A 112,689-nucleotide genomic window follows, 5' to 3' on the forward strand; every position below is an offset into this window, starting at 1 on the left:
CCGGACGGATTCAAGCCTAAGAAGGAGGCTTGGGGCTATCCCCTGAGCATAGGCTTATGTCCGTGTCCGAGATCATCACCGACGGCGGTCGGCGTCGTCACTGGGGTTCCACCGAGAAGCTGAGGATCGTTGAGGAAACGCTCGATGGTCGCGAGAGCATATCGGTGGTGGCGCGCCGCAATGGCGTGGCCCCGAACCTGCTGTACCGCTGGCGGCGGCTGATGCTGGAAGGCGGAAGCGTCGCGATCGTCGGCGACGATGACGTAACCAGCAACCGTCAGGTCCGTGAGATGGAAGCCCGCATCCGCGAACTGGAGCGCCAGCTCGGCCGCAAGACGCTGGAGGTCGAGATACTGAAGGAGGCGCTGGAGCGCTCGCGCCCAAAAAAAGCGAGCTTGCTCATGCACTCGCCGCTGCCGGAGACTATCCGGTGAGCCTGGTCGCCAGCACGCTCGGCGTCGGACGCTCGACGGTGTACGACCGCCTGACCGGCAGCACCAAGACGCGCGGGCCATACACGAAGGCCGACGACGCGGACCTGTTGCCCCGCATTCGCCAGATCGCCGCGCAGCGGCCAACATACGGCTACCGCCGCATCGCGGCGGTCCTCAATCGACAGCAGCGCGCCGAAGGACTGGTGCCGGTCAACCACAAACGCGTCTACCGCATCATGGCAGCCAACCGCCTGCTGCTGGCGCGGCGCTATACCGAGCGAACCGATTACGGTCATGACGGCGTCGTGGTGGCGATCCGCTCGAACCTGCGCTGGTGCTCGGACGGGTTCGAGTTCACCTGCTGGAACGGCGAGGTCGTGCGCGGCGCCTTTATCATCGACGCCCACGACCGCGAGATCATCGCCTGGCACGCCGTCACCAATGCCGGCATCAGCGGTTCGGACGTGCGCGACATCATGCTGGAAGCCGTGGAGGCCCGCTTCGGCGGTATGCGCACGGTCGCGCCGGTTGAGATGCTGTCCGATAACGGCTCGGCCTATACCGCCCGCGAAACGCGGACCTTTGCCCGGCAACTCGGGCTCAAACCCTGCTTCACCCCTGTCCGCAGCCCGCAATCCAACGGCATCTCCGAAGCCTTCGTGCATACCCTCAAACGCGATTACGTCCGCGTCTCGTCGCTACCCGATGCACTCACCGCGTTGACATCGCTTGCCGGATGGATCGAAGACTACAACGACAACCACCCTCATTCAGGGCTCAAAATGCGTTCCCCGCGCGAGCATCGCGCAATGGTTTCTGCAACCGCTTGAATCCGTCCGGCCAAACGGGGGCCAGATCATGCTGACTATACCGCTCCGCAAGCTCAGTTTGATAAGCTGGGAGCAAGAGAGGCTAGCGGCAGGGCCATCAAGTTCGTGCGCTGACGGGCGCGATGGCCGTCGTCACTCGTGCCGCGTCTGACTGGCCCGCTAGCAAGGGGTAAGCAACGGCACTCTGGCTGCGGCGGCTTTATGCCGCCGCTTGCCTTGCCTGTCTGATCATGCCTTCAAGGTCTGAGCTGGCTATCAAGCGACGCCTGCCAACCGTGAATGATGGAAGTGTACCGCTACGCATCAAAGCATACAAAGTAGTCTTGCCTAACCCAGTGACGGCGGCGGCCTCCACTACGCTATACGTCAGTCTGCTAAGCTGTTCATGGCGATCGGTAGCGCCACTCCGTTCTTCATGATGATTGGTCATTATCGTTCTCCTGTGACCGAGCAGATACGCGCGGTTTTGAGGAACTGCATCACGGTTTCGACTAAGTTACCGGGTAAGTTTGTGAATAAGGTAGGATTGAGGAAATGAGGTGCTGCAAGTGTCCTGTTTTTTAATATGCCCCGCAACTCGCCGCATTCTACAGGGATAGCCCGCGAAGTGCTTTCAGTGCGGCATCGCTCACAAGATGTCCGTAATGGCGCTCGATCATTTCTGCGCTTGTGCCGGAAATCTGAGCTATTGTAAGGAGCGGCAAGCCAGCAGCGACCAAGTCTGTGATCGTGCTGTGTCGCAAGGTGTATGCCGTTGCCTCGGATGGTAGGGCCGCCGCTTCCACTGCCTTTGCGATCGGCTGCTTCCAGTTGTCCTTGTTCCATCGGCTGCCGTTCGCCCTTGTGAACAATGGAGCCGATGGCAACTTCCCGTCGATTTGCGACGCCAGCAGTGTAGCGGCTTCGCGCGGGACCTTGATCCTCCGGGCCTTTCCCGCCTTGTCCTTCCCGATCGTCAATTCGGATGTACGTTTGTCAAAAGCCCCTGCATCAAGGGTCGCCATTGCGCCCGGACGCATCGGCAGTAAGCAAAGCGCCTTCACGAAAGGCATGGCCTCCGCGTCAAGGTGATCGAGCAACCTGCGCCGCTGCGTCCGATCAAGGTACAGGGTCCGCCGCCCGTCTGCGTTGCTGTGCGCTTTCAATGCTTCCTGCCAAGCCCCTGCGCTGCCCGGTATGCCCGGACGAAGGACTGAGTTTAGTGCTGCCCGTACAACAGCCATGTCGCGATTGATCGTCGACAGCGCGCGGTCACGGGTGCGCTGCTCCCCTTCCTTGCTTCGGCTGACCAAAGATGGTTGTCCCGCTAGCCGCTTCCGCCACTCTTCCAAGTCCTTGCGACGCAGCTTATCGAGGCGGCGCTTGGCGATAGGATCGTCGTACACGTAGCGACGGAACCGCGCTGCCGCCTCCGGGCGGGTGGTGGCATACGCGCGGCAGGCGTCGCCTACCGTCTCGATCTTCTCTTCGGTGTGTCCACCAGCCTCTGTCAGTTCCGCAAAGCGTTCCGCCTCCTGCTTTGCCGCTGCAAACTTGGCGTTGCCGGGTACACCGGGGAAAGCGCCAAGTCGCTTCTTCTGATAGCGGCTGGTGTCAGGGTCATAGGCTCGGGCAAACCACGTGCCGTCCCCACCCTTCGCTGACGGTGCATAGCCGACAAAGCAACCGGGACGCAGGCGTTGCCAGTACGGTTCTGCATTGGCGGCGGCGCGAAGCGCCTCCCGATCCCTGACCCGGCTCAAGTCGCGTCCTGCCATCCCCTTGCCTCCATTCACCTGTCCGGTAACGTCCAGTAGATATCCGGTAAAACCTAGGCGAACTTCTACGAATCAGAACGACCGATTTACAAGGGGAAATGAACGTCAGCGAACCATCATGAATGACCATTCCCTGCACTCCGAAGGCAGAGGCCACAGGTTCGAATCCTGTCGGGTGCGCCAGCTTTTCCAGCCTTTATGAAGATGCGCACTGGTCTGCTTCTTTGCAGAACCCTGTACGAACATGCGGGTTCGGGAGCGGAGCGTGCGCATGATCGCCATGCATCGCACCCCGGTTTCTTGAGGGCAACGCCGCGCGAGGTGCAGGAGAGCTGGCGGCGAAGCCGTGTCCTTCGTTGGCCCCGATCTCGTTTCCGTTGCCGAAACCGCTTCATGGCGGCGGACGGGCCATGGAAAGCCGCCGCGGCACGCGATATGGCACCTCGGTCAGCGGTCCCATCGGCATGTCCCGGCAAGTCCGCCTTTGATGAAGCGAGGCTGCCCGAGCGATGATCATTTCCGCCCCCACCGATTACCGGGAAGCCGCGCGCCGCCGACTGCCACCCTTCCTGTTCCACTATATCGATGGCGGCGCGAATGCCGAGCATACGCTGCGCCACAATGTCGAGGATCTGGCCGGGATCGAGCTTCGCCAGCGGGTGCTGCGCAACGTCGCCGACCTCAGCCTGGAGACCGAATTATTCGGTGCCAGACTCGCCATGCCGGTGGTGCTGGCCCCGGTGGGTTTGACCGGCATGTATGCCAGACGAGGCGAGGTGCAGGCCGCACGCGCGGCGGCGGCGGCGCGTGTGCCGTTCACCCTGTCGACCGTCTCGGTCTGCGCGATCCAGGAGGTGCAGGCGGCCTCCTCCGCGCCGATCTGGTTCCAGCTTTATGTGCTGAAGGATCGCGGCTTCATGCGCGACGCGCTGGAACGGGCGCAGGCGGCGGGGGTGACGACCCTGGTCTTTACCGTCGACATGCCGGTGCCGGGATCGCGCTATCGCGACGCGCATTCGGGCATGTCGGGCCCCAATGCGGCGTTCCGGCGGATGGTGCAGGCGGTGACCCATCCGCGCTGGGCCTGGGATGTGGGGCTTCGCGGGCGGCCGCATGATCTGGGCAATATCTCCGCCTATCGCGGCGCGCCCACCGCGCTGGAGGATTATATCGGCTGGCTGGGCGCGAACTTCGATCCCTCGATCGCGTGGCGCGACCTGGAATGGATACGCGATGTCTGGAAGGGCGCGATCGTCATCAAGGGCATTCTCGACCCCGAGGATGCGCGCGACGCGGTGCGGTTCGGCGCGGACGGGATCGTCGTGTCCAACCATGGCGGGCGGCAGTTGGACGGGGTGTCATCGACCGCGCGCGCGCTGCCCCGGATCGCGGATGCGGTGGCGGGCGAGTTGAAGCTGCTGGCGGATTCGGGCGTACGGTCCGGGCTGGACGTGGTGCGGATGCTGGCGCTGGGCGCGGATGCGGTGATGCTGGGCCGCGCGTTCATCTATGCGCTGGCGGCGGACGGGGAGGCGGGCGTCGCCAACCTGCTGCGCCTGTTCGCCGCCGAGATGCGGGTGGCGATGACGCTGACGGGCGTGCGGTCGGTGGCCGAGATCGACCGGACGGCCCTGGCCTGAATTCTTAATTCCTCCCCTGCAAGGGGAGGTGGCAGTCCGCAGGACTGACGGAGGGGTGTACCATCGGCGGGGACACCCCTCCACCACCGCTTCGCGGCAGTCCCCCTCTCCTTACAGGGGAGGAATGACGGATCAGCTTAACGCTGCATCTGTTGCAGCATCTGGATATGCTGCTGCACGATCGGCACCGCCGCCTGAGCGCTGGCCTTCAGCGCGGGGCGGTCGCCATTGGCGGCGAAGCTCTGATGCAGGTCGAGTGCGGCCTGATGCGCGGGCAATTGCTGCCCGATATAGAGCCGGTCGAAGCCATCGGCCGACGCCCGGCGCAATTCGCCGATCGAGGCTTCGGCGCCGCCCGGCTTGGGCGGGGTGGGGGCCAGGCCGTCCTGCTTCGCGGCGCGCACCGTCGCGGCGGTCGTCCGGGTGTGATGGTCGATCATCATCTGTGCGAATCGGCGGACATCGGCATTGCGCGACTTTTGCAGCGCCAGCTTGCTGGAGGTGATCTCGTACAGATCGCTCATGCCCGCCGCCTTCACATAGGCGGCGGCTTGCGCCTTGGCGGCGGCAGGGGGCGGGGGTGGCGGGGTCTGGGCCGCGATCGGCGTGGCGACAAAGCCGAGGGCCAGGGCGAAGGATAGGAATTTGGGCATGTTGCTCTCCCGTGACGAATGCTGGAGGCAACCGGTCGTTCGGCTCACTGTTCCTGATAAATATTTGATTTATAATGCAGATCAGCGTGTTGGCGGGTATCGCTCCGCCAACAAAGGCACGCTTGTGCGATATTATCGCATGACACCGCCGCACCGCGTCTGTTAGCCCTATGCCCATGCCCGTTTCGGCCGCCGCATCCGCCCGCGAGATCCTCGTTCGTCTGCACGACGTCATGGCGTCGCGCACCCCCGCCCAAGCCAAGCTGAACCAGGTGGTCCAGATCATCGGTGAGGCGATCGGCAGCGAGGTCTGTTCGATCTATCTCCTGCGCGAAGGGGTGCTGGAGCTGTTCGCGACGCGCGGTCTGGCCGAGGAGGCGGTGCACGTCACCAAGCTGGCGCTGGGCGAGGGGCTGGTCGGCACCATCGCCGAGGATGTCGAGGTGCTGAACCTCGACGAAGCGGCCAGCCATCCCGACTTCGCGTACAAGCCCGAGACGGGCGAGGATCGTTTCCACAGCTTCGCGGGCGTGCCGATCATCCGGCGCGAGCGCGCGGTGGGCGTGCTGGCGGTCCAGCATAGCGAACCGCGCAAATATGCCGATGTCGAGATCGAGGCGCTGCAGACCGTCGCGATGGTCCTGTCCGAGCTGATCGCCAATGCCGGGCTGATCGATGCGGCGGGGGCGGCGGGCACGCGGCCGCAGATGACCGCGACGATCCGCCTGTCGGGGCAGAAGCTGGTCGAGGGCATGGGCAGCGGCTTTGCCGTCTATCACCAGCCGCGCATCGTCGTCGAACACACGGTCGCCGAGGACATCGATGCCGAGCGTCGCCGCGTCTATGCCGCGTTCGACAAGATGCGCGAACAGATCGACCGCATGGCGCGCGAGGCGGAGTTCGGCGTCGCGGGCGAGCATGTCGAGGTCATCGAGACCTATAAGATGTTCGCCTATGACGAGGGCTGGGCGCGACGCATCAACGAGGCGATCGACAGCGGCCTTACCGCAGAAGCCGCGATCGAGCGGGTGCAGCAGCGCACGCGCCAGCGGATGCGCCAGATCGACGACCCGCTGCTCGCCGACCGGATGCACGACCTGGAGGACCTGTCCAACCGGTTGCTGCGCATCGTGTCGGGCCAGATGGGCACGGCGGCGCAACTGGGCCTGCGGCAGGACACGATCCTGATCGCGCGCAACCTGGGCCCGGCCGAATTGCTGGAATATGACCGGCGGCGGCTGAAGGGCGTGATCCTGGAGGAAGGGTCGCTGACCGCGCATGTCATCATCGTGGCGCGCGCCATGGGCGTGCCGGTGCTCGGCCGGGTCAGCGACGTGCGCCGCCAGATCGCGGACGGCGACCAGTTGCTGCTCGACGTATCGGAGGGCAGCGTGCTCGTCCGCCCGACCGCGGCGATGGAGGAGGCGTTCGACGCCAAGCTGGAGCTGCGGCAGAAGCGGCGCGCGGCATTTGCCGCTTTGCGCGACGTGCCGCCGGTGACCAAGGACGGGCACCGCGTCACCCTGATGGTCAATGCCGGGCTTCGCGACGATGCCGCCGCGCTCGACACCACAGGGGCGGACGGGATCGGCCTGTTCCGCACGGAATTCCAGTTCCTCGTCTCCGCCACCCTGCCGCAGCGCGAGCGGCAGCAGCGGCTGTACCGTGACGTGATGGAGGCGGCGGGCGACCGGCCGGTGATCTTCCGCACCATCGATATCGGCGGCGACAAGGCCTTGCCCTATCTCAACACCGATGGCGGCGACGAAGAGAATCCGGCAATGGGCTGGCGTGCGCTGCGCCTGGCGTTGGAGCGTGACGGGTTGATGAAGGCACAGGCCCGCGCGCTGATCGAGGCGGGGGCGGGCCGCACCCTGAACATCATGTTCCCGATGGTGTCGGAGGCCTGGGAGTTCGACGAGGCCAAGGCGCTGTTCGAGGCGCAGCGCGCCTGGCTGGGCTCGCGCGGGCGTCGCCTGCCGCTGGAGGTGCGCTACGGCGCGATGCTGGAGGTGCCCGCGCTCGCCGAACAGCTCGATCTGATCCTGCCCAATGTCGATTTCCTGTCGATCGGCACCAACGACCTGACCCAGTTCCTGTTCGCCGCCGACCGTGCGAATCCGAAGCTCGCCGAACGCTATGACTGGCTGAGCCCTTCGATCCTGCGCTTCATGCGCCGGGTGGTCGAGCCTGCCCGCGCGGCGGGCGTGCCGATCGGCGTGTGCGGCGAGATGGGCGGGCGGCCGCTGGAGGCGATGGCGCTGATCGGCATCGGCATCGACCGGCTGTCGATCACCCCGGCGGCGGTCGGCCCGGTCAAGGCGATGATCCGTTCGCTTGACCGCGACGCGATCACCACCGAGATGACGCGGCTGCTGGCGCATCCGGTGCGCGACATGCGCGGGGCGCTTGGTGCCTGGGCTGCGACGAATGGTGTGGAATTGGCCTGATCCAGGCCGGGGGTTCGCGTTGACTTGATCCCAACCGTCTGAAAGAACGACCGCGATCATGGGGTGGGCCATGGTCGCTTCGGAGTTGAGAATGGACGAGGTCAATCCCGGCCACGATGCCGCACCGGCGGCACCTGCCCGCGCCGGTGACGTCCTGCGCATGGCGCGTGAGGCGCAGGGGCTTTCGCTGGGCGATATCGGTGCGCGCACGCGCATCCCCAGCCGCCATCTCGCGGCGATCGAGGCATCCGATTATCAGAGCCTGCCATCGGCCACCTATGCGGTCGGCTTTGCCAAGGCCTATGCCCGCGCCGTCGGCGCCGACGAGGTCGCGATCGCCCAGGCGGTGCGCGCCGATGTCGACCGGCTGGGCCGCCGCGTGACCGAATATGTGCCGCAGGACATCGCCGATCCCGCCCGCGTGCCCTCGCGCGGGCTGGCGATCCTGGGGGTCGGCCTGGCGCTGGCGCTGCTGGTTCTGGCCGGGCTGTGGTACGGCACCGACCTGTTCCGCCGCGACCATAGCGCGCAGGACGTGCCCGCCGCCACCCCGCTGGCCAACAGCGCCGCGCCCGCACCGGCCCCGGCCCCCAGCCCGACGCCGGTCGCGGCGGGCAAGGTCGTGCTGACCGCCAAGGGCGATGTGTGGCTGCGTGTCTATGACGCTGACAATGTCACGCTGAAGATGGGCACGCTGAAGCCGGGCGAAAGCTATGAGGTGCCCGCCAATGCGAAGGGGCCGCTGCTCAATGTCGGTCGTCCCGACAAGCTGACCGTGACGCTGGACGGCAAGGCGATCCCGCCGCTGGGCGACGGATCGCGCGCGATCAAGGATGTGCGGCTCGACCCGCAGGCGATCGCCGCGCGGCTGTCGGGTGCTCCGGCACCGGCCGCTGCCACGCCGACGCCGACCGCGCGCACCGCACTGCGCGAGCGGCCGGAACGCCGCGCGACGCCGAGCGCAAGCAGCGAGACGGGCGGCGGCACGACCGCGACGCCCGCACCCGCGCCGTCGCCGACGCCTGCCACGACAGCGCCGACGAATCCGTAAGAGATTGCGTTTTAAGGCTGGAGACAGCCGGGGCAGGGCATAAAGGTCCTGTCCCTTTCATAACCAGCCCACCGGGGGGTGAAACCGATGCGTAACCTGTTGCTGGCCGGCGTCGCGGCCGTGATGATCCTGCCGACCGCTGCCGCCGCCCAATCCAATGTCGAGGGCCGGGTCGGCAAGCTGGAAAGCGAAATGCGCGCCGTCCAGCGCAAGGTCTTCCCGAACGGTGCGGGCGGCTATGTCCAGCCCGAGATCACCGCGCCCCAGACCCAGGCTCAGCCGCTGGGCGTTCCCGCCTCCAGCGCGTTGTCCGACCTGACCTCGCGCGTCACCTCGCTGGAAGAGCAGATGGCGAGCCTGACCGGCCAGATCGAACAGAATGGCTATCGTACCCGGCAGCTTCAGGACCAGTTCGACGCCTATAAGCGCACCACCGAGGCGCGGCTGAAGGCGCTGGAGGCCGGTCCCGCGCCGATCGCTCCGGCCGGGCAGAGCGCACCGCTTGACACGCCCGCGCCCGCCGCGACCGGATCGGCTCGCCCGACCAAGACCCCGGCGGCACCCTCGGTCGTGACCGGCGATACCGCGACGGCGACCCCGGCGGCGGCCGTCGACAAGCCCTCGACCGGCGATCCCGCCGAGGACGCCTATCTCTATGGCTATCGCCTGTGGCAGGCCAAGCGCTATCCGGAAGCGGAAGCGGCGCTGAAGAAGGTGGTCGCCGACTATCCCAAGAGCCGTCGCGCCAGCTTTGCGCAGAACCTGCTGGGTCGGACCTATCTCGACTCGGGCAAGCCCAGCCTCGCCTCAATGGCCTTCTACGAGAATTACAAGAAATTCCCGGACGGTGAGCGCGCGCCCGACAGCCTGCTCTATCTCGGCCAGGCGCTGACCAAGCTCAACAAGCCCGCCGACGCCTGCAAGGTCTATGACGAGTTGAGCGATGTGTACGGCGCCAAGCTGTCCGGTGCGATGAAGAGCCAGATCGCCAGCGGCCGCAGCGCGGCGAAATGCCAGTGAGGAACTGAGGGCGAAGTATAACTGCCCTATCATACCCTCACCCTTCCGGCGCTTCGCGCCTCCCTCCCTCTCCCAATGGGAGAGGGAAGGGGCCCGCCCGCGATAGCGGGTGGGAAGGGTGAGGGCGGTGCGTATGCTATCAGCCGACGCAAAACCCCTTGCACTGGTAAGGCGGAAGGGCCAGAGCGCGCGCATCCCTGACCAGTTTTGAGAGCATCATGGCCACCGATGCCACGGCCGTCGATCAGATTGCGCGCTTCGCCGCCGATCTGACGCTTCTTCACGATCCCCATGCCGATGCGGCGTCCCTGTTGCTGGCGGTGTCCGGCGGGCCCGACAGCATGGCGATGCTGACATTGGCAGCGGCGGCCTTTCCGGGGCGGATTGCGGTGGCGACGGTCGACCATGGCCTGCGTCCCGAAGCGGCGGACGAAGTGCGGATGGTGGCGGAGCATTGCGCCAAGCTGGGCGTGCCACATCAGGGCTTGCGCCCCGACACGCCGATCGCGGGGGCAAGCATCCAGTCCCAGGCGCGCGAGGCGCGCTATGCCCTGCTCGCCGCACATGCCCGCGCGATCGGTGCGGCGGCGATCCTGACCGCGCATCATGCCGATGACCAGGCCGAAACCTTCCTGATGCGCGCGGCGCGCGGGGCGGGGCTGTCGGGCCTGTCGGGGGTGCGGGCGCGGACGGTGATCGCGGATGCGGTCATACTGCGCCCGCTGCTCGACTGGCGCCGGGCCGAGCTGCGTCAGATCGTCCGCCGGGCCGAGGCACCGTTCGTCGACGATCCCGCCAATCACGATCCGCGCCACGACCGCACGCGCTTCCGCCAGTTGCTCGACGGGCATGAATGGCTGGGCGTGGCGCAGCTGGCGCGTGCGGCGGCGCAGCTGGCCGAGGCCGATACCGATTTGCGCGCCACCGTCGACTGGCTCTGGCAGGAGCGGGCGCAGATCGATGGCGACAATGTCCGTATCCAGGCCGCCGACCTGCCGCGTGAACTGGGACGGCGGTTGGCCCGCCGCGCGATCGGCACGGTGCGCACCGCCGCCGGGATCGAAGCCCCCGCCTGGAGCGAGGGGAGCAATATCGAAAAGCTGCTCGAATCGCTGGCGCAGGGCAGCCGCGCGACCCAGGCCGGGGTGATCGCCAGCGTCCGCTCCGGCGTCTGGCGCTTCCGTCCCGCCCCGCCGAGGCGCAGTTCCTAAATTCCTCCCTGCGCTCAGCGCGGGGAGGGGGACCGCCGCGAAGCGGTGGTGGAGGGGCATGGCGGTCTGCCCCTCCACCATCCTGCGGATGGTCCCCCCCCCCAAGCACAGCTTGGGGAGGATTGCCTCGGCGACGATCACAATGATCGGTCTTGTTCCATTGCCATTAACCTCGTCATGCCTATCTTGGAGGCTGAAAGGTATCCGGCACCGATGAACGATAACGACAAGCAGCAGAGCCCCGATCCCAATGGGGGCGGCAACCCCTGGATGAAGAGCCTGTTGATCTGGGTGGGCATCCTGATGGCGCTCGCCCTGTTCGTCAGCCTGTCGGGCGCGGGTTCCTCGGCGCAGAGCGGCAATCCGATCGAATATTCCACCTTCCTGGACAAGGTGGACGAGGGCACGGTGAAGACCGCGACCATCTCGCGCGACTCGATCACGGGTACGCTGTCGTCGGGCGAGAAATTCCGCACCACCCCGGTTCCCGATTCGCAGCTGATCCCGCGTCTGCGTGAAAAGGGCGTGACCTTCACGGCGAAGACCGAGGAAGGGCCGTCCATCTGGATGCTCATGCTCTATAATTCGCTGCCGTTCATTCTCTTCATCGGCATCGCCTTCTTTGTCCTGCGCCAGATGCAGAAGGGCGGCGGCGCCAGCGGCGCGATGGGCTTCGGCAAGAGCCGGGCCCGCATGCTGACCCAGAAGGAAGGCAAGGTGACCTTCGACGATGTGGCCGGCATCGACGAGGCACGCGAAGAACTGCAGGAAATCGTCGAGTTCCTGAAGGACCCGTCGAAGTTCGCCCGACTGGGCGGCAAGATCCCGAAGGGCGCGCTGCTGGTCGGCTCGCCCGGTACGGGTAAGACGCTGCTAGCTCGTGCGATCGCGGGTGAGGCGGGCGTGCCGTTCTTCACCATTTCGGGCTCGGACTTTGTCGAGATGTTCGTCGGCGTCGGCGCGAGCCGCGTGCGCGACATGTTCGAACAGGCCAAGAAGTCGGCCCCGTGCATCGTCTTTATCGACGAAATCGACGCGGTCGGCCGCCATCGCGGTGCTGGCCTGGGCAACGGCAATGACGAGCGCGAGCAGACGCTGAACCAGCTGCTGGTCGAGATGGATGGTTTCGAGGCCAATGAAGGCATCATCATCATCGCCGCGACCAACCGTCCCGACGTGCTCGACCCGGCGCTGCTACGTCCCGGCCGTTTCGACCGTCAGGTCGTGGTGCCGCGCCCCGATATCGATGGCCGCGTGAAGATCCTCGAAGTCCATATGAAGAAGGTGCCGCTGGCCCCCGACGTCGATGCTCGCGTTATCGCGCGCGGCACGCCGGGCTTCTCGGGTGCGGATCTCGCCAATCTGGTCAACGAGGCCGCGCTGATGGCGGCGCGCAAGGGCAAGCGCCTGGTCGCCAATGCCGAGTTCGAGGAAGCCAAGGACAAGGTCATGATGGGTGCGGAACGCCGCTCCATGGTCATGACCGAGGACGAGAAGCGGATGACCGCCTATCATGAAGCGGGCCATGCCATCGTCGCGCTGCACGAACCGGCATCGGACCCGATCCACAAGGCGACGATCATCCCGCGCGGCCGTGCGCTGGGCATGGTGATGCGCCTGCCGGAGCGCGACTCGTACAGCTATCACCGCGACAAGATGTACGCGAACCTGGCGGTCGCCATGGGTGGCCGCATCGCCGAGGAAATCATCTTCGGCTATGACAAGGTGTCGAGCGGCGCCAGCGGCGACATCCAGTACGCCACGGGTCTGGCCCGCGACATGGTCACGAAATGGGGCATGTCGGACAAGGTCGGTCCGGTCGAATATGCGCAGCCGGAGGGCGAGAGCTTCCTGGGCTATTCGTCGAGCCAGCCGGTGCGCATGTCCAACCAGACCGCGCAGCTGATCGATGACGAGATCAAGGCGATCGTCGAGGGTGGTCTGCACCGCGCCAAGCATGTGCTGACCGAGCATGTCGACCAGCTTCACCTGCTCGCGGGTGCCTTGCTCGAATATGAGACGCTGTCGGGTGACGAGATCAAGAAGCTGATCGCGGGCGACGATATCGGTCGCGACGATCCCAAGCTGAAGACGGTGACGATCGCCAAGGCGGGGACCTCGATCCCGAAGACCCGGCGTGGTGCGGGACCGTTCGGATCGCCGAGCCCGCTGGGGGCCTGATCTTTTCGGCAAGACGATGAAAGGCCGTCCCTGAGAAGGGGCGGCCTTTTTCGTTGGAGAGCGTGGTGCCCGGACACGGGATTGCTTTGTCAGGGCAGGGTGACATGCGATGGACCCACCCCTCCCCTTCAGGGGCAGGGCTATAGCATATGGAATTTTGTGTCGCTGAGACTGCCAAACGGTCGCTCGAATCAACTTGTCGGTCACTAACGCGGGATGACATCAGTTTGACCCAATCCGTCATTGCGAGCGTAGCGAAGCAATCCAGTGTCCGGGCAAGACGCTCTGGATTGCTTCGCTACGCTCGCAATGACGACGCCATGTCGTGTCTAGCAGTTCTGGCGGGCCACGTCGAAATAGCGGACCGGGCTGATGGTAGAGCTATGGCGTTGGCCTTCATGTCTGCCGAAGCAATGTCGGTATCTGAGCATAGGCTGGAACCCCTCCCAGACCCCATCCGATCAGTCTTTTGCCGACGTAACGGCAGGGCATAAGCGACGCTCAACCGCATTGAGGGGGACTCTGCCCGGATTATCGCACCGATATTTGGCCTGTTGTGGCGGGATCATGTCGAGCGGTTCGGCCGACGCATCGTGACGGGTGATCACCACGCGCAGCTTGGCCAGATAATCGTCCCAGCCCTTGCCGACGCCGGGTTGACCGACCAGCGGTAGCGCCGCCTGCCGCATCGTCTCTGCGGCCGCGAAATCACCCATCTGGCGCAGCTGGTTGGCGGCCCGCGCGGTCAGCCAGAGTCGGTCCGAGACGCTAGTATCTGCGGGCAGGCGGCGGACACGCTCGACGAACTCCTGAGCATAGCGCTTGCGCCGTGCCGCGTTCGCCGGGTTATCGGGGCCATCATTGGGTCCCGGCGTCGTGGCCCATAAGGCCGTCTGCAACCACCCCAGCGCATCGCCCTCCGGCCGCGCCAACCGCGTCGCGAGCCAGTAGGCGCGGTAATGCGGTGGCTCGCCGTCGGCGACCAGCTTCGCATAGTCCGGCGTCGCGATCAGCGTGGCCAGGGCCGCCTTGTCTGCGTCGGAAAAGGAATCGAAGACCACCAGGTGATTGCCGGGGCATTCGGGCACAGGGAAGGGGAAGTGCATATAGCTGTACGGCCGCCCGTCGGGCCGCTCGCCATAGGTGGAATACATCGTCGCCCGCCATGCCGAGAAGCGCTCACCGCCGACCGGGCAGGTCATCGGCTGGTCGCCGCCATGCAGTGGCGGCGGCGGCGGGGGCGGTTCCGCGGCCGGAGCCATGCCGGTCTGCGCCTGCAACAAGGCCCAGGCGATGATCGTCATCATGTCGCTATTCCCCCGTCGGTTTGATCCAACCTATCCTATGGAGCCACAGCCGACTATGCTCTTGGCCAGGGTCGTGACCAGAATGCCGGTGTCATGCCGGACGCGCGGCCCATGTGGAGGATGCCCGCATGACCGATATCCCCCCGGACGCTTCGTTGCGCGACCAGGCCGTCCGAATCTATGACGCGTTCACCCATGAGCATCACGATCGGCGCACCCTGCTGCGCCAGATGACGGTGCTGGCCGGATCGGCGGCGGCGGCCGAAGCGCTGATCCTGGGCATTGCGGCCAGTCCGGCGGCCGCCGCGATCACCGATCCGCATGACGGGCGGCTGCGGATCGATCGGCGCGAGGGGATGGAGGCAGGCGCGCGCTCTGCCGCCTATCTCGCCCGCCCCAAGGGAAGCCGACAGCAGCTCGGCACGGTATTGGTGATCCATGAGAATAGGGGGCTGACCCCGCATATCGAGGATGTCGCGCGGCGCATCGCGCTGGCCGGGTTTCATGCGGTCGCCCCCGATCTGCTCGCGCCGCAGGGCGGCACGCCCGCCGATGAGGATCGGGCGCGGACGCTGATCGGAACGCTCGACTATGATCTGGCACTGGCCCAGGCGCGCGGGATGATGACCCACGCCGCCGCCGACAAGAGCGCTACGGGCCGGGTCGGCGCGGTCGGCTTTTGTTGGGGCGGGGCCTTCGTCAACCGGCTGGCGGTGGCGGCGGGGCCTGCACTCGCGGCGGGCGTCGCCTATTATGGCCCCGCGCCGAACCCGGCCGAGGCGGCCAAGGTCCACAGCCCGTTGATGCTCCACTATGCGGGCAAGGATGCGCGAGTGAACGCGATCGGCGAGCCCTGGGTCGCGGCGCTCCGGGCGGCGGGGCGGCCGGTCGAGGCCTTCACCTATCCGGGCGTCGACCATGCCTTCAACAATGATGCCTCGGCCCAGCGCTATGACAAAGCCGCCGCAACCCAAGCCTGGGCGCGGAGCATCGCCTTTCTGCACCGGCATCTCGACCGGGCATGATTCGCATTTTCATCCCTGCTCACGGAGTATGCCATGACGTCCGACCTGACGCTGTACACCAATCCCCGATCGCGCGGGCGGATCGCCCGCTGGATGCTGGAGGAGACCGGCGCGGCCTATGATACGGTCGTGCTGGATTATGAGACGACGATGATCGCCCCCGAATATCGCGCGATCAACCCGATGGCGAAGGTCCCGGCCATCGTCCATCGCGGGCAGGTGGTGACCGAGACGGCGGCGATCTGCGCCTATCTGGCCGAGGCGTTTCCCGATGCCGAACTGGCGCCGCTGGCCGAGGAGCGGGCACGCTATTATCGCTGGATGTTCTTCGCGGCCGGGCCACTGGAGGCCGCGATCACCAACCGCGCCATGGGCGTGAACCCCACCCCGGAGCAGCAGCGTATGGCGGGCTATGGCGATTTCGAACGCGCCGTCGCGGTGGTCGGCGACGCGGTGGCCGAGCATCCTTACATCGCGGGCGCGCGCTTCACCGCGGCCGATGTCTATTTGGGGTCGCAGCTGATGTGGTTCACCCAGTTCGGGCTGATCCCCAAGACCGATGGGATCATGGCCTATATCGACCGGTTGAGCGACCGCCCCGCCCATCGCCGCGCCACCGCGCTGGACGATGGCAAGACGGCGGACGACGCCTGACGGCGACCGATCGGGTCAGGCGGCCGGGCGCGCGCGCTCGGCATTCTCCCAGGCGGCGCGCAGCAGGTCCAGCCCGGCGGCGATGTGATTGCCCGCCAGCGGCTGGTTCAGTGCGTCCGCGCCCTCCATTGCGGCCTGCGCAAAGGCGATGACCTGTTCGAAGGTGACACTCGGCTCACTCATCACAGTCTTCCATTCAAATCCCTGGGGCATGGCGCCGATCGACTCGGTGATCCTTAAGGCCTTGATATTAAATGGCGATAACTTTTCTCGCGATACATAATTTGTCGCAAAACGAGCGAGACTGCCCCCCGGTGGGACACCAGTGGGAGACTGGGGGAGGGCGATACGGGATCAGCGCATCAGCACCAGTTCCTCGGCCATGGTCGGGTGCAGCGCGACGGTGGCGTCGAACTGCGCCTTGGTCAGCCCGGCCTTGACGGCGATCGCGGCCGCCTGAAGGATTTCGGGTACGTCGGGGCCGATCATGTGCAGCCCGACCACCCGGCCGGTATCCCCGTCGCACACCATCTTGTAGAGCGACCGCTCCTCGCGACCCGCCAGGACATTCTTCATCGGGCGGAAGTCGGAGGTATAGACCTGCACCGACCCCAAGGTCTGGCGCGCCTGCGCCTCGGTCATGCCCACGCCCGCCATTGGGGGATGGCTGAAGACGGCCGCCGGGATGCAGTCGTAATCGACGCGGGTGGGCTTGTTGCCGAACACGGTGTCGGCAAAGGCCTGGCCCTCGCGGATGGCGACGGGGGTCAGCTGGACCCGGTTGGTCACGTCGCCGACCGCATAGATGCTGGGGCAGGTCGAACGGTTGTCCTCGTCCACCTTGACCGCGCCATGATCGTCCAGCTCGACGCCCGCCGTCTCCAGGCCCAGCCCGTGCGTGTTGGGCAGGCGGCCGGTTGCGAACATGACCAGATCGACGATGATCGGTTCGTGATTGGACATCGACACCTTCAGGCAGCCATCGTCCATCTTCTCGATGCCCTCGAAGGTCGCGTCGAAGCGGAACTCGATCCCCTTCATCATCGAAATCTGGAGCAGCCGGTCGCGGATCGTCAGGTCGTATCCGCGCAATATGTCCTTGCTGCGGTTGATCAGCGTGACGTGCGCGCCGAATTGGTGGAAGACGCCCGCAAACTCGTTGGCGATATAGCCCGCGCCCGCGATCAGTACGCGCTTGGGAATGTTGTCGAGATGGAACGCCTCGTTGGAGGTGATGCCATGCTCATGGCCGGGGCAGGAGGGGACGGCCGGATGCGCGCCGACCGCGATCAGGATGCGTTCGGCGGTCTTCTCGGTCCCATCGGCCAGGCGGACGCTGTGCGGGCCGGTGACGGTGGCGCGCTGGTCGATGATCTCGACATTGTGGCTCTCCAGCGTCTTCTTATAGGCGCCGTTCAGCCGGTCGACTTCCGACAGGACATTATCGCGCAGCGTCTGCCACGAAAACTCGCAGTCGCTGGGCACCTGCCAGCCGAAGCGGCGCGCGTCCTTCAGATCCTCGGCGAAATGCGCGCCGTAGACGAGCAGCTTCTTCGGCACGCAGCCGCGGATGACGCAGGTGCCGCCGACCCGGTACTCCTCGGCCACCGCCACGCGCGCGCCATGTGCCGCCGCGACCCGCGAGGCGCGCGTGCCGCCCGATCCCGCGCCGATGACGAACAGGTCATAGTCATACTCAGCCATGGGATCGGTTTCTCCGGGGAAATGAGGCGGTGTGCCCGCCTAAAAGCATAACGGGGGACGCCGAGCCAAGTTCAGCGTCCCCCTGACAGTGATCGGAAATTCAAATTCCTCCCCAAGCTGCGCTTGGGGGAGGGGGACCGCGCCCGCAGGGCGTGGTGGAGGGGCATGGCCGCCAGCGGTGACACCCCTCCGTCAGGGCTACGCCCTGCCACCTACCCTTACAGGGGAGGATTTTTTACGCCCCAAACGCCCGCTGGATCAGGTCTTCGGTCGAAGGATCGAACGATTGCCCGCCCTGATCCGCCGCCTTGGCCATTTCCTTGCCCAGCTCGACACCGAACTGGTCGAAGCTGTTGATGCCCAGGATCACGCCGTTCACGAAGACCCGGTGCTCGTAAAAGGCGATCAGCGCGCCCAACGTGCGCGGGTCGAGCGTGTCGAGCAGGATGGTCGAGGACGGACGATCGCCCGAATAGCTGCGCGCGGGGTCATCGGTCTTCTTGCCCTTCATCAGTGCGGCCCCCTGCGCAAAGGCGTTGAGCAGCAGCTGGCGGTGATGGTCGTCGCTCAGCACGTCGCCCGGCTCGATCACCGCGATGAACTCGACGGGGACGAGATGCGTGCCCTGGTGGAGCAGCTGGAACACCGCATGCTGGGCATCGGTGCCGACCCCGCCCCAGGTGATCGCGGCGGTGGGCCGCCCGACCGGCTGGCCGTCGACGGTCACGCCCTTGCCGTTCGACTCCATCTCCAACTGCTGGAGATAGGAGGGGAGCAGGCGCAGGCGCTCGTCATAGGCGAAGGGCGCGCGCGTCTCGGCATGGCGGACCTGGGTGTAATAGAGGTCGGCAAAGGCAGCGAGCGCGGGCGCATTCTGCGACAGGTCGGTCAGGCGGAAATGGCGGTCCATCTCGGCCGCGCCCTCCAGCAGTTCCTCGAACGCGTCCCAGCCCAAGCCCAGTGCGGCGGGAAAGCCGATGGTCGACCAGAGCGAATAACGCCCGCCGACCGACTCGGCGAAGGGCAGGATGCGGGTCTCGTCCACGCCCCATTCGACCGCCTTGTCCGGGTTGGCGGTCAGCGCGATGACGCGGCCATAAGGGTCCTCGACGCCGTGCTCGGTCATCCACTGCAGCGCCGAGGTGGCGTTCAGCATCGTCTCGGTGGTGGTGAAGGTCTTGGACGCGACGACCAGCAGGGTGGCGGCGGGGTCGAAGCGCTTGAACACCTCCTCCAGCGCGACGCCGTCGACGTTCGACACGATCGCCACGTCATAGCGGTCGGTGTCGCGCCCCAGCGCATCGACCAGCAGGTGCGGGCCCAGCGCCGAGCCGCCGATGCCGATGTGCAGGACATGGCGGATCGGCCCCAAAGCCTCGGCCTCGATCGCGTCGATCAGCGCGCGCATCCGGGCGTGCGACTGGCGGGCGGTGGCGACGCTCTCGGCCTTGCCTTCGCCGCGTTCGGCGGTGTGCTCGACCGCGCGGCCCTCGGTGACGTTGACGACCTCGCCGCCGAACAGCGCATCGCGCTTGGCAGCCAGGCCGCTCGCCTTGGCGAGTTCGGCAAAGGCGGCAACGGCCTCCGGCGTCAGATGGGTCTTCGACCAGTCGAAATGGATACCCGCCACGTCCAGGCTGAGCGACGCCAGCCGGTTGGGATCATTCGCGAAAAGATCGAGAAGCGGGGTCTGCGGGAGCGATTCGATCGTCGACCAGTCAGCAGCCATGATGCCTGTTCCTTCCTTGCGCGTGCCCGGTGGGGGCTTCATCCACGGCGTTAGCCAAAGCGGGCGGGCAAAGCCAAGCCTTAGATTGGTATGGTGTGGAAAGGAGGGAGGATAGACAGCTGTGATAGGTGAAGTCTGTCCGTTGCCCAGACATTCACGACGGTAGGAGTCATAGCGTGCGATGCTCGATCCCCACATAGCAAGCGATCGACGAAGGTGCCTTGATTCCTTTCAAGGCCGTTTTGAGTTCGGTGGGTGAATGAGGCCCTTCATTCACGGCGATGGAAAACCCATAGGATTTCAGAAAGGCGGAAGAAAAAACGAAAAAATCTGCCTCCTCTCCGCAAATCGCCTTGCGTCGTTCTTCAGGCAGATGGTTGAACGCATCGACCCATTGGAAAAAGTGGGTGTCGATTCCTGCCGCCTTCAAGAATCGGTTTTGCCGGTAGATCGTTCGGTTCAAATCGACCAAGGCGTTGCGTGTCGCCTCGACGGGGTTTGCAACGCCAGCCTTTTTGAAATCGGCCAGGATGTCTTCGCGGGGGATATAGGTCGCACCGCCATGAAAGCCCAGAATGGCGTCGTGAAAGACGACGCGTCGCGCGGCACCCCCGAAGATATAATTAGCGCAACTGGAAATACAGTAATCATAGGCGATCACGGTCGCCCGGCGCGCCAGGACCGCATCCGCCATATTCAGACCGATCTTCACATCGCCACCCCGTGATCGAATGACAACGATGGGACGATGCGATTTGGGAACCGCTTTCAATAAGGCGATGAATTGCAATCCGCCCTTTTGATCGATCGCCCCGTCATAGCAAAGCCCTTCGGACGGAATAGGCCGGACGCGACCTGATTGGTTTGAGCCGACATGGGGACCTATCCATGGCGCGCATAGGGAAATCGCGCGACTCTCGGCCGGTGAGAGAGGAGTCGCCAAGGACAGAGCCAGAAGCCAAGACATACTTCCGTCCTCCTGGCAGCTTTACCGATGCTTCACCGCCACCGGATCGCGGACGACGCCGACATCGGCGAAGCGTTTCGGCTCGGCGGGGTGGGGGGCGGGTTCGGCCAGTTCGCGCTGCCAATACCCGACGTCGATCCAGCGGCCATGTTTGTGGCCGACCTCGCGAAAGACGCCCGCGCGGCGGAAGCCGACCGCTTCGTGCAGCTTGATCGAGCCGTCATTGGGCAGCGCGATCACGCCCATCGCCTGGGTGAAGCCTTGCGCGGTCAGCGTGTCGACCAGCGCCTCATAGAGCAGCCGCCCGACGCCCGCCCGCTGCGATACGTCGGCAACATAGATGGTCGTCTCCACCACCCAGCGATACGCCTCGCGTTCCCGGAAGCGCGCGGCATAGGCATAGCCGATCACGCCTTCCTCCTGGCCCTCTTCATCGGCCAGTGTCGCGACGATCCAGGGATAGAGGCCGTCCGCCCCCTCCATCCGCGCGCGCATCGTGTCGGCGTCGGGCGCCTGGGTCTCGAACGACACGACACCGGCCAGCACATGCGGCGCATAGATGGCGGCGATGGCGGCGGCGTCATCGGGGCGGGCGGCGCGAATGGCTATCATGGGGCTGCGTCTCCTGAATCGGGGGCCTGCCTACCGCATCATGGGATAAGGCGGAACCGTCATTGCGGGGGCAGGGCGCGCCCGCGCTTTCACGTCGCTTACAGCCCCAGTCGCGCGATCAGCAGGTCGAGCAGCCGCTGATCGTCGGCCGTCGCCAACGGCCCCAGCGCGCCGCATTCCAGGCAGCGTGCCTGGACCGACCCGCCCCGCGCCAGCCGTGCGACATCGCCCAGCGCGCGCGCCGCGACCGCACGACGCTCGGCCGCCGCGATGGCAAAGACGTCGCCGCCTTGCTGGCTGTCATCGTCGCTGTCGAATCCTTCGACCAGTGTCGCCGCAAAGCCGGGCTTCTTCTCCAGATATTCGGCATGGATCTTGGCCGGGTCCAGCTTGGCGCGGCGGGCGGCCTCGGCGATGGCGTCGGACAGATTGCCGAAGCGATCGACCAGCCCGATCTGCCGCGCGGTGCCGCCGTCCCACACGCGCCCTTGCGCGATGGTGTCGACCTTTTCGACCGTCATGTGGCGCGACTGGGCGACGCGGGTCAGGAACTGGCGATAGCCATTCTCAATCCCCGCCTGGAGGATGGTGTCGAGCATCGGGGTAAAGCCGCCCAGTATGTCGGGCTGACCGGTCAGCGGCGTGGTCTTCACCCCGTCGGTGGTCACGCCGATCTTGGCGAGCGTATTCTCGAACGAGGGGATCAGGCCGAAGATGCCGATCGAACCGGTGATCGTACCGGGCTCGGCAAAGATCAGGTCGGCGGGGGTGGACACCCAGTAACCGCCCGAGGCGGCCAGTCCGCCCATCGAGACGATCACGGGCAGCTTCTGCCGCTTGGCCTCCAGGATCGCCTGGCGGATCTGTTCGGATGCCAGCACCGACCCGCCCGGCGAATCGACGCGCACCACCAGCGCCTTCAAATTCTTCTTGGCGAGGCCGTCGAGCAGCGCCTTGGACACCGTCTCGCCCGCTGCCGTGCCGGGCCCCGCTTCGCCGTCGACGATATTGCCCGCGATGGTCAGCACGCCGATCGCATCGCCCTTGGTCGGCAGCGGGTTGGCGCGCACCCAGGAGGCGTAGGAGATGGTGCGGAAAGAGCCTGCGGGCTTGTTCGCCTCGGTGCCTGCGATCTCCGCGACGCGCTTGCCGAAGGCGAGCTTGTCACCCAGCTTGTCGACCAGCCCGGCCTTCAGGTTCGCGTCGGCGATGCTGCCGTTCGCGGCCAGCACGGCGCGGTCGGGCTGGGTCAGGAAGCTGTCGATCTGCGCCTTGGGTCGTGCCTTGGCCACCGCCTCGCGCCACTGGGCGAAGAGCGAACCGTAGAGCGCCTGCGCGGCGGCGCGTGCATCGGGGCTCTGGTCGGTGCGGATATAGGGTTCGACGAAGGATTTGAACTTGCCGACGCGGTAGACATGGGTCGTCACGCCCAGCTTGTCGATCAGCCCCTTGTAATAGAGCTGGTTACCGCCCGGTCCGGCGAACAGCGTGCCGCCCAGCGGATTAAGCCAGATTTCGCTGGCGTTGGCGGCCAGGCGATAGGCGCCGTCGGTATAGGCGGTGGCATAGGCCAGCACCGGCTTGCCGCCCTTGCGGAAGCGCGCGATCGCGTCGCCGACTTCCTGAAGCATCGCCGGATAAGCGCCGCCGAACGCATCGAGGTCGAGGACCAGCACCTTGACCCGGCTGTCGTCCTTGGCCGAGTCGATCGCGCGGACCACGTCGCGGAGGCGATATTCATGCGGCACGCTGCGCCCCGACAACAGCGCGAGCGGCGCGACCGTCTCGGGCTGCTCGACGATCGGGCCGTCCAGCTTGAGCAGCAATGCGCCGTCGGTGATCGCCTTGGTCCCCGGCCGGGCATTGAGCGCGGCGAAGATCAGGCCGAAGAACAGCAGCATCGCGGCCAGCACCAGGAAATCCTTGATGCCGACCAGCAGCCGCCAGGCGCCGCGTACCAGCCGCCAGCCGCTGCGCCGTCCGGGCTTGCGCCCCGGTCGGCTGAAATCCTGGTCGAGCGGGGAGGCGGGCGGAAGCGCGTCGGCGCGGGCGTCGGTCATCCCCTATCGCTAGCCCAGCGGCGAATGCTCGGCAATGGTCCGTGTTATCGCGCCAATACGCGTGCCAAGGCACCCGGATTTTGTTCCCACGAGCAGCACGCTCCGTCGAAATTTTTTCGGGGTAGGCGTTGACGGCCTGAATGCCCGTTCACATATCCGGGGCGTTGGCACTCGCATGGCTCGAGTGCCAGAAAAGTGTAACACGCCAGATTAAAGGGACATGGCAATGAACTTTCGTCCGTTGCACGACCGCGTTCTCGTCCGTCGCGTCGAGGCCGAGGAAAAGACGGCTGGCGGGATCATCATCCCGGATACCGCCAAGGAAAAGCCCCAGGAGGGCGAAGTCGTCGCCGCCGGTTCGGGCGCGAAGGCCGAAGACGGCAAGGTCACGCCGCTGGACGTGAAGGCGGGCGACCGCATTCTGTTCGGCAAGTGGTCGGGCACCGAGGTCAAGGTGAACGGTGAAGACCTGCTCATCATGAAGGAATCGGATATTCTCGGCATCATCGGCTGAGACTGATCCTTCTCCCGTTTTTCTGACAATTCCAGATCGAAAGGGTAGCCACCATGGCAGCCAAGGAAGTCAAGTTTTCGCGCGACGCGCGTGAGCGCATTCTGAAGGGCGTCGACATCCTCGCCGATGCCGTCAAGGTCACGCTGGGGCCGAAGGGCCGCAACGTCGTGATCGACAAGTCGTTCGGTGCCCCGCGCATCACCAAGGACGGCGTTTCGGTCGCCAAGGAAATCGAACTGAAGGACAAGTTCGAGAATATGGGCGCCCAGATGGTGCGCGAAGTGGCGTCGAAGACCAACGACATCGCCGGTGACGGCACCACCACCGCGACCGTCCTGGCCCAGGCGATCGTCCGCGAGGGCATGAAGTCGGTCGCGGCCGGCATGAACCCGATGGACCTGAAGCGCGGCATCGACATCGCCGTCACCAAGGTCGTCGAGGACATCAAGGCCCGCTCGAAGCCCGTCTCGGGTTCGTCGGAAGTGGCGCAGGTCGGCATCATCTCGGCCAATGGCGACCGTGAAGTCGGCGAGAAGATCGCCGAAGCCATGGAAAAGGTCGGCAAGGAAGGCGTCATCACCGTTGAGGAAGCGAAGGGTCTCGATTTCGAGCTCGACGTCGTCGAGGGTATGCAGTTCGACCGCGGCTATCTGTCGCCCTACTTCATCACCAACCCGGAAAAGATGACGGTCGAACTGAACGATCCGTACATCCTGATCCACGAGAAGAAGCTGTCGAACCTGCAGGCGATGCTCCCGATCCTGGAAGCCGTCGTCCAGTCGGGCCGTCCGCTGCTCATCATCGCTGAGGACATCGAGGGCGAGGCTCTGGCCACGCTCGTCGTCAACAAGCTGCGCGGCGGCCTGAAGGTCGCAGCGGTCAAGGCACCGGGCTTCGGCGATCGTCGCAAGGCGATGCTGGAAGACATCGCCATCCTGACCGCGGGCGAGCTGATCTCGGAAGACCTGGGCATCAAGCTCGAGACCGTCACCGTCGGCATGCTGGGCACCGCCAAGCGCGTCACGATCGACAAGGACAACACCACCATCGTCGATGGCGCGGGTGATGCCGAAGCGATCAAGGGCCGCACCGAGGCGATCCGTGCGCAGATCGAGAACACCACCAGCGATTACGACCGCGAGAAGCTCCAGGAGCGTCTGGCCAAGCTCGCTGGCGGCGTCGCCGTGATCAAGGTCGGCGGTGCGACCGAAGTCGAGGTCAAGGAGCGCAAGGACCGCGTCGACGACGCACTGCACGCGACCCGCGCGGCCGTCGAAGAGGGCATCGTCCCCGGCGGTGGTACGGCGCTGCTGTACGCGACCAAGGCGCTGGACGGCGTCAAGGGCGTCAACGACGACCAGACCCGTGGTATCGACATCGTTCGCAAGTCGCTGACCGCGCTGGTTCGCCAGATCGCTCAGAACGCCGGTCATGACGGTGCGGTCGTGTCGGGCAAGCTGCTCGACCAAAACGACACCTCGTTCGGCTTCAACGCGTCGACCGACACGTACGAGAACCTGGTCCAGGCTGGCGTCATCGACCCGACCAAGGTCGTGCGCACCGCGCTCCAGAACGCGGCGTCGGTCGCAGGCCTGCTCATCACCACGGAAGCCACCGTGGCCGAGCTGCCCGAAGACAAGCCCGCCATGCCCGCCGGTGGTGGCATGGGCGGCATGGGCGGCATGGACTTCTAAGTCGGACCTGGGGACCGGCGGGGCGACCCGCCGGGAACCGGACTGGCCTGTCCTTGCGGCACAGCCAAGAAAGAAGGGCCTGGGGAGCGATCCTCGGGCCCTTTTTCGTTCTGCCTCACCGCCCTCCGTTCAGCCTATGCTACGGGAATTGCGGGGCCTGGTTGGTTGGGGGGCTTTGACCTGGCTCGGTGTGAGCGAATTGGGCGCAGAGGCGTATCAATTCGCCGTCATTGCGAGCGTAGCGAAGCAATCCAGTGTCCGGGCAGGACGCTCTGGATTGCTTCGCTGTGCTCGCAATGACGCTGGGACATGATAGCGTTTCGGACTCCCTCGGGCAGCGCAGGCATGAAAAAAGGCGGCCGGACCTTCGTCCGACCGCCTTGTCCCGGTCCGAAACCGAAGCGCTTACGCGCCCGCGTTCTTCAGCGCGGCCTGGACGTCCGTCCAGCTGATCGCGCCCTTGAGCGGCTTGCCGTTCAGGATGAAGGTCGGCGTGCCCGTCACCGTGCCGTCGGCACCGCGATCCTGGGTTTGCTTGGTCAGGCGGTCGATTTCCTTCATGTCGCTCAGGCACTGGCGCGCCTTGGCTTCGGGGATGCCGCGCTGCTTGATGAAGTTGATGAGGTCCATCTGGTCGGCCAGCGCCTTGATGACGTCGACCGGCTTGGCGGTCTGAAGCGCCTTTTGCTGCTCGGGGCTCATCTTCATCAGCTTGTCGTTGAAGCCCTGCTGCGACTGGTACATCTGCTCCAGGATCGGGAAGAAGGTCGCCTCGCCCGCGCAGACGCCGAGCAGCGCCGGGGGAAGGTCGGGCGCACCGTGGATCAGGAATTCGCGGAATTCCCAGCTGACCTTGCCCGACTTCACGTAAGTATTGACCAGCGGCTCATAGCCCTCGCGTGCGAAGGCACCGCAGGCGGGGCACAGGCGCGAGCCATATTCGACCAGCTTGATCGGGGCATTGGGGTTGCCCATCACAAAGCCCTCGGCCGTCCGGTGAACCACCTGGGTCCAGTCCTGGCCCGCAGGCGCAGGCACGGCGGGCAGCGGTGAGGCGGCCGGGGCGGTGCTGTTCGCGTCGCCATTGCCGCCACCGCAGGCGGCGAGCGCGAGCGGAAGGGCGAGGAGGAGAAGGCGAGACTTCATCGACATATGCTCCGAGGAAAAAGAAGGGATTAGCGGGCGCCGCTAGCGCGCAACAGGGGCAGCAGCTTTTCCCAGGTGAAGACGCCCATCGCCTGCTTGCCGTTGATGAAGAAGCCGGGCGTGCCCTCGATCGTATCGGGCGCCGCCGTGGTCATCGCGATGATCCGGTCGGTCGCGACGCGGTCGGAAAGGCAGGCGGTGATCTGCGCCTCGGTCAGCCCGGCGCTCTTGCCGATTGTGGTCAGCCCCGACCCATCGGCCTCGGCGCGCATCTGGGCGGCGGGGGGATAGGCGCCGATCCGCTGGGCATTGGCCTGATCGAACTCCATGCCACGCTTCAGCCAGTCGCGCTGCTGCGCGAAGATCGTGTCGTTCAGGCGTGCGAACGTGGCCGCCCCGCCGCACCGCGCGATCAGCGCGGCGGCCAGATCGAGCCGGTCGCGGATATAATGGCGAATCTCGATGCTGGTCGAACCCGACCGCACCATCTGATCCTTCAGCACCGGGGCCGACTGGGTGGTGAAGTCGGCGCAGTGCGGGCAGGTATAGCTGACATATTCGACCAGCTTCACCCGCGCCGCCGGATTGCCGATGACATAGGCCCCGGCGGGCGTCTGGGTGATATGGGTCGCCCAGTTCACGCCCTTGCGCTGGGCTTGCGCGGCATCGGCCGAGCTGGCGGACAGGGCGAGGCCCAGCACAGGGCCGAGCGCGGCCAGCGACAGGAAAAGACGCATCACGACACCTTGGGAAGGCCGCGCGTCGCAGCGACGCCTGCGGCAAGCGATTCGAGCACGGCGCGAAGCTCCGGATCGGCGATCTGGCGCAGACCGTCGCCCATCTCCGGCGGCACCGGCTGCGGCTTGGGCGGCGCGGCGCGCTTGGGGGCGGCCATCGGCAGTTCGCCCTGGCGGATCTGCAACCGCGCGACCGCCGGATAGCCGAAGAAGCGATTCACCCGCTCGATGATCTCGGGCGCGATATGCTGCATCATCGGCGCGTGCGCGCCGCGCACGACCAGGGTCAGCACGCCATTCTGCTTCTCGCCCTGCGGAAAGCGGATCGATTCGGGCGCGCTGGCGGTCGACAGGCGGGGGCCGACGATATCGGGCCAGCGGCTGACGATGGCGCTCTGCACGAAACCGAAACGGCGAAAGGCCGCGCCGCCGATGGCGGGCAGCAGTTCGGACACCGCGCGGGGGCGGTTGGAACGGGGGGGCGGCTCCTGGGGGGCGCGGACGCGCTTGCTCATATCCGTCCCCATGCCATAGCGGGCGGGTGGACGCCAAGCTTTCATCATCGCCCGATAATCCTGCCGCCCGGCTGCTCGCCTGGTACGACCGTCATGCCCGCGACCTGCCTTGGCGGGCGAAGCCGGGGGAGACGCCCGATCCGTATCGGGTCTGGCTGTCCGAGGTGATGCTGCAACAGACGACGGTGGCGGCGGTGACTCCGCGCTTCACCGCCTGGACGGAGCGTTGGCCCGACGTGGCCAGCCTGGCGGCGGCGTCGGACGCGGACATCATGGCCGCCTGGGCGGGGCTTGGTTATTATGCGCGGGCCCGCAATCTGGTGAAGGCGGCGCGCGCGGTGGTCGCCGAGCATGATGGCCGCTTTCCGTTGACCGAGGCGGCGTTGCGCGACCTGCCGGGGCTGGGGGCCTATACGGCGGCGGCGGTGGCGGCGATCGCGTTCGGCGAGCGGGCGGTGGTGGTGGACGCCAATGTCGAGCGGGTCGTCGCGCGGCTGTTCGCGATCCGGACCCCGCTGCCCGCCGCGCGGCCCGCCATCCGCGAGGCGACCGACCGCATCACGCCTGATGCGCGTGCGGGCGACTTTGCCCAGGCGATGATGGACCTGGGCTCGTCCATCTGCACCGTGAAGAAGCCGCAATGCCTGCTCTGCCCGATCGCGGTGGACTGTCGCGCGCGGGCCGAGGGGATCGCCGACACGCTGCCCGCCAAGGCCCCCAAGAAGAAACGGCCCTATCGCCACGGCACCGTCTTCTGGATCGAACGGGCGGGGAAGGTCTGGCTGGTCCGCCGCCCGGACAAGGGGTTGCTGGGCGGGATGCGCGCGCTGCCCACCGGGCCTTGGACGGATGACCGGCCGGGGCTGGCCGATGCGCCGGGCAAGGGACCATGGACGATGCTCAACGAGACGGTCGTGCATGGCTTTACGCATTTCGAACTGGAATTGGCGCTCGCAAGGGCAGAGGGCGAGCCGGATGATTCGGCGGCGGGCGAATGGTGGCCCATTGCCGATCTGGGAACCGCGGGCCTGCCCACACTGTTCGCGCGGGCAGCCGATCGTTTGAAAAGGGCCTGATGCCGATGATGCGCCGAGTGATGATGACGGGCGGGGTGATGCTGACCTTGTTGGGAGCCGCCGCCCCGGCCCAGGTCGCGCGACCCAGCGTGCAGGCCAGCGCCGTGCGGCTGCCCGCGACCCAGGCGCTGTTCGATACCTATGTCCGCACCGGCAAGATGCCGGGCATCGTCGCGGCGATCGGTATGCAGGGCCAGCCGACCGTCTTCGTCTCGGCCGGGCGTACCGGCATCGAGCCCAACGCCCCCGCCGTCGGGCCGGATAGTTTGTGGCGCGTCTATTCGATGACCAAGCCGATCACCGCCATGGCCGCGATGATCCTGATCGAGGAGGGCAAGCTGAAACTCGATCAGCCGCTGTCCGATATCTACCCGGCCTATAAGCGGATGCGAGTGCTGACCGACCCGCAGGCCTCGCTCGACAGCCGCCCGGCGACCCGGCCGATCACCATCCGCAACCTGATGACCCATACGGCGGGCCTGGGCTACAGCATCACGACCAAGGGGCCGTTGCTGAAGGAATATGAGCGGCTGGGCATCGTGCCCTTTGCCGCCAATGCGCAGGTCGAGGCGTCGGTCCGGCCGACCCGTCCCGCCACGCTCCAGCAATTCGCCGAACGCGTCGCCACCCTGCCGCTGATCGCCGAGCCAGGGACCAAGTGGAGCTATTCGATCGGCCTCGACGTGTTGGCGGCGGTGGTCGAGAAGGTGTCCGGCATGCCGTTCGAACGGTTCGTCCAGACCCGGCTCTTCACCCCGCTGAAGATGAATAACAGCTATTGGCAGGTGCCCGCCAGCGCCGCGAACCGGCTGGTCAGCAACTATACCTTCCTGGGGGACCAGATGGTGCCGATCGATCCGGCGGCGACCTCGGTCTTCCGCCAGGCGCCCAGCTTTCCTTATGGTGGCGCGGGGCTGGTCATGTCGGCGCGCGATTATGACCGCTTCCTCCAGATGCTCCAGAATGGCGGCGAAGTGGACGGCGTTCGGGTGATGAAGCCCGAAACGGTGCGGCTCGCCATGTCGAACCTGCTGCCCGCCGGGGTTACCTATGGTTCCGTATCGGGCGCGACCGGGGGCAGCGGCGGCGAGGTGCCGACCGGCTTTGGCGCAGGGGGATCGGTGACGCTGGCCGATACGCCGGGCGGGCCGGGCAAGGGCACCTATGGCTGGGGCGGGGCGGCGGGCACGATCGCCTATGTCGACCCGACCCGGCATATGCGCGGGGTCGTGATGGTCAATTACTTCCCGGCCGATCGCTATCCGCTGCGTCGCGATCTGGCGGCGGCGCTGTATCAGGACCTGGGGCGGATGGCGAAGTGACGGGGATCGGCTTTACCGGCGGGCGGCTCGACCGCGCCGACCCGCTGCGCCACGATCCGGCGGGTTTTGCGGCGGCACTGGCCGATCCGGCGGCGCGGCTGCTGGTGCTGAACGACTATCAGCCGGAGATGGCGGATGGACGGCTGGGCTGGACCGCGATTCCGCCGGGCGCGGTGCCGGAGGAGCATGTCCTGCTCGGGTTCGAGGACGGGGTGCCGCATTTCGCGCGGCTGACCGGCGAAGCGGCGGTGGGCCGCTCGTCCGAGATGATCGCCGGGCTCCACGCGCTGGAAGCGGGTGAGGCGGCGACCTATGCGGCGGCGCGCTCGGTGATCGACTGGCATGCGCGCCATGGCTTTTGCGCGAAATGTGGTGCGGCGACGCAGCCGTTCCGGGCGGGCTGGGGGCGGCGTTGCCCCGCATGCGGCACCGAGCATTTCCCGCGCGTCGATCCGGTCGTCATCATGATCGCCGAGCATGACGGCCGTGCGCTGCTGGGCCGCCAGCCCGCCTTTCCGCCGGGGCGCTATTCGGCGCTGGCGGGGTTTCTGGAGCCCGGCGAATCGGTCGAGGAAGCGGTCGCGCGCGAATTGTTCGAGGAAGCGGGCGTCCGGGTGTGCGACGTGCGCTATATCGCAAGCCAGCCCTGGCCGTTCCCCTCGTCGCTGATGATCGCGTGCGTCGCGACCGCGCTCGACGATCGGCTGACCATCGACACGACCGAGTTGGAGGACGCGATCTGGGTGTCCCGCGACGAGGTTCGCGCGGCGTTGGCGGGGGATGCCTCGCGTTTCGGGGTGCCGCCAGCCTATGCGATCGCGCATACGCTGTTGAAGGAATGGGCAGCCTGATGTTCCTCCCCAAGTTTTGCTTGGGGAGGGGGCCGCCGGGCGTAGCCCGGTGGTGGAGGGGCCTCCTTGCTGGCGTTGACACCCCTCCGTCAGGCCTCCGGCCTGCCACCTCCCCTTGCAGGGGAGGAATAAGCTACCCCCGCTGCCGCGCCTGCGCGTAGGTCCCCAGCATCCGCACCCATTTGCTGTGGAACCCCAGTTCCTCGATCGCGCGGTCGAAGGCCGGTTCGCCGGGGCGGCCCACCACGTCGCAATAAAATTCCGTCGCCGCAAAACTGCCGCCGCGCTGATAGCTTTCCAGCTTGGTCATGTTGACGCCGTTGGTCGCGAACCCGCCCATCGCCTTGTAAAGCGCGGCGGGGATATTCTTCACCTCGAAGATCAGGCTGGTCATCCACGGGCCGTCGCCGACCGGCGGCTGGCTGCCGCGCGCCAGCACGACGAAGCGGGTCATGTTGCGCTCGCCGTCCGAAATATCCTCGGCCAGCAGGTTCAGGCCATAGAGTTGGGCGGCGCGCGGCGGGGCGAGTGCGGCGATGCGGGGATCGCCCATCTCCGCCACCCGCGCCGCGGCACCCGCCGTATCGGCATAGGCGATCGGGCGGATGCCATGGGCGCGAAGCCAGTGGCGGCATTGGCCCAATGCCTGCGGGTGGCTCATCGCCTCGACAAGTTCGTCGCGCCCGCCGGTCGCCATCAGGGCGTGGCGGATCGACAGGAAATGCTCGCCGACGATCACCAGCCCGGATTCGGGCAGCAGGAAATGGATGTCGGCGACGCGCCCATGCAGCGAATTTTCGATCGGGATGATCGCGCGGTCGACATGGCCGTTCTTCACCGCATCCAACGCGTCGGCGAAATCGAAACAAGGGAGCGGCAGGCCGTCCGGAAACACCTCGGTCGCCGCCACATGGCTGTTGGCACCGGGGGCGCCCTGAAAGGCGACGGCGCGATGCGGCTCGGCCAGCGCGGCGTTCGTCATCGCCTCGACGATGGGGCGGGCGGGGGCGGCGTAATTTTCCATGGCGACGCGGCGTAAAGCGGTGGGGCCATGCGATCAAGGGAAGCAGAACTTGCCGTCCGCGAAAGCCGCACCTAAGGTCCGGGTTCAGGAGAGATATTGGCGGGGCAGCGAAAAGCGATGGACCTAAAGACCAATACGATCGCGGGATGGGTGCTGGGTGCGGCAGGCACGGCATTGGGCCTTTCGATCGTCGGCGGCATGATCTTCCACGAAGAACGCCCCAAAAAAATGGGTTATGCGATCGAGGGCGTGGAGGCCGAGGGTTCCGGCGGCGGTGCCGCCGACGTGCCGATCGCCTCGTTGCTGCCGATCGCCGATGCGGCCAAGGGGGCCGAGGTCTTCAAGAAATGCGCCGCGTGCCACACCATCAACCAGGGCGGCGCGAACGGCATCGGGCCCAATCTCTATGCCACCATGGGCGAGGCGATCGCGCAAGGTAAGGCGGGCTTCGCCTTCTCCGACGCGCTGAAGGCGGTCGGCGGCAAATGGGATTGGGACAAGATGAATGCGTGGCTGACCAGCCCCCGCAAATTCGCGCCCGGCACCAAGATGACCTTTGCCGGGCTCTCCAATCCGCAGGACCGCGCCAACGTGATCCTGTATCTGAACCAGCAAGGATCGAATCTGCCGCTGCCCGCCGCCCCTGCCGCCAAGGCGGAACCGGCGGCCGGCGACGCGCCCGCCAACGGCGCGGATGCGGCGGTCAAGAAGGTCGAGGATGATCCGCGCGGTGACACCGGATCGATCGCCAATACCGGCACGCCCGCCAAGGGCGCGCCCTCGGTCGATCCCCAGGCCGCTATCGAGGGGGCCAAGGCGCCGCGCTGATCCCGGCATGTTCGACCGCCTGACCCTGGACGTGCCGATCCTGCAGGCGCCGATGGCGGGGGTGTCGACGCCCGCCATGGCGGCGGCGGTCAGCGACGCGGGCGGGCTGGGCGCGATCGCGCTCGGGGCGAGCGATCCGGCCGCTGCGGCGCGGATGATCGCCGAGACGCGTGAGCGGACCGATCGGCCGTTCAACGTCAATCTCTTCGTCCATGCGCCGCCCATATCCGATCCGGTGCGGGAGGCGGCATGGTGCGACGCGCTTCGCCCTGCCTTTGCCGAATATGACGCCGCACCGCCGTCAGCGCTGCGCACCATCTATCAGAGCTTTGCGCAGGACGATGCGATGCTGGCGCTGCTGGTCGCGGCGAAACCGGCGGAGGTCAGCTTTCACTTCGGCCTGCCCGATGCCCCCCGCATCGCCGCGCTGAAGCAGTCCGGATGCCTGTTGCTGGCGAGTGTCACCTCGCTGGCCGAGGCGCGGGCGGCCGAGCGCGCCGGGATCGATGCGCTGGTGGCGCAGGGCTATGAGGCGGGCGGGCACCGCGGGGTGTTCGATCCGCAGGCGCGCGACGATCGGCTGGGCACGCTGGCGCTGACCCGGTTGCTGGCGACGCAGATCGGCCTGCCCGTGATCGCGGCGGGTGGGATCATGGACGGTGCGGGCGTGTCGGCGGCGCGGGCGCTGGGTGCGGTGGCGGCGCAGCTCGGGACCGCCTTCATCGCCTGTCCCGAGAGTGCGGCGGATCAGGCCTATCGCGCCGCGCTGATGGGCGAGGGGGCCGCGCATACCGTGATGACCCGCGTCATTTCCGGCCGCCCCGCACGCTGCCTGCCCAACCGCTTCACCGCTTTGGGCGAGCGGCTGTCAGCCGCTGTCCCCGATTATCCGATCGCCTATGATGCGGGAAAGGCGCTCAACGCCGCCGCCAAGGCGCGGGGTGAGGCGGGGTATGGCGCGCAATGGGCGGGGCAGGGCGCGCCGCTCGCCCGCGCCATGCCCGCCGCCGCCCTGGTCCGCCGGATCGCGGACGAGATGCGGGGCTGATCGGCCTTCCACCAGGGGGTGCGTCCGTCGCGCGGCTGGGCTATCCCCCCGGTCATGACTGGCAAACCTCCCATCGGTCGCGATACGCGGCTGTGCATGTCGCTGTCGGCGCGGCCCGGCAATTTCGGGTCGCGTTTCCACAACCGGCTCTATGAGCTGACCGGGCTCGACTATGTCTACAAATCGTTCAGCACGACCGATCTGCCCGGCGCGGTCGGGGGTATCCGGGCGCTCAACATCCGTGGCTGCGCGATTTCGATGCCGTTCAAGGAAGCGGTGATCCCGCTGCTCGACGGTCTGGCGGGGTCGGCGGCGGCGATCGACAGCGTCAACACCATCGTCAATGATGATGGGCGGCTGACCGGCTACAACACGGACTATGCGGCGGTCGTCGAACTGATCGCCGATATCGACCCGGCCACGCCCTTCGTCCTGCGCGGCTCGGGCGGGATGGCCAAGGCGGTGGCGGCGGCGCTTCGCGATTCGGGCTTTGCGACCGGCACCATCGTTGCGCGCAATGAGACCGTCGGTCGGCCGCTCGCCGCGCTTTACGGTTTTGCGTGGGCGAGCGAACTGGGCAAGGGCGCGCCGCTGCTCATCAACGTCACGCCGATCGGCATGACCGGCGGCGACGAGGACCAGCTCGCCTTTCCCCAGACGATGATCGCGCAGGCCGAGATCGCGTTCGACGTGGTGCAATATCCGCCGGAGACACGCTTCCTGTCGGTCGCGCGGGATTTGGGCAAGCGGGTGATTACCGGCACCCAGGTCGCGACGATTCAGGCGCTGGAGCAGTTCATCCTGTATACCGGCGTGCGCCCGACGCCCGACCAGGTGCGCGAGGCGGCCGATTACGCCTATAGCCTCGGCTGAGAGCTCTCGCTGCGCTGCCCCTCCACCATCCTTCGGATGGTCCCCCTCCCCATCGCGGATGGGGAGGATTTAGCGCGGGATGACATCAGTTTGACCCAATCCGTCATTGCGAGCGTAGCGAAGCAATCCAGTGTCCGGGCAAGACGCTCTGGATTGCTTCGCTACGCTCGCAATGACGATTCCAGCTCATGTCATCCTTCTCTAGAGCCCGGCCATCGCCATCAGCGCCGCCCATTCGGCGTCACCGACCGGCGATACCGACAGCCGCGATTGGCGGAGCATCGGCAGCTCGGCGAGCGTCGCTTCCGCTTTCATCGCCGCCAGCGTCACCGGGCGGGGTAGCGGGCGGTCGGCCGCAACCTCGACCGAAACCCAGCGGCCAGCATCGCCATCGGGCCGGGCGGCACGGGTGATGGTCACGATGCCGACCGCCGCCTTGTCCTTGCCGCTATGATAGAACAGCGCCGAATCGCCCGGTGTCATGCCGCGCAGATGCTTGGCGGCGGCGGCATTGCGCACGCCGTCCCACTCGGTTCGCCCGTCACGGACCAGATCGTCCCAGCCATAGCTGTCGGCTTCCGACTTCAGCAGCCAATAGGCCATCTCCGCGCCTCCCTCATGAACCTCGACTAAACACCACATTCCATGTCCATTCAGCCCGATAGTGGCAGGGAAGGCAACACGGACGCCGCGTGCGCGTTTTTGCCATCAGCGGACCGGGCGTGTCAGGATCGGAGGTTCGGTATGAACGGAGTTTTGAAGAAAATGGGGTTGGGCGTCGCTCTGGCGGCGACCGCGCTGACCGCGGCGGCCCCCGCCGAGGCCCAGCGTTGGGGCCGTGGCTGGGGCGGCTATTATCACCGTGATCGCGGCGGCGATGCGGTGGCGAGCGCGCTGCTCGGCGGCATCGTCGGGCTGGGTGTCGGTGCGGCCATCGCGAGCAGCAACCGTCCCCGCTATATCGATCGCAATTATTATTATGATCGCGGCTATGATCCCTATTACGCGCCGCCGCCCCCGCCGGTGGTCTATGAGTATCAGGATTATCGGCCGCGCTGCTGGAACGACTGGCGCTGGGACCCCTATTGGGGCCGCAATGTCCAGGTGCGGGTCTGTAACTGATCGCAAGGGCGGCGTCGGATCATTCCGGCGCCGCTTTTTCTTGGCAGCATGCCCGACTCGGCGTTAAGGCGCGGGGTATGACCGATACCGTTCCCGATCGCCTGTCCACCAACCCGGACAGCCCCTATTTCGACCAGGACCTCCTCTCGCGTGGGGTCGGCATCCGCTTCAAGGGCAATGAGCGCCGCGATGTCGAGGAATATTGCATTTCCGAAGGCTGGATTCGCGTCGCGCTGGGCAAGAAGGTCGACCGTCACGGCCGCCCGCTGACCCTGAAGCTGACCGGCGAGGTCGAGGCGTGGATCGAGAATCCGGCCGATGGCGCCGCCGCCGAAGGTTCGGAAGAAGCGTAAGCCTAATTACCGAGCGTACCCCGGCGAAGGCCGGGGTCCAGTGGCGGTGGATTGTCGAGGGTGGGGTGGTTTTTCCTCCCATGCCCCGGCTAGCGCGCCACCGGCTTAGCGGGAATTGGACCCCGGCCTTCGCCGGGGAACAGGCCTGGGTTGTTGGCTCGGCCCCAACTCCCGTTCAGCCTGAGCGAAGTCGAAGCCCACGGGAATCCCTCCCTGCACTTCGACGTCGCTCAGTGCGAACGGGGGAGCGGCTTACGCGGCCTCCATCGCCTCGCCCGCTTCCATCCAGCGCGCTTCCGCCTCGGCCAGCTTGTCGACCACTTCGGCGCGGCGCTTGTTCAGCTCGCCCATCGACAGCCTGGCATGACGCGGTTCGGCCGATGCCGGGTCGTTCATCGCCTTGTCCAGTGCATCGCGTTCGCGGGTCAGCTTGGCCATCTCGTCCTCGATACCACGCAGCGCCTTCTTCATCGCGTTGAAGCGTTCGCGCTGCTCGGCCGAGGCCTTTTTGTTCGCCGCCCGATCCGCCTTGGACGCGGCGTCACCCTGGCCCGCATCGCCCTTCAGGACGAAGGCGATATAATCGTCGAGCGACCCGTCGAACTCCTTCGCCGTGCCATTGTCGACCAGCACCAGACGGTCCGCCGTCATCTCCAGCATGTGGCGATCGTGGCTGACCAGCACGACCGTGCCCTTGTACATGTTGAGCGCCTGGACCAGCGCCTCGCGCGCGTCGACGTCCAGGTGGTTGGTCGGCTCGTCGAGGATCAGCATGTGCGGCGCATCGCGGGTGATGAGCGCCAGCGCCAGGCGCGCGCGCTCGCCGCCCGACAGCTTGCCGACCTTGGTCGTCGCCTTGTCCCCCGAAAAGCCGAACCGCCCGAGCTGCGCCCGCACCGCCGCAGGGGTCGCACCGCGCATGATGCGGGTCATATGCTCCAGCGCGGTGTCGTCGGTGTCGAGTTCTTCCACCTGATACTGGGTGAAATAGCCGACGCGCATCTTGCCGCTCGCATTCATGTCGCCTTCCATCGGCGTCAGCTGCGCGGCGAGCAGGCGGGCGAGCGTCGTCTTGCCGTTGCCGTTGCGGCCGAGCAGCGCGATCCGGTCGTCCGGGTCGATGCGCAGGTTCAGCCGCTTCAGGATCGGCGTGTCCGCGTATCCGACACTGGCCAGGTCCAGCGTGATCAGCGGCGGGCGCAACTGATCGGGGTCGGGAAAGTCGAAGGACAGCGACGGGTCGTTCGCCATCTCGGCGATAGGCTGCATCTTGGACAGCATCTTCGCGCGGCTCTGCGCCTGTTTGGCGGTCGAGGCGCGGGCCGAGTTGCGGGCGATATAGTCCTGCAACTTGGCGCGTTGTGCCTCCTGATTCGCCTTGGCGGCGGCAAGCTGCGCCATGCGCTCGGCGCGCTGGCGCTCGAACGAATCATATCCGCCCGGATAGAGCGTCACCTTGCCGTTCTGCAGGTGCAGGATATGGTCGACGACATTGTTCAGGAAGTCGCGCTCGTGGCTGACCAGCAGGATCGTCGCGCGATAGGATTTCAGGAAATCCTCCAGCCACATCACCGCTTCGAGGTCGAGGTGGTTCGACGGTTCGTCGAGCAGCAGCACGTCGGGCGCGGAGAAGAGCAGCGCGGCGAGTGCCACGCGCATCTTCCAGCCGCCCGAATAGCTGGACAGCGGCCGCGCCTGCATCGCCTCGTCAAAGCCCAGGCCCTGCAGGATGCTGGAGGCGCGGGCGGGCGCGGTATAGGCGTCGATCGCGATCAGCCGTTCGTAAATGTCACCCAGCTTCTCCGGATCGCCCTCGGTCTCGCTGCGCTCCATCAGTTCGGCGCGTTCGATGTCGGCGGCCAGCACCGTCTCGAACGGGGTGGCGGTGCCGTCGGGAGCTTCCTGCGCGATATAGCCCAGGCGTGCGCCTTTCGGCATTTCGCAGGCGCCGTCATCGGCCTCCAGCTGGCCCGCGATCACGCGGACGAGCGTCGACTTGCCCGCGCCGTTGCGACCGATCAGGCCGACCCGGCTGCCGGGGGGGAGCGCGGCGGATGCACCGTCGAGGATCGTGCGGCCGCCCAGGCGCACGGTGATGCTGTTCAGATTGAGCATGGCGCGCGCCTAGCAAATTCCGGCGCGAAAGGGGAGAGGGACGTGATGGTCCTTGTCCGGCGTCAAACCTCGGCCGTCATTGCGAGCTTAGCGAAGCAGTCCAGAGCGTCTTGCCCGTGACCCTGGATTGCTTCGCTCTGCTCGCAATGACGGTGCAGGGCGCATAAACGAAAAGGGCCGGGATGATCCCGACCCTTTCCAAGCGTCATGTTCGTCGTTCAGCGCGCCGCCAGGCTGGTCGCGCCGGCGGGCGGCCAGTTCTGGGCACCGCACTTCTTGGCGACCCATTCGGCCCGCTTGTTCCAGCACAGCGCATCCAGGCGCGGCATGGTCGCGACGATATGCTGTTCGCGGCCGATATAGCGCGGGAAACGCTGTTCGCCGTAAGGCACCAGGCTGTTGCGCAACTCGCGCATCCGGTCGACCGCCAGCTCGCCCAGATGGCCGCGCGGGGTGAAGACCGCCTGATGCAGGATCGACGCCGCCGTGGTGCAGAAACCGAGCTGCCCCGACACCGACGAGAAGCTGGCATAGGTGCGCGTACCATATTGGTCGAGCGCACTCTGTCCTTCCTTCACCGACTTCTTGGTCCGCTTAAAATAGGTGCCGAGCGTGTCGAACGCACCTTTCAGCTCGCCCTCATGATCCTTCAGCACGGCGTTATAATTGGCGACGGTCGAGAGCATCGGTTCGAACTGGCATTGCAACGCCGCGACGTTGAGCGCCGCCCGCATGTTCCACAGCAGTCCCGCGCGCAACTCCGCCGGAGTCGCGCCGGGCAGCGGCTGGCCGATGCCGGGTTCGTCGCCCTGAACGGGCTTTCCCTGGAAATTATAGGGTTGCAGGAAGAACTGCGCCGATGCGGGTGCCGCAGCACCCATCCCCCAAAACGCCGCGCCAGCGACCAGCGCGGTACGCACCACCTTCATTGTGTTCCGATCCTTCCCCCGTAGGGCCTTCGAGCGTCCCGAAACATAACGCTTTTTGCGTCTTTACCCAAATGGAAATCGAACATTCGCGACGATTGGCCAGGCAGGTCGGTCGTTACGCAAGGGTAGCGAAAATCGCGGTTTTCCGCGCGTTATGGCGGCATGAAAAAGGGGCCGCCCGGTCGCCCGGACGGCCCCTTTCGTCGGGGATGACCCCAACGATGATTACATCGCGTTGGTCGCGTTGGTGGTCATCGTGTCGTTGGCCATCATCATGTCGTTCGACATGGTGTCGTTGGCCATCATGCCACCGTTCATGGTGCCGTCGACGGCGGTCATGTTGTCGGTGGCGGTGTCCATGCCTTCCGAAGCGTTCATTTCGGTGGTCATGTTCGCGTCGGTGGTGTTCTCGGTCTTCGAGCCGCAAGCCGAAACCGCGAGCGCCGCGCCGGCGATGATCGAGCCCGTCAGGACCTTGGAGATGATTGCACGCATTGGAAGCTCCCTTGATAATAAGGATTTGGAACGGCTTGCTGGCCCTATTACCCAAATCGGGGTGGACATTAATCGGATACCGCCTGGTCCTCAAGCCTCGTTTTGTCGGACCGGTGCGAGGGTCTTGAGGAAAGCCGGAAAGCTGAACGCAAGCGCCTCGTCAAAGGTTTCCAACGACTTGACGCCGTTTAACGCAAAAAGGCTGGTCACCGGGAACTCCGGCAGGCCGCACGGCACGATTCCGCCGAAATGCGAAAGATCGGGCGCGACGTTGATCGCAAAGCCGTGCAGCGTGACCCAGCGGCGCACCCGCACCCCGATCGCACCGACCTTTGCCTCGGGCCCGCCGTCCCGCGTCCAGATGCCCACGCGCCCCTCGGCCCGAAAGGCATTCACCCCCAGCCGCCCAAGTGCCGCGATCAGCCAGTCCTCCAGCGTATGGACGAAATGCCGCACGTCGCGTCCGCGCTTGTTGAGGTCCAGGATCAGATAGCCGGTCCGCTGGCCGGGGCCATGATAGGTATATTTGCCGCCGCGCCCCGTCTGGAACACCGGAAAGCGCGGATCGACCAGCTCGACCGGATCGGCGCTGGTCCCCGCCGTATAGACGGGGGGATGTTCGAGCAGCCAGACGAGTTCGCGCGCCTCGCCCGCCGCGACGGCGGCTGCGCGCGCCTCCATTTCGGCGAGCGACTGGTCATAGGGGGTCAGGCCCGGACTGATCCGCCATTCGATATCGGGCATGTCGGGAATATGGGTCACGATCCCGGTTCCTTGCGCCCGCGCCGACGCCGATGCAAGCGCCGGGGCCCGATGCCAGCGCGCCCACCCCGGCCATGATGGCTTTGCGTGCGGCAATGCGGTAGGCAGGCGGCGACAGGCGGGCGGGGTGGCCCGATCAAGGGAGGTAGCATGACCGTCAGGATCGGAACCGTGTGGGACAGCACGCAGCAGGTGCTGGCGGGCAGGGCCGGGATGATGGTGCCCTTTGCCGCGATCGGCTTCGTCCTGCCCAGCATCCTCCAGATCCTGCTCCTGCCGAATTCCACGCCCGGCGCGGCACCCGGCCTGGCGTCGCTTGCCCTGACCCTTTTCGGCGTGGTGCTGGGCATTTGGGGGCAGTTGGCGATCATGGCGCTGGCCACCCACCCGGCGACCACCAGCGCGGAAGCGTCGCGCGCCGGGTTCCGGCACCTCGGGGCGGTGCTGGGCGTCGCCATCGTGATCGGCGTCGCCTTCGCGCTGGTCATGCTGGTCCTGATCGTGGTGCTGGGCCTGTCGGGTTTCAATCTTGCCGCCGTGGTCGCGGCCAAGGGCGATCCCAGCAAATTCCCGCCGATGGGCGGCGGCACGGCGCTGTTCGTGACGCTCTATATCCTGGTGGTCGCGGGCCTGTCGCTGTGGCTCGCGGCGCGATTGGTGCTGGTCTATGCCGTGGTGCTGAACGAGCGGCGCGGGCTGGGGGCGATCCGCCGTTCGGTCGCGCTGACGCAGGGGCTGACCTGGCGGTTGATCGGCGTCTTCCTGCTGTTCGGAATCGTCATGCTGGTCGCCATGCTGGCGGTGCAGGGCGTCACCGGCGCGGCCTTGCGCCTCGTCCTGGGGGCGGACCAGGCGCCTACGGTGGTCGGGCTGGCCGCTCTGCTGGGCTCGGTGGTCAGCGCCGGTTTCATGACGCTGGCCTATGTCTTCGTCGCGCGGCTCTATGTGGCGGCGGTCGGGGATGAGGCGCACCGGATGGAGGACGGTTCGCCGTCGCTGTGATGGGATTGGATGTCGTCGCCACCCTGCGGGACGCCTGGGGCCTGTTCCGCCGGGACCGTTCGCTGCTGCTTCGGCTGGCCGCGCCGTTCCTGTTCTGGCCCGCCTTTGCGCTCGGCCTGCTCGTCCCCGCGCCGCCGCTACCCGAAACGGACGGCGGCGAGGCGACGGCGCGGGCCATGGCCTGGGTCGATTCGGTCGGGGCCTGGGCGGGGCAATATGGTGGCTGGTATTTCGCGACCTATGCGATCGGGCTGATCGGCACGGCGGCGATCCTGGCGCTGCAGTTGAGCGGCGGGTCGGTGACGGTGGGCGAGGCGCTGGCCCGCGCGTTGAAGATGATGCCGCGCTTCCTGCTGGCGATGATCCTGGTCGCGCTGCCGGTGGGGGCGGGGATGCTGCTCTACATCCTGCCGGGGCTGTATGTCGCCGGACGGCTGTTGCTGGTCGGCCCGGTGCTGTTCGCCGAGCAGCGGATGGCGGCGATGGCGGCGCTGACCCGGTCGGTCGTGCTGACGCGCGGCGCGGGGCTGTCGATGGCGGCGCTGGCGTCCTTCATCTATCTGGGCGGGATGCTCGCCGCGCAGCCCTTCCTCGCGCTGATCGCGGTGGTGGAGGGCGATGGCGGGGGCAATCCGGTCGCGCTTGCGCTGCTTCAGGGGGGGGCGGCGGCGGTGGCGATGGCGGCGGGGCTGGCCCAGGCGCTGATCGCGGTGGCGGCCTATCGCCGGCTGGTCAATCGCGCGGCGTAAGCCGGGGAATCTGCGGCGCGGCATCCTCGGGCAGCAGCCCCAGCGCACGGGGATCGCGAAACGTCTCGATCGCCCGCGACACGGGCGTAAAGCCCTGCCTGCGATAGAAATTCAGCGCGGATGGATGATCGAGCGTGCAGGTATGCACCCAGACCCGCTCGACCTTGGCGGTCCAGGCGCGCATCAGCGCCTGCGCCATCAGCCAGCGGCCATGGCCGTGCCCCGCCAGTTCGGGGATCAGCCCGAAATAGCCGATCTCGCATTCCCCCGGCTGGCGATGGTCGAGTTCGAGCAGGCCCACCTCGATCCCTGCCCGGTCGACCACCGCGAAGACCGAGACGGCGGGATCGTGGATGATCGCGGTCAGCGTCGCATCGTCCATCACCAGCCGCGAAAACCACAGCCAGGGCGCGCCGACCCGCGTGAAGAGCGTGCGGTATTTGGCCGGATCGGGCTTGGCCCAGGCGACGAGCCCCAAGGGCGATTGCGGCATCGGCCGGGGCCTTGGCCGCTCGCGCATCTCCAGCGTGGTGACGATGGTCGCGACCTCGGTGGACGCGACGGGGATCAGCGCCATCGTGGTTATTCCCAGGTCGCCAGCGGCGGCAGGCTCATCAGGATCGCATCGATATTGCCGCCGGTCTTCAGCCCGAACAGCGTGCCGCGATCATAGACCAGGTTGAATTCGGCATAGCGGCCGCGCCATGCCAGCATCGCCGCACGATCCGCCTCGGTGAAGGGCAGGCCCATGCGCCGCCGGACGATGCGCGGGAAGACGTCCAGGAACGCCTCGCCGACATCGCGGGTAAAGGCGAAGTTGCCCGCGAAATCGCCCTCCAGATGGTCGTAGAAGATGCCGCCCACGCCGCGATGCACCTGGCGATGGGGGATGTAGAAATAGTCGTCGGCCCAGGCCTTGAACCGGGGATAATGGTCGGGGTCGTGCACGTCGCACGCGGCCTTCAGCCGGGCGTGGAAATCGGCGGTGTCCTCCGCGATCGGCAGCGGCGGGTTCAGGTCCGCGCCGCCGCCGAACCAGCGCTTGGTGGTGGTCAGGAAGCGGGTGTTCATATGGACGGCGGGCACATGCGGGTTCGCCATATGCGCGACCAGGCTGATGCCCGTGGCCACGAAGCGCGGATCGTCGCCCGCGCCGTGGATGGTCTTGGCAAAGGGCCCTTCGAAGGTGCCGCCGACGGTCGAGACGTTGACGCCGACCTTTTCGAACACGCGCCCCTTCATCACCCCGCGCACGCCGCCGCCGCCGGGCTCGCCGCTGGGGTCGGTTCGGTCCCAGGCGGTATATTCAAACGCCGCCTCGGACCCCGCTTCCCGCTCGATCGCCTCGAACGCGGCGCAGATCCGGTCGCGCAAGGATTCGAACCAGAGGCGGGCGGCGTCCTGCTCGGCGTCGAGCGCGATATCGGGGGTGCGGCTGGTCATCGGTGCGCGTTCTGGGCGGGGGCGGGGCGGGGGGTCAAGCCGTGATTGCGTCCCAGCCAGTCTGACGGCGTGCTTCCGCCATCAGAATGCCACCGGTTATCGCGACGTTGAGCGAGCGGACGCCCTCGCGCATCGGCACGCGGACCCGGATATCGGCGGCGTCATGTACCGCCTCCGGCACACCCGCGCCTTCGGACCCCAGCAGGATCACATCGTCGGGCCGGAACACCATTTCGGGCAGAGGGAGCGCGCCCAGCGTCGTCGCCAGCACGATCCGCCCGCGGGTCACGGCGCGGAATGCATCCCAATCGGCGTGGCGCACCACCTCGGCCATGGCGGCATAGTCCATGGCCGAGCGGGCCAGCGCGCGGTCCGAATAGGGAAAACCCATCGGCTCGATCAGGTCGACCGCCATGCCGAAGCAGGTCGCGGTGCGGATCAGCGTGCCGACATTGCCCGCGATATCGGGCTCGAACAGGGCAAGGCGCATCAGTGGCCCGGAAAGGCGACCAGCGCGTCGACCGTGATGCCGTCGCCACGCAACCCCGCCGCGCCGCCCAGATCGGGCAGGTCGACCAGGAACTGGGCCTGTTCGACCACACCACCCGCCTTGCGGATCAGCCGGACGGCGGCGCGCGCGGTGCCGCCGGTCGCGATCAGATCGTCGACCAGCAGGACACGGGCACCGGGGACCAGCGCATCCTCATGGATGGCGATCCGGTCCTGGCCATATTCCAGCGCATAATCCTCGGCGATGGTCGCACCGGGCAGCTTGCCGTCCTTGCGGATCAACAGCACACCCGCGTTCAGCGGCACCGCCAGCGCGGCGGCGAACAGGAAGCCGCGCGCCTCGATCCCCGCGACCAGGTCCACGGGCCCGCGCGTGGCGGCGACCATGCGCTCGATCGTGCGGGCAAAGCCGCTGGGGTCGAGCAGCAGGGTGGTGATGTCGCGAAACTGGATGCCGGGCTTGGGAAAGTCCGGGATGGTGCGGATCAGGGCTTTCAGATCGTCATTGGCGCTCATGGGGGTGTAATGGGCCCGCCGGGGGCAGGGGTAAAGGGGGCGGGGTCATGCCCCATGTTCGTTCAGGCCGAGCGGGGCGCAAGACCATGACACTCCGCCGTCATTGCGAGCGCAGCGAAGCAATCCAGAGCCAGATCAGGACGCCCTGGATTGCTTCGCTACGCTCGCAAAGACGGGTAGGTGGCAACACTGGCCAATAAAAAGGGCGGCTCCCAACCGGAAACCGCCCCAAGGGTCACATACGGGCTTGCCCGATCTCAGTGTTTCACGTCGCGCCAGACATTCTGATACGCGCCCCAGGCCAGGAAGCAGAAGATCAGGATGAAGATCACCGCCCCGATGCCGGCCGCGTGGCGCGATTCCAGCTTGGGCTCGGCGCTCCAGGTCAGGAAGGCGGCGACATCCTTCGCCATCTGGTCGCGCGTCGCGAGCGTGCCGTCGGTATATTGCACCTGACCGTCCTGGGTCAGCGGCGGTGGCATCGCGATGTTGAGGTTCGCGAAATAGGGATTGTAGTGCAGCCCGGTCGGCGTCTTCATATCCGGGAACTTGCGCAGCAGTTCGGCCGGTTGCGGGCGATAGGCGTCGGGGCCGATCAGCGAATAGACATAATTGGTGCCGTCATGCCGCGCCTTGGTCATCAGCGACAGGTCGGGCGGCAGCGCGTTGTTGTTGGCCGCGCGCGCCGCGACCTCATTGGCGAAGGGCGAGGGGAAGTGATCGGCGGGCACGTTCTTGCGCGTCGTCGCCTCGCCCGTCTCCGGGTTGATGCTGGGCTGTTCGATGACCCACTGGTTGGCGATCGCCTTCACCTCGGCCTCGTTATAGCCCAGATCCTTCAGGTCGCGGAACGCCACCAGCCGCAGCGAGTGGCAGGCCGCGCAGACCTCCTTATAGACCTGGAAACCGCGCTGGAGCTGGCGGCGGTCGAAGCGGCCGAAAATGCCGTCCGATGCCAGATGCGCCGCCTTGGGGTGGAGGTGGAATTCCTCCTCCGCCGTCGGCGCGGGCGGGTCGGAAACGAGCCCCGACACGCTGCCCCACAGCGCGATGGCGAGGACCAGGGTGAAGGCCGCCCCGACCAGGAATGCGATGCCACGAACCATGTTCAGCTATCCTCTTTTCGGTTCGGGTCAGGCCAGGGCCGACTTGGTGGGCGCTGTGCCGCCATGCTTGGCCAGCACGGCTTCGGTGATCGAGTTGGGCAGCGGCGCGGGGCGCTCCGTCCGGGCGATCCAGGGCAGGATCACCAGGAAGTGGAGGAAATAATAGGCCGCCGTGATCTGGCTGAGGATGATGAAGAAGGGCGTCGCGGGCGAGCCGCCGCACCAGCCGAGCAGCAGCACGTCGACCACCAGCACCCAGAACGCCACCCGCGCCTTGGGCCGGAAATTGTTCGACCGCACGGGCGAGCTGTCCAGCCAGGGGAGGAAGAACAGCAGCAGGATCGACCCGAACATCGCCAGCACGCCCCACAGCTTGGCGGGCAGGATGAAGTCGGCGGTAAAGGCACGCAGGATCGCGTAAAAGGGCCAGAAATACCATTCGGGCACGATATGCGCGGGCGTCGAGAGCGGGTTGGCCGGAATGTAATTGTCCGGATGCCCCAGGTAATTGGGGAAGAAGAACAGCAGCCCCGCAAAGACCAGCAGGAAGACGCCCAGGCCCACCGCGTCCTTGGCGGTGTAATAGGGGTGGAAGGGCACGGTGTCCTGCTCGCCCTTCACGTCCACCCCGGTCGGGTTGTTCGAACCCGGAATATGCAGCGCCCAGATGTGCAGGATGATGACGCCCGCGATCACGAAGGGCAGCAGGTAATGGAGCGAGAAGAAGCGGTTCAGCGCGGCATTGTCCGGCGCGAAACCGCCGAGCAGCCAGATGCGGATGGTGTCGCCGACCACCGGGATCGCCGAGAAGAAGCCGGTGATGACCTGCGCGCCCCAGAAGCTCATCTGCCCCCAGGGCAGCACATAGCCCATGAAGGCGGTCGCCATCATCAGGAGGAAGATCACGACGCCCAAGAGCCACACCATCTCGCGCGGCGCCTTGTACGATCCGTAATAGAGGCCGCGGAAGATATGGGTGTAGACGACGATGAAGAACATCGACGCGCCGTTGGCATGGGCATAGCGCAGGAACCAGCCCGCATTCACGTCGCGCATGATGCTTTCGACCGAGTCGAAGGCGACGCCCGCATTGGCGGCATAATGCATCGCCAGCACGACGCCGGTGATGATCTGGATGGCAAGGGCGGCCCCCGCCAGCACACCGAAATTCCAGAAATAATTCAGGTTGCGCGGCACCGGATATCCGGCCCCCACCGCATTATAGACGAGGCGCGGCAGCGGCAGCTTCTCGTCCAGCCAGCGCATGACCGGCTGTTTCGGCTGATAATGTTTGGCCCAGGGAAAGCTCATCTCTTGGGTCTCCCTTAAGCGGCCACGCCGACCGTGACGGTCGTGTCGCTGTCGAATTTATAATCGGGCACGAACAGGTTCTTCGGCGCCGGACCCTTTCGGATGCGCGCGGCGGTGTCATAGGCCGAGCCGTGGCAGGGGCAGAAATAGCCGCCATAGGGGCCCTTGTTCTCGCCCTCGCCCGCGCCCAGCGGCACGCAGCCCAGATGGGTGCAGACGCCAAGCGTAATGAGCCAGTTCGTCTTGCCCGGCTTGGTCCGTTCCGCCAGCGTCTGCGGATCGCGCAGTTCGGACAGCGGCACGGCATTGGCCTCGGCGATTTCCTTGGGCGTCAGGTTGCGCACGAACAGCGGCTGCTTGCGGAAACTGGCCTTGATCGCCTGGCCCGGTGCGATCTTCGACAGGTCGATCTCGGTGGTGGACTGGGCCAGCACGTCGGCCGAGGGGTTCATCTGATTGATGAGGGGGAACACGATCGCCAGCGCACCCACGCCCGCAAAGGATGCGGCGGCGACGTTGATGAAGTCGCGGCGGCGCGGATCGTGGACCTCTTCCTCGAATGGCTTGGGTGACTCGCCGGGGGGTACGGTGTTCTCCGTCATCGCCATTCGTCCTGTCCCTCCACCTTCGTTCGCGTTCGCCACGCTGTGACGGTCGTGCCGGATTATCCCCGGTCATGCGCCGCCTTGGTCTTGCCCGCCCTTGATGAACGGTGCGTCAGGTTAGCCTTGCTTCACCGGCTTTGCCAATCCCCTTTGGCCAATCACTTGGGGCCCTCCGTTCAGCACCCCCCGTTCAGCACCTATGCAGGCGAAGGCGCGTAGGAACCAGCTTTCGCGCTGCGGGGTTGACCACGGATCGACGCGGATGACGGACCCCTGCCGCACCCGCTTGGGCTAGGCCAGGGGCATGGAGAGCAGGATGACCCTGGGAAAGACGGGTTGGGCCGCGGCGATCGCCGCCGGATTGCTGGCACTGGGCGGATGCACCGATGGCTATGGCTATAGCGGCGTCTCGGTCGGTACGGGCTATGGCGGCTATGCGCCCGGTTATTATGGCGGTTACGGCGGCTATGGCTACGCACCGTCCTATTTCGGCTGGTACGATAATTTCTATTATCCGGGCACCGGCGTCTATGTCTACGACCGGTATCGCCGCCCCTATCCCTGGAATGACGGGCAACGCGCCTATTGGGAAGGGCGCCGCGATGCGTGGCGTGGCGGCGCAATGCGCGACCAGTGGCGGGGATGGGGGCGCGGTGGCTGGCGCGGGCCGATGCCGGGCGCTGGCCCCAGCGGTCCTGGCGGCCCCGGCCCCGTGCCGGGCGGCTGGCGCGGTCGCCGCGACGGGCCTCCCCCTGGCTGGCATGGCAATGGCAGCGTCCGCCCGACCCCACCCGGCCCGCGCCCCGGTGGCTGGCGCGGTGGTCGCCCCGGCGGTCCGGGCGGACGCGAGCCGGGCGGGCGCGGGCCGCGCTGATCCGCCGGTCAGTCGGTGGAGCGTGCGCGGATCATGACGGTCGGGCGCATGCTCATCACCGCGACATCGTCCTGATTGAAGACCGTCCAGCGGCTGGTTACGAAACCCATTTCGGGGCGGCTGGCCGAGCGCCGCGTCTCCAGCACCTCCGCCTCGCAGCGTAGCGTGTCGCCGGGATAGACGGGCTTCATCCAGCGGAGTTCGTCGACGCCGGGCGACCCCAGGCTCTGAAAGCCGGTGTCGCGAAAATGCGCGACGATCATCGCCATCGCCATCGACGCGGTGTGCCAGCCGCTGGCCGACAGCCGCCCGAAATGGGTGGCCGCCGCCGCGTCGTCGGACAGGTGAAAGGGCTGGGGATCATAGCGCTCGGCAAAGGCGATGACTTCCTCGCGTTCCACCCGATACGCGCCGAACCGCGTGACGTCGCCGACCGTGATATCCTCCAGCCAGATCATCCTCGTCTCTCCTGAATATTCTACCGCTTGAGAACGCGGCGGAACGGTGCATCGTTGCCATCCAGCCCCTGGCCCGGGGGCAGGCCGATCAGATCGCGCAGCAGCGGCGCGATATCGGTATTGTCGAACGGCGCCAGCGTGACGCCCGGCCGGAACGCCGGGCCATTGGCGATGAACAGCGCCGCCATGGTCGGATCGGCATTGTCATAGCCATGGGTGCCGCCCGTATAGGCTTTCTCCGGCGGCTTCGCCATGATCGTCCACCCGGCATCGGCCAGACAGAAATAGGGCGGGATGCGCGGATTGTGACCATAGCGGAACCGCGCGGGCATCGCGTTCGACCGCCAGCAATCCATATGATCGTGATGGCCCAGCAGGTGGGATTCCAGATCCGCCTCATGCCCCGGTACGGCACGGAAGGTCGCATAGGGGCCGTCCTCCACCAGCACATAGTCGGCCGGGTTCACGAACCGGTCGAGCGCGACCACCCGGTCGCTCGAAATCCCGGCCATGCCGTGATCGGCGACGATGACCAGATTGGCGGGCTGATGCAGCTCGGCCAGGCCCTCGACCAGCCGCCCGATCGCCTGATCGACCCGCGCGACCGCCGCATTGACCTGCGGCGAGTCGGGGCCATCCTCGTGACCGGCGGTGTCGACCTCGTCGAAATAGAGCGTCAGGAAGCGGGGGCGGTTGGTCGCCGGGCGACGCAGCCAGTCGAGGATCGCATCGACCCGCTGCCGGTCGGACACGCTCTGATTGAACTGCTGCCAGTCACGGGGCCGGATGCCGCCGGTGACGCTGTGATGCGCGTCGTTCTGAACCGTGCCGCCCCAGGCAACGTTGGAGCCGGGCCAGAACATGGTGGCGGTGGGAATGCCTGCCTTTTCGGCGGTGACCCAGATCGGCTCGGCAGCGTTCCACCAATAGGGCTGGTCGGACGACATGGTGAAGCGTTCGCCGGGACGCGTGGGGTCGGTGAAGCTGTTGGCGACGATGCCGTGATGGTCGGGAACCAGGCCCGTCACCAGCGTCCAGTGATTGGGAAAGGTCTTGGACGGAAAGGACGGCCGCATCGCCGCATGCACGCCGTCGGCGGCCAGCCGCGACAAATTGGGGGCGATGCCGCGCTGCAGATAATCGGCCCGAAAGCCGTCGATCGACACCAGGATGGTAACGGGCGCCCGTGCCTCGCTGACGGTGGAGGCGACGGGGGCGCTGGTCACCGGCGATAGCGCGGGCGGCGTATGGGGATAGGCGCAGCCCCCGATCAGGGCGAGCGCAAGAGCAACAAAGGGGAGTCGGATCACGGGAGGCTGTCCTTTCGGAGCCGCCGATAGCGCCGCGATGTGACAGTGGCGAGAGGGGAGCGGCCGCCTTGCGGCCCCTCAATCCACCGGAAAGAACTGACGGATATCCGGAGCCGCGTTGCGCAGCAGCAGACGGAGGCGTTCGGCGGCGTCTGCCGGTTGGTCGCCCGGCAGTCCGGCCATCGCCCATTCGCCGAAGGCCGGGCCATCGGTCATCCGGTCGTCGAGGATGCGGATATCGGCATGGCGGGGATCGCCCATGATGCGCGACAGGGTTTCGCGCACGCTGTCCGCCGGGCCTTCGAGCAGCTGGCGATACTGGCCATCGCCGACCCACAAGAGGCCGGAGATACCGTCCATGCCGTTATTGCGGCGCGAGCTGGCCAATATGGCCTGATGATCGGCACGGATATCGCCGCCGGTCGCGCGGCTGCTATAGATGACGCGACGAAACGCACTAACATGGATCATGTCGGGCGCCTAGCGTGTCACCCCGCATCTGCAAAGCGCCAATGGCGCCGGTCGAAGGATTTTCAACCGGCGCACCATGCGTTAGACGTTGAAGCGGAACAGCATCACGTCGCCGTCCTGGACGACATATTCCTTGCCCTCCGCGCGCAGTTTGCCCGCATCGCGCGCGCCTGCTTCACCCTTGAAGGCGATATAGTCGGGGAAGGCGATGGTTTCGGCACGGATGAAGCCGCGTTCGAAATCGCTATGGATTTCGCCTGCCGCGTTCGGCGCCTTGGCGCCGCGATGGACGGTCCAGGCGCGTGCTTCCTTCGGGCCGACGGTGAAGAAGGTCAGCAGGTCGAGCAGCGCGTAACCGGCGCGGATCACGCGGGCCAGGCCGGTTTCCGCCAGGCCCAGTTCGGACAGGAACTCGCCGCGATCTTCGGCGGGCATGGTCGCGATCTCGGCTTCGATGGCGGCGGAGACGACGACGGCCTGCGCACCCTCGGCGGCGGCCTTTTCGAAGACGCGCTGCGAATGGGCGTTGCCGTTCGCCGCGTTCGATTCCTCGACATTGCAGACATAGAGGACCGGCTTGGCGGTCAGCAGCTGCGCCTGGGCAAAGACGCGGGCTTCCTCTTCGTCCTTGGGCACGGTCAGTCGCGCGGGCTTGCCCTCGCGCAGCAGCTCCAGCGTCTGGCCCAGCACCGAGGCAGCGATCTTGGCTTCCTTGTCGCCCTGCTGGCCCTTTTTGATGAAGGCCGGGACACGCTTTTCCAGGCTTTCCAGGTCGGAGAGCATCAATTCGGTCTCGACCGTCTCGGCATCGGCGATCGGATCGACCTTGCCCTCGACGTGAGTCACGTCGCCGTCCTCGAAACAGCGCAGGACATGGACGATCGCGTCGACCTCGCGGATGTTGCCGAGGAACTGGTTGCCCAGGCCTTCGCCCTTGGACGCGCCGCGCACCAGCCCGGCGATGTCGACAAAGGCGAGCTGAGTCTCGATGATCTTGGCCGATCCGGCGACTTCGGCAAGCTGGTACAGGCGCGGATCGGGGACCGCGACGTTGCCGACATTCGGCTCGATCGTGCAGAACGGATAATTGGCGGCCTGCGCCGCCGCCGTTTCGGTCAGCGCGTTGAAAAGGGTGGACTTGCCGACATTCGGCAGGCCGACGATGCCGCAGCGGAAACCCATGCGTCGCTATTCCTGTGGAAAAGGGGAAAGCGCCCCTCTAGCGGCGAACGGGGTTCGGCTCAACTCACGCGTTGAGCGCCAGGGCCGCAGCATAGCCGAGCAGCATGACGCCCATCGCGCCCGAAAAGCCCATCAGCACCAGACCCATATAGCGCAGCATCGGCGGATTGGCGCGCTGCGCCTTCTTGTTCCGACCAAGGCCCGACAGCACGAAGCTCGCCAACATGCCAAAGGTGAAGACAGCGAATTCGAGCATCGGGATAGGGTCCGGAATAAGGGTGCGATCGATTTCGCCCTTACCCAAAATAGGTTAACGGCTCGATATTGCGGCGACGAATTGCCTTATAGCTGCGACGAGTTGAGGGAACCTTTCATCTCGTCGCGGGTGCAGTGCGCATCGTCGCGACCGTTCCGGTCGGCGGTCAGCGATAATTGAAGCTGACGCTGATCCGTTCGCCCTTGGCCCCGTTGGGCACCACCTCATGCCGCAGCCAGCTTTCCCACAGCAGCACCGTACCCGGCTCGGGCGTGGCGGTGGCGAAGGTCGCCAGGTCGTCCGGCGCATCCGGGCGGCGGGGCGGGGCGGCCATCAGCATGGGCAGGCGCGGGTCCTCCAGTTTCAGCGCGCCCGAGCCCTTGGGCATGGCGACATAGAGCGTGCCCGACACCACCGAATGGGGGTGGATATGCGCGGAGTGGTGGCCGCCGGGCTTCAGGACATTGACCCACAGGCTGTCGAGCTTCAGCTTGCGCCCGCCCAGATCGAAGGCGCATTCCTCCGCAAAGCGCGCGACATGGCGGTCGAGTTTCTTCTTCAGATCGGCAAAGACCGGATCGCGGATCGGCAGGTCGTTGAGCGAGGCATAGCTGGTATAACCGCGATAGCCATGCTCCTTGCTCCAGCGCCGCCCGGCGCGGTCGTCCTCGGCCAGCGCCCAGCAGCTTTGTTCGATGTCGGCCAGCAGATCGGCATCGTCGAGCTGGCCTTCATAGAGAAGCGAAGCGAAAAGCCGCCGCACGCTCATGCCGCATCCCCCATCCGCAGCGCGATATCGTTGACGAAGCGCACATCGTCGCCCTCCGCCAGCCAATGCGCCTCTGCCGCCACCGCGCCGAGCAGGTCAGACAGCGGCTCGATCTCGGCCTTGGCGTAGTTGCCCAGCACATGGCCGGTCACGCGGTCCTTGTGTCCCGGATGCCCGATGCCCAGCCGCACCCGGCGAAAGTCCGGCCCCAGATGCTGGTCGATCGAGCGCAGGCCGTTATGCCCCGCCGTGCCGCCGCCGGTCTTCACCTTGACGCGGAAGGGGGCGATGTCGAGTTCGTCGTGGAACACGGTCAGCGCCTCGACGCCCAGCTTGTAGAAGCGCAGCGCCTCGCCGACGCTGCGGCCGCTTTCGTTCATGAAGGTGGCGGGTTTCAGCAGCAGGATCTTCTTGCCGCCGATCCGGCCTTCCTGGGTCCAGCCCTGGAACTGCTTTTTCACGGGGCCGAAATCATGCACCTCGGCAATGGCGTCCATCGCCATGAAGCCGACATTGTGGCGGTGCATCGCATATTGCGCGCCCGGATTGCCCAGCCCGGTCCAGACCTGCATGTGATGTTCCTCGTTCGCGTCGTCGGGCCGGCCCCTAGCATCTGGGGACGAGGGTTTCCAATGTGTGGTGGCGTGGGGTTCGAGGGGCATCGCTATGCACCTTGGCGTAATGCCGTCCACCGCAATGGAATGTCTGCTTTTGGTGGAAAGCGGACCTTACGGGATGCCCGGCGAGCGGTCCGCGTCGGTGCCCCGGCGCACACGAAACAAAGAGAAGCCAGACCGTTTCACCGCTTTCTCCGCCTTGGCGACGCATCGGCGGGGCGTGTCACTGTCCGTCAAAATCTCGATACCAGCGGATGGGTTGTAGTTTTTCTGCAGAGTCTCGGTAAGCTGGTGGGCATCCTCTCCAGCATCAGTCATGAAAAACGTGCATCGTCCACGATCCGTGCTGATCCAAACGACATAACTGCGAGAGAAGTCCATTGTCTGGGTTACGGAACCCGTCGCAACTTGAGCGGCAGAGGCGAGCAAAGCAAATACGGGGGACATGAGGGGCAATCTGCCATGCCGCCCGGATGTCGGCAATTAGGCGAAAACGGCCGATGCGATGCCGCGCAGTTCGTCGAACCCCTCAAATCAACCCCTGCGCGCGCAGGCTGACATGGCCCGACGTGCCGATGATGAGATGGTCGTGCACCGTGATGCCCAGCCTTTTGCCCGCCTCGGCGATGGCGCGGGTCACGTCGATATCGGCGCGGCTGGGCGAGGGGTCGCCGCTGGGATGGTTGTGGACCAGGATCAAGGCGGCCGAACCGAAATCGATCGCGCGCCGGATCACCTCGCGGACATAGACGGGGGCCTGGTCGATCGAGCCTTGTCCCATCAATTCGTCGCGGATCAGCATGTTGCGGGTATTCAGATGCAGCACTCGCACCCGCTCCACGCCGTGATGCGCCATGTCGGCATGAAGATAGTCGAGCAGCGCCTGCCAGTTGGACAGCACCGGCCGCTTCGTCGCCTCCGCCTGAACCAGCCGCAGCGCACAGGCCTGGGCGATCTTGATCGTTGCTGCCGCCGTCTCGCCCACCCCGTCGACCCGCTGGAGCGCGATCGGATCGGCGGTCAGGACGCCGCCGATATCGTGGAACTCGCGCAGCAGTGCCTTGGCGATCGGCTTGGTGTCGCGGCGCGGGATGGCGGTCATCAGCAGATATTCGATCAGTTCATGATCGAGTAATCCGCCGCCCCCCAACAATCGGTCGCGCAGCCGCGCGCGGTGTCCGGCATGGTCGTTGACCTGATTCTCGCTGTCGTCGTGCATGTCCCGTCCCCCGTCTTGCGCCAACATAAGCGGCGCGATGGGAACTGTCGCCGGGCTTCGCGCGATTGCGTGGCGCGGGAACCGGCGTCTATGACGCAGGTCAAGGTCAAGGGAGTGGCATCGGGGTGGAGGGCGCGAGCGAGGACAGCGAAACGCCCATGGGCTCGCCCGTGAGCGAGCCCGCGACCGAAGCGGTCAGCCCCGTCCGCCGGTTCCGGCGGTTGCAGCGTATCCTGATCGCCATCGCCCTCATTATCCTGACCGCGCTGATCGGCCTGTGGGTCGAACGGAAGCAACTGGCCGGAAACGTCCTGGACCGCGAACTGGCGCGGCGCGGCGTGCCCGCCCGCTACAAGATTTCCGACCTGGGGCTGGGACGGCAGCGGCTGACCAATGTGGTGATGGGCGATCCGCGCCATCCCGATCTGGTCGCCGACTGGATGGAGACGCGGACCCGCATGACCCTGTCGGGCCCGGTCGTGACCGGCGTGCGGGCCGGGCGTGTCCGCCTGCACGGCCGGTTGATCGATGGGCGGATCAGCCTGGGGACGCTCGACAAGCTGATGGGATCGTCGGGTGCCTCGGGCAAGCCGTTCCAGCTGCCGGCGCTCGACGTCGTGGTGGAGGATGGCGGCATCCGGCTCGACACGCCGCATGGCCCGGTCGGGCTGAGCGTGTCGGGGCAGGGGGTGCTGAACGACGGCTTTGTCGGGCATATGGCGGCGGTCGCGCCCCGGCTGGTGATGGGCGATTGCGTGGCGACCGGGCTGGCCGCGCCGTTGCACGTGCGGGTGGTGCGCGAGCAGCCGACGCTGACCGGGCCGTTGCGGCTCGGCAATCTGCGCTGCGGCGAGGTGGCGGTGGCCGATCTGGCGGCGCGGGTCGACGTGACCTTCGGTGCCGCGCTTCAGCACTGGCAGGGCCGCGCCTCGGTCGGCAGCGGCGCGATCCGCCACCCGGTGGCGGTGGCCGCCGCGATCGACGGCCAGCTCGATTTCATCGGAACGCCCAAGGGCACGCAGGGCCGCATGGAGCTGGTCGCGCGCAAGGCCAAGGCCCGGTTCGGCGGAGCCGAGCGGGTGATGGTCGCGGGGCGCTATCTGGTCGGTCCGGCCACGCGTTTCGACGGGCAGGCGCAACTGGGCGGCGCGCAGGTGGCCCCTGCGTTGCTGGATTCGGTCGTGAAGGCGGGCGACAAGGCGGCGGGCACGCCGGTCGGGCCGGTGCTGCATGCCATGGTGGAGGCGGTCCGGCGCAACGGGCGCCGCTTCGCGGCCGATATGGGGCTGGCAATCGACAGCGACCGGGGGCCGCATGGCCCCGGCTTTGTGGTGCGGGTGCCGCATATGACGATCGCGGCCGCCAGCGGCGGGCGGCTCGCCTTTGCCGGGGGCAGCGGTCTGGCCGTCGATGCGCGCGGCGTGCGGATCGATACCCGGCTGGCGATGGGCGGCGGCGGCCTGCCCGGCCTTCGCGCGACGCTGCAACAGGATGGGCCAAAGCAGCCGATCCGCGGCACCGCCCAGTTGGCGCGCTATGACGCGGGCGGGGCGGCGCTGGCCTTCGACCGGATGGTGTTCCGGTCGGCGGCGAATGGCGAGACCCAGGTGACGACCCGCGTCGCGCTGTCCGGGCTGATCAGTGGCGGGCGGATCGACGGGCTGGTCCTGCCTATCGCGGCACGCTGGGACGGGGGACGGCGCCTGGTGGTCAACCCGGCATGTCAGCCGCTGTCGATTGATCGGCTGACGCTATCGAGCCTGAAGCTGGCGCGGGTGGGGCTGCGGCTCTGTCCGCTGGGCGGGGCGCTGGTCCGGCTCGACGGTACAAGGCTGGGCGGCGGCGCGCAGCTGGGGCCGATCAAGCTCGCCGGGCAGATCGGCAGCAGCCCGTTCGCGCTGGCGGCGGCGACCACCCGTTTCGCGCTGGCGGATCGCAGCTTCGTGCTGACCGGTGTGCAGACCAGCATCGGCCGGCCCGAATCGCCCACCCGCATTGATGCCGCGACGCTGAACGGCCGGATCACGCCGCAGGGTATCACCGGCCAGTTCACCGGCGGCGGCGGACAGGTGGGGCAGGTGCCCCTGCTGCTGGGGCAGGCGCAGGGCGACTGGACGCTGGCGGGCGGGGTGCTGACGCTGAACGGCGGGCTTCAGGTGCGTGATGCACGCGCCGATGCGCCGCGCTTCCTGCCGATGGCGGCGCGCGACGTCACGCTGACGCTGGCGGGCAGCCGGATCGACGCCAATGGCACGCTGTTCGAGCCGACCAAGTCGGTGAAGGTCGCCGACGTCACCATCACCCATGCGCTCGACCGGGGCGCGGGCGAGGCGAAGCTGACCGTACCCGGCATCACCTTCACCAAGGATTTCCAGCCGGAATTGCTGACCCCCGTCACCTACGGCGTCATCGCCGATGTGGCGGGCAAGGTGGCGGGGCAGGGGCGTATCGTCTGGGACGCGGATGGTGTTCGCTCGACCGGCGCGTTCGGCACCGAATCGCTCGACCTCGCCGCCGCCTTCGGCCCGGTCAGCGGTATTGCGGGCACCATCCATTTCACCGACCTGCTCGCCCTGCAAAGCGCGCCCGATCAGGTGGTGACGATCCGCTCGGTCAATCCGGGCATCGAGGTGACGAACGGCGTCGTGCATTATCAGACGCTGTCGGGCACCCGGATCAAGGTGGATGGCGGACGCTGGCCCTTTGCGGGTGGGGAACTGACCCTCGACCCGACGCTGCTCGATTTTTCGGAGGCGATGGAGCGGCGCATGACCTTCCACGTCAAGGGCGCGGCGGCCGACCAGTTCCTGTTGCAGTTCGACTTCCAGAATCTGAACGCCACCGGTGTCTTCGACGGCGAGTTGCCGATGGTCTTCGACATCAATGGCGGCCGGATCGAACATGGTCGGCTGGTCGTGCGGCCGGGCGGCGGCAGCATCGCCTATCTCGGTACGGTCAGTCAGAAGAATCTGGGCTTCTGGGGCAATCTGGCCTTCGGGGCGCTGCGCTCGCTGAATTATCGTTCGCTGCGGATCGACATGAACGGGCCGCTGGCGGGCGAGATGGTGACCGATGTCCGCTTCACCGGGATCAGCCAGGGCAAGGGCGCCAAGTCGAACTTCATCATCCGACGGCTGCAAAAGCTGCCCTTCGTGTTCAACGTCCGGATCAAGGCGCCTTTCCGGGGGCTGCTCGATTCGGCCCAGTCCTTCTACGACCCGCGCCGGTTGATCCAGCGCAACCTGCCCGCCCTGCTGGAAGAGCAGAACAAGCGGGCCGCGCCGCCCGTCACCCCGTCCGCCGCCCCGAAAACGTCCCCCATTCAGCACAGCGCAAGCGAGACCGTGCCATGACCGTAACAGGATTGAAAATGCTGGACAGAATGCCGATCTGGAATGGGGCACGATGGATGCCGGTCGCGCTGACATTGCTGAGTGGGGGGTGCGTCAACATCTCCGCGCCCGACAAGCCGATCGAGATCAATCTGAACATCAATGTGACGCAGGAAGTGGTATATCGCCTGGATGGCGAGGCCAAATCGCTGATCCAGCAGAATCCGGGGATATTCTGATGAAGACGAAGTGGGTGATGACGGGGCTGGGCGCGATCGCGCTGTTGGGCGTGTCGGGCATGGCGATGGCGCAGCGCGATCCGGCCTATGCCGCCGCGCGTGCGGAAGGTCTGGTCGGTGAACAGCCCGACGGCTATCTGGGCATCGTCGGCAGCGCGACCCCGGCGCTGCGCGCGCTGGTCAACAACATCAATATCCAGCGCAAGGCGGCCTATACCCAGAAGGCGCAGGCCAGCGGCGCGACCGTCGAGCAGATGGCCTTTACCAGCGGCTGCAACCTGATCGCGCAGACCACGCCCGGCGAAAAGTACAAGACGCCGGAGGGTGTGTGGAAGACCCGTGGCTCCGCCCCGCCCGAGCGTTCGTCCTCCTGCGTGTAATCCTTCGTCTTACGCCCCTCCCGCCTGCGGGAGGGGAGAAGAATAAGAGAGAGGGGCACCCTTCTGTCGCCAACCGGCCACAATGCTTAACACATCTGTCACAAGCTCCACCCCAGGCGGTTGACTTGGGGGGAGGGGCTTTCTAAACGGGCCTCGCCTTGGCGGGGTCGCTCGCCGTTCGCGCGCATTCTCCCCTTCGGTGACGAAATCAGGTGAGGGTGGCTGCGTGGCGGAGACGGAACCCGGACAGGACTTTGGCGATGCGGACGATCCGCGTCTGGCCGCGCTGGATCAGCGACTGGCTAAGGCGAAAGCGGAAGGCGTGTCGCGGCAGGGGGTGAAGATGGATGCCGACAGGGGATATTCCCAGGGCAGCCGCGTCATCTCCGCGCTGATCGGAAGTCTTGTCGGCAGTGCGTTGATCGGCTGGCTGTTTGACCGCTGGTTCGGCACCGCACCCTGGGCCCTGATCGTGATGCTGTTCCTGGGGATCGGCGTGGCGTTCAGGCAGATCATTCGGATTTCTGGCGAACGCCCGGAGTAACCGGGCGTTCGTCATATGTGGGAACGAAGCAGCGTGGCGGCAGAATCGGGCGGCAAGATTGATCCGATGCACCAGTTCCTGATCGAGCCGGTGCTCGGTCGGCATTGGGTGGTCGGCGGCTACGACCTTTCTTTCACCAATTCCGCTCTGTGGATGGTGGTGACGCTCGTCGCGCTGTGGATCTTCATGATCGGCGGGATGAAGCGCGATCTGGTCCCCGGTCGCTGGCAGGCGGCGGTGGAGGGCTTCACCGGTTTCGTCAATTCGATGCTGACGTCGAATATCGGACCCGAGGGCAAGCGCTTCCTGCCTTACGTCTTCTCGCTGTTCATGTTCATCCTGTTCGCCAACGTGCTGGGCCTGTTGCCCTTCGGCGTGGTGCCGGGTGTCCATCCCTTCACCGTGACCAGCCACCTGACCGTGACCGGCGTGCTCGCCGTGATCTCGTTCGCGATCGTGCTGATCGTCGGCTTCGGTCGCCACGGCTTCCACTTCTTTGCGCTGTTCGTGCCGCATGGTACGCCCAAGCTGATGATTCCGCTGATCTTCGTGGTCGAGCTGATGAGCTTCCTGGTGCGCCCCTTCTCGCTGGGTCTGCGACTGTTCGTCGCGATGACCGCGGGGCACATCCTGCTGAAGGTTCTCGCCGCCTTCGTCATCAACGGCATCAACATGGGCCCGGGTTATGCCGCGCTCATCACCCTGCCGAGCTTCCTGCTGATGATCGGCATCACGCTTCTCGAACTGCTGGTCGCCGCGATCCAGGCCTATGTCTTCGCGCTGCTGACCTCGGTTTACCTGAACGACGCCGTCAACCTGCACTGATCCGCTAAGCCGGATCGGGCGGGCGGACGCGCCGCCTCAAGTTGAATACCCAAACGACCCTTTTTGAACTGGAGTGATTGAAATGGACGCAGAAGCCGCGAAGCTGATCGGTGCCGGTCTGGCCGCTATCGGCATGGGCATCGCCTCGCTCGGCGTGGGCAACGTGTTCGCCAAGTTCCTCGAAGGCGCGCTGCGCAATCCGGGTGCGGCGGACAGCCAGCAGGGCCGCCTCTTCATCGGTTTCGCCGGTGCCGAGCTTCTGGGCCTGCTCGCCTTCGTGACGATGATCATCCTGGTGTTCGTCGCCTAATCATTCGGATCGGCCGGGCGTGTCGGTGACGATGCGCCCGGTTGATATGGCAACGAGGACTCCATGCCCCAGATAGCACAGATCAGTGCGACCTATGCGTCGCAGATCTTCTGGCTCCTGATCACTTTCGGCCTGCTCTATTTCGTGGTCGGTCGTGGGATGGTGCCCAAGATTCAGGCGACCGTCGACGCTCGCGAAGGCCGTATCGCCAGCGATCTGGCGGCGGCGGAGGCCGCGCGTGCCGAGGCCGACCGGGTCGAGGCGGCATGGCGGGCCGAGATGGACGCCGCGCGCACCGCCGCGATGGCCGAAACCAACGCCGCCAAAGCGCGGGCGACCCATGCTTTCGAGGCGCAGGTCAAGGCGGCCGATGCCGACCTGGCCGAGCGTCTGGGTCATCACGACCTGGCGATCGCCAATGCCAAGGCCGAGGCGATGGCCAATCTCCAGACCGTGGCGGCCGATGCCGCGCGCGATCTCGTCGCCAAGCTGTCCGGCGTCCAGGTGGGCGAGGATGCGGCGGCCGACGCGGTGCGAAAGGTAAGCGCGCATGGCTAATCATTCCGCAAACGGCGTGCTGACCAACGGCGATGCGCTGGTCGCGCAGAACCTGGCCGATGCGGCTTCGGCCGAAGGCATGGCGCAAAAGCCGATCCGCGAGGGCGATGGCCTGAATGGGGGCCTGACCGGCAACACGGTCGCGGCCGCCGAGACCGAGCATCACGCCGCCAGCCCGACCGCGCTGGGGTTCGATTCGACCGGCTGGGTGGCACTCGCCGCGCTGGTCGTGCTGATCGGGATGCTGGTGAAGAAGGTGCCGTCGATGATCGGGCGTTCGCTCGATCAGAAGATCGCCGCCATCCGCGCCCAGCTCGACGAAGCGACCAAGCTGCGTCAGGAAGCCGAAGCGCTGAAGGCCGAATATGAGGCCAAGGCCAAGGCGGCGCATGCCGACGCCGAAGCCATGCGCGTCCAGGCGCAGCATGAGGCAGGTCAGCTGCTCAGCAAGGCCAAGGCCGATGCCGAGGCGCTGATGGAGCGTCGTGCCAAAATGGCCGAGGACAAGATCGCCGCCGCCGAGCGCACCGCGCTGGCCGAGGTCCGCGCCCGCGCCGCCGAGGCTGCCGCCAAGGCCGCCGGTCTGCTGATCGCCGAGCATCACTCGGCCGATGCGGATCGGGCGATGATCGACCGCTCGATTGCGGGGCTGGGTCGGCCCAACTGACCCACCCGGCGTCGCCGGATACAGGACCGCGCTTCGGTGAAGGCCGAGGCGCGGTTCGGTCGTTTAGGGGCTTTCCTCAACCCCGTTCAGGCTCGGAGGGTGGGCCGCGTTTAAACCCATTCCTCCCCAAGCTCGCTTGGGGAGGGGGACCGCCGGGCGAAGCCCGGTGGTGGAGGGGCCAATTCTCCAACCTCATAGCCCGCCCGAAATGGCAGGCCCGCATCGCCGTCTCTTTCGGGTTTCCGGCGACGATGCCCATATCCCCGAGCCCGTGACAAAGGAGACGCTCCGATGGCATGGGTCATTCTGGGCATTGCGGTGATTACCGAGATTTGCTGGGCGCTGAGCCTGAAATGGGCGGCGACCGTCGCCACCTGGCAGGCGTCGAGCGTGCCGATCATCCTCAGCTTCGTGAATATGGGCCTGCTGGCGCTCGCGATGCGCGGGCTTCCGGCCGGGACCGCCTATGCGGTGTGGACCGGACTGGGCGCGGTGGGCGTGGTGATCGGCGGGGCCATCGTGTTCGGCGACAAGATCGCGCCGATCCAGGCGGGCTTCATGGTCCTGACCGTCATCGGCGTGATGGGCACCAAGCTCTTCGCGCAAGGGTGAACTTCATTCCTCCCCTGCAAGGGGAGGGGGACCAGCGAAGCTGGTGGAGGGGTGTCCCCGCTGGCCGTGACACCCCTCCGTCAGTCCTTCGGCCTGCCACCTCCCCTTGCAGGGGAGGAATTGGAAGATGATCCTTCGCGCCTTTGCGCGCAAAAAACCTTCGCGTCTTCGCGTCTTCGCGTGAACCAAAGCCCTCCCATAGGGTAGCGATCCGCCCCCCGCGCTCCTAAATCGCACCCGATGTCCGAGCCTCCCGTCGACCGCTTCAACGAAGAGAAATCCACCTTCACCTTGCGCGGGGCCGATGCGCCCGATCTGAAGGCGGGGGTGGCGGCGATCCGCAACGTGCTGGCGACACTGCCGCTGCGTCCCGGCGTGTACCGGATGCAGGATGCGCGCGGCGATGTGCTGTATATCGGCAAGGCGCGCGCCCTGAAGAACCGCGTCGCCAACTATACCCAGGTCGACCGCCTGCCGAAGCGCCTGCAACGCATGGTGTCGCAGACCCGGTCGATGACCATCGTCACGACCAACAACGAGGCCGAGGCGCTACTGCTCGAGGCGCAGCTCATCAAGCGCTATCGCCCCGCCTTCAACGTCCTGCTGCGCGACGACAAGAGCTTCCCCTTCATCCTGCTGCGCAACGATCACGACTTCCCGCGCATCCAGAAGCATCGCGGTGCGCGCCGTGCGGTGGGCAACTATTACGGTCCCTTCGCCAGCGCGGGCAGCGTCAACAACACGCTGAACGCGCTGCAAAAGCTGTTCCTGCTCCGCTCCTGCACCGACAGCTTCTTCAAGGGGCGCGACCGTCCGTGCCTGCTCTACCAGATCAAGCGCTGCTCCGCGCCGTGCGTCGGTCGGATCGACGAGGCCGCCTATGCCGAGCTGGTCGCCGACGCGAAGAATTTCCTGGGCGGCAAGTCGACCCAGGTCCAGGCCAAGCTCGGCGCGCAGATGCAGGCGGCGGCCGAGGCGATGGATTTCGAGCTGGCCGCGATCCTGCGCGACCGGCTGAAGGCGCTGACCTTCATCCAGGGGACTCAGGCGATCAACGCCGAGGGGGTGGGTGACGCCGACATCTTCGCGCTGGCCAATCGCGAGGGGGTGATGGGCATCCAGGCCTTCTTCATCCGTGGTGGCCAGAATTGGGGGCATCGCAGCTTCTTCCCCGCACACACCAACGACGTGCCCGAAGAGGAGGTGCTGACCAGCTTCCTCACCCAATTTTACGAGGAGGTGCCGCCCGCCAAGACGATCCTGCTCGACCGCGAGTTGCCCGAAACCGCATTGCTGACCGAGGCGCTGGGCGAGCGTGCCGGGTACAAGGTGCAGCTGACCGTGCCCCAGCGCGGCGACCGCCGCCGCCTGCTCGACCAGGCCAAGCGCAACGCGGTCGAGGCGCTCGACCGGCGACTGGCCGAGTCGACCACCCAGGCCAAGCTGCTGCGCGAGGTCGCCGACTTCTTCGACCTGTCCGAACCGCCCCAGCGGATCGAGGTCTATGACAACAGCCACATCCAGGGCACCAATGCGCTCGGCGCGATGGTCGTGGCGGGGCCGGAGGGCTTCCAGAAGGGCCAGTATCGCAAGTTCAACATCAAGGGGAACGAGGCGGCGACCAACGACGATTTCGGCATGATGCGCGAAGTCTTCCGCCGCCGCTTCGCCCGTCAGCTGGAGGAGAACCCCGACCGCGACGACGCGACCTGGCCCGATCTGGTGCTGATCGACGGCGGGCGCGGCCAGCTCAACGCGGCCAAGGCGGTGCTGGAGGATCTGGGCATCGAGGATGTCTGCCTGGTCGGCGTCGCCAAGGGCCCGCATCACGGCCGCGAGGGGCGCGAGGTCTTTCACATGATGGACGGCAGCGAACGGATGCTGCCGGTCAACGCGCCATTGTTGTTCTACCTCCAGCGGTTACGCGACGAGGTCCACCGCTTCGTCATCGGCGCGCACCGCGACAAGCGCGCCAAGGCGATGGGCGCGAGCCCGCTCGACGAAGTGCCCGGCATCGGCCCGGCGCGGAAGAAGGCGCTGCTGATGCACTTCGGCACCGGCCGGGCGGTGCGCAACGCCAGCCTGGAGGACTTGCAGAAAGCGCCGGGGGTGAGCCAAGCGGTCGCACAGCAGGTGTACGACTTTTACCATAGTCAGTGAGGGGCTGATCCTCCTGCGTCGTCGCGTTCTCATTGCTCCCCTTCCACGTTCCCGAATGTCCAAAAATGGGTTTTGGGAAAGAGTAATCGGGAACCGATTGAGAACACCGTCTACACGGGCAAGTTCGATCTGACCGACTCGCTTTGCCTCCTCGCTGATCTTTCGTTTTCGGGGTCTGGAGATTGATGCGAGAGCTGCCGATTACCCGCCCCAATTGAGCTTCAGAGCTTCCCGTCGCGCCGCTTGCTCCATAACACGGCCGCCACACTCGGCCTCTTGCGGTGATAATTGAAAGCCTGCCCGCTTCGCGTAGTTCGCGACGGCAGCCATACCTCGCCGAGGGGCGACCTTGCGGGAGAGCTCCAGCTGCTTATCGATCGGACCGATAGTGATGCCGCCGTGTGCCATCGCGACTTCACAATTGGGACCAATGATGACGAGTGAACGCTCAGGTTCGTTCTTATCACCAATGAGGTTTACTTGGATCGGGCCGCCTTCTTGTGGGCCGTTCAATGTGAGACCGAATATAATTGCGATGTTGCCTTTACCTCCAGGCACGCTCACCTGAGAGATAGCCGCTCCTGCAAAACCGATGGAAGCCGCCACAACAACCGACATCGTCAGCTTGCCGATCAGCCGAACCCATTGTGCCTGCATATTACCCCCCAACCTAACCCACGGCCCCTCGTGAAAGTCCGCTGGATCGAGACTGCCGGCAAACAGGCGCTCCCACAAGGAACATTGGTTATGCCGCCGTTGCGGGCTCGTTCAATGAAGATCGCCGGTGAGCTATCCATCGTACCGCCTTTCCCGCTTCACCCTCGAGAATCGGGAATGGTCGGCGGATTGCACCGCCGACCAAGGTGGCCTTACTGCGATCCTGCATGATACGCCTCTTCGGGGCGCACCGGGGTTAGCGTCGTCACCTCGACGAAGTATCCGCCCTTCGCCCGGAAGTAGAAGGACCATGCACCGTGCGTTTCATGCGGTGCCTGGGTCTCCCAGCCGTCCCCGCTCAGGCGCGCGTGCATGGCGTCAACGGCCTCGCGGGACTCCTGGATGAAACCGATATGCATGATGTCGAGGCTCTTTGGATAGTCGAACCCGTCGAGCTTGCTCTCGAAGTGGTTGACGATCAGCACGAGTCCGTCATCATCCTGCATGATCGCCATCTTAGGCCCGCGCACGACGAGGGTGCGCAGGCCGAAATAGCGCTCGAACATCGCTCGATCGGCTTCAGTGTCGTGGCTGTAAAGATTGATGTGGTTCAGCTTCATGGTCGTGCCTTTCCGTTGATGAGACGGACACGGACCGATCGCAGTTCGGACAACGACGACCGGCCACGCACGAGGTGAACCCTCGTAGTGTCCGGCCATGGCCAAGAGCGGGCGTTACCTGCTCAAGCGTGACTGTCTCCGGGGAGACCGCAGGTTGTCACCATACCTGCATCGCTGTCTTTTTAGGCGATAAGCACTCTAGGCTGCACGCGAACGGCGTCAAGCGCGAGGTGCACCGCGAGCGAGACGGCCGGGGCGTTCTCGGATGGATCGTTTTCGGAAAGGGGCATGTCGTCTTCCGGGTAATCGGATCGGGGGCCGGTTCGTTCAAAGCGATTGGGCTCCTTGCCCTCCATAGCATCCCATCCCATTCCCCCCTACATCGTCAGTCATGCACCGGGTCGCCCCCGCCATCATCCTGTCGGTCCGGCCGCATGGCGAGCATGGGGCGATCGTGCGGGGTCTGACCCGCGAGGATGGGGTGCAGCCAGGTTATGTCCGGGGTGGGCGGTCGCGGGGGCTTCGGCCGATCCTTCAGCCGGGGAACGGGGTCATCGGCGAATGGCGGGCGCGGACGGTGGAGCAGCTTGCCGCGTTGACCGTTGAGCCGGGCCATAGCCGGGCGGGGCTGCATGGCGAGCCGCTGGCCGCCGCCGGGATCGAGTGGTTGTGTGCGCTGACCGCCGCCGCGCTGCCCGAGGAACAGCCTTATCCGATCCTGTACGACGCGCTCGACGCGGTGCTGACCGCGATCGAGTCGGCACCCTCGGCGCGGGGCTGGGCGGGGGCGTTGGTGCGCTATGAATTGCTGTTGCTGGGGCAGTTGGGGTTCGGGCTCGATCTCGAGCGGTGCACGGTGACCGGTGAAGCGGACGATCTGGCTTATGTCAGCCCCAAGAGCGGGGCGGCGGTGTCGGTGGGGGCGGCGTTCGGCTATGAGGCGCGGCTATTCCCCTTGCCGGTCTTCTTGCGCGAGGGCGGGGCGGCGGACTGGCCCGACATATTTGCCGCCGGGCGGATCACCGCGCATTTCCTGGCGCGCGATATTCTGGTCGGGATGCGCCATGATCCGATGCCTGCGCGCACCCGGCTGTTCGATCGTTTCAAAAGGGCGGTTGCGTGATGCCCGCCCGCTAAGGCAAAGGGCGCTTCCGAACATAGGTAAGAAGGGGCCAGCCATGGCATTGATCGCGATCCTCGCCGGTGACGGCATCGGGCCGGAAGTGACGGCGGAAGCGCGGCGCGTGCTGGAGGCGCTGGACCTCGGCCTGACCTTCGAAGAGGCCAAGGTCGGCGGCGCGGCCTATGAGGCGGCGGGCCATCCCTTGCCCCCCGAGACGCTGGCGGTGGCGGAGCGTGCCGATGCGCTGCTGTTCGGCGCGGTCGGCGATCCGCGCTTCGACAATCTCGAGCGCGCGCATCGCCCCGAACAGGCGATCCTGGGCTTGCGCAAGGCATTCGGCCTGTTCGCCAATCTGCGCCCCGCCCGCCTGTTCGAGGGGCTGGAGGATGCCAGCTCGCTGCGTCCCGACATCGCCCGCCGGATCGACATGGTGATCGTCCGCGAACTGACCGGCGACGTCTATTTCGGCGCCAAGGGGCGCGGCACCACCGAGGCGGGCCTGCGCGAAGGCCATGACCTGATGCGTTACGACGAGGAAGAAGTCGCGCGGATCGCGCGCGTCGGCTTCGAGACCGCGATGCGCCGCCGCCGCCGATTGCTGTCGGTGGACAAGGCCAATGTGCTGGAAACCTCGCAGCTGTGGCGCGACGTGGTGATCGAGGTGGCGAAGGATTACCCGCAGGTCGCGCTCGACCATATGTATGTCGACAATTGCGCGATGCAGCTGGTGCGCGATCCGGGCCAGTTCGACGTGATCCTAACCGGCAATCTGTTCGGCGATATCCTGTCGGATCAGGCGTCGATGTGCGCGGGTTCGATCGGGATGCTGCCCTCCGCCGCGCTGGGCGCGACGGGCAAGGGGCTGTACGAGCCGATCCATGGCTCGGCACCCGACATTGCCGGGCAGGGCAAGGCCAATCCCTGCGCCGCGATCCTGTCGTCGGCGATGATGCTGCGCCACTCGCTGGGCATGGCGGAGGCCGCCGATCGCATCGATGCGGCGGTGGCGGGCGCGATCCGCGACGGCGCGCGGACCGGCGATCTGGGCGGCAGCCTGTCGACCCGCGCCATGGCCGACGCGATCCTCGAACGGCTCTGAGGTCCATGGGCGCGCTCCTCGAACTCGCGGTCGTCATTCCGACCTTTAACGAGCGCGCCAATGTGCCGGTGCTCATCGCCAAGCTCGACCAGGCGCTGGCCGGGCGGCGGTGGGAGGCGATCTTCGTCGATGACAACAGTCCAGACGGCACGGCGGACGCCGCGCGCGAGCTGGGGCGGGTCGACCCCCGCGTCCGGGTGATCCAGCGGATCGGGCGGCGTGGTCTGTCCTCGGCCTGTATCGAGGGGATGTGCGCCACCGCCGCGCCGATCGTGGCGGTGATCGATGGCGATTTGCAGCATGACGAGACGCTGCTCCCGAAGATGCTCGACCGTTTGCAGGCCGAGGCGGATCTCGACATCGTGGTCGGCTCGCGCTTCGTCGATGGCGGCGGCACGGGCGACTGGGACCGCGACCGCGTGGCCAAGTCGGCCTTCGCGACCAAGCTGTCGCAGCGGGTGCTGAACGTGAACCTGTCCGACCCGATGAGCGGCTTCTTCATGGTCCGCACCCAGGTCGCGCGCGACACGGTGCCGCATCTGTCGGGGATCGGTTTCAAGATCCTGCTCGACATCATGAGCGCCTCGCCGCGCCCGCTTCGCGCCGCCGAAATGCCCTATGTCTTCCGCTTGCGGACCGAGGGCGAGTCGAAGCTCGACCATGTCGTGGCGATGGAATATCTGATCGCGCTGTACGACCGGCGCTTCGGCAAGGTGGTGCCGGTGCGCTTCGCCATGTTCTCGGCGATCGGGGTGCTGGGCGTGGGCGTGCACATGGCGGTGCTCAGCCTGTTCTTCGTGGTGTTGGGTGCGACCTTCCTCGCCAGCCAGATCGTCGCGGTGGCCGCCGCGATGACGTTCAACTTCTTCCTCAACAACGCGCTGACCTATCGCGACCGGCGGTTGCGCGGGTTCAAGCCGCTGCTCGACGGGTGGGTGTCCTTCTGCCTGGTCTGTGCGGTGGGGGCGATCGCCAATGTCGGCGTGGCCGCCTTCCTGCACGATGCGCGGGCCAATGAATGGGCGGTTTCGGCATTGATCGGCGTGCTGGTCGGGGCGGTGTGGAATTATGCGCTGTCGTCGCGCTTCGTCTGGGGACGCTACTGACCCGTCACCGCCAATCGGCGAACCAGGTATAGCGCGCGAAGGACTTGGGCCCCGCCAGGGCGCCCGCGGTCAGGATCGGATAGAAATAGACGAACAGGCACGCGACGGCGACCAGATAGGCCTCGTCCCAGTCGCGCATCCGCCCGCGCCACCGATCGATCGCCACCGCCAGCGCGACCGACAGCCAGATCGCGGGCAGGAAATAATAATAATAGAAGCCCAGCGACTTGGGGATGATCGCCCAGACCGCGAAGCCGCCAATCCATAGTGCCGCCGCCACGCCCAGCCGCACCTCGCGGGTGCGCAGCCAGCCGAGCGCACATGCCGCCACCGCGACCAGCCCGCCCCACATCGCCGCCGGATTGCCGAGCAGGAAGATGCCGCGCTGCGCCCCCTCGGCAAATTCATAGAAATACCAGATCGGCCGCCCGATCACCGGCCAACTCCACCAGGTCGACTGATAGCTATGCGGCGGCAGGACCTGGGTCTGGCGCGCATACATCTCCAGCTGGAAGGGAAGGAGTTCGGCCAGCGTCATCGGCTCGCGCGCGTAGAAGAACGCAGGCGCGAAGGTCGCCGCATAGGCCAGCCCCGCCCCCAGACCCAGTAGCGCCCAAGCCGACCACCAGCGCAAGCCGGGCCAGCGGCTGGGATCGCCGCGCTTCATCATCACGAAGCCGATCGCGGCATAGCCCAGATAGGGCACCGCCGCCCATTTGGTCCCGACCGCCAGGCCCAGCAGCACCGCACCCAGCGTCCAGCGCCTCCGACTCTGCGCCTCGCTCCCCCGTATCGCCCAGCCCATGGCCGCGACGGCCAGCACCACGAAGGCCGCCATGAACCCGTCGAGCATCGCGATCCGCGCCTGGACCAGCACCATGAAGTTGAGGATGGTCAGCGATGCCCCGATCGCGGCGGCGCGGGTCTGCCGGGTCATCAGCCAGACGATGGCGAACACGCCCCCGACGATCGCCGTCCCCGCCACCGTCGACAGCGCGCGCCAGCCGAGCGGATCATCCCCGAACAGCAGCATGCCGCCCGCGATCAGGATCTTGCCGAGCAGCGGATGCTCGATATTCGCCGGGCCCTCCAGCGCCAGCAGGGTGCGCGCGGCGGGGACATAATGCACTTCGTCGAACACCAGTTCATGCGGCATGGTCAACCGCCAGCAGAACAGCGCCTGCGCCGCGATCAGCAGGGCGAGCAGGGTCGGAACCGGGCGGTGGAACGGAGCGAGCAGGCGGCGCATGGCACAGGTCATGGCCGGGCGGGGCGGGGGGCACAAATGGTTTCTGGGCGCGATGACGATGTGCGGGATCGCTCCTAACCCATCCTTCAGACTTATCGGATAAGCCAGCATGCCATGGGAAGAATCGCTCGGCCATGCCGTTCGACGCCCGGATCGATACTGGCAAAGAACGGATTGGGCGATGGGTTGGTTCGGCAAGAAGGATGCGAGCGTCGCGGACCGATTGGCGCTGGCGATGTTCGCGCACTCGCCCGATGCGATGATGCTGTTGTCGGAAGGCGCGTTCGTCGCGGGCAACGCCGCCGCTGCGCGGGTCTATGATCACCCCTTGTCCGAGGTGCTGGGTCGGAACCCCATCGACTTCTCGGCACCCTGTCAGGCGGACGGGCGCCCCAGCGAAGTGCATGTCGGTGAGCGGGTGGCGCAGGCGCTTCGCGATGGCTTTGCCCGGTTCGAATGGTTGAATGCCGATCGCCGGGGGCAGGTGCAGCGCTTCCTCGTCACTCTGATCCCCGCGCATGTCGTGACGCCGCAGGACGTATTGGTCCTCATCCAGGACATGGGTGAGACGATGGAGATGGTGAACCAGCTCGGCGACGGGCTGTCGCGGATCGCCAATGGCGATCTGTCCCACCGCATCGCCAAGCCCTTCCGCGAGGATTACGAGCCGCTGCGCCTCCACTTCAACGAAGCCGCGCAGATGCTGGGCAGCTCGATCCAGGCGATCGACTCGTCGTCGCGCCGGGTGCACAGCGCCGCGCTGGAGATCGGCAAGGCGGCGGGCGACATGTCGCGCCGCACCGAGCATCAGGCCGCCTCGCTGGAGGAAACCGCCGCCGCGATGCGGCAGGTGACGAGCGCGATTCAGGAAACCGCGCAGTTCGGGAGCAAGGCCGCGCATGTCGCCGCCGCCGCACAGACCAACGCGGCGGAAAGCGGCGTGGTCGTGCAGCGCGCGATCGATGCGATGGGCGGGATCGAGCGGACCTCCAACGAAATCTCCGAGATTATCGGTGTGATCGACGGCATCGCGTTCCAGACCAATTTGCTGGCGCTGAACGCGGGCGTCGAGGCGGCGCGCGCAGGCGATGCGGGCAAGGGCTTTGCCGTGGTCGCCAGCGAAGTCCGCGCACTGGCGCAACGCTCGGCCGATGCCGCCAAGGATGTGAAGAGCCGGATCGGCGCGTCGGATGCGCAGATTCGATCGGGCGTGCAGGAGGTCGACGCCGCCGGATCGACGCTGCAACGCATAGCGGCACAGGTGAGCGAGATGGCCACCCTGATCGGCGACATCGCCAGCGCCTCCCAGCAACAGGCCAGCAGCGCGTCGCAGATCACCATCGCGATCGGCGACCTCGATTCCGTCACCCAGCAAAATGCCGCGATGGTCGAGGAAGCGACCGCCGCCGCCCGCGAGCTGGTGGGCGAGGCGAGCGCGATGGCGGATCAGGTCGGCCGCTTCCGCCTGACGACGCGTGCCCCCGCCGCGACGGCGCAACCGATGTGGAAGGCGGCCTGAACCGCAATTCCTCCCCTGTAAGGGGAGGTGGCAGGCCGCAGGCCTGACGGAGGGGTGTCCCCGCCTGTGGGGCAGCCTGCCATCGCAAGCGGTTACATTCCTCCACCATGCTGCGCATAGTCCCCCCTTACAGGGGAGGAATGTTCGGGCTGATTCGTCAGACAATTTGACGAAACCCTCTTCCGCATGGCACCCATGGGTCCGAAGCGGGGGCGGGATGCGATGTGTCCCTCACCCCGTCTGTGCGACATGCGACAGAATGAACGGGAGAGTGATGTGACGCAGCGGTTCCGACCGATGATCTTGACCATATTGGCCGCGACCGCGCTGTCGCCCCTATCGGCGCAAAGCCCCGTCACCAATGACGGACCGCCGCGCACCTTCGAGGTGAAGGGCAAGGGGTTCCTGCGCAACGGCCAGCCGCATCAGGTGATCTCGGGCGAGATGCATTATACCCGCATCCCGCGCGCCTATTGGCGCGACCGGTTGCGCAAGGCCAAGGCGATGGGGCTGAACACCATCACCACCTATGCCTTCTGGAACGCGCATGAGCCGCGCCCCGGCGTCTATGACTTCAGCGGGCAGAACGACATCGTCGCCTTTATCCGCGATGCCCAGGCCGAGGGGCTGGACGTGATCCTGCGCCCCGGCCCCTATGTCTGCGCCGAGTGGGAATTGGGTGGCTATCCGTCCTGGCTGCTCAAGGACCGCAAGCTCGTCCTGCGGTCGACCGACCCCAAATATACCGCCGCCGTGGACCGCTGGCTGATGCGGTTGGGGCAGGAGGTGAAGCCGCTGCTGCTCAAGAATGGCGGACCGATCGTCGCCTTGCAGCTAGAGAATGAATATGGCGCGTTCGGCGACGACAAGGCGTATCTGCGCGGGCTGGAGGCGAGCTACAAGCGCGCCGGGCTGGCCGATGGCGTGTTGTTCACCTCCAACCAGGGCGGCGATCTGGCCAAGGGCTCGCTGCCCGATCTGCCCTCGGTGGTCAATTTCGGGTCGGGGGGTGCGCAGAACGCCATCGCCAAGCTGGAGGCCTATCGCCCCGATGGCCTGCGCATGGTCGGTGAATATTGGGCGGGCTGGTTCGACAAATGGGGCGAGGAGCACCACGAGACCGATGGCAAGAAAGAGGCCGAGGAAATGGCCTATATGCTCAAGCGTGGGTATTCGATCTCGCTCTACATGGTGCATGGCGGCACCACCTTCGGCTGGATGAACGGTGCGGATTCGCACACCGGCAAGGACTATCATCCCGACACCACCAGCTATGACTATGACGCGCCGATCGATGAGGCGGGCAATCCGCGCTATAAATATGGCCTGATCGCCGCCGCCATTGCCGAGGTGACCGGCAAGCCCGCCGCCCCGACGCCCGCGCCGACCGTGGCGACGACCTTCCCGATATCGGGAGTACGGCGCAGCGCTTCGCTCTGGGACAATCTGCCCGTGCCGGTGCGCGCCGCTCAGCCGAAGACCTTCGAGGAACTCGACCAGAATTACGGTTATGTCCTCTACCGCGTCGCGGTCCCGGCGGGGCCTGCGCAGACGCTGACCTTGAAGGGGATGCACAGCTATGCGCAGGTCTATCTGAACCGCGCCTTGGTCGGCACGCTCGACCGGCGGCTGGATCAGGAGACGGTGGAACTACCGGCGCGCAGCAAGCCCGCGACGCTCGACATATTGGTCGAGAATACCGGCCGGGTGAATTATTCGCATGCGATCCGCACCGAACAGACGGGCCTCACCGGCGCGGTGACGCTGGCGGGGCAGCCGCTTACCGACTGGCAGATGTTCCGCCTGCCGATGGACAATCTGTCGACGCTGAAGCTGTCGGCCAAGCCTTGCACCGGTCCCTGCTTCTACGAGACGGAGATGACGGTGGCCAAGCCCGGCGACACCTATCTCGACATGCGCGGTGCGCATAAGGGGCAGTTGTGGCTGAACGACCATAATCTCGGCCGCTTCTGGAGCATCGGGCCGGTCCACACGCTCTATACGCCTGCGCCGTGGCTGAAGGCGGGGGCGAACCGCATCCTGTTCTTCGACCTGACCGGGGATGCCAGCGACAGGCTGACCAGCGTGGCCAAGCCGATCTATGGCAGGGTCACCAACCACCGCGAGGCGCAGTAAGAGGCGAGGGGGCTTGCCCCTCCACCACCGGGCTTCGCCCGGCGGTCCCCCTCCCCAAGCATAGCTTGGGGAGGAATGGGGCCGTCAAAATCCTCCCCATCTCCGATGGGGAGGGGGACCGCCCGGCGCAGCCGGGTGGTGGAGGGGCAGATCCCTGCCCGGATCAGCGAACCGCCGCCGCCTGATTGGCGACGACCGCCTCGCGCTGTTCCGGGCTCATCGCGGCGGCGTTGACATCCGCCGCCTTGATCGCATCGGCGCGGTCCTCGGCATAGTCACGGGTCTTTTCCGCCTGCTTGTCGAGCATCTTGGCCTGATTGCGCAGCGCGTCCGCCTGATCCTCCATGCCGTCGGCGCGGTTGTCGGCGGCCTTCTCGACATTCTCAGCCAGCTTGTCGGTGCCCTTGCCGTTGCAGGCGGACAGCGACACCAGGCTGGCGGCCAGCAGCAGGCCGATGCGGATATTCATGGTCATTCTCCCTATTCGATCAGGTTCTGGATCGGGGGGCATAACCGGATCGGGCGCTTTTCCGTTCCGCTGGCGTAACGCTGACATATGGGGCAGGCGTCGGAATATCCTTGAACCCCGCTGCCCGGAGCGGCAAATGAGCGGGCATGAAGCGCAAGACTGGCCAGGACCGTTCGATCACCACCAAGTGGCGCCCCGCAACCCAGGCTGTGCGCGGCGGCACCGCGCGGTCGGAATATGGCGAAACCTCCGAGGCGATCTTCCTGACCTCGGGCTATTGCTATGACCGGGCGGGCGATGCGGCGGCGCGGTTCGCGGGCGAGCAGGAGGGGATGACCTATTCCCGCCTCCAGAACCCCACCGTCGAGATGCTGGAACAGCGTATCGCGCTGCTCGAAGGGGCCGAGGCGTGCCGGACCATGGCGTCGGGCATGGCGGCGATGACCGCCGTGCTGCTCTGCCAGTTGCAGGCGGGCGACCATCTCGTCGGCGGCCGTGCCGCCTTCGGATCGTGCCGCTGGCTGACCGACACGCTGCTGCCCAAGTTCGGCATCGCGACGACCATCGTCGATGCGCGCGATCCGCAGGCCTTCCTGGACGCGGTGCGGCCCGAGACGAAGGTCTTCTTCTTCGAGACGCCTGCCAATCCGACGATGGACATTGCCGATCTGGAGGCGATCTGCGCCATCGCGCGTGAACGCGGGATCACCACCGTCGTCGACAATGCCTTCGCTACTCCCGCGCTCCAGCGGCCGATGGATTTCGGCGCGGACGTGACCGCCTATTCCGCGACCAAGCTGATGGACGGGCAGGGCCGCGTACTGGCGGGCGCGGTGTGCGGGACCGAGGATTTCATCACCAACACGCTGTTGCCCTTCACCCGCAACACCGGCCCGACCCTGTCGGCGTTCAACGCCTGGGTGGTGCTGAAGGGGCTGGAGACGCTGGACCTGCGGGTTCAACGCCAGTCGGAATCGGCGCTGAAGGTCGCGCAGTTTCTCGAAACCCGCGTGCCGCGTGTCCTGTGCCCCGCGCTGCCCAGCCATCCGCAGCACGAACTCGCCATGCGCCAGATGAAGGCGGCGGGCAGCATCTTCGCGATCGACCTGGATGGCGGCCGGACCCAGGCCCATGGCCTGCTCGACGCGCTGGAACTGATCGACATCTCGAACAATATCGGCGACTCGCGCTCGCTGATGACGCATCCCGCCTCGACCACCCATGCCGGTGTCACCGAGGAAAAGCGGGTCGAGATGGGCATCGGCGAGGGGATGTTGCGCCTGAACATCGGGCTGGAGGATGCGGACGATCTGATCGACGATCTCGACCAGGCGCTGCGCGTCGTGGGTCTGTGAAGGCGCTCTTCCCCCATGCGCTGACCACCGGGCCGGTGACGGTGCGGGTGTCGGTCAGCTATCTGCCCGAACAGTCCGAGCCGCAGCGTGGGCGCTGGTTCTGGGCCTATCATGTCCGTATCGAGAATGAGGGCGACCAGCCGGTCCAGCTGCTCACCCGCCGCTGGATCATCACCGACGCGCGCGGCGCCCGCCACTCGGTCGAGGGCGAGGGTGTGGTCGGCGAACAGCCGGTGATCCAGCCGGGCGCGTCCTATGATTATGTCTCGGGCTGTCCGCTGGCGACGACCAGCGGCGCGATGCAGGGCAGCTATCGCATGGTCGGCGCGGATGGCGTGACCTTCGACGTTGCCATCCCGCACTTCGCCCTGATTGCCCCGGCGGTCGAAACATGAAGCGGACGCATCTGCCGCTCAACGGGTTGCGCGTGCTGGATGCCGCGGCTCGCCACCTGAGCTTCACCCGCGCCGCCGATGAGCTGGCCGTCACCCCGGCGGCGGTCGGGCAGCAGATTCGCGCGCTGGAGGATACGTTGGGCGTCGTCCTGTTCCGCCGCACCACGCGCGGACTGGAACTGACCCCCGAGGCAGAGGCAGGCCTCGCCCCCTTGCGCGCCGGTTTCCTGCAATTCGAGGATGCGGTGCGCGCCATGCAGGCGGGCCAGTCCTCCAAGTCGCTGACCATCGCGGCGCCGCGCGACGTGACCGAGAAATGGCTAATGCCGCGCCTCGCCGCCATCGCCGCGCGCGATCCCGACCTGCGCTTCTCGCTGATCGCGTCGGACGAGGGGCTGGACTTTACCGAGGCCAATCTCGACCTCGCCATCCGTTGGGGTGACGGCCCTGGCGGGTTGGAGGGGGAGGCGATCGAGTCGGACGGGATGATCGCCATTGGTGCTCCTGGCGGCCCCGCCGACGCGCCGCTGATCGCCTGGCCCGGCGCGCCCGAAGAGGGGGCACCGCTGGTCCGCGTGACCGATGCCGGGCTGGCGATTGACGCGGTCGCGGCAGGCCTGGGCCGGGCGACCGTGCCGCACCTGCTGGCCGAACGCGATCTGGCGGATGGTCGGGTGGTGGCGACAGGCGAAGCAGTGCCCTCGCGCATGGGCTATTGGCTGGTCGCGCCGCTGCCGCAATGGCGCCAGCAAAAGGTCAAGGCGCTGGTCGAGGCGTTGGGCGGCTGATGTAATCCTCCCCATCTCCGATGAGGAGGGGGACCGCCAGCCGCAGGCTGGTGGTGGAGGGGCGGGGTGCCTTTGCAGCCATAGGGGTTTGGTCGAAGGGGAATGCCCCTCCACCATGCTGCGCATGGTCCCCCCCCCAAGCCGAGCTTGGGGAGGAATAGAGGGGTCAGGCTACCGGTGCTGCGTCGAAGGGCACCGGAAACTTCTTCGCGCAGAACGCACAGTCGACCTGGATCAGGCCGTCGGCGTCCGCCATCTCGCGCCGTTCCTCGACCGAGAACTTCGTGATGACGCTGGCGATATACTCCGCCGAGCAGCGGCAGCCGCGCACGATGGCGGGGCTTTCCGACACGCGAACGTCCTGCTCCTCATGAAACAGCCGCCACACCAAAGTCTCCAGCGGCAGCGCGGCGTCGGCCAGTTCCTCGACCTGCATCGTCTGGCCCAGCGCCTGGACATGCTCCCATTCGGGATGGTCGAGCTTGACGTGCAGCCGCTCGCGGCCTTCCTCGCCCTCGGGCAGGTGCTGGAGGAACAGGCCGCCCGCAACCGTCCGGCCGTCCGGCCCCTTGCTGATCCCGACGCGCAGCAGGCTGGGAATCTGCTCGGACTGGATGAAATAGCTCTCGGCGGCGGCCGACAGCGTCTCACCGTCGATCGGCACGATGCCCTGATAGCGTTCGCCCGTCACCGCCAGGTCGAAGGTGATCGCCAGATAACCCTGGCCGAACAGCGCGAACAGCGTCGGGTCGGCGGGCAGTTCGGCCAGCCGGTCCTCGTCATACTGGATATAGCCGCGCAGCTCGCCGCCGCGATAATCGCAGACCAGCAGCCGGATCACGCCAGCATCGCTGCGCGTCTGGATGGTCAGCTGACCGTTCGTGTCCTTCAGCGTCGCGCCCATCAGCGCGGTCAGGGTCAGCGCCTCGGCCAGCAACCGCTCGATCACCGGGGGATAGGCGTGCGCCGCCAGAATCGCGTCCAGCACCGGGCCCAGCCGCACCAGCCGTCCCCGGGCGTGCTGCTCGGGGATGGTGAACGCGATCGCGCGGTCGAGGTCGGGCAGGGTGATGTCGGTCATGCTCGTGCCTTTACGCACCGGAGGAGGTCCGGGCGATATGGTGCCGGTGGGGCGGGGGAAAGAGAAAAGGCCGACGAACCCGCCGGCCTTTCCTTAGATAGGTGATGCCGAAGCGCGATCAACCGATCTGGCCGAAGCACCAGCGCAGCACCGATTTCTGCGCGTGGAGGCGGTTCTCCGCCTCGGGCCAGATCAGCGATTGCGGGCTGTCGATCACGTCCGAGGTCACTTCCTCGTCGCGGTGCGCGGGCAGGCAGTGGAGGAACCTGGCATCCGGCTTGGCCAGCGCCATTAGCTCGGCATTGACCTGGAACGGCATCATCGCGGCCAGTTTTTCCTCGGCATGGGCCTGGCCCATCGAGATCCAGGTGTCGGTGACGACGATATCCGCGCCCTCCACCGCCGCGCGCGGATCGGTGGTGCAGGTCGCACGCCCCAGGCCCAGTTCTAGCGTGCCCGGCTCTGGATGATAGCCGGTGGGGCAGGCGGCGACCACGTCGAAGCCGAGCAGCCCGCCCGCCTCGACGATCGAGTGCAGCACATTGTTGCCGTCGCCCAGCCATGCGACCTTCATGCCGGACAGGGTCTTGCCCGCCTCGATCACGGTCAGCAGGTCGGCCATGATCTGGCACGGGTGCGACAGGTCGGTCAGGCCGTTGATGACTGGCACGGTCGCATAATGCGCCATTTCCTCGACCTTGGCATGGTCGTCGGTGCGTATCATGATCGCATCGGTATAGCCCGACAGGATGCGCGCGGTGTCGGCGATCGTCTCGCCGCGCCCCAGCTGCATCGTGCCCGCGTCCAGCACGATCGAGGTGCCGCCCAGCTGGCGGATCGCCATGTCGAAGCTGACGCGGGTACGGGTCGAGTTCTTCTCGAACACCATGGCGAGCGTATGGCCCGCCAGCGGCGCATCGGCATCGACGCGGCCCTTGGTGAAACCGGCACGGGCGGCCTTGCGAGCCTGCGCATCCTGCAAAATGGCGGTCACACCCTCGGGACCGGCGTCGGCGAGGTTCAGGAAGTGGCGGATCGTCATGGGTCGGTACTCCGTCCCCCGGCGGTTTTTGCGCCGCCGGGGTGCCAAAGATTAGGCTTTGGGATCAGTCGTCGGCGGCGGGGACATAGACGCGCGCGGCGTCCGACAGCTTCGTCGCGAACTCGGTGATGTGGCTTTCGCCGATGGTCAGCGGCGGCAGGATGCGGATGACGTTCTCGCCCGCCGCGACCAGCAGCAGTCCGTGATTGTCGCGGCAGTGGGCCACGAAACGACGGCTGTCGCTCTTCATCTTCAGGCCCTGCATCAGGCCGTGACCGCGAACCTCCTCGAACAGATGGTCGAAGTTCGGGATCATCTGCTCCAGCGTGGCGCGCAGCCGTTTGCCCATCGCCTCGACATGTTCGAGGAAGCCGTCTTCCTGCATCACGTCGAGCACCGCCTCACCGGCGGCCATGGCGAGTGGGTTGCCGCCATAGGTCGAGCCATGGGTGCCGATGACCATGCCCTTGGCCGCTTCCTCGGTCGCCAGACACGCACCCAGCGGGAAGCCGCCGCCGATACCCTTGGCCGACGCCATGATGTCGGGCGTCACGCCGTACAGCTCATGTGCGAAGAACTTGCCGGTACGGCCGTAACCGCACTGCACTTCGTCGAGCACCAGCAACAGGCCATGCTCGTCGCATGCCTTGCGCAACCCTTGCAGGAATTCCATGCTGGCGGGACGCAGACCGCCTTCGCCCTGGATCGGCTCGACCAGGAAACCGGCGGTGTTCTCGTCGATCAGCGCCAGTGCGGCTTCCAGATCGTCGAACGGCGCATAGGCAAAGCCCGGCAGCAGCGGCTCGAACCCATCGCGCATCTTGGGCTGGTTGGTCGCCGAGATCGCGCCCAGCGTCCGCCCGTGAAAGGCGTTGTTGAACGTGATGAGCGTGTGGCGCTGCGGGTTGCCATTGGCGAAGTGATAGCGGCGCGCGGTCTTGATCGCGCACTCGACCGCCTCGGCACCCGAATTGGTGAAGAACACCGTGTCGGCAAAGGTCGAATCGACCAGCCGCTGCGCGAAATGCTCACCCTGCGGGCTGCCGTACAGGTTGGACACGTGCATCAGCGTCGCGGCCTGCTTGGCGATCGCCTCGACCAGCTTGGGGTGGCCATGGCCCAGCGCGTTGACCGCGATCCCGGCGGCGAAGTCCAGATACTGCTCGCCATTCTCGCCATAGAGATAGACGCCCTCGCCTCGGACCGGACGCACCCCGCACCGTGGGTAAACGGGCATCAGGGCGGTGATGGTCACGGGACGTCTCCTTCAAACAGCAAAGGGCGGCATCGAGGGCCGCCCTTCGTCACGATAGCCGATAGGAAAAAGCGAAACAACACCTGCTGGATCAGGCGTCGATGACCTCTTCGTCCAGCCGTGCCGCATTCTCCTGGATGAACGCAAAACGGTGTGCCGGGTTGTTGCCCATCAGCCGGTCGACCAGATCCTTCACGCCCGCCCGCTCCTCATATTCCTGGGGCAGGGTAATACGGATCAGGCTGCGGGTCGTCGGGTCCATCGTCGTTTCGCGCAACTGGCCGGGGTTCATTTCGCCCAGGCCCTTGAAGCGGGCGACGTCGACCTTCTTGCCCTTGAAGGCGGTGCGCTCCAGCTCGGCGCGGTGAGCGTCGTCGCGGGCGTAGAGCGACTTGGCGCCGACCGTCAGGCGATAGAGGGGCGGCTGGGCGAGATAGAGGTGCCCGCGCCGCACCAGATCGGGCATTTCCTGGAAGAAAAAGGTCATCAGCAGCGTGGCGATATGCGCGCCGTCCACGTCTGCGTCGGTCATGATGACGATCTTTTCGTAACGCAGCTGGGTCGGGTCGCAATCCTTGCGCGTGCCGCAGCCCATGGCCAGCGTCAGGTCAGCAATCTCCTGATTCTGCAGGATCTTGGCCGAGGTGGCGGAGGCGACGTTGAGAATCTTGCCGCGGATCGGCAGGATCGCCTGCGTCTTGCGGTCGCGTGCCTGCTTCGCCGAGCCGCCTGCCGAGTCGCCCTCGACGATGAACAGCTCGGTGCCCTCGGGGCTGTCCGCCGAACAGTCGGTCAGCTTGCCGGGCAGGCGCAGCTTGCGCGCGCTGGTCGCGGTCTTGCGCTTGACCTCACGCTCGGCCTTGCGGCGCAGGCGCTCGTCCATCCGGTCGAGCACATAGCCGAGCAGCGCCTTGCCGCGCTCCATATTGGCCGAGAGATAATGGTCGAAATGGTCGCGCACCGCCTTTTCGACCAGGCCCGCCGCTTCGGGGCTGGTGAGGCGGTCCTTGGTCTGGCTCTGGAATTGCGGTTCGCGGATGAAGACCGAGAGCATCAGTTCGGAGCCGACCATGACATCGTCGGCGGTGATGTCCTTGGCCTTTTTCTGGTTCACCAGTTCGCCGAAGGCGCGAAGCCCGCGCACCAGCGCCTGACGCAGGCCCTGTTCATGGGTGCCGCCATCCGGGGTCGGGATGGTGTTGCAATACCAGCTATAGCTGCCGTCGCTCCACAGCGGCCAGGCGACCGCCCATTCGACGCGGCCCTGCTCGGCGGGGAAATCCTGATTGCCGGAGAAGAAATCGGCCGTCGCACATTCGCGACCGGCGATCTGTTCCTTCAGATGGTCGGCCAAACCGCCGGGGAACTGGAAGACCGCCTCGGCAGGCGTGTCGTCGGTGATGAGTTCGGGCGCGCAGTGCCAGCGGATTTCGACGCCCGCGAACAGATAGGCCTTGGACCGGACGAGCTTGTGCAGCCGCGCGGGCTTGAAGATCAGTTCCGGCCCGAAAATCTCGGTGTCGGGGGTGAAGGCGACGCTGGTGCCTCGCCGGTTGGGGGCCGCGCCGACCGTCTCCAGCGGGCCCAGCGTCGCGCCTTTGGCGAAGCGCTGGCGATAGAGGATGCGTTCGCGCGCTACCTCGACCACCGTGTCCGAAGACAGGGCGTTGACCACCGAGATGCCGACCCCGTGCAGGCCGCCGGAGGTTGCATAGGCCTTGCCGGTGAACTTGCCGCCCGAGTGCAGCGTCGAGAGGATGACCTCCAGCGCCGACTTGTCGGGGAATTTCGGATGCGGGTCGACCGGGATGCCGCGACCATTGTCGATGATGGTCAGGCGGTTGCCCGGCTCCAGCTTGACCTCGATCCGGTTGGCATGGCCCGCTACCGCCTCGTCCATGGCATTGTCGAGCACTTCGGCGGCCAGGTGATGCAGCGCGCGCTCGTCGGTGCCGCCGATATACATGCCCGGACGGCGACGCACCGGCTCCAGCCCCTCCAGCACCTCGATCGAGGAGGCGTCATAGGCGGGTTGGGGACGGGCACCGCCCGCGAACAGATCATTGGACATAACGGGAACTATAGGGTGTCCGAGGCGTCCACGCCAGCGCTGGCGTGCGTGGCGCAAATGCAACAAAACTTTGCGCAGGTTAATTTCCGGGATATTCCAGCGCGTCCGACCGTTCCGCGTGCACCTTTATGCCAAGGGTACGGGAGTGATTATGACGAAATTCTGGATGGCGGGGGCCATGGCCTCGGCGCTGATCGGTGCGCCTGCGATGGCGCAGGACGGGACCTATGCGGGTGACGACGCGGCGCCCTTTTCGGGGGCCTATGTCGGCGGCAGCTTCGGCTATGACGTGCAGCCCAACGATCCCGGCTCGCGGTTCCTGTTCGACCGTAACCTGGACGGCCGGTTCGGCGACACGGTGACCACCGCGACTGGCGCCAACGCCTTCTCGCCGGGCTTCTGCAACGGCCGCGCGCGCAGCGTCCTCTCGCCGCAGAATGCCGCGACCGGCTGCGACAACGACAAGGACGGCATCGCCTATTATGGCCGCGTCGGACTCGACCATCAGGTCGGCAACATCGTGTACGGCGCAGTCGGCGAGTTTGGTAAGTCGGAGATCACCGACAGCGTCTCGGCCTTCTCGACAACGCCCGCCTGGTACACCATGACCCGCAGCATCGACTGGGAAGCCTCGGTGCGCGGTCGCCTGGGCTATGCCGCGAACAAGACGCTGTTCTACGGCACGTTCGGCGGCGGCTATGCCCGGATCAATCGCGAGTTCACCACCTCGAATGCGGCGAACGCCTTTGCGGTCAGCGGCAAGCGCAACCAGTTCGGCTTCCTCGCCGGCGGCGGCATCGAGCAGAAGATCGCGCGCAACTTCTCGATCGGCATGGAATATATGTACCACCAGTATCGCGACGACGACACGCGCGTCCGGGTGACGCAAGGGACGGCGGCCGCGACCAATCCGTTCGTGCTGGCGCCCAATACGGCGGGCACGGACATCCGCCGGTCGGATGACAAGTTCCGCTGGCACTCGCTGCGCGCGACGGCGGCGTTCCGCTTCTGATGCGGTAGGGGCGGCTTTCCATGCGGAAGGCCGCCCTTTTTCACCGGAGCGGGGGGCAGCAGGTGCCCTCCATGAAAAGCCCCGCCGGTCGTAAACCGGCGGGGCTTTTTCACATCAGCGGACGCGCGGGCCGCCAAAGGGCAGCGGTGGCGGCGGGCGACGATCACGGCGGGGCAGCTGCGCCTGATAGGCATGGCCGCAATGCGCGACGCAATAGGGGAAGCCCGGGTTCACCTTCTCACCGCAAAAGTGGAAGTCCGGCTCGCCCGGATGGCCGATCGGCCATTTACAGATGCGATCGTTCAGGTCGAGCAGCGAGGTCTTGCCCGCGATCTCGGGGCTGGGCTTGGCGGGGACCAGGCGGCGCGGCGGGGCGGGCGAGGGCGGGGGCTGCTGCTCGCCGGGCGACTGGCGCACGAAGCCGCCGGGGCCGACCGAGCGAAGGATCGGCTGCGGCTCGCGCACCGGCGCGGCTTCGACCTCCGGCTCGTCTTCCGCCACGGGCGCGGCGCGAATTGGCGAGGGCTCAGGCTCGGGTTCCAGCGCGGGCGGCGGCGGAGCGGCCACGACCGGCTCGGGCGCCGCAGCGGCCGGTTCATTGGCCTTCACCGGCGACGGGCGCGCCTGCAGCCCCAGGCGGTGCGCCTTGCCGATCACCGCATTGCGGCTGACCCCGCCCAGTGCTTCGGCGATCTGGCTTGCGGTCTGACCCGCTTCCCACATCGTCCTGAGCGTATCGATCCGCTCATCGGTCCACGACATTCGAAACCTTTCCTCATTCCATCCATCGCACCGGGTTGCGGGCGGCCACGGCAACGGTTACGCGCTATGGCGATGAGCAGCCAGCCCCCCATCGGCGAAATCCACTCGGCGGTGCGCGCCGCCCCCGGTGAGCCCGTAATCCGGAACATCAACTGGGGCGGCCTGCGAACCCTCTATATCAAGGAGGTGCGCCGTTTCTTCAAGGTGCAGCTCCAGACGATCTGGGCGCCGTCGGTCACGACGCTCCTGTATCTCATCATTTTCACCACAGCCCTTGGGGGTCGCCATGCCGTGCCGGTGGCGGGCGCGCAGGTGCCGTTCGCCGATTTCATCGCGCCGGGCCTGATCGTGATGGGCATGATGAACAACGCCTTCGCCAATGCCAGCTTCTCGCTGCTGGTCGGCAAGATCCAGGGCACGATCGTCGATTATCTGATGCCGCCGCTCTCCACCGCCGAGCTGCTGGCCGCGCTGGTCGGCGGCGCGGTGACGCGTGCGGTGCTGGTCGGGTTGACCGTGTGGGTCGCGATGGCGATCTGGCCCGGCGTCCATGTCACCCCGCATGCCTTTTTCGCGGTGCTGTGGTTCGGCCTGTTGGGCTCGATCTTCCTGGCGCTGCTGGGCGTGTTGACCTCGATCTGGGCGGAGAAGTTCGACCATGCGGCGGCGGTCACCAATTTCGTGGTCGTGCCGTTGTCGCTGCTGTCGGGCACCTTCTATTCGGTCGATGGCCTCGCTCCCGCCTTTCGCGCGATCAGCCACGCCAACCCGTTCTTCTATGTCATTTCGGGCTTCCGCTACGGTTTTCTGGGACTGGCCGACTCGCCGGTGACGCTGGGCGGCTTCGTCGTGCTGGGCATCGATGTGGTGATGGCCGTCCTCTGCTACGTCCTGCTGCGCAAGGGCTGGAAGCTGAAGAACTGACGCGGGCTTAACCGGGTTTTTACCGGCTTCGCCTATATCGGAGTTTCTGCTTCAGCAGCGGAAACCTCCCTCCTCCGGGTCTTCAGCATGCCCGGTCAGGTCCTTGGCGGGACTGATATTTCGGTCCCGCCGTTTCTTTTTGCATCCACCCCCGGCATTGCAACCGCGCGGCAATCGGCGTAGCGGTCGTCGCCATCATGACATCTTCTGCTCCAATGGCGGTCGTGCTCGTTTCGGGCGGGCTGGACTCGATGATTTCCGCTGCTTCGGCCAAGGCCGCTGGCTATCGCGTGCTCGCGCTGTCGGTCGATTATAACCAGCGCCACAAGGTCGAACTCGCCGCCGCCGCGCGAGTCGCAGAGGCGCTGGGGGCCGAGCGCCACATCGTCCTGCCGCTCGACCTGTCGGCCTTTGGCGGTTCCGCGCTGACCGCAGACATCGCCGTGCCCAAGGACGGCGTGCAGCCGGGTATCCCGGTCACCTATGTCCCGGCGCGCAACACCATCTTCCTCAGCCTGGCATTGGGCTGGGCCGAGGCGGCGGGCGCACGCGACCTGTTCATCGGGGTCAATGCGCTCGACTATTCGGGCTATCCCGATTGCCGCCCCGAATTCATCGCCGCCTTCGAAGGACTGGCCGAGATCGCGACCAAGGCGGGCGTCGAGGGCCAGCCGTTCAAGATCCACGCCCCGCTCCAGCACATGACCAAGGCCGATATCGTGCGCGAGGGCACCCGGCTGGGCGTCGATATGGGGCTGAGCTGGTCCTGCTACGACCCGACGCCCGAGGGGCTGCACTGTGGCGAATGCGACAGCTGCCGCCTGCGCTCCAAGGGGTTCGAGGAAGCGGGCATCCCCGATCCCACCGCCTATGCGGTCAAGCCGCAGGGCTGAGGCCATGAGCTATGCCGTCAAGGAAATGTTCCTGACGCTCCAGGGCGAGGGCGTGCAGGCCGGGCGGCGCGCGGTGTTCGTGCGCTTCGCGGGCTGCAACCTGTGGTCGGGCCGTGAGCAGGACCGGGCGAATGCGATCTGCCGCTTCTGCGACACCGATTTCGTCGGAGTCGATGGGCTGGGCGGCGGCCGCTTTGCCGATGCTCGGGCGCTGGTCGCGGCGGTCGAAGGGTTTTGGGGCGAGTCGCGGGACGCGCGCTTCGTCGTGCTGACCGGGGGCGAGCCGATGCTTCAGGTCGATGACGCCTTGGTCGATGCGCTGCATGACGCCGGGTTCTTCATCGCGATCGAGAGCAACGGAACGCTTGCGGCGCATCCGTGTATCGACTGGGTGTGCATCAGCCCCAAGGCGGGGTCGGAGGTCGTCCAGCGTTCGGGGCAGGAGCTGAAGCTGGTCTGGCCGCAGGCGGGCATCGATCCGGCGGAGATCGAAGGCTGGAACTTCGCCAACCACCTGCTCCAGCCGCTCGACGATCCTCGGGCGGAGGCAAATCGCGAGGCGTGCATCGCGATGGTGATGGAGCGCCCGCGCTGGCGGTTGACGCTCCAGACCCACAAGATGCTGGGGTTGCGGTAATTTCATTCCTCCCCGGTACGGGGAGGTGGCAGCGCGGAGCGCTGACGGAGGGGTGTCGCCCTCTCGATAGCGGGACACCCCTCCACCATGCTGCGCATGGTCCCCCTTCCCTTGCAGGGGAGGAATCATGTCTCAGTGAACGAACCGCGCCACCACGTCGCGGTAGCTGCGCGAGACCTTCACCTGTGCGCCCGACTCGAGCAGCAGGAAACATTCGCCATTGGTGTGCGGCTTCACCTGCTTCACCAGGTCGAGGTTGACGATGGTCGAGCGGTGTACCCGCTGGAATCGGCGTGGATCGAGCCGCTTTTCCAGGTCCTTCATCGTTTCGCGCAGGACCAGCGAATTGTCGCCGGTGTTGATGACCATATAGTCGCCCGCCGCCTCGATCATCTCGATCGTGTCGACATCGACGCGGAAGATCTGGCCGCGATCCTTGATGTTGATGAGCTTCTCGAACCGGCTCGACGCAACCTCGCCGCCTTCGTTCAGGTCGGCGACCGCCTCGGGCGCGTGTTCGGCGAGCACTTCCTTCAGCTTCTCGACCTCGCCCGCACCGCGCTTCTCGTTCAGCCGCTGGCGCACCCGGTCCAGCGTATCGGCGAGGCGTGCTTCCTCGACCGGCTTCATCAGGTAATCCACCGCCTGCGCCTCGAACGCGCGGAGGGCATGGTCGGAATAGGCGGTGACGAAGACGAAGAGCGGCGGCTCGACCTCCATCAACCCCTGCACCACGGAAAAGCCGTCGAAGCCGGGCATCTGGATATCGAGGAAGACGAGGTCGGGCTTGTGCGTCTTGATCGCGCGGATCGCCTCGCGCCCGTTCGAGCAGCGCTCGATAATCTCGACATCGTCGTGCGCCTGGAGCCGAAGCTCCATGCCCTGGATCGCCAGGGGCTCGTCGTCGACGAGGATGGTACGGATGGTCATGCGGCCTCTCTGTTCACATTCTCAAGCTGGAAGGGGATCTCGATCTCAACCGAGAACCCGCCAGCCGGCGCGGAGCGGGATTCGAAGCGGTGGTCCGGGCCATAAGCCTGGGCCAGCCGTTCGCGGATATTGGACAGTCCAACGCCGGTCGAAACGCTTGAGGAATGACGGATTTCGTGCAAGCCGGGCCCGGTGTCGGATACGGTGATCCGCACCCGTTGCCCGACCAGTCGCACATCGACGCGGATTTCCGCGCCTTCCTCCTGCGGTGTGACGGCGTATTTGATAGCGTTCTCGACCAGCGGTTGCAGCAGCAGCGAGGGCAACCGCGCGCGCTCGGCCCGCGGGTCGATCTCGAAACTGGGGCGCAGGCGATCCTCAAAGCGCATTTTCTCGATTTCGAGATAGAGTTTCAGCGTTTCAACCTCTTGCGCCACCGTGACATGCGCCGTCGGCTCGTTCGCCAGCGTGTAGCGGAGAAAGGCTGACAGCCGGCTTAACATCGCATTGGCCCGCTCGGTCTGTTTCAGCAGCACCAGCGTCGAGATCGAGTTCAGCGTGTTGAACAGGAAATGCGGGTTCAACTGATAGCGCAACATCGCCAGCTGCGCGGTCGAGGCCTGAAGCTCCAGCGCGCGCATCTCGTCGATCTGGCTCTCGACGATCAGATAGTAATTGATCGCGAAATACAGCGCCGACCAGCCCGCCAGCACCACGAAGGTGATGAACAAATTGCCGATCAGCAGCGAGACGGTGACGCCCGGCTGGGTCGTGGTGATGAACGAGAAGGAAAAGGCGTTGAGCGCGGCGTACAGAAAGGTCGCCGCCGCCAGCGTCGCCAGCGTCAGGAACACCCCCATGATGCGCGGGATGCGCCGATAATAACCGTAGAGCGTCGAGAGCAGCAGGGTGATGCAATAGCCCAGGATCGCCTCGATGATCACGGGTATGATCTTCTCCAGCGAAAAGCCGTTGGAGATGCCGACCACCGATCGCAGCACCAGATAGCCCGACCACCCGGCCGCCTGCAGCGTCCAGAAGGCACGCGCCTTGTTCTCGAAAAACGGCCGCACCGAGAGCGGATCGGAAGCGGGATGCGAAGCGGAGGACGTCGCGACGGGCGAATGACTGGCCATGGCCGGGCGACATCTACACGGCCAGCGGGGGAAGGGCAAAAAAGAAGGGCCGCCCCTCCCGAAGGAGGGGCGGCCCTGAAAGGCTTGTCTGTTTTCTCCGATTAGAACTGGACGTTCAGCGATCCGATGAAGGTACGCGGATAGGCGACCTGCGCGAAGGTCGGCGTCGTCACGAACTGTGACGTGGCGCCGCCGCTGAAGCCGCCGACATAGAACTGGTTGAACGCGTTCAGCACGTTGAACTGGAAATAGGTGGTCTTGTTCAGGCCTGCCCACTCCATCGAAACGCGCGCGTCGAAATCGACCTGCGTGTAACCAGGCGCATAGGCGCCGTAGATCTGTGTCGTCGTGCCGTTGCACGCGTTGTTCGTAACCGCGACCGAGCAGACGAAGACCGGCAGATTCTGGTCGTTGACGTAACGACGGCCGGTGCGCTTGATCGTGCCGCCGATCTCGATGGGACCATAGCTGGCCTGGATGCGGCCACCGGCGGTGTACACCGGAGCGCCCGATTCCCGCTTGCCAGCGGTCATCGCCAAGACCGGCGTCGTGGTGGTGGAACCGGCCGGGCAAGTGCTGGTCACCGTCCCGTTGCAGAAACCGAGTTGGACGTTGTTCTTGATTTCCGACTTCAGATAATTGCCGAACGCATACAGCAGGATGCCGCGCACCGGCGTGTAGGCGATCGAGCCATCGATGCCATACTTATCGACGCGACCCAGGTTGCGATAGATTGTCGTCTGGGTGTCGGGGTCATAGGCGCTCGCCAAACGGTTGGTGAAGCGGGTGTACCACGGTCCGACCTGTGCCTGGATGCGGCTGTTCTGGAAGCGGATACCGGCGTCGAAATTGTCCGTCGTCTCGGCGTCGGGCTTCGCCTGCGCCGCGTTCCGTGCATAGAAGAAGGCATTGTACAGGTTGTCCGTACCAGGGACCTGAATACCCTTCGAATAATTCAAATAAACGCTGCCCGTATCCGAGAAGGTATAGGTCAGGCCAGCGCTCGGCAGAACGCGGCTATACTTGTAGTTGCGCTGCTGCGGCGGAGCGAAGGACGGATTGGCGGCGGCATAGGTTGCGTTGTCCGCGGTATTGCCACGACCAAGGCAGTCGACGAAACCAGCAGCACTGGTGGTGAAGCAGAAGTTGTTCAACTCGCGCGTGAAGAACTTGCCCGTCACACCGGCGTTGAGACGCAGGGCCCCGAACTGCCCGTTATACTCACCGTAAACCTGATCCAGAATTGCGAACGACAGGCGGTCGCGCTTCTCGACCAAGCGGCCATTCGCGGCGGTGATGCCGTTGTTGATTGGGAAAACGTCGAACGGCTTACCGTCGATCTGCAGGTAACCCGCTTCGCCGGTCTGGCGATGGCGGCCATAATCGTGGGTATAGCCGACGCGGATCGACTGATGATCGGCGAAGTCCCAGCGCAGCGACGACAACAGGACATAGCGATGCGTGACGGTCTGGCTAGGCGCCAGCAGCGTCACGGTGTCTAGCGTATCGCCATCGCCGTTGAGATCACGACCGAAATAATAGTTGTTGTTGATGTAGCCGAACAGAGGGGTAGTGATCGCACCACGTGTGCCGGTAGCCGTCTGCGTATAACCTACGCCCTCGCGACCGGTAATGGTGCCGCCGCCATTCGCCTTTGTGTATTGGAAGCTGGGATCGACCGTCAGGACCAGATTATCCGCCAGCGTGAACCGCGAATTGATACGGATGTTGCCCGTGTTCGACGGATTGTAGCGGAAGTCGAAGGCGGTACCGCAACCATTGGGCGCATCAACGACGCCGGTCTGCGGAACGTCCGTGTTGCACCGTGCAACCTTGTAGGGAAGCTGGTCGAAGCTAGTGGGGAAGCCGTTGTTGGTGCCGGTGCCCACCGGCCGGCTTGGATCGAGGCGCAGTGGGATCGAGCCTGCGAAATTGTTGCGGTTTACGTTATAATTGCCGGTGACCGCTATGAAATCACCGTTCGAGCCGAATGGTTGATACAGCTTCGCGTTGAACTGCTGCTTGTCGATCTTGCCGTAGTCGTTGATGAACCAGTTGTTGGTCGCCTTGCTGCCCGAAATCCAGGCGCGAGTGCCGAAGGACGTGAACTCACCAGTGTTGACGACGCCGAACACGCGGAAGAAGCTGAAATCGCCGACCGAGCCGACCATGCGCGCGCCAAAATCCTTGGTCGGCGTCAGCGAACGATAGTTGACGGTCGAACCGGAAGCCGAGGCGGTCGGCGAGTCGATGTCGGTCGTGCCGAAATTGACGTTGACCTGCTCGATCAATTCGGGATCGAGCTGCTGGTTTGAATAAATTGCGTAGTTGCCGGTGTCGTTCAGCGGAATGCCGTCGACCGTCTGGCTGATCCGGCTGCTGTCGAAACCACGAATGTTGAGCGTGCCGCCAGCCGAACCGAACGGATCGTTGTTCTGGAAGCTGACCGCCGGAAGCTGGTTGATGATGTCGTTGATCGACTGGCCCGGAACTGAGCGGCTGATAGCCTCCTGAGTCAGGATCGCCTTGGCCTTGGGATCGGTCGGGATCTTGTGGCCATCGACGTCGCTCTTACGCGAACCGGTGACGACGACGTCCTTGTTTTCGGCATCGATCGCGCCGGTCGACTGCGCGGCTGCGGCCGCCGGAATGGCGAGCGCGACGATGGCCGCGCCCAGGAAAAGCGAATTACGCATAAGTCTTAGGTCCCCTTTTCGCACCAAGCGGCACGGTCCGACCGCTTCTGCGGTTCGGTTGCGCGTGCCCCTGCGCTACGAACATTGCCATTATGTTACAAAGTGCGGGGCAGCGACAGGGGGCGCATCACTCCGTTGGCGGGCGTTGCATCTTGGCAACGGTAATGGGAGCGATACCGGCGCTATGTCCTTCACATAGCGTTTGAAATCCCTTGAGACTCGTCTGCGCGCGTATCACGTGTCATTACGAATAGGGTAGCGGCAGGCGGGCGATCCGACCCAGCTTTGTGACGCGGCGTTCATCGCCGCGCCTTGCCGGTCAGCTTGCCGCGACCAGATCGTTCCAGGCGGCTTCGTCGATCACCGGAATGCCCAGGTCCTGCGCTTTTTTCAGCTTCGAACCTGCGCCCGGCCCGGCGATGACCAGGTCGGTCTTGGCGGAGACCGAGCCGGACACGCGCGCGCCCAGCGCTTCGGCCTGCGCCTTGGCTTCGTCGCGCGACAGGGTTTCGAGCGTGCCGGTGAAGACCAGCGTCTTGCCGGTGACTTCCGATTCGCGGGTCTGGTGGACGGTGTCGGCGGGCGTCACTTCGCTCAGCAGGTCGTCGACGACCTCGCGGTTATGCGCCTCGGCGAAGAAGTCGAGCAGCGCGTCGGCGACCTCGGGGCCGATCTGGGGCGTGTCGATCGCGGCGACGATGGCGCGCTGGCGGCGAAGCTCGAACTTGCGATCGGGCTCGCCCAGTGCGGGGACGGTGTCCGCGCGCACCTGAAGCGCGGCGTCGATCATCGCGCGGAATCCCGCCATCGATACGAAGCGGCGCGCCAGATCGCGCGCGGTGATCTCACCGACATGGCGGATGCCCAGCGCAAAGAGGAAGCGGTCGAGCGATATGTCGCGCCGCGCGTCGATCGCAGCGAGCAGCTTGTCGACCACCAGTTCCGACATGCGCTCGCGCTGGATCAGCGCCTCGCGGTGCCGGTGCAGACGGAAGATGTCGGCGGGCGAGGCGATCAGCCCGTCACGGAAGAATTCCTCGACGCGCACCAGCCCCAGGCCGGTGATGTCGAAAGCGTGGCGCGAGACGAAGTGGATCAGGCGCTCGACCCGCTGGGCCGGGCAGATCAGGCCGCCGGTGCAGCGGATGACGACCTCGCCCTCCTCGCGGGTGGCCAGGCTGCCGCATTCGGGGCAGTGGTCGGGGAAGACGAAGGGCGCGCGTTCGACGTCGCGGGTCAGGTTCTCGACGATTTGCGGAATGACGTCGCCTGCGCGTTGCAGGACGACCCGGTCGCCCGGGCGCACGCCCAGCCGTTCGATCTCGTCGGCATTGTGCAGCGTCGCGTTGGTCACGACGACGCCGCCGACCGTCACCGGCTCCAGTCGTGCGACGGGGGTCAGCGCGCCAGTGCGGCCGACCTGGATGTCGATCCGTTCCAGCGTCGTCTGCGCCCGCTCGGCGGGGAATTTGTGCGCGATCGCCCAGCGCGGGGTGCGCCCGACAATTCCGAGCCGGGCTTGCCAGTCGAGCCGGTCGACCTTGTAGACCACGCCGTCGATATCGAAGGGCAGGTCGGCGCGCTGCGCCTCGATCGTGCGATAGATGGCCAGCGCGGCACCGGCATCGGGTACGCGGGCAAAGGCGTCGGCGATGGGAAAGCCCCAGCGGCGCCACGCCTCGACCATGTCGAACTGAGTCTCGACCGGCACCGCGCTCGCCTCACCCCAGCCATGCGCCAGGAAGCGAAGCGGACGTCCGGCGGTGATGGCGGGGTTCTTCTGGCGCAGCGAACCGGCGGCGGCGTTGCGCGGGTTGGCGAACTGGCGCGCCTCCTTGCCCGTCTCGGCGGCTTCCTGCGCCAGCCGGGCGTTGAGCGCGGCGAAATCGGCTTTGCTCATATAGACCTCGCCGCGCACCTCGAAGATTTGGGGGGCGTCGGCGGGCAGGGTCTGGGGGATGTCGGCGATGGTGCGGACATTCTCCGTCACATCCTCGCCGATCGCGCCGTCGCCGCGGGTCAGCGCCTGGACCAGCCGCCCGTCGACATAGCGCAGCGAGCAGGACAGGCCGTCGATCTTGGGCTCGGCGGTCAGGGTGACCGGCTCATCGTCGGGCAGTTTCAGATAGCGGCGGACCCGGCCGACGAAATCCTCGACCTCCTCGTCGGTGAAGGCGTTGTCCAGGCTGGTCATCGGCCGGGCGTGCGGCACCTTGGCGAGGTGTGCGGCGGGGGCGGCGCCGACCTGGATATTGGGCGAGTCGGGGCGGATCAGATGCGGAAAAGCGGCCTCGATCGCGGTGTTGCGGCGGACCAGCGCGTCATACTCCGCATCCGAAATCTCGGGTGCGTCCTCGGTATGATAGAGGCGGTTGTGATGGGCGATCTCGCGGGCAAGCCTGTCCAGTTCGGCAGCGGCTTCGAGATCGGTTTGCGGCAGGGTCTGAGGTGCGGTCACGCGCGCCGTGCTAGTCCAGCCGTGACCGAAGGATCAAGCCGTTGAGCGGCCGGGCTTGTACGACTCAGGAAAAGGAACGGGGGGCGGCGGTGAATCCCATGTTCCCGCCGCCCGACGCCGGGGCGTGATCCGCGATCCAACTGCGCGCCTGTTCGAGATGGATGGCGACCATCGGCAAATCCAGCTTGTCCGCACGCGCCAGACAGGCCTGCAAATCCGCCATCAGCGCGATCATATCGTTTGTCGTGGCGTCCATGGTAGAAGAAGCGAGCGTCGGCATCCGATATGTCCAATTAGATCCGAAAACGGTTCAACGTTTCAGCGGCTTGGACCGATCATATCAGATATAAAATAATGTTCTATGGAATTTCGTCAGGATTCCAGCAGGCGGTCCGCCTGCGCGCGCGCTTCGTCGGTGATGGTCGCGCCCGACAGCATCCGGGCGATTTCCTCGCGCCGTTCGGTATCGCCGAGCGCGCGGACGCCGGTGCGGGTGACGGTGCCGTCATGGCTCTTTGCGATCAGCAGATGCGCCGCCCCGCGCGCCGCCACCTGTGGGCTGTGGGTGACGACCAGCAGCTGGGTCCGATTCGCCAGCCGGTGAAGCCGGTCGCCGATCGCCGAGGCCACCGCGCCGCCGACGCCGCGATCGATCTCGTCGAAGATCATCGTTGTCGCGCCGCCTTCCTCGGCCAGTGCGACCTTCAGCGCCAGGATGAAGCGCGACAATTCGCCGCCGCTGGCGATCTTCATCAGGGGCGCGAAGGGGGCGCCGGGATTGGTCGAAATCTCGAACTCTACCCGGTCCTTGCCCGCCGCCGACCAGCCCGAGGATTCGAGCGGCGCGACAACGGTACGGAAGCGCGCGGCATCCAGCTTCAGCGGCGCGAGCTCGCTCTTCACTGCCTGATCCAGCCGTTCGGCGGCGGCGGCGCGGGCCGTCGATACCTGCACGGCGGCCTTGTCATAGGCGGCGCGTGCAGTCGCGACGGCCGCTTCCAGCCGTCCGATCCCTTCCTCGCCCGCATCGAGTCGTTCCAGCCGCCCGCGCAACTGCTCGGTCAGATCGGCCAGATCGTCGGGCTGGACCCGGTGCTTGCGCGCCATGCCGCGCAGTTCGAACAGCCGGGCCTCATCCTCCTCCAGCGCACGGGGGTCATAGGCGAGTTCGCGCTGGGCCTCGACCAGCCGTTCCTCGGCCAGCGATGCCTCGATCACCGCGCGGTCGATCGCGGCCAGCGCTTCGGCAAGCGCGGGATGGTCCTCGCCGATTCGCTCCAGCACGCGCGCGGCCTGCCGCAGGCCGGCCAGCGCCCCGTCCGATCCTTGCAGATGCTCGTCGATCGCGCCCAGTTCACCCGCGATCTTTTCGGATCGCTGCATGGTGCGGCGGCGATCGGCCAGCGCTTCTTCCTCGCCGGGCTCGGGCGCCAGCTTGGTCAGTTCGGCAACCGCATGTTCCAGCCATTCGCGGTCGCGCGCCGCCGTCTCGATCTCCTCGCGCGCGGCGATCAGCGCGGCTTCGGCCTCGCGATACCGGGCCCAGGCGGCGGCGACCGCGCCGGTGTCGATCCGGCCGAAGCTGTCGAGCATCATTCGGTGCCCGCGTGGGTTCAGCAGGCCGCGATCGTCATGCTGGCCATGGATTTCGACCAGGAAGGGCGCGATCTCGCGCAACAGCGCGGCGGACGCGGGCTGGCTGTTGACGAAGCCCCGGCTGCCGCCATCGGCCTTGACCTGGCGGCGGACGATCAGCGGTTCGCCGGGTTCGACCGCGATGCCCGCTTCGTCGAGTATGGCAGCCAGGCGGCCGTCGGGGGCAGGGGGCTCGAAACTGGCGGTGACGATCGCCTGGCCTGCGCCGTGACGGACCAGCCCGCTATCGCCGCGCCCGCCCAATGCCAGGCCGAGCGCGTCGAGCAGGATCGATTTGCCCGCCCCCGTCTCGCCGGTCAGGACACCCAGGCCCCGGCCGAAGTCGAGGTCCAGCGCCTCGATCAGGACGACATCACGAATGGACAGCGTGGTCAGCATGGCGCGCGATATAAAGCGAAACGCGGGCGGATGTTATCCCCCGCCGTAAAAATGATCCCGATTTGTTCGGGCGGGGGCCATCTCATTCCTCCCCTGCAAGGGGAGGTGGCAGGGCGCAGCCCTGACGGAGGGGTGTCCGGTCCTCGATAGGGGGGACACCCCTCCACCAGCTTCGCTGGTTCCCCTCCCCTTGCAGGGGAGGAATAATAGGGAGGGACTCAGCCCGTCGGCGAGCTGTTGTTGCCGGTCGGGGTCGGGCGACCGGGCGCGGCCGCACTCGGGGTGACGGTGCCGCCGCTGCCCGGCAGGCCGATATTGACCGAGCCCGGCGTACCGGTCGGCACCACGGGCTGGCCCGGCTGGATCGCGGGGATCGGTTCGACGGGGTATTCGCGCATCAGCTTGTACGCGCGGTTATACCAGTCGCTGCCCGGATAATTGGCGCCCAGCACGGCGGCGGCGCGTTCGGCCTCCGGACGGACGCCTAGCGCCAGATAGGTTTCCACCAGTCGCAGCAGCGCCTCGGGCGTGTGGCTGGTCGTCTGATATTTGTCGACGACGGTGCGGAAGCGCATCGACGCGGCCAGCCACTGGTGCCGATCCTCGTAGAAGCGACCGACTTCCATCTCCTTGCCCGCCAGGTGATCGTTGACCAGGTCGATCTTCAACCGCGCATCGGCGGCATAGCGGCTGTTGGGATAGCGGCGGATCAGCTCGCCCAGCGCGTCCAGCGCCTGACGGGTGATCTTCTGGTCGCGGGTCACGTCCTGGATTTGCTCGTAATAGCCGAGCGCGATCAGATAATAGGCATAGGGCGCATCGCGATTGCCGGGATGGACCGAGATGAAACGCTGCGCCGACTGGATCGACTGGGTATAGTCGCGACCCAGATAATAGCTGAACGCGCTCATCAACTGCGCGCGGCGGGCCCAGATCGAATAGGGGTGCTGACGCTCCACCTCGTCGAACAGCAGCGCGGCCTCCTTATAGCGGTGCTGGTCCAGTCGCTGTTTGGCGGCCGTGTACAGCGTGCCGACGTCGCGCGCGACATAAGGCAGGTCGGTGCGGGTACGGTTGCGGGCGCAACCCGCGATCGGAAGGGCCAGAGCGGCGATCAGCGCCAGCGACAGCGCACGGGAACGGGGGTTACGCATCGCGCATGTCCTTAGCGCAGCATTGGGGCGGGGAACAGTCCTTCCCGCACAACCGTAACGATAGGCCGCAATGATAGACGACTTGCCTTCCCGATAGCGCTCGCGGCATGGGCCTCGAACGGGCGTGGAGGCAGGGAACGCCGCCCCGCCCCGACGGTTTTGCCGTCGCCCGATCGGAAGGAATCGAACGACCATGCCCGCCACGATGCTTCATACCCACCGCGTCGAAAAGCCCTGGGGCCGCCACACGCTATATCCGGGGTTCGAGGATGTCGCGCCGGGCGGCGCGCCCATCGGCGAGGTCTGGTTCCAGGAACCGGGCGACACCTCGCCCGACCTGCTCATCAAATATCTGTTCACCAGCGAGAAGCTGTCGGTGCAGGTCCACCCCGATGACGAACAGGCCCATGCCCGTGGCCTGCCGCGCGGCAAGGACGAATGCTGGACGATCCTGACCGCCGAGCCCGATTCGACCATCGCCCTGGGCCCCAAGGCGCCGATGACCAAGGAACAGCTTCGCAGCCATGCGCGCGACGGCTCGATCGAGGCCGATCTCGACTGGGTGCCGGTCAAGGTGGACGATTTCTATTATGCGCCGTCGGGCACCATCCATGCGATCGGGGCCGGGCTGACCGTGATCGAGGTGCAGCAGAATAGCGAGACGACCTATCGCCTGTACGACTATGGCAGCGACCGCGAACTGCATCTGGAAGACGGCGTCGATGTCGCGCATCTGACGCCCTACCAGCCGATCGTCTCGCCGGGCCCGGCGGGTGAGGGGCGGACCATCCTGGTCGAAGGGCCGAAATTCGTGCTGGAGCGCTGGGCGGCGGGCGAACATGCCGTCGCCTTGCCCGAGGGGCGGACGGCATGGCTGATCCCGATTACCGGCTCGGGCGAGGTCGCGGGCGTGGCGTTCAAGGCCGGTCAGTGCCTGACCGTGACCGGCCGCGAGACGGTGACCCTGTCGGCGGATGGCGACGCGCTGTTCGCCTATGCGGGGACCAAGCGGCTGTAATATAGGGTCGCTTAGCGTTAGGCCCTCACCCTTCCGGCGCTTCGCGCCTCCCTCCCTCTCCCATTGGGAGAGGGAAGGGGCCCGCCCGCTTTAGCGGATGGGAAGGGTGAGGGTAGGGGGGCAAAAGGCTATGCGGGTCAGAACAGCCCCGGCACGTCGCGCTGCGCGACCGAGGGGCGTTCGGGCTGGAGCAGCTTGCGCGGCCCGGTCCCGGCCGACTGCGCACTGGCCGATGCGCTGATCGGGGTGCAGCTCTTTCCCTGAAGGAAGTCGAGCGCGGCGCGGGTCGAGGCTTCCTGCGGATCGCCCATCTTGTGGGTCAGGTCGTCACTGGCGCGGCAACTGGCGGGCACGACACTGGCCAGGCCGTTGTAATAATCGCCCTGCTTGTTGGCGTTTTGCAGCGAGATCGCGATCACGCGCAGCCGGTCGTCGCACTGGGCATTGTCGCGTGCGATCTGGCCGACCGGCTTGCCATAGGTGTTGGCGCCGATCAGCCCCGTATTGCTGCCCATATAGGGCAGGGTGCGGTTGAGCACGAGTTCACTGGCCGAGGCCGTCCCGCCCGTGCCGATAAAGGCAAGCCGGGTGGGCGCGATCGATTCGGACTGCGGCGTGAAATAGGTCGTCTCGTTGTTCGAGGACTTGCTGGCGCGGAAGGCGACATAGCCCATCACGTCCGATGTCTGGCGATTGGCGCCCAGCAGATTGTTGAACAGGTCGGCGATATCGATGCTGCCGCCGCCATTATAGCGCAGGTCGACGACGACCTGGGTGATGCCCTGCTGCTTGAAGGTCGCGAAGGCGGCGCGCAGTTGCGGGTCGGCCGTGCTGATGAAGGTGCGCAGGTTGATATAGCCGTAACGCTGGCCGTTATCGGTGATGATCTGCGTGCCGTAACTCGGCGATACCGGCTGGAGCGTGTAGGTGGATTTGGTCAGCGAGACGATGCGGACATTGCCCGACGGGTCCGCGACCTGGAAATAACGGGTCGTGCCCGCGGTATCGGGGCCGAGGGCGTTGGACAGGCCGTTGTTGGGATCGGCCCGGACGATATCGGCGATCGACTGGATATTGGTGGAACTGGTCCCGATGCCCCGGATTTCCGAGCCGCGATCGATCCCCGCCGCCAGCGCCGCACCACTTTCGAACGACTCGGCGATCATCAGCTTGGATTGCGAAGCGTCGGCGGTCAGGCGGAACCCGAATCCGGCCGATGCGCCCGAATTATAATAGGCGTTTTCCTCGGCGATCGAGGTGATGTAGGTGAAATACCGATCCTTGCGCTGCCCCCGCGCGGTGGCGGTCAGGGCATCGATATAGTCGCTGACCGTCGCATAGGGCGACGGGTCGAGCGAGGCAGGCAGGGTATCGGGGAACAGATACCATTCGTTCATCTGCGCAGCGACCCAGTTCTGGCGGTTGCGCAGCGAACAGGCATTGTCCGACGCGCTCACCGAGCCGGAGCCGCCGCCGTTGTTCGACGCCACGATGCCGCTGCTTCCGCCGCCGCCATCGCCGCACGCCGCCAAGGTCGCACTCAGTGCCAGCATGGCACCCAGCCGCCCGAATCGCCCCATCGAATTCCTCCCCCCAAAAGCCGTCAAAAGGATAGCTTATGGCCAGGATTGTGTCAGGACCGATCTGTCGGGTTGATGAATGGCGGATATCTCCGCCGTCAGAATTTGGGTCGTATCGTGCGCCCGGTGGCGCAAGGGGGCGGTGTCGGCGATAACGGCGACTTCCTTTGGGCAGGAGTATCGGGTTTCATGCTGAACATACTGACCCTGTCGAGCCTGTTTCCCGATGCGACGCGGCCCAATTTCGGTATCTTCGTCGAACGCCAGACCGCCGCGCTGGCGATGCGGCCGGGCGTCGCGGTGCGGGTGGTCGCGCCGATCGGCCTGCCGGTCTGGCCGCTCGCGCGGTCGGCGCGGTTTCGTGCGCAGGCCACCTTGCCGCTCCGGGAGGATTGGGCGGGCCTGGACGTCAGCCGCCCGCGCTTCACCACGCTGCCGGGCACGGGGGGGCGCTTCCATGTCCCTGCGCTGGTCCGTGCGTTGACGCCGGTGCTCGACCGGCTGCGCGACGAGCGGGCGTTCGACGTGATCGACGCGTCCTTCTTCTTTCCCGATGGCCCGGCGGCGGTCGCGTTGGGGCGGCGCTATGGCGTGCCGGTTTCGATCAAGGCGCGTGGGGCCGATATCCATCACTGGGGTCATGCCCCTGCGACCCGCCATCAGGTGGCGCGCGCGGCGGTACAGGCCGACGGGCTGCTCGCGGTCAGCGATGCGATGGCCGAAGATGTCGCGGCGCTGGGCGTCTCGCGGCACCGGATTCGCGTTCACCATACCGGCGTCGATCAGAGCCGGTTCCAGCCCATCGATCGCGCCGCCGCCAAACAGGCGCTCGGGGTCACCGGGCCCCTGGTCGTGTCGCTGGGCGCGCTGATCCCGCGCAAGGGGCATGGCGTGGTCATCGATGCCGTCGCCAAGCTGCCGGGCGTCACGCTGATGATCGTGGGGGAGGGGGGGGAGCGCGCCGCCCTGTCCGCCCGAGCCGCGCGATGGGGGATAGCGGATCGGGTGCGGCTGGTCGGTGGCATCGCCCATGCCGCGCTTCCGCCGCTGCTGGGGGCGGCGGACGTGATGGCCCTGGCTTCCGCGTCGGAGGGGCTGGCCAATGCCTGGGTCGAGTCGCTCGCCTGTGGAACGCCGGTGGTCATCACCCCGGCGGGTGGCGCGAGCGATGTCGTGACCAGTCGCACGGCGGGGCGGATCGCGCAGGCTGATCCGGACGCGTTCGCAAAAGCGATCCGCGACGTGCTGGATCAGGCGGCCGACCCCTGGGCGGTGCGGGCGGCGGTGCGGGACTTTACCTGGACGGCCAATGCGGCGGCGCTGCACTCGCATCTGGCCGAACTGGTCGCGCGCGGGCGGTACACCTGAAAAATTCCTCCCCTGCAAGGGGAGGGGGACCAGCGAAGCTGGTGGAGGGGTGTCACCCCTCTCGATAGCGGGACACCCCTCCGTCAGGGCTGCGCCCTGCCACCTCCCCTTGCAGGGGAGGAAAAGCCTAAATTACGCGTCGAGCGGGTAGAGCGCGGCGCAAATCTTGCGCCCTTCGCTGCGCAGGACGCCCCAGGCGCGGGCGGCGGCGCGGCTGTCCATCACCTCGACACCCAGGCCCCGCGCTTCGAGCGCGGTGGCGAAGGCGCGGGGTGCCCGGCGCAGGCTGGCACCGGTGCCGAGCAACAGGAATTCCGGCGCTTCGTCGATCAGCGCCGCGACCGAATCGGCGGTCAGGGCGTCGAAGGGCGGCGGGCTCCACGGCTCGTGCCAGTCGGGCGACAGGAGCAGCGCGGGATAGGCGATCTCGCCCACCCGAAAGCCCGTGGCGGCAAAGCCACGGACGATCGGGCCGGGCGCGGTCGGATCGCGCGTGATGCGGATCGAATCGCTCACGCTGGCGCTCAGCCCTCGCGCGGGGTGATGCGCTCGGCGTCGGCCACCTTGCGCTTGTCGGTGGTGCCCGGCTTCTCGCGGTTCGGCTCGGCGCGCAGGCCCAGCGTGATGAGCAGCGAGGACGAGACGTAGATCGACGAATAGGTGCCGACCACGATGCCCAGGATCATCGCGGCGGTGAAGCCGCGCAGCACATGGCCGCCCAGCAGCAGCAGCGCGAACAGTGCCAACAGGATCGTGACCGAGGTCATGACGGTGCGCGGCAGCGTCTCGTTCACCGACAGGTTGATGATCTCGCGCATCTCCATCTTGCGATAGCGGCGCATATTCTCGCGGATGCGGTCGTCGATCACGATCTTGTCGTTGATCGAATAGCCGATGATGGTCAGGAACGCCGCGATGATCGTCAGGTCGACTTCGAACCGCGTGATCGCAAAGAAGCCGAGCGTGACCAAAAGGTCGTGGACGATGGCGACGATGGTCGACACGCCGAACTGCCATTCGAAGCGGAAGATCGCGAACAGGCCGATGCCCAGCACCGCGAGCACGACCGCCAGCACACCATGCTTGATGAGTTCGCCCGACACCTTGCCCGACACCGTGTCGTAACGGCTGAAGGTCGCGCCGGGGAATTGCTGGCCCAGCGCGGCTTCGACCTTGCGGACGACCGCGTTGGTCGCGCCGTCGTCGTTGGAGGCAGGGGCGGGCAAGCGGATGCTGATGGTCCGGCCGTCACCGACCGTCTGGATATTGGCTTCGCCCACGCCCAGCCCGTCGATCACCGAGCGCACCCGGTCGGCCGATGGCGGGGTGGGGAATTTCTCCTCGATCATCAGGCCGCCGACAAAGTCGACGCCCAGATTGAGGCCCTTGGCGAACGTCACGCCGACCGCCAGCAGGGTGAGCGCGAGCGTCAGCCCGAATGCCCAGCCGCGCAGGCGGACGAAATCGATGTTCGTGTTGTCGGGGACGAGTTTCAGGAGGCGCATGATCTGTTCTCCTGCCTCAAATATTGATGGTCTTGGGCTTTTCGCGGCGCAACCACAGCGCCACGAGCATCCGCGTGAAGGTAACGGCGGTGAACACGCTGGTCACGATGCCGATCAGCAGCACGACCGCGAAACCCTTGACCGGGCCCGAGCCGAGCACGAGCATGATGACGCCGGAGATGGCGTGGGTCACGTTCGCTTCGAAGATGGTGCGGCTGGCTTCCTTATACCCCAGCTCGACCGACTGGACGACGCTGCGTCCGCGCCTGCGCTCTTCGCGAATACGCTCGTTGATCAGCACGTTGGCGTCGACCGCGGTGCCGATGGTCAGGATGAAGCCCGCGATCCCCGGCAGGGTAAGCGTCGCGTTCAGCATCGCCATGACGGCTAGGATGACCAGCACGTTGATGACGACGGCGATGTTCGCATAGATGCCGAACCGGCCATAGGTCACGGCCATGAAAACAATGACTGCGATCGCCGCAATCGCAGAGGCCAGGATGCCAGCGCGGATCGAGTCGTTACCCAGATCGGGGCCGACGGTGCGCTCCTCGATGACCTTCAGGTCGATCGGCAGCTTGCCCGAACGCAGCGAGATCGCCAGCTGGTTGGCTGTGTCGGTCGTGAAATTGCCCATAATTTGGGCGCGACCACCAAGGATCGGTTCGTTGATGTTGGGCGCCGACAGCACTTGGCCGTCAAGGATGATCGCGAACGGCTTACCGGTGTTTTCCTGCGTGATCCGGGCGAACTTACGACCGCCCTGCGCGTCGAAGGTGATCGCCACCTGCGGCGCGTTAGTCTGCTGGTCATAGGTTTGCTGCGCGTCGATCAGCTGGTCGCCCGAGATGATGACCGGCCGCTTGACCGCGATCACCGGCGCACCCAGCGGATTGCCCGGATAAGGCAGGATCTGGCTGCCCGGGGGCGCATTGCCCTTGGCGACCTCGACCGGATTGGCGGTCGTGTCGACCAGCTTGAATTCCAGCTTGGCGGTCTTCCCGATCAGGTTCTTCAGCGCCTGCGGGTCCTGAAGGCCGGGCACCTGCACCACGATGCGGTTGCTGCCCTGTTGCAGGATCGTCGGCTCCTTGGTGCCCAGCGCGTCGATACGCCGCCGGACGACCTCGGTCGCGGTCTTCATCGCGGTGTCGATCGCCTGGGTCAGCCCCGCCTGGGTCGGCTTCAGCACGAAGCGCGAGGTGTCGACGACCTGGATGTCCCATTCGCGCTGGCCGGTCATGCCCGCCCCGCCGCCGGTGATCGTCAGCAGCCGCTCACGCGCCGCATCCACCTGCGAGGGATCGCGCAGCATGAAGCTGAGCTGGCCGTTCCGCACCGAGATGTCACCGATGTCAATACGCGGATTGCCGCGCCGCATTTCGGCCGCGACCTGATCGCGCATCGTCTCCAGCCGCGTATTGGCGAGGTCGGCGGTGTCTGCCTCCAGCAGCAGATAGCTGCCGCCTGCCAGATCGAGGCCCTTGTTCACGCGGGGATGCGGAATCGCCCCCCATGTGTTGGTGACGCTTTCGGGCAGAAAGCTGGGGATCGCCAGCAGGCACAGGGCCGCCAGCAGCGCGACGATGGAAGCGACCTTCCAGCGGGGGAAATCCAGCATGGGGTCAGTCGTTCGCGGGTTTGGCGGTGGGGTCGAGCACGTCGGTCAGCGTCGCCTTGACCACGCGGACGCGGACGTTCGGCGCGATCTCGACCTCGACCAGCTGGTCCTCGACGCGGGTCACCTTGCCGACGATGCCGCCCGCCGTGGTGACCTGATCGCCCTTCTTGACCGCCTCGATCGACGCTTGCAGCGTCTTCATCCGGCGCTGTTGCGGACGGATCATGAGGAAATAGAAGACGACGAAGACGAGGAGCAGCGGCGCGAGGCTGAGGAACGAGGCGGCTCCGCCGGACGTAGCGGCCCCGGTTGCTGCCTGAGCGGTGAAGGGAATGAACATTCGGACCCGTCTATGCTGAATGGGCACGGGTACGTGTCGACCGATGACGATCGACAAGCCCCCATGTCGGATAGCCTGCCCGCTACCATCGCAGGCGGACAGGCGCAATGGAGAGGCGGATGTGGTGTTGCTGGTATCGCAACATCAAGGCTTGCATCCCGGATAAAACCCGCCTAGAGGCCGCCGCTCGGTCGGGGCGTAGCGCAGCCTGGTAGCGCATCACACTGGGGGTGTGGGGGTCGCAGGTTCGAATCCTGTCGCCCCGACCAATCTTCTACTGACATCGGTGGACGACGATGAAGCGGGCGAAAGCCTGCTTTTTTCGTTTCTGGCGTGTTCTGCTTGTCTCGCGCGGAGTGAGGGCCGGAGGTTTGGCGTCATGGCGGGCCGAATTGGCCCGGGCCGAGGCGATGGCTTGCAAGCACGCCATAAGAGGATGCATTGTACCCATCTGATGGAACGGCATCAGAGTTTTGGGGGGCGATGGTGAGCAAACTGGCGGCGATACGGGAACGAAGAGCAGCTGCAGCTCGCAAATTGCTTGTCGCCTATGCTGCAATTGTCGGTGTCATGCCCGTGCAAGCGCAGGACGCTACTACTCCGCTGCCAGCCACATTTACCAACCCGCCATTGTTCTGGATACCGGATGCGGGATCGGGGTGGATAGACTTCAATCCTGAGGGTAACCACATCGTCATCCCCGTCATGTTGAACGGTCAGCCCGCCAAGGCCATGATCGACACCGGATTCGACTATCTCGCCGTCAGCAAATCCTATGCGGACGCCCATCACCTCCCGTTGACGCCATGGGGCAAGCCGCCCCTTAGTGTGGGGGGACCAACCCAATATTACACCACACCCTCCGTTGCGATCGACGTCGGTGTCTTTCGCACGATAAAGCCCGGTGCCGTCACCGTCCTTGATCTCAGCAACCTTGCTGTTTCGAATTTGAAAGGCGTCGATGTCGTGATCGGCCTACCCTTGCTCGGCCCCTTCGAATGGCAGGTCGATCAGGATCATCATCGCTTCCGATTGATGAAAAGCGGTACGATCCCTCTGAGCGACGGCATCCCGATCAGGGTTGGCCCGAATAATTCCAGACTGGTCACGGACATCTCGGTCAATGGCAAGTCCGTGTCACCGGTCATGATCGACACGGGCAGTGATGATCCAATGTCCCTGTCCGCGAGAATAGCCGAGGTGGCGGGATTCAAGCCTCAGACCGACATAGCATCGATCGGTGCGGGCGGCACCGCGACTCAGCCGCTGGGCCGAGTGACGGACTTCATGATCGGCCAGCATAAGGTTGCCGACGCTTATGCCACTATTGAGTTTAGCGGTTGGGTGGGATCGGGCATCCAGGCCCTGGTCGGAATGGGGACCTTGCGCGCCTATAACATGACGGTCGATCTCACCGCAGGGCAGATGACATTGGAGCCTCGAACCCGGCCTGCTGCTCCGATCAAGAGAAGCCGAGACGGCATACAGGGGTTCGTTCGCGACGGTCGATGGGCCATCGCGCATGTCATGCGGAACTCGCCCGCGATGACGGCGGGGCTGAAAGCGGGGGCCGAGATATGTGCGATCGACGGTAGGCCGGTCTCGCAGGAGTTGCTCGATGGTTATTGGAGCAGGGCGGCATCCGGCACTCGCCACGTACTGAAGCTTTGCGACGGTCCGTCCCGGGCGATTACGCTCCGCTCATTCTACTGACCCGGGCGTGCATTCCGCCCGCCCGAACGCCCGAAACTGGCGGAACTGCTGTTTTTACCGAACCGCCATCCCCGCCGCCGCGATCTGCGACAGCAAATTCGCCCGCACTGCATCCGATACCGGCGGCAAGGGCCGCGCCGCCTTGCCGTGGCGCAGGCGTTCGCGGTCCTTTTCGTCCGGCTCCACCCGACGCACCCGCACCGCCGCCTTACCGACCGCGCGCAGGCCCAGCTGCTCGGCGGCACCGCGCGAGAGGTCTATGATTCGGGACGATCCCGCGAAGGGTCCACGATCATTGACCCGCACGATGATCCGCCGCCCGGTATCCAGCGCGGTCACCTCGACATAGCTGGGCAGGGGCAAGGTGGTGTGCGCCGCCGTGGCCCAGCCGGGGCGGAAGCGTTCGCCGTTCGCGGTACGCTTGCCCGATTCGTTGCCATACCAGCTGGCATAGCCCAGCATGTCATAGGTCGTGTCCTCGGCGGGAACATAGGTGATGCCCCGCACCGTATAGGGCTTGCCGATCCGCACCGGAAAATCGCTGACCGGGCGGTAATTCCCGCCCGAACACGCCGCCACCAGGCACGCTGCCGCCGGGGCCCATTGCCGCAATCGTCTCACATCGATCATGGCAGCGGGATTAAGCCGCGCGCACCGCCCGATAAAGCGGTTTGCGCCTCCATCCGCCGCAGACTATCCCCGTGCCGACCGGCAGGGGCTTTCAGCTCCACCGCCGGTCGATCGCGCCGGTGCCCTTCGGGGCTTGAAACGGGAATGGGGTGAAAATCCCCAGCTGTCCCTGCAACTGTAAGCGGCGAGCGCGTGATGCCGGTTCCTGCAACAGGGAACAGCCACTGGAGCCATCCGGGAAGGCCGCATCGCGGAACGCTTCGACCCGCAAGCCAGGAGACCTGCCGGTGCGAGTCGCTCTTGCCGCGATCCAGGGGGTGGTCATGGCTAGGATATATTGTATCATTCGAGCGACGCCACCTGGCCGACACGAATCGGAACCCGGCCGGGCGCGCGCCCGCCTTCGACCGGGGACGACCGCGCGAGCGGAAGGTCGGCCGCCAGTCGCCATGGCGCTTTGGGGGAGGTTATCCACCCATGTCCGAAGTTTCTGCCCATACCTCGCTGACACGTCCACCGCTCAAGCACCGCGTCGCGCTGCTGATGGGGGCGCTGGTCATCGTCAATATCGCCGTCTGGGGCTGGGCGTTCAGCGTGTTCGCGGGCAACAGCCTGATGCTGGGCACCGCCTTGCTCGCCTATAGCCTGGGGCTGCGGCACGCGGTCGATGCCGATCACATCGCCGCCATCGACAATGTCACCCGCAAGCTGATGCAGGACGGCCAGCGTCCCATTGCGGTCGGCCTGTGGTTCGCGATCGGCCATTCGGCCATCGTGCTGATCGCAGCGACCACGGTGGCGCTGGCGGCGAGTACCTTGTCCGACTTCGAGGCGTTCGGGCAAAGCGGCGGGACGATCGCCACCATCGTCTCGGCCAGTTTCCTGTTCGCCATCGCGATCATGAACCTGATCATCCTGCGCGACGTCTGGACCCGCTTCCGGCGTGTCGCGCGCGGGGAACCGATGGCCGAGGCCGATGCCGACATGCTGTTTTCGGGGCAGGGGCCGCTGTCGCGACTGTTCCGCCCGCTGTTCCGGCTGATCCGGCGCAGCTGGCACATGGCGCCGTTAGGGTTCCTGTTCGGGCTGGGCTTCGACACCGCGACCGAGGTGGCGATATTGGGGCTGTCGGGGTCGCACGCGGCGGACGGCGTGTCGCTGGCGACGATCCTGGTCTTCCCGGTGCTGTTCGCGGTCGGCATGGCGCTGATCGACACCGCCGACGGGCTGGTGATGCTGGGCGCCTATGAGTGGGCGTTCGTCCATCCGCTTCGCAAGCTCTATTACAATATGACGATCACGCTGGTTTCCGCGCTGGTGGCGCTGGTGATCGGCGGTATCCAGGCGACCGCCTTGCTGGCCGAGCGGTTCGGCTGGACGGCGGGGCCGTTCCGTTATGCGGGCGCGCTGTCCGAGCATTTCAACGTGCTGGGCTTTGCGATCGTCGGGCTGTTCGTTGTCTGCTGGGGGGCGAGTTTCCTCCTCTATCGCTGGCGCGGGTTCGCGGCGATGGAGGCGCGAATTGCAAAGCCCAGCGCGGCGGGATAAATGCCGCTGATCGGGAGCGAAAGCCCTCGAAGATCGCGCCGGTGCCCGCAAGGGCTTTAACGGGAATGGGGTGAAAATCCCCGGCTGTCCCTGCAACTGTAAGCGGTGAGCGAGCGATGCTGGTGCTGTTATAGGCACGGCCACTGGAGCCAATCCGGGAAGGCGCATCTCCTTCGCTTCGACCCGCGAGCCAGGAGACCTGCCGGCGTCATGGTCGCTCTTGCCTGGACCCAGGGGGTGGTCGGGGCACGGTTCTCCGTCGGGGAGCGACGAAGCCATGCGGCCGGGGCCGCATCGGTCGCCGACAAGCGGGGCGGACGCATTCGACAGCGCCCGTCCGTCACCGCTCCGGCGATGGGCCCCTTCCGCGCTCGCTCGTCCGGCGCGTCGGAGAATTACCATGCGTGACCTATCCAAGGTCCCCGTCACCATCGTCACCGGCTTTCTGGGCGCGGGCAAGACCACGCTCATCAGTCACCTGATCCGAAACGCAGGCGGCCGTCGCCTGGCGGTGGTCGTCAACGAGTTCGGCACATTGGGCGTCGACGGCGACATCCTCCAGTCCTGTGCCATCCCCGACTGCCCGGCGGAGAATATCGTCGAGCTGGCCAATGGCTGTATCTGCTGCACCGTCGCCGACGACTTCATCCCCACGGTCGAAAAGCTGTTGGCGATGGAGCCGCGCCCGGATCACATCCTGATCGAGACCTCGGGGCTGGCACTGCCCAAGCCACTGCTGAAGGCGTTCGACTGGCCCGCGATCCGCTCGCGCATCACCGTCGACGGCGTGGTGGCGCTCGCCGATGCGGAGGCCGTCGCGGCGGGCCGCTTCGCCCCCGATCTGGACGCGGTCGAGGCACAGCGCGCCGCCGACCCCAGCCTCGATCATGAAACCCCCTTGTCGGAAGTGTTCGAGGACCAGCTGGCCTGCGCCGACATCGTCCTGTTGACCAAGGCCGACCTTGCCGGGCAGGAGGGTGTCGCCAAGGCGCGCGCCATCATCGCCGCCGAGGCCCCACGCCCGCTGCCGATGGTCGAGGCGGTCGACGGCATCGTCTCCGCCGAGATCGTGCTGGGCCTGGAGGCCGCCGCCGAGGACGATATCGCCGCGCGCCCCTCGCACCATGACGGTGCGGACGATCACGAGCATGACGATTTCGACAGCATCTCGGTGATGCTGGGCGAGGTGGAGAGCCCCGAGGCGCTCACCCAACGCATCGTCACGCTGGCCGAGCAGCAGGATATTCTCCGCGTGAAGGGCTATGCGGCGGTGGCGGGCAAGCCGATGCGGCTGCTGGTCCAGGCGGTCGGTCGCCGGGTGCGCACCAATTACGACCGCCCCTGGGGCGCAGGCGAGGCGCGCGGCACGCAGCTGGTCGTTATCGCTGAACATGACCGCATCGACCGGCCCGCGATCGAGGCCGTGCTGAAGGGCTGAACAGGTGCATCTCGTCTTTCGCGAGAGCCATGGGCTGGAGGAACAGGCCGTCCCACAGGATCTGGGGCAGCGCCCCGGTGACGTGGTCGTGCTGTCCTTCTCCGACAGCGACCTGAGCGCCTTTGCGGCGGGCTGGCGGGCAGGGGGATTCCCCTGGTCGCTGCGGCTCGCCAATCTGGCGGCGCTGGTCCATCCGCTGTCGGTCGACATTTATGTCGAGCAGACTTTGGTTCATGCGAAGGCGATCCTGATCCGGTTGATCGGCGGGGCGGCATACTGGGATTACGGCCTGCGCGAGGTCGAGCGGCTGGCGCGCGAGCGGGGCATCGCGCTGGCGGTCCTGGCGGCGGATGGGCGGGAGGACCGGCAGCTGGCGGCCGCGTCGACGGTGGATGCCGTGTTGGTGCGGCGGTTGACGACGTTGTGTGATGCGGGCGGGGCGCAGGCGGCGGCTTTGGCTTTGGGAGAAATTGCCGAGGCTGTGTCGCTTGCGGCTTTGCCCTCCCCAACCCCTCCCGCCTGCGGGAGGGGCTATCGTGATGCGGGGGGCGTTGGGTTTATAAGCGAACGTCTGACCGGTGACGCGAGCCAGCCTGGTAAAGAAGCGCGGGCGCTCACCACAAGCACGCCCCTCCCGCAGGCGGGAGGGGATGGGGGAGGGCTCTCTCCACTGGTCGCACTGGTCGGAGGCTGGTCACCGGAGGGCCTGACCTGCCCCGCCGAAACCCTGCTGACCGCAATCCGCCCCCGTGTCTTGATCGTCTTCTACCGCGCCTATCTCGCCGCTGCCGATCTCGAACCCATCGCTGCGCTTCACGCCGCCCTTACCGAACATGGCTTCGACCCCATCGCCCTGTTCGTCCCCTCGCTGAAAGCCGAGGGCGCTGGCCCATGGATCGCGCGTTGGGTCAAAGCCCTCACTCCCGCCGCGATCGTCAACGCCACCGCCTTCTCCGCGCGCGGCGAGGATGACACCACGCCGCTCGACGGCGCGGGCGTGCCGGTGTTTCAGGTCGCACTCGCCACCAGCGACCGCGAGGGCTGGGAGGGATCGGCGCGCGGCCTGTCGCCTGCCGACCTCGCCATGCATGTCGTCCTGCCCGAGATCGACGGGCGGCTGTTCGCAGGCGTGGTCAGCTTCAAGCAACCGGGCGAGCGAGACCCCGACTTCGATGTCGCCTTACGCCTCCACCGCGCCGAACCGGCCCGTATCGGGGCGGTGGCGGACAAGGTGGCGGGCTGGACGAAACTGGCCGCGACTCCGGCGGCGGAGCGGCGGCTGGCGATCCTGCTGTCCACTTATCCCGGCAAGGACTGGCAGGCGGCGCATGCGGTCGGGCTGGACGGCTTTGCCTCGGCGCAGGCGATCCTGGAAGACCTGCACGCCGCCGGGTACGACACCGCCGCGCACCCCGATCTGCCCGCTGCGCTGATCGACAACCGCATCGCATGGCCGGTCGCGGCCTATCGCGACGCGCTTGGCCAGCTGCCCGAAACCTTGCAAGCCGATCTGCTCGAAAGCTGGGGCGCGGTCGAGGACGACCCGCTGGTCGAGGGCGACTCCTTCCATTTCCCCGCCCTTACGCTCGGCAAGGCGATCGTCGCGCTCCAGCCCGAGCGGGGCCGCCGGAACGCGCGCGCAGACGATTATCACGACCTCTCACGCTGCCCCCGACACTCCTATGTCGCCTTCTATCTCTGGCTCCGCGCGCAAGCGATCGATGCGCTGGTCCATGTCGGTGCGCATGGCACGCTGGAGTGGTTGCCGGGCAAGGCGGTCGCACTATCCGATACCTGCTGGCCCGAGGCGCTGACCCGCGACTGGCCGGTCCTCTATCCGTTCATCGTCAACGATCCGGGCGAGGCGGCACAGGCCAAGCGGCGCTTGGGCGCGGTAACGATCGGCCATGTCCCCCCGGCGCTGGTTCAGGCGGAGACGGGCGCGGGGCTGGGGCGGTTGGAGGCGCTGCTCGACGAATATGCCAATGCCGATGGCCTCGACCCGGCGCGCCGCGACCGGCTGCGCGGGTTGATCGCCGACGAGGCGGACAGCGTCGGGCTGGGCGAGACGTTGGGGCTGGCGGGGGCGGACGACCCGCTCGCCCGGATCGACGCGTTCGTGTGCGACGTGAAGGACAGCCAGTTCGGCGAGGGGCTGCACGTCTTCGGGCGCGGCGAACAAGGCGCGGCCGAGCGGGCCGGGCTGCTCGCCGGGCTCGACGGCAAGCGCGTCCCGGCGGGGCCATCGGGTTCGCCCTATCGCGGGCGCGCCGATGTGCTGCCCACGGGGCGCAACCTCTACGCCATCGACCCGCGCGCGGTGCCGAGCCGCGCGGCGCAAGGACAGGGCGTCAAGCTCGCCGAGGAACTGATCCGCCGCCACATGCAGGAGGAGGGCGATCACCTCCGCACCCTGATCGTCGACCTCTGGGGATCGGCGACGATGCGCACGGCGGGCGAGGAATTCGCCATGGCGCTGCACCTGATCGGGGTCGAGCTGGTCTGGGACCACCGGTCCGAGCGGGTGACGGGGTTCGAGGTGATGCCGCTGATGCGCTTCGACCGGCCGCGCGTCGATGTGACGCTGCGCGTGTCGGGGCTGTTCCGCGACGC

At 66.3% G+C, this 112,689-nt stretch carries 106 protein-coding genes, 1 tRNA gene and 2 riboswitches (1 of these 109 only partly in view); of the genes, 51 read left to right on the forward strand and 56 right to left on the reverse strand.

What is annotated here, in order from left to right; genetic code table 11:
* The first annotated feature begins 56 nt into the window (after positions 1-56).
* Positions 57-1,264, forward strand: a protein-coding gene (locus tag U1H82_RS00005) for an IS3 family transposase (protein WP_322962882.1) whose coding sequence is annotated in 2 segments (ribosomal slippage) — positions 57-381 and positions 381-1,264 — 1,209 coding nt in all. Because the reading frame shifts where the segments join, the coding sequence is not laid out codon by codon here.
* A gap of 199 nt (positions 1,265-1,463) precedes the next feature.
* Here U1H82_RS00005 and U1H82_RS18295 read toward each other — a convergent pair.
* Together U1H82_RS18295 and U1H82_RS00010 are read right to left on the reverse strand one after the other, a co-directional pair.
* Positions 1,464-1,694: a helix-turn-helix domain-containing protein gene (locus U1H82_RS18295; RefSeq protein ID WP_375339473.1), complete on the reverse strand. Its 231-nt coding sequence runs from the start codon at positions 1,692-1,694 to the stop codon at positions 1,464-1,466.
* A 157-nt stretch (positions 1,695-1,851) separates the two neighbouring features.
* Positions 1,852-3,021, reverse strand: coding sequence for a tyrosine-type recombinase/integrase (locus tag U1H82_RS00010; protein WP_322962883.1), 1,170 nt, complete (start codon positions 3,019-3,021; stop codon positions 1,852-1,854).
* A 509-nt stretch (positions 3,022-3,530) separates the two neighbouring features.
* Between U1H82_RS00010 and lldD the strand changes: the two genes are divergently transcribed.
* Positions 3,531-4,661 carry an FMN-dependent L-lactate dehydrogenase LldD gene (gene lldD / locus U1H82_RS00015; protein ID WP_322962884.1) on the forward strand — a complete coding sequence of 377 codons (1,131 nt, stop codon included), beginning with the start codon at positions 3,531-3,533 and terminating at the stop codon, positions 4,659-4,661.
* A 137-nt stretch (positions 4,662-4,798) separates the two neighbouring features.
* Here the strand turns inward: lldD and U1H82_RS00020 are convergent, their stop codons facing one another.
* Positions 4,799-5,314, reverse strand: a complete 516-nt coding sequence (locus U1H82_RS00020; RefSeq protein ID WP_322962885.1) for a DUF4142 domain-containing protein — start codon at positions 5,312-5,314, stop codon at positions 4,799-4,801.
* Between the two features lie 176 nt (positions 5,315-5,490).
* On the opposite strand from U1H82_RS00020, the gene ptsP reads away from it, so the two are divergent.
* The 5 genes from ptsP to ftsH all read left to right on the forward strand — a co-directional run bounded on the left by ptsP (position 5,491) and on the right by ftsH (position 13,227).
* The gene (gene ptsP, locus U1H82_RS00025; protein ID WP_322962886.1) at positions 5,491-7,764 is read left to right on the forward strand and encodes a phosphoenolpyruvate--protein phosphotransferase; all 2,274 of its coding nucleotides are present in this window, start codon (positions 5,491-5,493) and stop codon (positions 7,762-7,764) included.
* Positions 7,765-7,855: 91 nt separating this feature from the next.
* Positions 7,856-8,815: a helix-turn-helix domain-containing protein gene (locus U1H82_RS00030; protein ID WP_322962887.1), complete on the forward strand. Its 960-nt coding sequence runs from the start codon at positions 7,856-7,858 to the stop codon at positions 8,813-8,815.
* Between the two features lie 87 nt (positions 8,816-8,902).
* On the forward strand, positions 8,903-9,835 hold the full coding sequence (locus U1H82_RS00035; RefSeq protein WP_322962888.1) for a tetratricopeptide repeat protein: 933 nt from the start codon (positions 8,903-8,905) through the stop codon (positions 9,833-9,835).
* Between the two features lie 218 nt (positions 9,836-10,053).
* Positions 10,054-11,046 (forward strand): tRNA lysidine(34) synthetase TilS, encoded by a 993-nt coding sequence (gene tilS / locus U1H82_RS00040; RefSeq protein WP_322962889.1) that lies wholly within the window; start codon positions 10,054-10,056, stop codon positions 11,044-11,046.
* A gap of 213 nt (positions 11,047-11,259) precedes the next feature.
* The gene (ftsH, locus tag U1H82_RS00045) at positions 11,260-13,227 is read left to right on the forward strand and encodes an ATP-dependent zinc metalloprotease FtsH (RefSeq protein WP_322962890.1); all 1,968 of its coding nucleotides are present in this window, start codon (positions 11,260-11,262) and stop codon (positions 13,225-13,227) included.
* A 461-nt stretch (positions 13,228-13,688) separates the two neighbouring features.
* Here ftsH and U1H82_RS00050 read toward each other — a convergent pair whose 3' ends face one another.
* Positions 13,689-14,534 carry a hypothetical protein gene (locus U1H82_RS00050; RefSeq protein ID WP_322962891.1) on the reverse strand — a complete coding sequence of 282 codons (846 nt, stop codon included), beginning with the start codon at positions 14,532-14,534 and terminating at the stop codon, positions 13,689-13,691.
* Positions 14,535-14,662: 128 nt separating this feature from the next.
* Here U1H82_RS00050 and U1H82_RS00055 point away from each other — a divergent pair, with 128 nt between their 5' ends.
* Entirely contained in the window at positions 14,663-15,559 is an 897-nt protein-coding gene (locus U1H82_RS00055; RefSeq protein WP_322962892.1) for a dienelactone hydrolase family protein, read from the forward strand.
* Between the two features lie 33 nt (positions 15,560-15,592).
* On the forward strand, positions 15,593-16,213 hold the full coding sequence (locus U1H82_RS00060; protein ID WP_322962893.1) for a glutathione S-transferase family protein: 621 nt from the start codon (positions 15,593-15,595) through the stop codon (positions 16,211-16,213).
* A 15-nt stretch (positions 16,214-16,228) separates the two neighbouring features.
* On the opposite strand, the gene U1H82_RS00065 is transcribed toward U1H82_RS00060, so the two are convergent.
* The 6 genes from U1H82_RS00065 to sppA form a co-directional block, all read right to left on the reverse strand.
* Positions 16,229-16,396 carry a hypothetical protein gene (locus tag U1H82_RS00065; protein ID WP_322962894.1) on the reverse strand — a complete coding sequence of 56 codons (168 nt, stop codon included), beginning with the start codon at positions 16,394-16,396 and terminating at the stop codon, positions 16,229-16,231.
* 171 nt (positions 16,397-16,567) lie between these two features.
* Positions 16,568-17,917, reverse strand: a complete 1,350-nt coding sequence (gene gor, locus U1H82_RS00070) for a glutathione-disulfide reductase (protein WP_322962895.1) — start codon at positions 17,915-17,917, stop codon at positions 16,568-16,570.
* Positions 17,918-18,152: 235 nt separating this feature from the next.
* Positions 18,153-19,646 carry a glucose-6-phosphate isomerase gene (gene pgi / locus U1H82_RS00075; protein ID WP_322962896.1) on the reverse strand — a complete coding sequence of 498 codons (1,494 nt, stop codon included), beginning with the start codon at positions 19,644-19,646 and terminating at the stop codon, positions 18,153-18,155.
* A gap of 169 nt (positions 19,647-19,815) precedes the next feature.
* Positions 19,816-20,358, reverse strand: coding sequence for a hypothetical protein (locus tag U1H82_RS00080; protein ID WP_322962897.1), 543 nt, complete (start codon positions 20,356-20,358; stop codon positions 19,816-19,818).
* 276 nt (positions 20,359-20,634) lie between these two features.
* Positions 20,635-21,225 (reverse strand): GNAT family N-acetyltransferase, encoded by a 591-nt coding sequence (locus U1H82_RS00085; protein WP_322962898.1) that lies wholly within the window; start codon positions 21,223-21,225, stop codon positions 20,635-20,637.
* 98 nt (positions 21,226-21,323) lie between these two features.
* The gene (sppA, locus tag U1H82_RS00090; protein WP_322962899.1) at positions 21,324-23,285 is read right to left on the reverse strand and encodes a signal peptide peptidase SppA; all 1,962 of its coding nucleotides are present in this window, start codon (positions 23,283-23,285) and stop codon (positions 21,324-21,326) included.
* Between the two features lie 226 nt (positions 23,286-23,511).
* Here sppA and groES point away from each other — a divergent pair, with 226 nt between their 5' ends.
* Positions 23,512-23,799 (forward strand): co-chaperone GroES, encoded by a 288-nt coding sequence (gene groES / locus U1H82_RS00095; RefSeq protein ID WP_042484184.1) that lies wholly within the window; start codon positions 23,512-23,514, stop codon positions 23,797-23,799.
* A 53-nt stretch (positions 23,800-23,852) separates the two neighbouring features.
* Entirely contained in the window at positions 23,853-25,493 is a 1,641-nt protein-coding gene (gene groL, locus U1H82_RS00100) for a chaperonin GroEL (protein ID WP_322962900.1), read from the forward strand.
* Between the two features lie 405 nt (positions 25,494-25,898).
* On the opposite strand, the gene U1H82_RS00105 is transcribed toward groL, so the two are convergent.
* Genes U1H82_RS00105 through U1H82_RS00115 form a run of 3 tightly spaced genes read right to left on the reverse strand, consistent with a single transcriptional unit; the run spans position 25,899 to position 27,891 of the window.
* Positions 25,899-26,639, reverse strand: coding sequence for a thioredoxin domain-containing protein (locus U1H82_RS00105; RefSeq protein ID WP_322962901.1), 741 nt, complete (start codon positions 26,637-26,639; stop codon positions 25,899-25,901).
* Between the two features lie 29 nt (positions 26,640-26,668).
* Positions 26,669-27,376, reverse strand: a complete 708-nt coding sequence (locus U1H82_RS00110; RefSeq protein ID WP_322962902.1) for a thioredoxin domain-containing protein — start codon at positions 27,374-27,376, stop codon at positions 26,669-26,671.
* Positions 27,376-27,891 carry a DUF721 domain-containing protein gene (locus tag U1H82_RS00115; RefSeq protein ID WP_175311549.1) on the reverse strand — a complete coding sequence of 172 codons (516 nt, stop codon included), beginning with the start codon at positions 27,889-27,891 and terminating at the stop codon, positions 27,376-27,378. Before U1H82_RS00115 ends, U1H82_RS00110 begins: the two co-directional genes overlap by 1 nt.
* A gap of 26 nt (positions 27,892-27,917) precedes the next feature.
* Here U1H82_RS00115 and U1H82_RS00120 point away from each other — a divergent pair, with 26 nt between their 5' ends.
* From U1H82_RS00120 to nudC, 3 genes are read left to right on the forward strand one after another with little or no spacing between them, the layout of a single operon-like run.
* Positions 27,918-28,967, forward strand: a complete 1,050-nt coding sequence (locus U1H82_RS00120) for an A/G-specific adenine glycosylase (protein ID WP_322962903.1) — start codon at positions 27,918-27,920, stop codon at positions 28,965-28,967.
* Positions 28,968-28,975: 8 nt separating this feature from the next.
* Positions 28,976-30,289: a serine hydrolase domain-containing protein gene (locus U1H82_RS00125; protein WP_375339488.1), complete on the forward strand. Its 1,314-nt coding sequence runs from the start codon at positions 28,976-28,978 to the stop codon at positions 30,287-30,289.
* Positions 30,286-31,140: an NAD(+) diphosphatase gene (gene nudC / locus U1H82_RS00130; protein WP_322962905.1), complete on the forward strand. Its 855-nt coding sequence runs from the start codon at positions 30,286-30,288 to the stop codon at positions 31,138-31,140. Before U1H82_RS00125 ends, nudC begins: the two co-directional genes overlap by 4 nt.
* Positions 31,141-31,273: 133 nt before the next feature.
* On the opposite strand, the gene U1H82_RS00135 is transcribed toward nudC, so the two are convergent.
* Positions 31,274-32,164, reverse strand: a complete 891-nt coding sequence (locus tag U1H82_RS00135) for a prephenate dehydratase (protein WP_322962906.1) — start codon at positions 32,162-32,164, stop codon at positions 31,274-31,276.
* Between the two features lie 117 nt (positions 32,165-32,281).
* Between U1H82_RS00135 and U1H82_RS00140 the strand changes: the two genes are divergently transcribed.
* The 3 genes from U1H82_RS00140 to U1H82_RS00150 are packed head-to-tail and all read left to right on the forward strand — an operon-like array spanning position 32,282 to position 34,913.
* Positions 32,282-32,992, forward strand: a complete 711-nt coding sequence (locus U1H82_RS00140) for a c-type cytochrome (RefSeq protein WP_322962907.1) — start codon at positions 32,282-32,284, stop codon at positions 32,990-32,992.
* Positions 32,993-32,999: 7 nt separating this feature from the next.
* Positions 33,000-34,040, forward strand: coding sequence for an NAD(P)H-dependent flavin oxidoreductase (locus U1H82_RS00145; protein ID WP_322962908.1), 1,041 nt, complete (start codon positions 33,000-33,002; stop codon positions 34,038-34,040).
* Positions 34,041-34,094: 54 nt separating this feature from the next.
* Positions 34,095-34,913, forward strand: a complete 819-nt coding sequence (locus U1H82_RS00150) for a shikimate 5-dehydrogenase (protein WP_322962909.1) — start codon at positions 34,095-34,097, stop codon at positions 34,911-34,913.
* Between the two features lie 201 nt (positions 34,914-35,114).
* On the opposite strand, the gene U1H82_RS00155 is transcribed toward U1H82_RS00150, so the two are convergent.
* Positions 35,115-35,516, reverse strand: a complete 402-nt coding sequence (locus U1H82_RS00155; RefSeq protein WP_322962910.1) for an EVE domain-containing protein — start codon at positions 35,514-35,516, stop codon at positions 35,115-35,117.
* A gap of 141 nt (positions 35,517-35,657) precedes the next feature.
* Between U1H82_RS00155 and U1H82_RS00160 the strand changes: the two genes are divergently transcribed.
* Both U1H82_RS00160 and U1H82_RS00165 read left to right on the forward strand, forming a co-directional pair.
* Positions 35,658-36,035 carry a hypothetical protein gene (locus tag U1H82_RS00160; protein ID WP_322962911.1) on the forward strand — a complete coding sequence of 126 codons (378 nt, stop codon included), beginning with the start codon at positions 35,658-35,660 and terminating at the stop codon, positions 36,033-36,035.
* Between the two features lie 77 nt (positions 36,036-36,112).
* A complete protein-coding gene (locus tag U1H82_RS00165; RefSeq protein ID WP_322962912.1) occupies positions 36,113-36,388 on the forward strand; it encodes a DUF3297 family protein in 276 nt (91 codons plus the stop codon).
* A 252-nt stretch (positions 36,389-36,640) separates the two neighbouring features.
* On the opposite strand, the gene U1H82_RS00170 is transcribed toward U1H82_RS00165, so the two are convergent.
* The 4 genes from U1H82_RS00170 to lipB all read right to left on the reverse strand — a co-directional run bounded on the left by U1H82_RS00170 (position 36,641) and on the right by lipB (position 40,671).
* Positions 36,641-38,503 (reverse strand): ABC-F family ATP-binding cassette domain-containing protein, encoded by a 1,863-nt coding sequence (locus U1H82_RS00170; RefSeq protein WP_322962913.1) that lies wholly within the window; start codon positions 38,501-38,503, stop codon positions 36,641-36,643.
* A 218-nt stretch (positions 38,504-38,721) separates the two neighbouring features.
* Complete coding sequence (locus U1H82_RS00175; protein ID WP_322962914.1) at positions 38,722-39,432, reverse strand: hypothetical protein; 711 nt, start codon at positions 39,430-39,432, stop codon at positions 38,722-38,724.
* A gap of 225 nt (positions 39,433-39,657) precedes the next feature.
* The gene (locus tag U1H82_RS00180; RefSeq protein ID WP_175311538.1) at positions 39,658-39,927 is read right to left on the reverse strand and encodes a hypothetical protein; all 270 of its coding nucleotides are present in this window, start codon (positions 39,925-39,927) and stop codon (positions 39,658-39,660) included.
* A 90-nt stretch (positions 39,928-40,017) separates the two neighbouring features.
* A complete protein-coding gene (lipB, locus tag U1H82_RS00185) occupies positions 40,018-40,671 on the reverse strand; it encodes a lipoyl(octanoyl) transferase LipB (protein ID WP_322963754.1) in 654 nt (217 codons plus the stop codon).
* Between the two features lie 168 nt (positions 40,672-40,839).
* Here lipB and U1H82_RS00190 point away from each other — a divergent pair, with 168 nt between their 5' ends.
* A complete protein-coding gene (locus U1H82_RS00190; RefSeq protein WP_322962915.1) occupies positions 40,840-41,691 on the forward strand; it encodes a glycerophosphodiester phosphodiesterase family protein in 852 nt (283 codons plus the stop codon).
* Entirely contained in the window at positions 41,688-42,440 is a 753-nt protein-coding gene (locus tag U1H82_RS00195; RefSeq protein ID WP_322962916.1) for a hypothetical protein, read from the forward strand. The genes U1H82_RS00190 and U1H82_RS00195 overlap by 4 nt, the downstream gene beginning before the upstream one ends.
* Here the strand turns inward: U1H82_RS00195 and U1H82_RS00200 are convergent.
* From U1H82_RS00200 to petA, 7 genes are all read right to left on the reverse strand, one after another.
* Entirely contained in the window at positions 42,424-43,017 is a 594-nt protein-coding gene (locus U1H82_RS00200; RefSeq protein ID WP_322962917.1) for a GNAT family N-acetyltransferase, read from the reverse strand. The genes U1H82_RS00195 and U1H82_RS00200 overlap by 17 nt on opposite strands.
* A 5-nt stretch (positions 43,018-43,022) precedes the next feature.
* On the reverse strand, positions 43,023-43,883 hold the full coding sequence (gene hemF, locus U1H82_RS00205) for an oxygen-dependent coproporphyrinogen oxidase (RefSeq protein ID WP_322962918.1): 861 nt from the start codon (positions 43,881-43,883) through the stop codon (positions 43,023-43,025).
* Positions 43,884-43,917: 34 nt separating this feature from the next.
* A complete protein-coding gene (locus U1H82_RS00210) occupies positions 43,918-44,373 on the reverse strand; it encodes a tRNA (cytidine(34)-2'-O)-methyltransferase (RefSeq protein ID WP_322962919.1) in 456 nt (151 codons plus the stop codon).
* Positions 44,373-44,909: an adenine phosphoribosyltransferase gene (locus U1H82_RS00215; protein ID WP_322962920.1), complete on the reverse strand. Its 537-nt coding sequence runs from the start codon at positions 44,907-44,909 to the stop codon at positions 44,373-44,375. Before U1H82_RS00215 ends, U1H82_RS00210 begins: the two co-directional genes overlap by 1 nt.
* 257 nt (positions 44,910-45,166) lie before the next feature.
* Positions 45,167-46,015 carry a cytochrome c1 gene (locus U1H82_RS00220; protein ID WP_322962921.1) on the reverse strand — a complete coding sequence of 283 codons (849 nt, stop codon included), beginning with the start codon at positions 46,013-46,015 and terminating at the stop codon, positions 45,167-45,169.
* A gap of 27 nt (positions 46,016-46,042) precedes the next feature.
* Complete coding sequence (locus U1H82_RS00225) at positions 46,043-47,326, reverse strand: cytochrome b (protein WP_322962922.1); 1,284 nt, start codon at positions 47,324-47,326, stop codon at positions 46,043-46,045.
* Between the two features lie 14 nt (positions 47,327-47,340).
* Entirely contained in the window at positions 47,341-47,934 is a 594-nt protein-coding gene (petA, locus tag U1H82_RS00230) for a ubiquinol-cytochrome c reductase iron-sulfur subunit (RefSeq protein ID WP_322962923.1), read from the reverse strand.
* Positions 47,935-48,247: 313 nt separating this feature from the next.
* Between petA and U1H82_RS00235 the strand changes: the two genes are divergently transcribed.
* Positions 48,248-48,805, forward strand: coding sequence for a hypothetical protein (locus U1H82_RS00235; protein WP_322962924.1), 558 nt, complete (start codon positions 48,248-48,250; stop codon positions 48,803-48,805).
* Between the two features lie 8 nt (positions 48,806-48,813).
* Here the strand turns inward: U1H82_RS00235 and U1H82_RS00240 are convergent, their stop codons facing one another.
* The 8 genes from U1H82_RS00240 to radC all read right to left on the reverse strand — a co-directional run bounded on the left by U1H82_RS00240 (position 48,814) and on the right by radC (position 55,087).
* Complete coding sequence (locus U1H82_RS00240) at positions 48,814-49,263, reverse strand: MaoC family dehydratase (RefSeq protein WP_322962925.1); 450 nt, start codon at positions 49,261-49,263, stop codon at positions 48,814-48,816.
* Positions 49,264-49,283: 20 nt separating this feature from the next.
* Complete coding sequence (locus tag U1H82_RS00245) at positions 49,284-50,573, reverse strand: alkaline phosphatase family protein (RefSeq protein WP_322962926.1); 1,290 nt, start codon at positions 50,571-50,573, stop codon at positions 49,284-49,286.
* A 78-nt stretch (positions 50,574-50,651) separates the two neighbouring features.
* The gene (locus tag U1H82_RS00250; protein WP_322962927.1) at positions 50,652-51,044 is read right to left on the reverse strand and encodes a BLUF domain-containing protein; all 393 of its coding nucleotides are present in this window, start codon (positions 51,042-51,044) and stop codon (positions 50,652-50,654) included.
* Positions 51,045-51,125: 81 nt separating this feature from the next.
* The gene (gene ychF / locus U1H82_RS00255; protein WP_322962928.1) at positions 51,126-52,226 is read right to left on the reverse strand and encodes a redox-regulated ATPase YchF; all 1,101 of its coding nucleotides are present in this window, start codon (positions 52,224-52,226) and stop codon (positions 51,126-51,128) included.
* 64 nt (positions 52,227-52,290) lie between these two features.
* Complete coding sequence (locus U1H82_RS00260; RefSeq protein ID WP_322962929.1) at positions 52,291-52,482, reverse strand: hypothetical protein; 192 nt, start codon at positions 52,480-52,482, stop codon at positions 52,291-52,293.
* Positions 52,483-52,648: 166 nt separating this feature from the next.
* A complete protein-coding gene (locus U1H82_RS00265; RefSeq protein WP_058745799.1) occupies positions 52,649-53,251 on the reverse strand; it encodes a TIGR02466 family protein in 603 nt (200 codons plus the stop codon).
* Positions 53,248-53,823, reverse strand: coding sequence for an aminoacyl-tRNA hydrolase (pth, locus tag U1H82_RS00270; RefSeq protein WP_322962930.1), 576 nt, complete (start codon positions 53,821-53,823; stop codon positions 53,248-53,250). The genes U1H82_RS00265 and pth overlap by 4 nt, the downstream gene beginning before the upstream one ends.
* A gap of 574 nt (positions 53,824-54,397) precedes the next feature.
* Positions 54,398-55,087, reverse strand: a complete 690-nt coding sequence (radC, locus tag U1H82_RS00275; RefSeq protein WP_322962931.1) for a RadC family protein — start codon at positions 55,085-55,087, stop codon at positions 54,398-54,400.
* Positions 55,088-55,257: 170 nt separating this feature from the next.
* Between radC and U1H82_RS00280 the strand changes: the two genes are divergently transcribed.
* The 10 genes from U1H82_RS00280 (at position 55,258) to uvrC (ending at position 64,714) form a co-directional block, all read left to right on the forward strand.
* Entirely contained in the window at positions 55,258-58,440 is a 3,183-nt protein-coding gene (locus tag U1H82_RS00280; RefSeq protein WP_322962932.1) for an intermembrane phospholipid transport protein YdbH family protein, read from the forward strand.
* A 56-nt stretch (positions 58,441-58,496) separates the two neighbouring features.
* Complete coding sequence (locus tag U1H82_RS00285; protein ID WP_175311778.1) at positions 58,497-58,658, forward strand: YnbE family lipoprotein; 162 nt, start codon at positions 58,497-58,499, stop codon at positions 58,656-58,658.
* On the forward strand, positions 58,658-59,038 hold the full coding sequence (locus tag U1H82_RS00290) for a YdbL family probable chaperone protein (protein WP_322962933.1): 381 nt from the start codon (positions 58,658-58,660) through the stop codon (positions 59,036-59,038). The genes U1H82_RS00285 and U1H82_RS00290 overlap by 1 nt, the downstream gene beginning before the upstream one ends.
* Positions 59,039-59,264: 226 nt before the next feature.
* Positions 59,265-59,582, forward strand: coding sequence for an AtpZ/AtpI family protein (locus U1H82_RS00295; RefSeq protein WP_322962934.1), 318 nt, complete (start codon positions 59,265-59,267; stop codon positions 59,580-59,582).
* A gap of 33 nt (positions 59,583-59,615) precedes the next feature.
* Positions 59,616-60,407 carry a F0F1 ATP synthase subunit A gene (locus tag U1H82_RS00300; RefSeq protein WP_322962935.1) on the forward strand — a complete coding sequence of 264 codons (792 nt, stop codon included), beginning with the start codon at positions 59,616-59,618 and terminating at the stop codon, positions 60,405-60,407.
* An 82-nt stretch (positions 60,408-60,489) separates the two neighbouring features.
* A complete protein-coding gene (locus U1H82_RS00305; RefSeq protein WP_007406947.1) occupies positions 60,490-60,717 on the forward strand; it encodes a F0F1 ATP synthase subunit C in 228 nt (75 codons plus the stop codon).
* Positions 60,718-60,780: 63 nt separating this feature from the next.
* Positions 60,781-61,275, forward strand: coding sequence for a F0F1 ATP synthase subunit B family protein (locus U1H82_RS00310; protein ID WP_322962936.1), 495 nt, complete (start codon positions 60,781-60,783; stop codon positions 61,273-61,275).
* Between the two features lie 16 nt (positions 61,276-61,291).
* Entirely contained in the window at positions 61,292-61,942 is a 651-nt protein-coding gene (locus U1H82_RS00315) for a F0F1 ATP synthase subunit B family protein (RefSeq protein WP_375339489.1), read from the forward strand.
* A gap of 291 nt (positions 61,943-62,233) precedes the next feature.
* A complete protein-coding gene (locus U1H82_RS00320) occupies positions 62,234-62,554 on the forward strand; it encodes a DMT family transporter (RefSeq protein WP_042484285.1) in 321 nt (106 codons plus the stop codon).
* Between the two features lie 240 nt (positions 62,555-62,794).
* A complete protein-coding gene (gene uvrC / locus U1H82_RS00325; RefSeq protein ID WP_322962938.1) occupies positions 62,795-64,714 on the forward strand; it encodes an excinuclease ABC subunit UvrC in 1,920 nt (639 codons plus the stop codon).
* 201 nt (positions 64,715-64,915) lie between these two features.
* Here uvrC and U1H82_RS00330 read toward each other — a convergent pair whose 3' ends face one another.
* Together U1H82_RS00330 and U1H82_RS00335 are read right to left on the reverse strand one after the other, a co-directional pair.
* Positions 64,916-65,371 (reverse strand): hypothetical protein, encoded by a 456-nt coding sequence (locus U1H82_RS00330; protein WP_322962939.1) that lies wholly within the window; start codon positions 65,369-65,371, stop codon positions 64,916-64,918.
* A gap of 212 nt (positions 65,372-65,583) precedes the next feature.
* Positions 65,584-65,991, reverse strand: a complete 408-nt coding sequence (locus U1H82_RS00335; protein WP_322962940.1) for a VOC family protein — start codon at positions 65,989-65,991, stop codon at positions 65,584-65,586.
* Between the two features lie 391 nt (positions 65,992-66,382).
* Between U1H82_RS00335 and recO the strand changes: the two genes are divergently transcribed.
* From recO to U1H82_RS00350, 3 genes are read left to right on the forward strand one after another with little or no spacing between them, the layout of a single operon-like run.
* Positions 66,383-67,114 carry a DNA repair protein RecO gene (recO, locus tag U1H82_RS00340; RefSeq protein WP_322962941.1) on the forward strand — a complete coding sequence of 244 codons (732 nt, stop codon included), beginning with the start codon at positions 66,383-66,385 and terminating at the stop codon, positions 67,112-67,114.
* A 55-nt stretch (positions 67,115-67,169) separates the two neighbouring features.
* Positions 67,170-68,213 carry a 3-isopropylmalate dehydrogenase gene (gene leuB, locus U1H82_RS00345; RefSeq protein ID WP_322962942.1) on the forward strand — a complete coding sequence of 348 codons (1,044 nt, stop codon included), beginning with the start codon at positions 67,170-67,172 and terminating at the stop codon, positions 68,211-68,213.
* 5 nt (positions 68,214-68,218) lie between these two features.
* Entirely contained in the window at positions 68,219-69,319 is a 1,101-nt protein-coding gene (locus tag U1H82_RS00350; RefSeq protein WP_322962943.1) for a glycosyltransferase family 2 protein, read from the forward strand.
* A gap of 4 nt (positions 69,320-69,323) precedes the next feature.
* Here U1H82_RS00350 and U1H82_RS00355 read toward each other — a convergent pair whose 3' ends face one another.
* Positions 69,324-70,568, reverse strand: a complete 1,245-nt coding sequence (locus tag U1H82_RS00355; RefSeq protein ID WP_322962944.1) for a phospholipid carrier-dependent glycosyltransferase — start codon at positions 70,566-70,568, stop codon at positions 69,324-69,326.
* A gap of 181 nt (positions 70,569-70,749) precedes the next feature.
* Here U1H82_RS00355 and U1H82_RS00360 point away from each other — a divergent pair, with 181 nt between their 5' ends.
* Positions 70,750-72,087: a methyl-accepting chemotaxis protein gene (locus U1H82_RS00360; protein ID WP_322962945.1), complete on the forward strand. Its 1,338-nt coding sequence runs from the start codon at positions 70,750-70,752 to the stop codon at positions 72,085-72,087.
* A gap of 276 nt (positions 72,088-72,363) precedes the next feature.
* Complete coding sequence (locus U1H82_RS00365; RefSeq protein ID WP_322962946.1) at positions 72,364-74,223, forward strand: glycoside hydrolase family 35 protein; 1,860 nt, start codon at positions 72,364-72,366, stop codon at positions 74,221-74,223.
* A gap of 163 nt (positions 74,224-74,386) precedes the next feature.
* Here the strand turns inward: U1H82_RS00365 and U1H82_RS00370 are convergent, their stop codons facing one another.
* Complete coding sequence (locus U1H82_RS00370) at positions 74,387-74,698, reverse strand: hypothetical protein (protein WP_322962947.1); 312 nt, start codon at positions 74,696-74,698, stop codon at positions 74,387-74,389.
* 140 nt (positions 74,699-74,838) lie between these two features.
* Between U1H82_RS00370 and U1H82_RS00375 the strand changes: the two genes are divergently transcribed.
* From U1H82_RS00375 to U1H82_RS00385, 3 genes are read left to right on the forward strand one after another with little or no spacing between them, the layout of a single operon-like run.
* Complete coding sequence (locus tag U1H82_RS00375; RefSeq protein ID WP_322962948.1) at positions 74,839-76,047, forward strand: trans-sulfuration enzyme family protein; 1,209 nt, start codon at positions 74,839-74,841, stop codon at positions 76,045-76,047.
* A complete protein-coding gene (gene apaG / locus U1H82_RS00380; protein WP_056431721.1) occupies positions 76,044-76,442 on the forward strand; it encodes a Co2+/Mg2+ efflux facilitator ApaG/CorD in 399 nt (132 codons plus the stop codon). The genes U1H82_RS00375 and apaG overlap by 4 nt, the downstream gene beginning before the upstream one ends.
* Positions 76,439-77,230, forward strand: a complete 792-nt coding sequence (locus U1H82_RS00385) for a LysR family transcriptional regulator (RefSeq protein ID WP_322962949.1) — start codon at positions 76,439-76,441, stop codon at positions 77,228-77,230. Before apaG ends, U1H82_RS00385 begins: the two co-directional genes overlap by 4 nt.
* Before the next feature lie 166 nt (positions 77,231-77,396).
* Here the strand turns inward: U1H82_RS00385 and hslO are convergent, their stop codons facing one another.
* The 4 genes from hslO to parE all read right to left on the reverse strand — a co-directional run bounded on the left by hslO (position 77,397) and on the right by parE (position 82,679).
* A complete protein-coding gene (gene hslO / locus U1H82_RS00390) occupies positions 77,397-78,311 on the reverse strand; it encodes an Hsp33 family molecular chaperone HslO (protein WP_322962950.1) in 915 nt (304 codons plus the stop codon).
* Positions 78,312-78,429: 118 nt separating this feature from the next.
* Complete coding sequence (gene argF / locus U1H82_RS00395) at positions 78,430-79,353, reverse strand: ornithine carbamoyltransferase (RefSeq protein WP_322962951.1); 924 nt, start codon at positions 79,351-79,353, stop codon at positions 78,430-78,432.
* 64 nt (positions 79,354-79,417) lie between these two features.
* Positions 79,418-80,608, reverse strand: a complete 1,191-nt coding sequence (locus U1H82_RS00400; protein WP_322962952.1) for an aspartate aminotransferase family protein — start codon at positions 80,606-80,608, stop codon at positions 79,418-79,420.
* 91 nt (positions 80,609-80,699) lie between these two features.
* A complete protein-coding gene (gene parE, locus U1H82_RS00405; protein ID WP_322962953.1) occupies positions 80,700-82,679 on the reverse strand; it encodes a DNA topoisomerase IV subunit B in 1,980 nt (659 codons plus the stop codon).
* Between the two features lie 151 nt (positions 82,680-82,830).
* Between parE and U1H82_RS00410 the strand changes: the two genes are divergently transcribed.
* Positions 82,831-83,691: an outer membrane protein gene (locus tag U1H82_RS00410; RefSeq protein WP_322962954.1), complete on the forward strand. Its 861-nt coding sequence runs from the start codon at positions 82,831-82,833 to the stop codon at positions 83,689-83,691.
* Between the two features lie 114 nt (positions 83,692-83,805).
* On the opposite strand, the gene U1H82_RS00415 is transcribed toward U1H82_RS00410, so the two are convergent.
* Entirely contained in the window at positions 83,806-84,453 is a 648-nt protein-coding gene (locus U1H82_RS00415) for a GcrA family cell cycle regulator (RefSeq protein WP_322962955.1), read from the reverse strand.
* A 72-nt stretch (positions 84,454-84,525) separates the two neighbouring features.
* Here U1H82_RS00415 and U1H82_RS00420 point away from each other — a divergent pair, with 72 nt between their 5' ends.
* The 3 genes from U1H82_RS00420 to queE all read left to right on the forward strand — a co-directional run bounded on the left by U1H82_RS00420 (position 84,526) and on the right by queE (position 86,907).
* Positions 84,526-85,377, forward strand: a complete 852-nt coding sequence (locus tag U1H82_RS00420) for an ABC transporter permease (RefSeq protein ID WP_322962956.1) — start codon at positions 84,526-84,528, stop codon at positions 85,375-85,377.
* 173 nt (positions 85,378-85,550) lie between these two features.
* Positions 85,551-86,270 (forward strand): 7-cyano-7-deazaguanine synthase QueC, encoded by a 720-nt coding sequence (gene queC, locus U1H82_RS00425; RefSeq protein ID WP_322963755.1) that lies wholly within the window; start codon positions 85,551-85,553, stop codon positions 86,268-86,270.
* A 4-nt stretch (positions 86,271-86,274) separates the two neighbouring features.
* Positions 86,275-86,907, forward strand: a complete 633-nt coding sequence (gene queE, locus U1H82_RS00430; protein WP_322962957.1) for a 7-carboxy-7-deazaguanine synthase — start codon at positions 86,275-86,277, stop codon at positions 86,905-86,907.
* Between the two features lie 132 nt (positions 86,908-87,039).
* Here queE and U1H82_RS00435 read toward each other — a convergent pair whose 3' ends face one another.
* From U1H82_RS00435 to U1H82_RS00465, 7 genes are all read right to left on the reverse strand, one after another.
* Complete coding sequence (locus U1H82_RS00435) at positions 87,040-87,837, reverse strand: LytR/AlgR family response regulator transcription factor (RefSeq protein ID WP_175312717.1); 798 nt, start codon at positions 87,835-87,837, stop codon at positions 87,040-87,042.
* Positions 87,834-88,973 carry a sensor histidine kinase gene (locus U1H82_RS00440; RefSeq protein ID WP_322962958.1) on the reverse strand — a complete coding sequence of 380 codons (1,140 nt, stop codon included), beginning with the start codon at positions 88,971-88,973 and terminating at the stop codon, positions 87,834-87,836. The genes U1H82_RS00435 and U1H82_RS00440 overlap by 4 nt, the downstream gene beginning before the upstream one ends.
* 101 nt (positions 88,974-89,074) lie before the next feature.
* Positions 89,075-91,669 (reverse strand): TonB-dependent receptor, encoded by a 2,595-nt coding sequence (locus U1H82_RS00445; RefSeq protein WP_322962959.1) that lies wholly within the window; start codon positions 91,667-91,669, stop codon positions 89,075-89,077.
* Between the two features lie 319 nt (positions 91,670-91,988).
* Positions 91,989-94,127, reverse strand: a complete 2,139-nt coding sequence (gene ligA, locus U1H82_RS00450; RefSeq protein WP_322962960.1) for an NAD-dependent DNA ligase LigA — start codon at positions 94,125-94,127, stop codon at positions 91,989-91,991.
* Positions 94,128-94,191: 64 nt separating this feature from the next.
* A complete protein-coding gene (locus tag U1H82_RS00455) occupies positions 94,192-94,383 on the reverse strand; it encodes a hypothetical protein (RefSeq protein WP_322962961.1) in 192 nt (63 codons plus the stop codon).
* A 116-nt stretch (positions 94,384-94,499) separates the two neighbouring features.
* Entirely contained in the window at positions 94,500-96,161 is a 1,662-nt protein-coding gene (gene recN / locus U1H82_RS00460; RefSeq protein WP_322962962.1) for a DNA repair protein RecN, read from the reverse strand.
* 218 nt (positions 96,162-96,379) lie between these two features.
* On the reverse strand, positions 96,380-97,315 hold the full coding sequence (locus tag U1H82_RS00465) for an outer membrane protein assembly factor BamD (protein WP_322962963.1): 936 nt from the start codon (positions 97,313-97,315) through the stop codon (positions 96,380-96,382).
* 193 nt (positions 97,316-97,508) lie between these two features.
* Between U1H82_RS00465 and U1H82_RS00470 the strand changes: the two genes are divergently transcribed.
* Positions 97,509-98,333, forward strand: coding sequence for a pirin family protein (locus tag U1H82_RS00470; RefSeq protein WP_322962964.1), 825 nt, complete (start codon positions 97,509-97,511; stop codon positions 98,331-98,333).
* Between the two features lie 137 nt (positions 98,334-98,470).
* Here U1H82_RS00470 and U1H82_RS00475 read toward each other — a convergent pair whose 3' ends face one another.
* Entirely contained in the window at positions 98,471-99,913 is a 1,443-nt protein-coding gene (locus U1H82_RS00475; RefSeq protein ID WP_322962965.1) for a S41 family peptidase, read from the reverse strand.
* Between the two features lie 189 nt (positions 99,914-100,102).
* Here U1H82_RS00475 and U1H82_RS00480 point away from each other — a divergent pair, with 189 nt between their 5' ends.
* A complete protein-coding gene (locus U1H82_RS00480; protein ID WP_322962966.1) occupies positions 100,103-101,281 on the forward strand; it encodes a glycosyltransferase in 1,179 nt (392 codons plus the stop codon).
* A 132-nt stretch (positions 101,282-101,413) separates the two neighbouring features.
* Here U1H82_RS00480 and U1H82_RS00485 read toward each other — a convergent pair whose 3' ends face one another.
* The 4 genes from U1H82_RS00485 to yajC are packed head-to-tail and all read right to left on the reverse strand — an operon-like array spanning position 101,414 to position 104,747.
* Positions 101,414-101,797, reverse strand: coding sequence for an Mth938-like domain-containing protein (locus U1H82_RS00485; RefSeq protein ID WP_322962967.1), 384 nt, complete (start codon positions 101,795-101,797; stop codon positions 101,414-101,416).
* An 8-nt stretch (positions 101,798-101,805) separates the two neighbouring features.
* Positions 101,806-102,786: a protein translocase subunit SecF gene (secF, locus tag U1H82_RS00490; RefSeq protein ID WP_322962968.1), complete on the reverse strand. Its 981-nt coding sequence runs from the start codon at positions 102,784-102,786 to the stop codon at positions 101,806-101,808.
* A 16-nt stretch (positions 102,787-102,802) separates the two neighbouring features.
* Positions 102,803-104,407 carry a protein translocase subunit SecD gene (gene secD, locus U1H82_RS00495; RefSeq protein WP_322962969.1) on the reverse strand — a complete coding sequence of 535 codons (1,605 nt, stop codon included), beginning with the start codon at positions 104,405-104,407 and terminating at the stop codon, positions 102,803-102,805.
* 4 nt (positions 104,408-104,411) lie between these two features.
* On the reverse strand, positions 104,412-104,747 hold the full coding sequence (gene yajC, locus U1H82_RS00500; protein ID WP_322962970.1) for a preprotein translocase subunit YajC: 336 nt from the start codon (positions 104,745-104,747) through the stop codon (positions 104,412-104,414).
* 192 nt (positions 104,748-104,939) lie between these two features.
* On the opposite strand from yajC, the gene U1H82_RS00505 reads away from it, so the two are divergent.
* A tRNA-Pro gene (locus U1H82_RS00505) sits at positions 104,940-105,016 on the forward strand.
* Positions 105,017-105,233: 217 nt separating this feature from the next.
* Positions 105,234-106,460: an aspartyl protease family protein gene (locus tag U1H82_RS00510; RefSeq protein ID WP_322962971.1), complete on the forward strand. Its 1,227-nt coding sequence runs from the start codon at positions 105,234-105,236 to the stop codon at positions 106,458-106,460.
* A 54-nt stretch (positions 106,461-106,514) separates the two neighbouring features.
* On the opposite strand, the gene U1H82_RS00515 is transcribed toward U1H82_RS00510, so the two are convergent.
* Positions 106,515-107,090, reverse strand: a complete 576-nt coding sequence (locus U1H82_RS00515; protein ID WP_322962972.1) for a septal ring lytic transglycosylase RlpA family protein — start codon at positions 107,088-107,090, stop codon at positions 106,515-106,517.
* A 100-nt stretch (positions 107,091-107,190) separates the two neighbouring features.
* Positions 107,191-107,393, forward strand: a riboswitch (cobalamin riboswitch).
* Between the two features lie 174 nt (positions 107,394-107,567).
* Between U1H82_RS00515 and U1H82_RS00520 the strand changes: the two genes are divergently transcribed.
* The 3 genes from U1H82_RS00520 to cobN form a co-directional block, all read left to right on the forward strand.
* A complete protein-coding gene (locus U1H82_RS00520; protein ID WP_375339474.1) occupies positions 107,568-108,638 on the forward strand; it encodes a HoxN/HupN/NixA family nickel/cobalt transporter in 1,071 nt (356 codons plus the stop codon).
* Between the two features lie 22 nt (positions 108,639-108,660).
* A riboswitch (cobalamin riboswitch) is annotated at positions 108,661-108,859 on the forward strand.
* A gap of 179 nt (positions 108,860-109,038) precedes the next feature.
* Entirely contained in the window at positions 109,039-110,076 is a 1,038-nt protein-coding gene (cobW, locus tag U1H82_RS00525; protein ID WP_322962973.1) for a cobalamin biosynthesis protein CobW, read from the forward strand.
* A gap of 4 nt (positions 110,077-110,080) precedes the next feature.
* Positions 110,081-112,689 carry the 5' portion of a cobaltochelatase subunit CobN gene (gene cobN / locus U1H82_RS00530; protein ID WP_322962974.1) on the forward strand. It continues 778 nt past the right edge of the window, so 2,609 of the gene's 3,387 nt are visible here — the first part of the coding sequence; its start codon is at positions 110,081-110,083; the stop codon falls past the right edge of the window.

Origin of the sequence: Sphingomonas fuzhouensis (assembly GCF_034659795.1) — a bacterium.
In the GTDB taxonomy this organism is placed as follows: domain Bacteria; phylum Pseudomonadota; class Alphaproteobacteria; order Sphingomonadales; family Sphingomonadaceae; genus Sphingomonas; species Sphingomonas fuzhouensis.

What these genes read in the sequence shown, in the direction of transcription:
- U1H82_RS00470 (WP_322962964.1), top strand. Translation starts at nt 97,509, where the DNA reads ATGCCCGCCACGATGCTTCATACCCACCGCGTCGAAAAGCCCTGGGGC.
- sppA (WP_322962899.1), bottom strand. Translation starts at nt 23,285, where the DNA reads ATGACCGACGCCCGCGCCGACGCGCTTCCGCCCGCCTCCCCGCTCGAC.
- U1H82_RS00235 (WP_322962924.1), top strand. Translation starts at nt 48,248, where the DNA reads ATGACCCTGGGAAAGACGGGTTGGGCCGCGGCGATCGCCGCCGGATTG.
- U1H82_RS00360 (WP_322962945.1), top strand. Translation starts at nt 70,750, where the DNA reads ATGGGTTGGTTCGGCAAGAAGGATGCGAGCGTCGCGGACCGATTGGCG.
- U1H82_RS00370 (WP_322962947.1), bottom strand. Translation starts at nt 74,698, where the DNA reads ATGACCATGAATATCCGCATCGGCCTGCTGCTGGCCGCCAGCCTGGTG.
- U1H82_RS00105 (WP_322962901.1), bottom strand. Translation starts at nt 26,639, where the DNA reads ATGAAGTCTCGCCTTCTCCTCCTCGCCCTTCCGCTCGCGCTCGCCGCC.
- U1H82_RS00435 (WP_175312717.1), bottom strand. Translation starts at nt 87,837, where the DNA reads ATGACCATCCGTACCATCCTCGTCGACGACGAGCCCCTGGCGATCCAG.
- tilS (WP_322962889.1), top strand. Translation starts at nt 10,054, where the DNA reads ATGGCCACCGATGCCACGGCCGTCGATCAGATTGCGCGCTTCGCCGCC.
- U1H82_RS00170 (WP_322962913.1), bottom strand. Translation starts at nt 38,503, where the DNA reads ATGCTCAATCTGAACAGCATCACCGTGCGCCTGGGCGGCCGCACGATC.
- U1H82_RS00320 (WP_042484285.1), top strand. Translation starts at nt 62,234, where the DNA reads ATGGCATGGGTCATTCTGGGCATTGCGGTGATTACCGAGATTTGCTGG.
- U1H82_RS00210 (WP_322962919.1), bottom strand. Translation starts at nt 44,373, where the DNA reads ATGCGCCTTGCCCTGTTCGAGCCCGATATCGCGGGCAATGTCGGCACG.
- U1H82_RS00220 (WP_322962921.1), bottom strand. Translation starts at nt 46,015, where the DNA reads ATGGTTCGTGGCATCGCATTCCTGGTCGGGGCGGCCTTCACCCTGGTC.
- U1H82_RS00290 (WP_322962933.1), top strand. Translation starts at nt 58,658, where the DNA reads ATGAAGACGAAGTGGGTGATGACGGGGCTGGGCGCGATCGCGCTGTTG.
- hslO (WP_322962950.1), bottom strand. Translation starts at nt 78,311, where the DNA reads ATGACCGACATCACCCTGCCCGACCTCGACCGCGCGATCGCGTTCACC.
- U1H82_RS00330 (WP_322962939.1), bottom strand. Translation starts at nt 65,371, where the DNA reads ATGCAGGCACAATGGGTTCGGCTGATCGGCAAGCTGACGATGTCGGTT.
- uvrC (WP_322962938.1), top strand. Translation starts at nt 62,795, where the DNA reads ATGTCCGAGCCTCCCGTCGACCGCTTCAACGAAGAGAAATCCACCTTC.
- U1H82_RS00125 (WP_375339488.1), top strand. Translation starts at nt 28,976, where the DNA reads ATGCGCCGAGTGATGATGACGGGCGGGGTGATGCTGACCTTGTTGGGA.
- U1H82_RS00305 (WP_007406947.1), top strand. Translation starts at nt 60,490, where the DNA reads ATGGACGCAGAAGCCGCGAAGCTGATCGGTGCCGGTCTGGCCGCTATC.
- U1H82_RS00180 (WP_175311538.1), bottom strand. Translation starts at nt 39,927, where the DNA reads ATGCGTGCAATCATCTCCAAGGTCCTGACGGGCTCGATCATCGCCGGC.
- U1H82_RS00475 (WP_322962965.1), bottom strand. Translation starts at nt 99,913, where the DNA reads ATGGGGCGATTCGGGCGGCTGGGTGCCATGCTGGCACTGAGTGCGACC.
- U1H82_RS00035 (WP_322962888.1), top strand. Translation starts at nt 8,903, where the DNA reads ATGCGTAACCTGTTGCTGGCCGGCGTCGCGGCCGTGATGATCCTGCCG.
- U1H82_RS00515 (WP_322962972.1), bottom strand. Translation starts at nt 107,090, where the DNA reads ATGATCGATGTGAGACGATTGCGGCAATGGGCCCCGGCGGCAGCGTGC.
- U1H82_RS00055 (WP_322962892.1), top strand. Translation starts at nt 14,663, where the DNA reads ATGACCGATATCCCCCCGGACGCTTCGTTGCGCGACCAGGCCGTCCGA.
- secF (WP_322962968.1), bottom strand. Translation starts at nt 102,786, where the DNA reads ATGCGCCTCCTGAAACTCGTCCCCGACAACACGAACATCGATTTCGTC.
- parE (WP_322962953.1), bottom strand. Translation starts at nt 82,679, where the DNA reads ATGTCCAATGATCTGTTCGCGGGCGGTGCCCGTCCCCAACCCGCCTAT.
- U1H82_RS00420 (WP_322962956.1), top strand. Translation starts at nt 84,526, where the DNA reads ATGAGCAGCCAGCCCCCCATCGGCGAAATCCACTCGGCGGTGCGCGCC.
- U1H82_RS00150 (WP_322962909.1), top strand. Translation starts at nt 34,095, where the DNA reads ATGACTGGCAAACCTCCCATCGGTCGCGATACGCGGCTGTGCATGTCG.
- U1H82_RS00145 (WP_322962908.1), top strand. Translation starts at nt 33,000, where the DNA reads ATGTTCGACCGCCTGACCCTGGACGTGCCGATCCTGCAGGCGCCGATG.
- U1H82_RS00480 (WP_322962966.1), top strand. Translation starts at nt 100,103, where the DNA reads ATGCTGAACATACTGACCCTGTCGAGCCTGTTTCCCGATGCGACGCGG.
- U1H82_RS00445 (WP_322962959.1), bottom strand. Translation starts at nt 91,669, where the DNA reads ATGCGTAATTCGCTTTTCCTGGGCGCGGCCATCGTCGCGCTCGCCATT.
- cobW (WP_322962973.1), top strand. Translation starts at nt 109,039, where the DNA reads ATGCGTGACCTATCCAAGGTCCCCGTCACCATCGTCACCGGCTTTCTG.
- U1H82_RS00110 (WP_322962902.1), bottom strand. Translation starts at nt 27,376, where the DNA reads ATGCGTCTTTTCCTGTCGCTGGCCGCGCTCGGCCCTGTGCTGGGCCTC.
- U1H82_RS00265 (WP_058745799.1), bottom strand. Translation starts at nt 53,251, where the DNA reads ATGAGCGTGCGGCGGCTTTTCGCTTCGCTTCTCTATGAAGGCCAGCTC.
- yajC (WP_322962970.1), bottom strand. Translation starts at nt 104,747, where the DNA reads ATGTTCATTCCCTTCACCGCTCAGGCAGCAACCGGGGCCGCTACGTCC.
- U1H82_RS00455 (WP_322962961.1), bottom strand. Translation starts at nt 94,383, where the DNA reads ATGGACGCCACGACAAACGATATGATCGCGCTGATGGCGGATTTGCAG.
- U1H82_RS00415 (WP_322962955.1), bottom strand. Translation starts at nt 84,453, where the DNA reads ATGTCGTGGACCGATGAGCGGATCGATACGCTCAGGACGATGTGGGAA.
- ptsP (WP_322962886.1), top strand. Translation starts at nt 5,491, where the DNA reads ATGCCCGTTTCGGCCGCCGCATCCGCCCGCGAGATCCTCGTTCGTCTG.
- groES (WP_042484184.1), top strand. Translation starts at nt 23,512, where the DNA reads ATGAACTTTCGTCCGTTGCACGACCGCGTTCTCGTCCGTCGCGTCGAG.
- argF (WP_322962951.1), bottom strand. Translation starts at nt 79,353, where the DNA reads ATGACGATCCGCCACTTCCTGAACCTCGCCGACGCCGGTCCCGAGGGT.
- U1H82_RS00440 (WP_322962958.1), bottom strand. Translation starts at nt 88,973, where the DNA reads ATGGCCAGTCATTCGCCCGTCGCGACGTCCTCCGCTTCGCATCCCGCT.
- U1H82_RS00200 (WP_322962917.1), bottom strand. Translation starts at nt 43,017, where the DNA reads ATGGCGCTGATCCCCGTCGCGTCCACCGAGGTCGCGACCATCGTCACC.
- U1H82_RS00115 (WP_175311549.1), bottom strand. Translation starts at nt 27,891, where the DNA reads ATGAGCAAGCGCGTCCGCGCCCCCCAGGAGCCGCCCCCCCGTTCCAAC.
- U1H82_RS00465 (WP_322962963.1), bottom strand. Translation starts at nt 97,315, where the DNA reads ATGCGTAACCCCCGTTCCCGTGCGCTGTCGCTGGCGCTGATCGCCGCT.
- U1H82_RS00140 (WP_322962907.1), top strand. Translation starts at nt 32,282, where the DNA reads ATGGACCTAAAGACCAATACGATCGCGGGATGGGTGCTGGGTGCGGCA.
- hemF (WP_322962918.1), bottom strand. Translation starts at nt 43,883, where the DNA reads ATGACCAGCCGCACCCCCGATATCGCGCTCGACGCCGAGCAGGACGCC.
- U1H82_RS00135 (WP_322962906.1), bottom strand. Translation starts at nt 32,164, where the DNA reads ATGGAAAATTACGCCGCCCCCGCCCGCCCCATCGTCGAGGCGATGACG.
- U1H82_RS00375 (WP_322962948.1), top strand. Translation starts at nt 74,839, where the DNA reads ATGAAGCGCAAGACTGGCCAGGACCGTTCGATCACCACCAAGTGGCGC.
- U1H82_RS00350 (WP_322962943.1), top strand. Translation starts at nt 68,219, where the DNA reads ATGGGCGCGCTCCTCGAACTCGCGGTCGTCATTCCGACCTTTAACGAG.
- U1H82_RS00310 (WP_322962936.1), top strand. Translation starts at nt 60,781, where the DNA reads ATGCCCCAGATAGCACAGATCAGTGCGACCTATGCGTCGCAGATCTTC.
- U1H82_RS00335 (WP_322962940.1), bottom strand. Translation starts at nt 65,991, where the DNA reads ATGAAGCTGAACCACATCAATCTTTACAGCCACGACACTGAAGCCGAT.
- lldD (WP_322962884.1), top strand. Translation starts at nt 3,531, where the DNA reads ATGATCATTTCCGCCCCCACCGATTACCGGGAAGCCGCGCGCCGCCGA.
- U1H82_RS00155 (WP_322962910.1), bottom strand. Translation starts at nt 35,516, where the DNA reads ATGGCCTATTGGCTGCTGAAGTCGGAAGCCGACAGCTATGGCTGGGAC.
- U1H82_RS00160 (WP_322962911.1), top strand. Translation starts at nt 35,658, where the DNA reads ATGAACGGAGTTTTGAAGAAAATGGGGTTGGGCGTCGCTCTGGCGGCG.
- U1H82_RS00410 (WP_322962954.1), top strand. Translation starts at nt 82,831, where the DNA reads ATGACGAAATTCTGGATGGCGGGGGCCATGGCCTCGGCGCTGATCGGT.
- petA (WP_322962923.1), bottom strand. Translation starts at nt 47,934, where the DNA reads ATGGCGATGACGGAGAACACCGTACCCCCCGGCGAGTCACCCAAGCCA.
- U1H82_RS00285 (WP_175311778.1), top strand. Translation starts at nt 58,497, where the DNA reads ATGCCGGTCGCGCTGACATTGCTGAGTGGGGGGTGCGTCAACATCTCC.
- U1H82_RS18295 (WP_375339473.1), bottom strand. Translation starts at nt 1,694, where the DNA reads ATGACCAATCATCATGAAGAACGGAGTGGCGCTACCGATCGCCATGAA.
- U1H82_RS00010 (WP_322962883.1), bottom strand. Translation starts at nt 3,021, where the DNA reads ATGGCAGGACGCGACTTGAGCCGGGTCAGGGATCGGGAGGCGCTTCGC.
- U1H82_RS00175 (WP_322962914.1), bottom strand. Translation starts at nt 39,432, where the DNA reads ATGAAGGTGGTGCGTACCGCGCTGGTCGCTGGCGCGGCGTTTTGGGGG.
- lipB (WP_322963754.1), bottom strand. Translation starts at nt 40,671, where the DNA reads ATGCCCGATATCGAATGGCGGATCAGTCCGGGCCTGACCCCCTATGAC.
- U1H82_RS00215 (WP_322962920.1), bottom strand. Translation starts at nt 44,909, where the DNA reads ATGAGCGCCAATGACGATCTGAAAGCCCTGATCCGCACCATCCCGGAC.
- queE (WP_322962957.1), top strand. Translation starts at nt 86,275, where the DNA reads ATGAGCTATGCCGTCAAGGAAATGTTCCTGACGCTCCAGGGCGAGGGC.
- secD (WP_322962969.1), bottom strand. Translation starts at nt 104,407, where the DNA reads ATGCTGGATTTCCCCCGCTGGAAGGTCGCTTCCATCGTCGCGCTGCTG.
- U1H82_RS00240 (WP_322962925.1), bottom strand. Translation starts at nt 49,263, where the DNA reads ATGATCTGGCTGGAGGATATCACGGTCGGCGACGTCACGCGGTTCGGC.
- U1H82_RS00385 (WP_322962949.1), top strand. Translation starts at nt 76,439, where the DNA reads ATGAAGCGGACGCATCTGCCGCTCAACGGGTTGCGCGTGCTGGATGCC.
- U1H82_RS00085 (WP_322962898.1), bottom strand. Translation starts at nt 21,225, where the DNA reads ATGATAGCCATTCGCGCCGCCCGCCCCGATGACGCCGCCGCCATCGCC.
- U1H82_RS00355 (WP_322962944.1), bottom strand. Translation starts at nt 70,568, where the DNA reads ATGCGCCGCCTGCTCGCTCCGTTCCACCGCCCGGTTCCGACCCTGCTC.
- U1H82_RS00020 (WP_322962885.1), bottom strand. Translation starts at nt 5,314, where the DNA reads ATGCCCAAATTCCTATCCTTCGCCCTGGCCCTCGGCTTTGTCGCCACG.
- radC (WP_322962931.1), bottom strand. Translation starts at nt 55,087, where the DNA reads ATGCACGACGACAGCGAGAATCAGGTCAACGACCATGCCGGACACCGC.
- U1H82_RS00050 (WP_322962891.1), bottom strand. Translation starts at nt 14,534, where the DNA reads ATGATGACGATCATCGCCTGGGCCTTGTTGCAGGCGCAGACCGGCATG.
- gor (WP_322962895.1), bottom strand. Translation starts at nt 17,917, where the DNA reads ATGGCTGAGTATGACTATGACCTGTTCGTCATCGGCGCGGGATCGGGC.
- U1H82_RS00520 (WP_375339474.1), top strand. Translation starts at nt 107,568, where the DNA reads ATGTCCGAAGTTTCTGCCCATACCTCGCTGACACGTCCACCGCTCAAG.
- ftsH (WP_322962890.1), top strand. Translation starts at nt 11,260, where the DNA reads ATGAACGATAACGACAAGCAGCAGAGCCCCGATCCCAATGGGGGCGGC.
- U1H82_RS00060 (WP_322962893.1), top strand. Translation starts at nt 15,593, where the DNA reads ATGACGTCCGACCTGACGCTGTACACCAATCCCCGATCGCGCGGGCGG.
- U1H82_RS00250 (WP_322962927.1), bottom strand. Translation starts at nt 51,044, where the DNA reads ATGATCCATGTTAGTGCGTTTCGTCGCGTCATCTATAGCAGCCGCGCG.
- U1H82_RS00165 (WP_322962912.1), top strand. Translation starts at nt 36,113, where the DNA reads ATGACCGATACCGTTCCCGATCGCCTGTCCACCAACCCGGACAGCCCC.
- recN (WP_322962962.1), bottom strand. Translation starts at nt 96,161, where the DNA reads ATGCTGACCACGCTGTCCATTCGTGATGTCGTCCTGATCGAGGCGCTG.
- recO (WP_322962941.1), top strand. Translation starts at nt 66,383, where the DNA reads ATGCACCGGGTCGCCCCCGCCATCATCCTGTCGGTCCGGCCGCATGGC.
- U1H82_RS00190 (WP_322962915.1), top strand. Translation starts at nt 40,840, where the DNA reads ATGACCGTCAGGATCGGAACCGTGTGGGACAGCACGCAGCAGGTGCTG.
- pgi (WP_322962896.1), bottom strand. Translation starts at nt 19,646, where the DNA reads ATGGCTGCTGACTGGTCGACGATCGAATCGCTCCCGCAGACCCCGCTT.
- U1H82_RS00030 (WP_322962887.1), top strand. Translation starts at nt 7,856, where the DNA reads ATGGACGAGGTCAATCCCGGCCACGATGCCGCACCGGCGGCACCTGCC.
- U1H82_RS00225 (WP_322962922.1), bottom strand. Translation starts at nt 47,326, where the DNA reads ATGAGCTTTCCCTGGGCCAAACATTATCAGCCGAAACAGCCGGTCATG.
- groL (WP_322962900.1), top strand. Translation starts at nt 23,853, where the DNA reads ATGGCAGCCAAGGAAGTCAAGTTTTCGCGCGACGCGCGTGAGCGCATT.
- pth (WP_322962930.1), bottom strand. Translation starts at nt 53,823, where the DNA reads ATGCAGGTCTGGACCGGGCTGGGCAATCCGGGCGCGCAATATGCGATG.
- ychF (WP_322962928.1), bottom strand. Translation starts at nt 52,226, where the DNA reads ATGGGTTTCCGCTGCGGCATCGTCGGCCTGCCGAATGTCGGCAAGTCC.
- U1H82_RS00065 (WP_322962894.1), bottom strand. Translation starts at nt 16,396, where the DNA reads ATGAGTGAGCCGAGTGTCACCTTCGAACAGGTCATCGCCTTTGCGCAG.
- U1H82_RS00260 (WP_322962929.1), bottom strand. Translation starts at nt 52,482, where the DNA reads ATGCTCGAATTCGCTGTCTTCACCTTTGGCATGTTGGCGAGCTTCGTG.
- leuB (WP_322962942.1), top strand. Translation starts at nt 67,170, where the DNA reads ATGGCATTGATCGCGATCCTCGCCGGTGACGGCATCGGGCCGGAAGTG.